The sequence below is a fragment of the Sphingopyxis sp. BE235 genome (assembly GCF_031457175.1).
Lineage (GTDB): Bacteria > Pseudomonadota > Alphaproteobacteria > Sphingomonadales > Sphingomonadaceae > Sphingopyxis.
Window position 1 is genome coordinate 696,226 of sequence record NZ_JAVDWC010000001.1, and the last position, 109,289, is coordinate 805,514.

120 protein-coding genes (2 of these 120 only partly in view) are annotated in these 109,289 nt (G+C 65.4%); 68 read left to right on the plus strand and 52 right to left on the minus strand.

The annotated features are described in order from the left end of the window. Nucleotides 1-790, plus strand: the 3' portion of a protein-coding gene (locus J2X38_RS03330) for a dipeptide epimerase (protein WP_310251326.1). It extends 203 nt beyond the left edge of the window; 790 of the gene's 993 nt are visible here — the last part of the coding sequence; its start codon lies off the left edge, out of view; the stop codon is at nt 788-790. Nucleotides 791-890: 100 nt separating this feature from the next. Here the strand turns inward: J2X38_RS03330 and J2X38_RS03335 are convergent, their stop codons facing one another. Then, the gene (locus J2X38_RS03335; RefSeq protein WP_310251328.1) at nt 891-1,355 is read right to left on the minus strand and encodes a pyridoxamine 5'-phosphate oxidase family protein; all 465 of its coding nucleotides are present in this window, start codon (nt 1,353-1,355) and stop codon (nt 891-893) included. 64 nt (nt 1,356-1,419) lie between these two features. Then, on the minus strand, nt 1,420-1,815 hold the full coding sequence (locus J2X38_RS03340; protein ID WP_310251330.1) for a VOC family protein: 396 nt from the start codon (nt 1,813-1,815) through the stop codon (nt 1,420-1,422). Between the two features lie 86 nt (nt 1,816-1,901). Between J2X38_RS03340 and soxR the strand changes: the two genes are divergently transcribed. Then, nucleotides 1,902-2,372 (plus strand): redox-sensitive transcriptional activator SoxR, encoded by a 471-nt coding sequence (gene soxR / locus J2X38_RS03345; RefSeq protein WP_310251332.1) that lies wholly within the window; start codon nt 1,902-1,904, stop codon nt 2,370-2,372. Nucleotides 2,373-2,562: 190 nt separating this feature from the next. Here the strand turns inward: soxR and J2X38_RS03350 are convergent, their stop codons facing one another. The 9 genes from J2X38_RS03350 to J2X38_RS03390 form a co-directional block, all read right to left on the minus strand. Continuing rightward, entirely contained in the window at nt 2,563-2,853 is a 291-nt protein-coding gene (locus tag J2X38_RS03350) for a putative quinol monooxygenase (RefSeq protein WP_310251335.1), read from the minus strand. 19 nt (nt 2,854-2,872) lie between these two features. Further along, entirely contained in the window at nt 2,873-3,457 is a 585-nt protein-coding gene (locus tag J2X38_RS03355; RefSeq protein ID WP_058536953.1) for a carboxymuconolactone decarboxylase family protein, read from the minus strand. Between the two features lies 1 nt (nt 3,458). After that, complete coding sequence (locus J2X38_RS03360) at nt 3,459-4,640, minus strand: acetyl-CoA C-acyltransferase (RefSeq protein WP_310251342.1); 1,182 nt, start codon at nt 4,638-4,640, stop codon at nt 3,459-3,461. 54 nt (nt 4,641-4,694) lie between these two features. Continuing rightward, nucleotides 4,695-5,153 carry a MaoC family dehydratase gene (locus J2X38_RS03365; RefSeq protein ID WP_058536951.1) on the minus strand — a complete coding sequence of 153 codons (459 nt, stop codon included), beginning with the start codon at nt 5,151-5,153 and terminating at the stop codon, nt 4,695-4,697. A gap of 95 nt (nt 5,154-5,248) precedes the next feature. After that, a complete protein-coding gene (locus J2X38_RS03370; RefSeq protein WP_405053442.1) occupies nt 5,249-6,349 on the minus strand; it encodes a mechanosensitive ion channel family protein in 1,101 nt (366 codons plus the stop codon). Between the two features lie 127 nt (nt 6,350-6,476). Further along, on the minus strand, nt 6,477-7,487 hold the full coding sequence (locus J2X38_RS03375) for a DNA topoisomerase IB (protein WP_310251346.1): 1,011 nt from the start codon (nt 7,485-7,487) through the stop codon (nt 6,477-6,479). A 56-nt stretch (nt 7,488-7,543) separates the two neighbouring features. Beyond that, nucleotides 7,544-8,674 (minus strand): acyltransferase, encoded by a 1,131-nt coding sequence (locus tag J2X38_RS03380; protein WP_310251348.1) that lies wholly within the window; start codon nt 8,672-8,674, stop codon nt 7,544-7,546. Further along, nucleotides 8,671-10,008, minus strand: coding sequence for a putative O-glycosylation ligase, exosortase A system-associated (locus tag J2X38_RS03385; RefSeq protein ID WP_310251350.1), 1,338 nt, complete (start codon nt 10,006-10,008; stop codon nt 8,671-8,673). Before J2X38_RS03385 ends, J2X38_RS03380 begins: the two co-directional genes overlap by 4 nt. Next, nucleotides 10,001-10,126, minus strand: a complete 126-nt coding sequence (locus tag J2X38_RS03390) for a hypothetical protein (protein WP_269433266.1) — start codon at nt 10,124-10,126, stop codon at nt 10,001-10,003. The genes J2X38_RS03385 and J2X38_RS03390 overlap by 8 nt, the downstream gene beginning before the upstream one ends. 372 nt (nt 10,127-10,498) lie before the next feature. On the opposite strand from J2X38_RS03390, the gene J2X38_RS03395 reads away from it, so the two are divergent. Next, nucleotides 10,499-11,704, plus strand: coding sequence for a TIGR04063 family PEP-CTERM/XrtA system glycosyltransferase (locus J2X38_RS03395; RefSeq protein ID WP_310251352.1), 1,206 nt, complete (start codon nt 10,499-10,501; stop codon nt 11,702-11,704). Nucleotides 11,705-11,761: 57 nt separating this feature from the next. Next, nucleotides 11,762-12,589: a hypothetical protein gene (locus J2X38_RS03400; RefSeq protein WP_310251354.1), complete on the plus strand. Its 828-nt coding sequence runs from the start codon at nt 11,762-11,764 to the stop codon at nt 12,587-12,589. Here the strand turns inward: J2X38_RS03400 and J2X38_RS03405 are convergent. Beyond that, complete coding sequence (locus J2X38_RS03405) at nt 12,586-12,912, minus strand: hypothetical protein (protein ID WP_310251356.1); 327 nt, start codon at nt 12,910-12,912, stop codon at nt 12,586-12,588. The two genes, J2X38_RS03400 and J2X38_RS03405, sit on opposite strands and share 4 nt — an antisense overlap. Then, entirely contained in the window at nt 12,909-13,172 is a 264-nt protein-coding gene (locus tag J2X38_RS03410; RefSeq protein WP_248456710.1) for a hypothetical protein, read from the minus strand. The genes J2X38_RS03405 and J2X38_RS03410 overlap by 4 nt, the downstream gene beginning before the upstream one ends. Before the next feature lie 136 nt (nt 13,173-13,308). On the opposite strand from J2X38_RS03410, the gene J2X38_RS03415 reads away from it, so the two are divergent. Beyond that, nucleotides 13,309-13,977, plus strand: a complete 669-nt coding sequence (locus J2X38_RS03415; protein ID WP_310251359.1) for a S24 family peptidase — start codon at nt 13,309-13,311, stop codon at nt 13,975-13,977. Between the two features lie 135 nt (nt 13,978-14,112). Here J2X38_RS03415 and J2X38_RS03420 read toward each other — a convergent pair whose 3' ends face one another. After that, nucleotides 14,113-14,418, minus strand: coding sequence for a hypothetical protein (locus J2X38_RS03420; protein ID WP_058537039.1), 306 nt, complete (start codon nt 14,416-14,418; stop codon nt 14,113-14,115). A gap of 181 nt (nt 14,419-14,599) precedes the next feature. On the opposite strand from J2X38_RS03420, the gene J2X38_RS03425 reads away from it, so the two are divergent. Beyond that, entirely contained in the window at nt 14,600-15,886 is a 1,287-nt protein-coding gene (locus tag J2X38_RS03425; RefSeq protein ID WP_231732790.1) for a methyl-accepting chemotaxis protein, read from the plus strand. Nucleotides 15,887-15,986: 100 nt separating this feature from the next. Then, nucleotides 15,987-16,712, plus strand: a complete 726-nt coding sequence (gene aqpZ / locus J2X38_RS03430; RefSeq protein ID WP_310251363.1) for an aquaporin Z — start codon at nt 15,987-15,989, stop codon at nt 16,710-16,712. A gap of 36 nt (nt 16,713-16,748) precedes the next feature. On the opposite strand, the gene galU is transcribed toward aqpZ, so the two are convergent. From galU to J2X38_RS03460, 6 genes are all read right to left on the minus strand, one after another. Beyond that, nucleotides 16,749-17,612, minus strand: a complete 864-nt coding sequence (gene galU, locus J2X38_RS03435; protein ID WP_310251365.1) for a UTP--glucose-1-phosphate uridylyltransferase GalU — start codon at nt 17,610-17,612, stop codon at nt 16,749-16,751. A gap of 63 nt (nt 17,613-17,675) precedes the next feature. After that, the gene (locus J2X38_RS03440; protein WP_058536944.1) at nt 17,676-18,176 is read right to left on the minus strand and encodes an OmpA family protein; all 501 of its coding nucleotides are present in this window, start codon (nt 18,174-18,176) and stop codon (nt 17,676-17,678) included. Between the two features lie 19 nt (nt 18,177-18,195). Continuing rightward, nucleotides 18,196-19,422 (minus strand): diguanylate cyclase, encoded by a 1,227-nt coding sequence (locus J2X38_RS03445; protein WP_310251368.1) that lies wholly within the window; start codon nt 19,420-19,422, stop codon nt 18,196-18,198. Next, nucleotides 19,419-19,958 (minus strand): YfiR family protein, encoded by a 540-nt coding sequence (locus J2X38_RS03450; RefSeq protein ID WP_310251370.1) that lies wholly within the window; start codon nt 19,956-19,958, stop codon nt 19,419-19,421. The genes J2X38_RS03445 and J2X38_RS03450 overlap by 4 nt, the downstream gene beginning before the upstream one ends. Before the next feature lie 139 nt (nt 19,959-20,097). Then, nucleotides 20,098-20,634: a peptide-methionine (S)-S-oxide reductase MsrA gene (gene msrA / locus J2X38_RS03455; RefSeq protein WP_310251372.1), complete on the minus strand. Its 537-nt coding sequence runs from the start codon at nt 20,632-20,634 to the stop codon at nt 20,098-20,100. A gap of 57 nt (nt 20,635-20,691) precedes the next feature. Continuing rightward, the gene (locus J2X38_RS03460; RefSeq protein WP_310251374.1) at nt 20,692-21,672 is read right to left on the minus strand and encodes a M48 family metallopeptidase; all 981 of its coding nucleotides are present in this window, start codon (nt 21,670-21,672) and stop codon (nt 20,692-20,694) included. Nucleotides 21,673-21,777: 105 nt separating this feature from the next. On the opposite strand from J2X38_RS03460, the gene J2X38_RS03465 reads away from it, so the two are divergent. The 4 genes from J2X38_RS03465 to rpsI all read left to right on the plus strand — a co-directional run bounded on the left by J2X38_RS03465 (nt 21,778) and on the right by rpsI (nt 24,789). Then, nucleotides 21,778-22,827 carry a COX15/CtaA family protein gene (locus tag J2X38_RS03465; protein WP_310251376.1) on the plus strand — a complete coding sequence of 350 codons (1,050 nt, stop codon included), beginning with the start codon at nt 21,778-21,780 and terminating at the stop codon, nt 22,825-22,827. Next, complete coding sequence (locus J2X38_RS03470; RefSeq protein WP_058536939.1) at nt 22,824-23,636, plus strand: hypothetical protein; 813 nt, start codon at nt 22,824-22,826, stop codon at nt 23,634-23,636. Before J2X38_RS03465 ends, J2X38_RS03470 begins: the two co-directional genes overlap by 4 nt. Nucleotides 23,637-23,812: 176 nt before the next feature. Further along, nucleotides 23,813-24,292: a 50S ribosomal protein L13 gene (rplM, locus tag J2X38_RS03475; RefSeq protein WP_310252677.1), complete on the plus strand. Its 480-nt coding sequence runs from the start codon at nt 23,813-23,815 to the stop codon at nt 24,290-24,292. Further along, on the plus strand, nt 24,292-24,789 hold the full coding sequence (gene rpsI / locus J2X38_RS03480; protein ID WP_058536938.1) for a 30S ribosomal protein S9: 498 nt from the start codon (nt 24,292-24,294) through the stop codon (nt 24,787-24,789). Before rplM ends, rpsI begins: the two co-directional genes overlap by 1 nt. A gap of 198 nt (nt 24,790-24,987) precedes the next feature. On the opposite strand, the gene J2X38_RS03485 is transcribed toward rpsI, so the two are convergent. From J2X38_RS03485 to J2X38_RS03500, 4 genes are read right to left on the minus strand one after another with little or no spacing between them, the layout of a single operon-like run. Next, the gene (locus tag J2X38_RS03485) at nt 24,988-26,028 is read right to left on the minus strand and encodes an aminoglycoside phosphotransferase family protein (protein WP_310251380.1); all 1,041 of its coding nucleotides are present in this window, start codon (nt 26,026-26,028) and stop codon (nt 24,988-24,990) included. Next, nucleotides 26,025-27,113, minus strand: coding sequence for a hypothetical protein (locus J2X38_RS03490; RefSeq protein WP_310251382.1), 1,089 nt, complete (start codon nt 27,111-27,113; stop codon nt 26,025-26,027). The genes J2X38_RS03485 and J2X38_RS03490 overlap by 4 nt, the downstream gene beginning before the upstream one ends. A gap of 56 nt (nt 27,114-27,169) precedes the next feature. Beyond that, nucleotides 27,170-28,018: a metallophosphoesterase gene (locus J2X38_RS03495; RefSeq protein WP_310251384.1), complete on the minus strand. Its 849-nt coding sequence runs from the start codon at nt 28,016-28,018 to the stop codon at nt 27,170-27,172. Further along, a complete protein-coding gene (locus tag J2X38_RS03500; protein WP_310251386.1) occupies nt 28,015-28,857 on the minus strand; it encodes a diacylglycerol kinase family protein in 843 nt (280 codons plus the stop codon). The genes J2X38_RS03495 and J2X38_RS03500 overlap by 4 nt, the downstream gene beginning before the upstream one ends. 227 nt (nt 28,858-29,084) lie before the next feature. Here J2X38_RS03500 and J2X38_RS03505 point away from each other — a divergent pair, with 227 nt between their 5' ends. The 3 genes from J2X38_RS03505 to J2X38_RS03515 are packed head-to-tail and all read left to right on the plus strand — an operon-like array spanning nt 29,085 to nt 31,563. Beyond that, the gene (locus J2X38_RS03505; protein ID WP_310251388.1) at nt 29,085-30,011 is read left to right on the plus strand and encodes an alpha/beta hydrolase; all 927 of its coding nucleotides are present in this window, start codon (nt 29,085-29,087) and stop codon (nt 30,009-30,011) included. After that, nucleotides 30,008-30,802 (plus strand): nucleotidyltransferase family protein, encoded by a 795-nt coding sequence (locus J2X38_RS03510; protein WP_310251390.1) that lies wholly within the window; start codon nt 30,008-30,010, stop codon nt 30,800-30,802. The genes J2X38_RS03505 and J2X38_RS03510 overlap by 4 nt, the downstream gene beginning before the upstream one ends. Beyond that, entirely contained in the window at nt 30,799-31,563 is a 765-nt protein-coding gene (locus J2X38_RS03515; RefSeq protein WP_037517822.1) for a sugar phosphate nucleotidyltransferase, read from the plus strand. The genes J2X38_RS03510 and J2X38_RS03515 overlap by 4 nt, the downstream gene beginning before the upstream one ends. Here the strand turns inward: J2X38_RS03515 and J2X38_RS03520 are convergent. From J2X38_RS03520 to J2X38_RS03540, 5 genes are read right to left on the minus strand one after another with little or no spacing between them, the layout of a single operon-like run. Next, entirely contained in the window at nt 31,551-31,979 is a 429-nt protein-coding gene (locus J2X38_RS03520) for an HIT family protein (RefSeq protein WP_058536930.1), read from the minus strand. The two genes, J2X38_RS03515 and J2X38_RS03520, sit on opposite strands and share 13 nt — an antisense overlap. Beyond that, nucleotides 31,976-33,040 carry a CDP-alcohol phosphatidyltransferase family protein gene (locus J2X38_RS03525; RefSeq protein WP_310251393.1) on the minus strand — a complete coding sequence of 355 codons (1,065 nt, stop codon included), beginning with the start codon at nt 33,038-33,040 and terminating at the stop codon, nt 31,976-31,978. Before J2X38_RS03525 ends, J2X38_RS03520 begins: the two co-directional genes overlap by 4 nt. Continuing rightward, nucleotides 33,037-34,113 (minus strand): glycosyl transferase, encoded by a 1,077-nt coding sequence (locus J2X38_RS03530; protein ID WP_310251395.1) that lies wholly within the window; start codon nt 34,111-34,113, stop codon nt 33,037-33,039. The genes J2X38_RS03525 and J2X38_RS03530 overlap by 4 nt, the downstream gene beginning before the upstream one ends. 45 nt (nt 34,114-34,158) lie before the next feature. Then, complete coding sequence (locus J2X38_RS03535; RefSeq protein WP_310310741.1) at nt 34,159-34,854, minus strand: HAD-IB family phosphatase; 696 nt, start codon at nt 34,852-34,854, stop codon at nt 34,159-34,161. A gap of 2 nt (nt 34,855-34,856) precedes the next feature. After that, nucleotides 34,857-36,395, minus strand: a complete 1,539-nt coding sequence (locus J2X38_RS03540; protein ID WP_310251398.1) for an oligosaccharide flippase family protein — start codon at nt 36,393-36,395, stop codon at nt 34,857-34,859. Between the two features lie 128 nt (nt 36,396-36,523). Here J2X38_RS03540 and J2X38_RS03545 point away from each other — a divergent pair, with 128 nt between their 5' ends. The 3 genes from J2X38_RS03545 to zapE are packed head-to-tail and all read left to right on the plus strand — an operon-like array spanning nt 36,524 to nt 38,918. Next, on the plus strand, nt 36,524-37,306 hold the full coding sequence (locus tag J2X38_RS03545) for a succinate dehydrogenase iron-sulfur subunit (protein WP_310251401.1): 783 nt from the start codon (nt 36,524-36,526) through the stop codon (nt 37,304-37,306). Continuing rightward, nucleotides 37,303-37,794, plus strand: coding sequence for a PaaI family thioesterase (locus J2X38_RS03550; RefSeq protein WP_310251402.1), 492 nt, complete (start codon nt 37,303-37,305; stop codon nt 37,792-37,794). The genes J2X38_RS03545 and J2X38_RS03550 overlap by 4 nt, the downstream gene beginning before the upstream one ends. Beyond that, a complete protein-coding gene (gene zapE, locus J2X38_RS03555) occupies nt 37,791-38,918 on the plus strand; it encodes a cell division protein ZapE (protein ID WP_310251404.1) in 1,128 nt (375 codons plus the stop codon). Before J2X38_RS03550 ends, zapE begins: the two co-directional genes overlap by 4 nt. Here the strand turns inward: zapE and J2X38_RS03560 are convergent. Further along, the gene (locus J2X38_RS03560; RefSeq protein ID WP_058536924.1) at nt 38,915-39,958 is read right to left on the minus strand and encodes a hypothetical protein; all 1,044 of its coding nucleotides are present in this window, start codon (nt 39,956-39,958) and stop codon (nt 38,915-38,917) included. The two genes, zapE and J2X38_RS03560, sit on opposite strands and share 4 nt — an antisense overlap. 321 nt (nt 39,959-40,279) lie before the next feature. Between J2X38_RS03560 and mdh the strand changes: the two genes are divergently transcribed. The 9 genes from mdh to J2X38_RS03605 all read left to right on the plus strand — a co-directional run bounded on the left by mdh (nt 40,280) and on the right by J2X38_RS03605 (nt 50,395). Further along, nucleotides 40,280-41,242 carry a malate dehydrogenase gene (mdh, locus tag J2X38_RS03565; protein ID WP_310251406.1) on the plus strand — a complete coding sequence of 321 codons (963 nt, stop codon included), beginning with the start codon at nt 40,280-40,282 and terminating at the stop codon, nt 41,240-41,242. Further along, on the plus strand, nt 41,239-41,844 hold the full coding sequence (locus J2X38_RS03570; RefSeq protein WP_310251408.1) for a hypothetical protein: 606 nt from the start codon (nt 41,239-41,241) through the stop codon (nt 41,842-41,844). Before mdh ends, J2X38_RS03570 begins: the two co-directional genes overlap by 4 nt. A gap of 2 nt (nt 41,845-41,846) precedes the next feature. Beyond that, the gene (gene sucD, locus J2X38_RS03575; protein WP_037517798.1) at nt 41,847-42,737 is read left to right on the plus strand and encodes a succinate--CoA ligase subunit alpha; all 891 of its coding nucleotides are present in this window, start codon (nt 41,847-41,849) and stop codon (nt 42,735-42,737) included. Between the two features lie 68 nt (nt 42,738-42,805). Next, on the plus strand, nt 42,806-43,096 hold the full coding sequence (locus J2X38_RS03580) for a GIY-YIG nuclease family protein (protein ID WP_405053425.1): 291 nt from the start codon (nt 42,806-42,808) through the stop codon (nt 43,094-43,096). 81 nt (nt 43,097-43,177) lie between these two features. Beyond that, nucleotides 43,178-46,000 (plus strand): 2-oxoglutarate dehydrogenase E1 component, encoded by a 2,823-nt coding sequence (locus J2X38_RS03585; RefSeq protein WP_310251413.1) that lies wholly within the window; start codon nt 43,178-43,180, stop codon nt 45,998-46,000. Nucleotides 46,001-46,021: 21 nt separating this feature from the next. After that, a complete protein-coding gene (gene odhB / locus J2X38_RS03590) occupies nt 46,022-47,263 on the plus strand; it encodes a 2-oxoglutarate dehydrogenase complex dihydrolipoyllysine-residue succinyltransferase (RefSeq protein ID WP_310251414.1) in 1,242 nt (413 codons plus the stop codon). A 4-nt stretch (nt 47,264-47,267) separates the two neighbouring features. Beyond that, nucleotides 47,268-47,585 (plus strand): hypothetical protein, encoded by a 318-nt coding sequence (locus J2X38_RS03595; RefSeq protein ID WP_310251416.1) that lies wholly within the window; start codon nt 47,268-47,270, stop codon nt 47,583-47,585. A gap of 50 nt (nt 47,586-47,635) precedes the next feature. Continuing rightward, nucleotides 47,636-49,033, plus strand: coding sequence for a dihydrolipoyl dehydrogenase (gene lpdA / locus J2X38_RS03600; protein ID WP_310251418.1), 1,398 nt, complete (start codon nt 47,636-47,638; stop codon nt 49,031-49,033). 24 nt (nt 49,034-49,057) lie between these two features. Then, nucleotides 49,058-50,395, plus strand: a complete 1,338-nt coding sequence (locus tag J2X38_RS03605; RefSeq protein ID WP_310251420.1) for an amidohydrolase — start codon at nt 49,058-49,060, stop codon at nt 50,393-50,395. 5 nt (nt 50,396-50,400) lie between these two features. Here the strand turns inward: J2X38_RS03605 and J2X38_RS03610 are convergent, their stop codons facing one another. After that, entirely contained in the window at nt 50,401-50,862 is a 462-nt protein-coding gene (locus J2X38_RS03610; protein ID WP_310251422.1) for a GFA family protein, read from the minus strand. 53 nt (nt 50,863-50,915) lie between these two features. On the opposite strand from J2X38_RS03610, the gene J2X38_RS03615 reads away from it, so the two are divergent. The 3 genes from J2X38_RS03615 to J2X38_RS03625 all read left to right on the plus strand — a co-directional run bounded on the left by J2X38_RS03615 (nt 50,916) and on the right by J2X38_RS03625 (nt 53,844). Next, nucleotides 50,916-51,536, plus strand: coding sequence for a trimeric intracellular cation channel family protein (locus J2X38_RS03615; protein ID WP_058536915.1), 621 nt, complete (start codon nt 50,916-50,918; stop codon nt 51,534-51,536). Nucleotides 51,537-51,641: 105 nt separating this feature from the next. Beyond that, the gene (locus J2X38_RS03620) at nt 51,642-52,916 is read left to right on the plus strand and encodes an oxygenase MpaB family protein (RefSeq protein WP_310251426.1); all 1,275 of its coding nucleotides are present in this window, start codon (nt 51,642-51,644) and stop codon (nt 52,914-52,916) included. A gap of 25 nt (nt 52,917-52,941) precedes the next feature. After that, nucleotides 52,942-53,844 carry an alpha/beta fold hydrolase gene (locus tag J2X38_RS03625; protein WP_310251428.1) on the plus strand — a complete coding sequence of 301 codons (903 nt, stop codon included), beginning with the start codon at nt 52,942-52,944 and terminating at the stop codon, nt 53,842-53,844. 30 nt (nt 53,845-53,874) lie between these two features. Here J2X38_RS03625 and sppA read toward each other — a convergent pair whose 3' ends face one another. The 4 genes from sppA to J2X38_RS03645 all read right to left on the minus strand — a co-directional run bounded on the left by sppA (nt 53,875) and on the right by J2X38_RS03645 (nt 58,430). Further along, on the minus strand, nt 53,875-55,857 hold the full coding sequence (sppA, locus tag J2X38_RS03630) for a signal peptide peptidase SppA (protein WP_310251430.1): 1,983 nt from the start codon (nt 55,855-55,857) through the stop codon (nt 53,875-53,877). A 78-nt stretch (nt 55,858-55,935) separates the two neighbouring features. Beyond that, on the minus strand, nt 55,936-56,832 hold the full coding sequence (locus tag J2X38_RS03635) for an NAD(P)H-binding protein (RefSeq protein WP_310252679.1): 897 nt from the start codon (nt 56,830-56,832) through the stop codon (nt 55,936-55,938). A 47-nt stretch (nt 56,833-56,879) separates the two neighbouring features. Then, the gene (gene proB, locus J2X38_RS03640; RefSeq protein ID WP_310251432.1) at nt 56,880-57,986 is read right to left on the minus strand and encodes a glutamate 5-kinase; all 1,107 of its coding nucleotides are present in this window, start codon (nt 57,984-57,986) and stop codon (nt 56,880-56,882) included. Between the two features lie 81 nt (nt 57,987-58,067). Continuing rightward, nucleotides 58,068-58,430 carry a VOC family protein gene (locus tag J2X38_RS03645; protein WP_310251434.1) on the minus strand — a complete coding sequence of 121 codons (363 nt, stop codon included), beginning with the start codon at nt 58,428-58,430 and terminating at the stop codon, nt 58,068-58,070. Nucleotides 58,431-58,540: 110 nt separating this feature from the next. On the opposite strand from J2X38_RS03645, the gene J2X38_RS03650 reads away from it, so the two are divergent. Continuing rightward, nucleotides 58,541-59,026 carry an Lrp/AsnC family transcriptional regulator gene (locus tag J2X38_RS03650; protein ID WP_310251436.1) on the plus strand — a complete coding sequence of 162 codons (486 nt, stop codon included), beginning with the start codon at nt 58,541-58,543 and terminating at the stop codon, nt 59,024-59,026. 106 nt (nt 59,027-59,132) lie between these two features. Continuing rightward, on the plus strand, nt 59,133-60,155 hold the full coding sequence (locus tag J2X38_RS03655; protein ID WP_310251438.1) for a pyridoxal-phosphate dependent enzyme: 1,023 nt from the start codon (nt 59,133-59,135) through the stop codon (nt 60,153-60,155). A 33-nt stretch (nt 60,156-60,188) separates the two neighbouring features. Here the strand turns inward: J2X38_RS03655 and J2X38_RS03660 are convergent, their stop codons facing one another. The 3 genes from J2X38_RS03660 to J2X38_RS03670 all read right to left on the minus strand — a co-directional run bounded on the left by J2X38_RS03660 (nt 60,189) and on the right by J2X38_RS03670 (nt 62,858). Further along, a complete protein-coding gene (locus tag J2X38_RS03660; RefSeq protein ID WP_310251440.1) occupies nt 60,189-60,983 on the minus strand; it encodes a MipA/OmpV family protein in 795 nt (264 codons plus the stop codon). Between the two features lie 50 nt (nt 60,984-61,033). Further along, nucleotides 61,034-62,074 carry a GTPase ObgE gene (obgE, locus tag J2X38_RS03665; RefSeq protein WP_310251442.1) on the minus strand — a complete coding sequence of 347 codons (1,041 nt, stop codon included), beginning with the start codon at nt 62,072-62,074 and terminating at the stop codon, nt 61,034-61,036. 175 nt (nt 62,075-62,249) lie between these two features. Beyond that, entirely contained in the window at nt 62,250-62,858 is a 609-nt protein-coding gene (locus tag J2X38_RS03670; RefSeq protein ID WP_058536906.1) for a TetR/AcrR family transcriptional regulator, read from the minus strand. 56 nt (nt 62,859-62,914) lie between these two features. On the opposite strand from J2X38_RS03670, the gene J2X38_RS03675 reads away from it, so the two are divergent. The 4 genes from J2X38_RS03675 to J2X38_RS03690 all read left to right on the plus strand — a co-directional run bounded on the left by J2X38_RS03675 (nt 62,915) and on the right by J2X38_RS03690 (nt 65,083). Then, the gene (locus J2X38_RS03675) at nt 62,915-63,805 is read left to right on the plus strand and encodes a metal-dependent hydrolase (RefSeq protein WP_310251445.1); all 891 of its coding nucleotides are present in this window, start codon (nt 62,915-62,917) and stop codon (nt 63,803-63,805) included. 151 nt (nt 63,806-63,956) lie between these two features. Beyond that, nucleotides 63,957-64,181 (plus strand): hypothetical protein, encoded by a 225-nt coding sequence (locus tag J2X38_RS03680; protein WP_310251447.1) that lies wholly within the window; start codon nt 63,957-63,959, stop codon nt 64,179-64,181. Between the two features lie 66 nt (nt 64,182-64,247). Next, nucleotides 64,248-64,505 carry a hypothetical protein gene (locus J2X38_RS03685; RefSeq protein WP_310251448.1) on the plus strand — a complete coding sequence of 86 codons (258 nt, stop codon included), beginning with the start codon at nt 64,248-64,250 and terminating at the stop codon, nt 64,503-64,505. 83 nt (nt 64,506-64,588) lie between these two features. Beyond that, nucleotides 64,589-65,083 carry a GNAT family N-acetyltransferase gene (locus J2X38_RS03690; protein WP_310251450.1) on the plus strand — a complete coding sequence of 165 codons (495 nt, stop codon included), beginning with the start codon at nt 64,589-64,591 and terminating at the stop codon, nt 65,081-65,083. Here the strand turns inward: J2X38_RS03690 and J2X38_RS03695 are convergent. Together J2X38_RS03695 and J2X38_RS03700 are read right to left on the minus strand one after the other, a co-directional pair. Beyond that, entirely contained in the window at nt 65,080-65,526 is a 447-nt protein-coding gene (locus J2X38_RS03695) for an NfeD family protein (protein ID WP_310251451.1), read from the minus strand. The genes J2X38_RS03690 and J2X38_RS03695 overlap by 4 nt on opposite strands. A gap of 1 nt (nt 65,527) precedes the next feature. Beyond that, nucleotides 65,528-66,439 (minus strand): SPFH domain-containing protein, encoded by a 912-nt coding sequence (locus tag J2X38_RS03700; RefSeq protein WP_058536902.1) that lies wholly within the window; start codon nt 66,437-66,439, stop codon nt 65,528-65,530. Nucleotides 66,440-66,518: 79 nt separating this feature from the next. On the opposite strand from J2X38_RS03700, the gene J2X38_RS03705 reads away from it, so the two are divergent. Both J2X38_RS03705 and J2X38_RS03710 read left to right on the plus strand, forming a co-directional pair. After that, nucleotides 66,519-67,334 (plus strand): CoA ester lyase, encoded by an 816-nt coding sequence (locus tag J2X38_RS03705; protein ID WP_310251454.1) that lies wholly within the window; start codon nt 66,519-66,521, stop codon nt 67,332-67,334. A 64-nt stretch (nt 67,335-67,398) separates the two neighbouring features. After that, nucleotides 67,399-68,901 carry a M28 family peptidase gene (locus tag J2X38_RS03710; RefSeq protein ID WP_310251456.1) on the plus strand — a complete coding sequence of 501 codons (1,503 nt, stop codon included), beginning with the start codon at nt 67,399-67,401 and terminating at the stop codon, nt 68,899-68,901. A gap of 99 nt (nt 68,902-69,000) precedes the next feature. Here the strand turns inward: J2X38_RS03710 and J2X38_RS03715 are convergent, their stop codons facing one another. Next, the gene (locus J2X38_RS03715; protein ID WP_310251458.1) at nt 69,001-70,374 is read right to left on the minus strand and encodes a class II 3-deoxy-7-phosphoheptulonate synthase; all 1,374 of its coding nucleotides are present in this window, start codon (nt 70,372-70,374) and stop codon (nt 69,001-69,003) included. 258 nt (nt 70,375-70,632) lie between these two features. Between J2X38_RS03715 and J2X38_RS03720 the strand changes: the two genes are divergently transcribed. From J2X38_RS03720 to J2X38_RS03735, 4 genes are all read left to right on the plus strand, one after another. Then, nucleotides 70,633-71,307 (plus strand): cyclic nucleotide-binding domain-containing protein, encoded by a 675-nt coding sequence (locus J2X38_RS03720; RefSeq protein ID WP_310251460.1) that lies wholly within the window; start codon nt 70,633-70,635, stop codon nt 71,305-71,307. A 72-nt stretch (nt 71,308-71,379) separates the two neighbouring features. Next, nucleotides 71,380-71,730, plus strand: a complete 351-nt coding sequence (locus J2X38_RS03725; protein WP_310251462.1) for an ArsC family reductase — start codon at nt 71,380-71,382, stop codon at nt 71,728-71,730. Next, nucleotides 71,727-72,803, plus strand: coding sequence for a glycerophosphodiester phosphodiesterase (locus J2X38_RS03730; protein WP_310251464.1), 1,077 nt, complete (start codon nt 71,727-71,729; stop codon nt 72,801-72,803). The genes J2X38_RS03725 and J2X38_RS03730 overlap by 4 nt, the downstream gene beginning before the upstream one ends. Continuing rightward, entirely contained in the window at nt 72,800-73,729 is a 930-nt protein-coding gene (locus J2X38_RS03735) for an aldo/keto reductase (RefSeq protein ID WP_310251466.1), read from the plus strand. Before J2X38_RS03730 ends, J2X38_RS03735 begins: the two co-directional genes overlap by 4 nt. A gap of 59 nt (nt 73,730-73,788) precedes the next feature. Here J2X38_RS03735 and J2X38_RS03740 read toward each other — a convergent pair whose 3' ends face one another. Both J2X38_RS03740 and J2X38_RS03745 read right to left on the minus strand, forming a co-directional pair. Beyond that, entirely contained in the window at nt 73,789-74,010 is a 222-nt protein-coding gene (locus J2X38_RS03740) for a helix-turn-helix transcriptional regulator (RefSeq protein WP_310251468.1), read from the minus strand. Between the two features lie 39 nt (nt 74,011-74,049). Then, nucleotides 74,050-74,469: a hypothetical protein gene (locus J2X38_RS03745; protein ID WP_310251470.1), complete on the minus strand. Its 420-nt coding sequence runs from the start codon at nt 74,467-74,469 to the stop codon at nt 74,050-74,052. Nucleotides 74,470-74,597: 128 nt separating this feature from the next. Here J2X38_RS03745 and panB point away from each other — a divergent pair, with 128 nt between their 5' ends. From panB to J2X38_RS03775, 6 genes are all read left to right on the plus strand, one after another. Then, nucleotides 74,598-75,461 (plus strand): 3-methyl-2-oxobutanoate hydroxymethyltransferase, encoded by an 864-nt coding sequence (gene panB, locus J2X38_RS03750; RefSeq protein ID WP_058536894.1) that lies wholly within the window; start codon nt 74,598-74,600, stop codon nt 75,459-75,461. Nucleotides 75,462-75,572: 111 nt separating this feature from the next. Beyond that, a complete protein-coding gene (locus J2X38_RS03755) occupies nt 75,573-76,382 on the plus strand; it encodes a tetratricopeptide repeat protein (protein WP_058536893.1) in 810 nt (269 codons plus the stop codon). Nucleotide 76,383: 1 nt separating this feature from the next. After that, on the plus strand, nt 76,384-77,718 hold the full coding sequence (locus J2X38_RS03760) for a PQQ-binding-like beta-propeller repeat protein (RefSeq protein WP_058536892.1): 1,335 nt from the start codon (nt 76,384-76,386) through the stop codon (nt 77,716-77,718). 46 nt (nt 77,719-77,764) lie between these two features. Further along, nucleotides 77,765-79,156 carry a ribosome biogenesis GTPase Der gene (der, locus tag J2X38_RS03765; protein WP_058536891.1) on the plus strand — a complete coding sequence of 464 codons (1,392 nt, stop codon included), beginning with the start codon at nt 77,765-77,767 and terminating at the stop codon, nt 79,154-79,156. Next, nucleotides 79,153-79,380: a sulfurtransferase TusA family protein gene (locus tag J2X38_RS03770; RefSeq protein WP_310251474.1), complete on the plus strand. Its 228-nt coding sequence runs from the start codon at nt 79,153-79,155 to the stop codon at nt 79,378-79,380. Before der ends, J2X38_RS03770 begins: the two co-directional genes overlap by 4 nt. Before the next feature lie 117 nt (nt 79,381-79,497). Next, nucleotides 79,498-79,902, plus strand: a complete 405-nt coding sequence (locus tag J2X38_RS03775) for an Hpt domain-containing protein (protein ID WP_197411390.1) — start codon at nt 79,498-79,500, stop codon at nt 79,900-79,902. Here the strand turns inward: J2X38_RS03775 and J2X38_RS03780 are convergent. Beyond that, the gene (locus J2X38_RS03780) at nt 79,896-81,134 is read right to left on the minus strand and encodes a DUF418 domain-containing protein (RefSeq protein WP_310251477.1); all 1,239 of its coding nucleotides are present in this window, start codon (nt 81,132-81,134) and stop codon (nt 79,896-79,898) included. The genes J2X38_RS03775 and J2X38_RS03780 overlap by 7 nt on opposite strands. Nucleotides 81,135-81,263: 129 nt before the next feature. Between J2X38_RS03780 and J2X38_RS03785 the strand changes: the two genes are divergently transcribed. Next, nucleotides 81,264-82,043 carry a Coq4 family protein gene (locus tag J2X38_RS03785; protein WP_058536889.1) on the plus strand — a complete coding sequence of 260 codons (780 nt, stop codon included), beginning with the start codon at nt 81,264-81,266 and terminating at the stop codon, nt 82,041-82,043. 33 nt (nt 82,044-82,076) lie between these two features. Here J2X38_RS03785 and J2X38_RS03790 read toward each other — a convergent pair whose 3' ends face one another. Continuing rightward, a complete protein-coding gene (locus tag J2X38_RS03790; protein WP_310251480.1) occupies nt 82,077-82,724 on the minus strand; it encodes a flavodoxin family protein in 648 nt (215 codons plus the stop codon). A 135-nt stretch (nt 82,725-82,859) separates the two neighbouring features. Here J2X38_RS03790 and J2X38_RS03795 point away from each other — a divergent pair, with 135 nt between their 5' ends. Then, complete coding sequence (locus J2X38_RS03795; protein WP_058536887.1) at nt 82,860-83,186, plus strand: helix-turn-helix domain-containing protein; 327 nt, start codon at nt 82,860-82,862, stop codon at nt 83,184-83,186. 6 nt (nt 83,187-83,192) lie between these two features. On the opposite strand, the gene J2X38_RS03800 is transcribed toward J2X38_RS03795, so the two are convergent. From J2X38_RS03800 to J2X38_RS03815, 4 genes are all read right to left on the minus strand, one after another. Then, nucleotides 83,193-83,930: a DUF72 domain-containing protein gene (locus tag J2X38_RS03800; RefSeq protein ID WP_310251484.1), complete on the minus strand. Its 738-nt coding sequence runs from the start codon at nt 83,928-83,930 to the stop codon at nt 83,193-83,195. Nucleotides 83,931-83,950: 20 nt separating this feature from the next. After that, nucleotides 83,951-86,194 (minus strand): phosphoribosylformylglycinamidine synthase subunit PurL, encoded by a 2,244-nt coding sequence (gene purL / locus J2X38_RS03805; protein WP_310251485.1) that lies wholly within the window; start codon nt 86,192-86,194, stop codon nt 83,951-83,953. Between the two features lie 84 nt (nt 86,195-86,278). Beyond that, nucleotides 86,279-86,575, minus strand: a complete 297-nt coding sequence (locus tag J2X38_RS03810) for a hypothetical protein (protein ID WP_310251487.1) — start codon at nt 86,573-86,575, stop codon at nt 86,279-86,281. A 130-nt stretch (nt 86,576-86,705) separates the two neighbouring features. Beyond that, nucleotides 86,706-87,368, minus strand: coding sequence for a hypothetical protein (locus J2X38_RS03815; protein WP_310251489.1), 663 nt, complete (start codon nt 87,366-87,368; stop codon nt 86,706-86,708). 72 nt (nt 87,369-87,440) lie between these two features. Between J2X38_RS03815 and J2X38_RS03820 the strand changes: the two genes are divergently transcribed. From J2X38_RS03820 to queA, 5 genes are all read left to right on the plus strand, one after another. Next, a complete protein-coding gene (locus J2X38_RS03820) occupies nt 87,441-87,716 on the plus strand; it encodes an exodeoxyribonuclease VII small subunit (RefSeq protein WP_058536882.1) in 276 nt (91 codons plus the stop codon). 45 nt (nt 87,717-87,761) lie between these two features. Further along, nucleotides 87,762-88,643, plus strand: a complete 882-nt coding sequence (locus J2X38_RS03825) for a farnesyl diphosphate synthase (protein WP_310252681.1) — start codon at nt 87,762-87,764, stop codon at nt 88,641-88,643. After that, nucleotides 88,643-89,149, plus strand: a complete 507-nt coding sequence (gene coaD / locus J2X38_RS03830; RefSeq protein ID WP_058536881.1) for a pantetheine-phosphate adenylyltransferase — start codon at nt 88,643-88,645, stop codon at nt 89,147-89,149. The genes J2X38_RS03825 and coaD overlap by 1 nt, the downstream gene beginning before the upstream one ends. Before the next feature lie 86 nt (nt 89,150-89,235). After that, the gene (locus J2X38_RS03835) at nt 89,236-90,045 is read left to right on the plus strand and encodes a peptidylprolyl isomerase (protein WP_310251492.1); all 810 of its coding nucleotides are present in this window, start codon (nt 89,236-89,238) and stop codon (nt 90,043-90,045) included. A 23-nt stretch (nt 90,046-90,068) separates the two neighbouring features. Further along, nucleotides 90,069-91,100, plus strand: coding sequence for a tRNA preQ1(34) S-adenosylmethionine ribosyltransferase-isomerase QueA (queA, locus tag J2X38_RS03840; protein ID WP_310251494.1), 1,032 nt, complete (start codon nt 90,069-90,071; stop codon nt 91,098-91,100). A gap of 14 nt (nt 91,101-91,114) precedes the next feature. On the opposite strand, the gene J2X38_RS03845 is transcribed toward queA, so the two are convergent. Further along, entirely contained in the window at nt 91,115-91,801 is a 687-nt protein-coding gene (locus J2X38_RS03845) for a helix-turn-helix domain-containing protein (RefSeq protein ID WP_058536876.1), read from the minus strand. A gap of 512 nt (nt 91,802-92,313) precedes the next feature. On the opposite strand from J2X38_RS03845, the gene J2X38_RS03850 reads away from it, so the two are divergent. From J2X38_RS03850 to J2X38_RS03875, 6 genes are all read left to right on the plus strand, one after another. Continuing rightward, on the plus strand, nt 92,314-92,838 hold the full coding sequence (locus J2X38_RS03850; RefSeq protein WP_137892064.1) for a spore coat protein U domain-containing protein: 525 nt from the start codon (nt 92,314-92,316) through the stop codon (nt 92,836-92,838). A gap of 143 nt (nt 92,839-92,981) precedes the next feature. Further along, complete coding sequence (locus J2X38_RS03855) at nt 92,982-93,779, plus strand: hypothetical protein (protein ID WP_058536874.1); 798 nt, start codon at nt 92,982-92,984, stop codon at nt 93,777-93,779. Between the two features lie 99 nt (nt 93,780-93,878). Next, entirely contained in the window at nt 93,879-94,682 is an 804-nt protein-coding gene (locus J2X38_RS03860; RefSeq protein WP_058536873.1) for a molecular chaperone, read from the plus strand. After that, nucleotides 94,679-97,306, plus strand: coding sequence for a hypothetical protein (locus J2X38_RS03865; RefSeq protein WP_310251501.1), 2,628 nt, complete (start codon nt 94,679-94,681; stop codon nt 97,304-97,306). The genes J2X38_RS03860 and J2X38_RS03865 overlap by 4 nt, the downstream gene beginning before the upstream one ends. 8 nt (nt 97,307-97,314) lie before the next feature. Next, entirely contained in the window at nt 97,315-98,232 is a 918-nt protein-coding gene (locus tag J2X38_RS03870; RefSeq protein WP_058536872.1) for a hypothetical protein, read from the plus strand. Between the two features lie 110 nt (nt 98,233-98,342). Then, nucleotides 98,343-98,756, plus strand: a complete 414-nt coding sequence (locus J2X38_RS03875; RefSeq protein ID WP_058536871.1) for a hypothetical protein — start codon at nt 98,343-98,345, stop codon at nt 98,754-98,756. A 72-nt stretch (nt 98,757-98,828) separates the two neighbouring features. Here J2X38_RS03875 and J2X38_RS03880 read toward each other — a convergent pair whose 3' ends face one another. After that, nucleotides 98,829-99,491, minus strand: coding sequence for a helix-turn-helix domain-containing protein (locus J2X38_RS03880; protein ID WP_310251504.1), 663 nt, complete (start codon nt 99,489-99,491; stop codon nt 98,829-98,831). 222 nt (nt 99,492-99,713) lie between these two features. Here J2X38_RS03880 and J2X38_RS03885 point away from each other — a divergent pair, with 222 nt between their 5' ends. The 3 genes from J2X38_RS03885 (at nt 99,714) to tgt (ending at nt 103,764) form a co-directional block, all read left to right on the plus strand. Then, nucleotides 99,714-101,900: an EAL domain-containing protein gene (locus J2X38_RS03885; protein WP_310251506.1), complete on the plus strand. Its 2,187-nt coding sequence runs from the start codon at nt 99,714-99,716 to the stop codon at nt 101,898-101,900. Between the two features lie 61 nt (nt 101,901-101,961). Next, on the plus strand, nt 101,962-102,450 hold the full coding sequence (locus J2X38_RS03890; RefSeq protein WP_310251507.1) for a hemerythrin domain-containing protein: 489 nt from the start codon (nt 101,962-101,964) through the stop codon (nt 102,448-102,450). A 189-nt stretch (nt 102,451-102,639) separates the two neighbouring features. Further along, complete coding sequence (gene tgt, locus J2X38_RS03895) at nt 102,640-103,764, plus strand: tRNA guanosine(34) transglycosylase Tgt (protein WP_310251509.1); 1,125 nt, start codon at nt 102,640-102,642, stop codon at nt 103,762-103,764. A gap of 3 nt (nt 103,765-103,767) precedes the next feature. On the opposite strand, the gene J2X38_RS03900 is transcribed toward tgt, so the two are convergent. Next, the gene (locus tag J2X38_RS03900; RefSeq protein ID WP_156377358.1) at nt 103,768-103,938 is read right to left on the minus strand and encodes a NepR family anti-sigma factor; all 171 of its coding nucleotides are present in this window, start codon (nt 103,936-103,938) and stop codon (nt 103,768-103,770) included. A 209-nt stretch (nt 103,939-104,147) separates the two neighbouring features. On the opposite strand from J2X38_RS03900, the gene J2X38_RS03905 reads away from it, so the two are divergent. The 5 genes from J2X38_RS03905 to J2X38_RS03925 form a co-directional block, all read left to right on the plus strand. Next, the gene (locus J2X38_RS03905) at nt 104,148-104,942 is read left to right on the plus strand and encodes a response regulator (RefSeq protein ID WP_058536866.1); all 795 of its coding nucleotides are present in this window, start codon (nt 104,148-104,150) and stop codon (nt 104,940-104,942) included. Between the two features lie 154 nt (nt 104,943-105,096). Continuing rightward, a complete protein-coding gene (locus tag J2X38_RS03910) occupies nt 105,097-107,802 on the plus strand; it encodes a bifunctional [glutamine synthetase] adenylyltransferase/[glutamine synthetase]-adenylyl-L-tyrosine phosphorylase (protein WP_310251513.1) in 2,706 nt (901 codons plus the stop codon). Then, the gene (locus J2X38_RS03915; RefSeq protein WP_310251516.1) at nt 107,799-108,266 is read left to right on the plus strand and encodes a peroxiredoxin; all 468 of its coding nucleotides are present in this window, start codon (nt 107,799-107,801) and stop codon (nt 108,264-108,266) included. Before J2X38_RS03910 ends, J2X38_RS03915 begins: the two co-directional genes overlap by 4 nt. Before the next feature lies 1 nt (nt 108,267). Then, nucleotides 108,268-109,059 carry a ferritin-like domain-containing protein gene (locus J2X38_RS03920; protein ID WP_310251518.1) on the plus strand — a complete coding sequence of 264 codons (792 nt, stop codon included), beginning with the start codon at nt 108,268-108,270 and terminating at the stop codon, nt 109,057-109,059. Nucleotides 109,060-109,245: 186 nt separating this feature from the next. After that, a protein-coding gene (locus J2X38_RS03925) for a M23 family metallopeptidase (RefSeq protein ID WP_310251521.1) crosses the window boundary here: on the plus strand, nt 109,246-109,289 show its 5' portion. 589 nt of this gene lie beyond the right edge of the window; 44 of the gene's 633 nt are visible here — the first part of the coding sequence; it begins with the start codon at nt 109,246-109,248; the stop codon falls past the right edge of the window.

The window sequence follows — 109,289 nt, forward strand, 5'->3', positions numbered from 1 at the left end:
GCCCTATATCGCCGAGCTGGGCGCCGTCGAGGCACGCGCCGCGGTGCAGGAGTTGATGGCGCCCGGCGCGGCACGCAACGCGCTCGATTGCGCGCTGTGGGATCTCGAGGCGCGGCAGCGCGGATTGCGTCTCTGGCAGCTTGCCGGGTGCGACGGCGCGCCGACGTCGCGTGTCACCGCCTTCACCATCTCGCTCAGCGCGCCCGGCGCGATGGCGGAGCAGGCGGCGACGGCCGAGGCCGACGGCTATCGTTTGCTGAAATTGAAGCTCACCGGCGAAGGCGACCGCCTGCGCGTCGCCGCGGTGCGCAAAGGTGCGCCCGAGGCGCGGCTGATCGTCGACGCCAACGAAAGCTGGCGCGATATCGACATTTTGAGCGAGGCCGAGGCGCTCGCCGACCTGGGGGTCGAAATGATCGAGCAGCCGGTGCCGGTGGGTGCCGACGCGCTGCTCGACCCGATCTATGCGCCCATTCCCTTCATCGCCGACGAGAGCTGTCAGACCGCGGCCGATGTCGCGCGGATCGGCGCGTTTTACGACGGGGTGAATATCAAGCTCGACAAGGCGGGCGGTCTGACCGAGGCATTGCGCATCGCCGATGCGGCCGATGCGGCGGGACTGTCGATCATGGCCGGGTGCATGTTGTCGACCAGCCTCGCGATTGCGCCGGCGTTCGTGCTGGCACAGCGGGCGCGCTGGGTCGATCTCGACGGTCCTGCCTTGTTGGAGCGCGACCGCGAGGGCGGGTTCGAGTTTCGCGACGGGCGGATCGGGCCGCCGGTGGGCTGAACAAAAACCGTTCGCATCGAGCGTAGTCGAGATGCCCATCGGCTGGGCGTTACCATGATAGGTGTCTCGACTTCGCTCGACATGAACGGGGGAAGGCAGGTTACAGCGCTACCGTGGCGTGCTGGCCAAGCTCGCCTTCCTTCATCGTCATGCCCGTTGCCAGCTTGAACAGGCCCTTGATGCTCGGGTCGGCTGTCCAGATTTCGGCGTTGTCGAGATCGAAGCGCAAGAGGACGAGCTTCGGATCATCCTTGCCGCCTTCGTACCAGGCCGCGATGCTGTTGTTCCACAATTTGTCGAGCACTGCGCGATTTTCCTCGCGGCGCAGCGTGCCCGAGATGCAGGCGAACAGCTCGTGGCCTTTCGCGGCGAACTGCGCCATCGCGGGGCCGCCGCCCGACAGGCGGTTGTCGGTCGCGGTGAAGAACCAGAAGGCGCCGTGCGCATCCCTGTCGAGCTGGGCGTTCATCGGGATATGATGTTCGCGCTCGCCGGTCGCGCCGACCATGACATAAGGGCTGTCGGCCAGCGCCTTCCAGAATTGTTTCTTGATGTCTTCGCTCATCGAAAGACTCCTTCATGCCCCCCGATGATCGATCAACGCGGCAGGGCGCCGGTCGTTGCCCCGTTCAGCGCAGCCGCGGCTCCGCATAGCTGACGACCTCATATTCGATGCCGTCGGGATCGAAGAAATAGAAGCGGCGGCCGGGTTCGTAATCGCCGTGGTTGAACGGGGTCAGCCCGACCGCCTTCACGCGCATTTCGATCGTGTCGAGATCGTCGACCTGCACCCCGACATGGTTGAGCGGCGCACCCTTTGGATATTGCGCGTCGGCGTGCTCGCCGTCGGGGCCGGTGTAGAGTGCGATATAAGCGGCGTCGCTGCCGAGGTGGATCGTGCGCCCGCCACCCTGCGCAGGGCCGCGCCAGCGCTCGTGCCAGCCAAAGATCGCCGAGAGGATTCCGGCGGTGCGGTCGGGATCGCTGACCGTCAGATTCACATGCTCGATGAAGGGATGCGTCACCTTATATTCTCCTGATTCGCGTTGACGCACGGCTTATGAAAGCTCAAGTCAGGTTGAGATCAAGGATAAAAGCAGGAGCGCGGAAGATGCATCGGACCGACCTGATCGCGATCGGCGAACTCGCGGCGCGCACCGGCGTCGCGGTGTCGGCGATCCGCTTTTACGAAGCGAAGGGGCTGGTCGAGGCGCTGCGCACCGGCGGCGGCCAGCGGCGCTTCCTGCGCGCCGATATTCGCCGTGTGTCGTTCATCCTGATCGCGCAGCAACTGGGGCTGAGCCTTGAAGAAATCGCCGCCGAGCTGGCGCGGCTCCCCGCGGGACGGACGCCGAACGGCGCCGACTGGACACGGATCAGCACCGGCCTCAGCGCGCGGATCGATGCGCAGATCGCGGCGCTTCAGCGCACGCGCGAACTGCTCGGCAACTGCATCGGCTGCGGGTGCCTCTCGCTCAAGAAATGCGGCCTCTACAATCGCGACGACAAGGCGGCGCAGCGCGGGGCGGGGCCGCGCTATGTGCTGGGCGACCGGTCGGGGCAGATTGCCGAGGTCGGCTGACGCCTTGCACCGCGATGCGGACGAATTATTTCAACCGGGTGCGCTGAGGAAGGATGTCGCGTCCTTTCCCTTCGTCATCCCGGACTTGATCCGGGATCCCGCTTTTGTGAGGCATCGGCTGGCTTCGATCTCGAGCGGGATCCCGGATCAAGTCCGGGGTGACGATGAATGAAAGATCATCTCCGGATAATCAAACCGCGGAAAGCCGCTCGATCTCGGGCGCACCGGCGAGGCAGGGGCCGAGCTTGGCGCTGAGGGTGCGGAAATGGTCCGACGCGCGGTGCGCTTCGACCGCGGCATCGCCGTCATAGCATTCGAGCACCTTGTACACGCCCGCCTCGCTGGTGCGGAACAGCTTGTAATAGCTGTTGCCGGGCTCGTCCGCGTGCACCGCGGCGGCGAGTTCGGCGAACACACCTTCGAACGCCTCTTCCTTGCCGGGCTGCACGCGCAGCGTGGCGATCACACCGATGGCACTCATGGTCTCTCTCCCTTGTGGTTCAAGCTTTGAGGTCGGGGTCGACGGTCCAGCCGTCCTCGACCTGGATGCCGAAGCTGTTCAAAATCATCGAAACCTGCGTGTACTGGCCGACGGTCATGACGAGGTCCATGCGGCCCTTGTCGCCGAGCGGCGCGAGCGCGGCCCAGGTGGCGTCGGTAACAAAGTGATGGCTCGTGAGTTCGTCGGTCGCGCGGAGCATCGCGCGGTCGAGGTCGTTCCAGCCGCTCGCGTCGGGGCCGGTCTTGATGTGCGCGATCTCGTCTTCGGTGAGCCCGCAATCGAGCCCGATGCGCTTGTGCTGCGTCCACTCATAGCCCGAGCGGCAGTTGTAGCCGGTGCGCAGGATGACGAGTTCGCGATTCCGGGGCGAAAGCGCGTTGCGCTTCGAGAGGATATAATTGCCCCAGCCGAGGAAGGCGGTGAGCGCCTTCGGCGCATGGGCGAGGGTGCGGAAGATGTTGAGAATCTTGCCGCCCCCGACCTTGCCGCCATTGGCAGCAAGGAAGGGTTCGAGCGCGGCGCGCTGGTCGGCATCGAGCCGGTCGAGGTCGACCGGCTCGATACGGGGTGCGCTCAGCCGCAAATCAGAAGACCTCGAACAGGCCCGCTGCGCCCTGGCCGCCGCCGATGCACATGGTGACGACGGCATATTTGACGCCGCGGCGCTTGCCTTCGATCAGCGCGTGGCCGACGCAGCGCGCGCCGGTCATGCCGAACGGGTGGCCGATCGAGATCGAGCCGCCGTTGACGTTGAGCAGTTCGTTCGGGATGCCGAGCGTGTCGCGGCAGTAAAGCACCTGCACCGCAAAGGCTTCGTTGAGTTCCCAGAGGCCGATGTCGTCCATCTTGAGCTCGAAGCGTTCGAGCAGCTTGGGGATCGCGAAGACGGGGCCGATGCCCATTTCGTCGGGCTCGGTGCCCGCGACCGCCATGCCGACATAGCGGCCGAGCGGCTGGAGGCCCTTCTTTTCGGCGACCTTGGCTTCCATCACGACACACGCCGATGCACCGTCGGCGAGCTGGCTGGCGTTACCCGCGGTGATCGAAAAGCCTTCGCCCATCACCGGCTTCAGGCTCGACAGCCCTTCGAGCGTCGTGTCGGGACGGTTGCACTCGTCCTTGTTCGCGACGACGTCCTGGAAGCTGACTTCCTTCGTTTCCTTGTTCACCACCGCCATGGTCGCGTTGCAGGCGACGATCTCGTCGTCATATTTGCCCGCGGCCTGCGCGGCGGCGGTGCGCTGCTGCGACTGGAACGAATATTCGTCCTGCGCTTCGCGGCTGATGTTGTAGCGCTTGGCGACGACCTCGGCGGTGCCGATCATCGGCATATAGGTGTCCTTGTGCATCGCGATCAGCTCGGCGTCGGTCTCGATGAAGACCTTGCCGCTGCCGCTGACCTTCGAGATCGACTCGATGCCGCCGGCGACCGCGATGTCCTGGCGGTCGACGATGATCTGCTTTGCGGCGGTCGCGATCGTCATCAGGCCCGACGAGCACTGACGGTCGATCGACATGCCGGGGACGGTGACGGGCAGGCCGGCGCGCAGCGCGATCAGGCGCGCGACGTTCATCGTCTGCGAGCCCTGCTGCATCGCGGCGCCGAAGACGACGTCGTCGATCTCGCCGCCTTCGATGCCGGCGCGCTCGACCGCGGCGCGGACGGCATGGGCACCGAGCGTCGGGGCAAGGGTGTTGTTGAACGATCCGCGCGCCGCCTTGGTCAGCGGGGTGCGGGCGGTGGAAACGATGACGGCGTCACGCATGATGTAATTCCTCTTCGAAGAGTTTGGCAGAATCTTTGCCGGGGAGGTCTATGCTCAAACGAAAAACTGGCTGATCCATTCGGCGATCAGGGCGGGCTTTTCCTCGCCCTCGATCTCGACGGTGACTTCGTTGGTCTGCTGCCACTGGCCGGGGCGCTTTTCCTCGAGCTCGAGCAGCTTCACATGGCTGCGCACGCGCTTGCCCGAGCGGACGGGCGAGAGGAAGCGGACTTTGTTGCAGCCATAATTGACCCCCATCTTGACGCCCCCGACCTTGGGGCCGTCGGTGCTCGCGCCGAGCAGCGGCATCAGCGACAGGGTGAGGAAGCCGTGCGCGATCGTGCCGCCGAACGGCGTCAGCTTGGCCTTTTCCTCGTCGATATGGATGAACTGATGGTCGCCCGTGGCGTCGGCGAACTTGTTGATCATCTCCTGATCGACGAGCACCCAGTCCGACGTGCCGAGATGCTCACCGACCTTGGTCTGCAGTTCCTGCGGCGTGATGGTGGCCATATGTCATCCCCTGAAATTGCTGGTTCGGGGCGCGTTCTAGGCATCTCTTGCCGCGTTGCACAAGAGCCAAGCCCCGCAGCCGCGGCGCCGTAGCGTCAGCCGGGCTTCGCTGCCTTTGCCGCCGCCGCCTTTGGCTTTGGAGACTCGGAATAGGGCATGATCATGGTCCCGTCGGGCGCCGCGGTAAAGGTCGTCTGCGTGGGATAGGCGAACTCGTAGTCGCTCTTGGCCATCGCGTCGAAGACGCGGATGGCGATATCGGTGCGCGCCGCGGCGACGACATCATAATCGTCGCTGAAGACATCAAAGATCAGTTCGAAATCGAGGCTCGACGGACCGAAGGTCAAAAAGCTCGAGCGGATGAATTCCTGGCCCCCGGCGACCACCTGCTCTTCGAGCAACGGCGGCAGGTCGCGGAGCATAGCGGGGGTCGTCTGATAGATGACACCGATCTTGAAGGTGATCCGGCGGCGGTGGAGATGCGCGAAGTTGGTGATCTCCTTGCTCAGCAAATTGGTGTTCGAGATCACGAGCAATTCGCCGTTCAATGAGCGGAGCCGGGTGCTCTTGAGCCCGATGCGTTCGACCGTTGCGGTGCTCATGTCGTATTTGATCGTCTCGCCGACGCGGAATGGGCGGTCGAAGATGATCGACAGCGAGGCGAAGAGGTCGGAGAAAATGCCTTGCGCGGCAAGACCGATCGCGATGCCGCCGATGCCGAGGCCCGCGATGAGGCCCGTGACATTGACCCCCATATTGTCGAGGATGACGATCGCCGCGATCGCGAACAAGGCGATACTGATCAGCAGGCGGATGATCCCCATCGCGTTGCTGAGCGTCTCGTTATTGCCCTCGGCGGCGCGGCGCTGGATCAGTCCGAGCACGATCTCGCGCGCCCAGATCGCGACTTGCAGCACGACCGCGACGGTAAAGACGAACTGGATTATATGCATGATCACCGCGGGCGGCTGGGCATAGCTCGCGACCATGCGGATCGCGATGATCGCGAGCACGGATGACTTGGTCTTGTGGATCACGCGCCCGGCGATGTGGGTCAGCGAGAGGTCGCCTTCGGCCGACTTCGCATATTTGAGCGCAAAGCGGCGGACCATCGACAGCAGGAAATAGATGGCGAGACCGACGCCGATCGCGATGCCGATCTGCAGCCAGTGGCTTTCCACCCACGCGAGGCTCATGTCCCAATAGCGCTGCAGGTCGGCGAGCGGATCGGTCGTGGCCGCCTTTGCGGGCGCAGCTTTCGGGGCGGCGGTGGTCGCGGCGGCGAGGATGGAGAAATTCACGTCGGGTCCTTTGTACGTCGGATCAGGCGGATTGGAGCAGCACCGCAGCCGCGGGCGCCTGCTCCAGATAGGTCAAAAATCCGCGTTCGTAACGCGAAAGATAACGCGTCGCGCGCGGCAGGTTCCCGATGGCGGATGCGAAGTCTTCGCGTGCCTGCGCCGCAGCGAGCATCGCGGGGTGGACATAGGCTTTGCGCGCGATCGCGGGGGTGTTGCCGAGGCGGCTCGCGACATGTTCGAGCATCGCCTTCAAGGTCGGCGGTTCGGGCGCGTCGTAGAGGAAGGCAAATGCCTCGACGCTCGCCGACCAGGTGCGGAAATGCTTGGCGCTGAATTCGTCACCCATCGCTTCGCGGATATAGGCGTTCACATCGTCGGAGCCGACGACGCAGAGGTCACCCCCATCCTCATATTGAAAGAGATTCTGGCCGGGCAGGTCCTGCAACCGGCGCACCAGCGTGGTGAGGCTGCGGTCGCTGATCGTCACCTCGCGCTTCGCCCCGCCTTTGGCGATATATTTCAGGCGAAGCGTCTTGCCCGACAGCTTGGCGTGGCGTTGGCGCAGCGTCGTCGCGCCGAAGCTCTTGTTCGCCGCGACATATTGCTCGTTCCCGACGCGCAGCGCGGCGAGGTCGAGCAGGCGCACGACCGCGGCGACGACGCGTTCCGAGCAGAGCGTCCGGCGGTTCAGATCGTCTTCGAGGCGCGCGCGGAGAAGCGGCAGCGCGTGGCCGAAGGCGGCGCACCGGTCATATTTGTCGGCCTCGCGCGCCATCCGAAAATCGGGATGATAGCGATATTGCTTGCGGCCGCGCGCGTCATAGCCGGTCGCGAGGATATGGCCGTTGGGAGCGGGGCAGAACCACGCATCCTCATAGGCGGGCGGCAGCGCGATCGCGTTGAGCCGGTCGATCTCGTCGCGGTCGCGGATGATCTTTCCCTTGGCGTCGCGGTAGCGCCAGCCGACCCCCGAGCGCGCGCGGCTGATGCCGGGTAGGCTGTCGTCGACATGGACAAGACGCGGTGCGGACATGGGTCCATAGCGCCTCGCCGCCGCCGATGGTTCCCCCGTGATACGGCGTCGGCGGGTCAGGTCTCGCTGCGGCCCGCGGCGAAGATGGTGCGCGGGGCGGCGAGCAGGCGGTCGCCGGCCCGCTGGGCGATCCGCCGCCCCGGCACCTCGAGCGCGATATGGAGAAGATGCGACGCGGCCAGCGTCAACAGGATGAAGGCGAGGATCTTGATCGGATGGACCAGCATGGGATCGTCGACGAAGAAGAGCTTGAAGAGGATCCACAGGAAGAAATGCGACAGATAGACGGCATAGCTGATATCCCCCAGCCATTGCGCGATCCGGCCTGAGAGGAGCGGCCGCGGCGCCGTCGAGGCCTGCAGCGCAAGGATCACGACGGCGGTCATGATCAGCGGCACCGCCGCCGGCTGCGATCCGGCCACTCCGAAAAGCAATGCCGCGGCGCCGACAAGGCCGAGCGCGGTGCCATAGATGATCGCCGTGCCGCGGGGCGCTTCGCACTGCGTCGTCCACCATTGGCAAAGCAGGATGCCGATGCCGAATTCGACGAGGCAGCGCAGCAGCCCGGTCGCGGGAATATCGTCGCCGATGCTCGCGCGGCCGGTTGCCGCGAACCACCAGCCCAGACCGGCCGCCATCGCGATGATCAACGAAGGAAAGCTCCACGCGCCGCGCGGCAGCCGCGTCAGCCAGCCGCCGGCGATCGCCAGCAGCAGATAGGCGGCCCATTCGGTCGAGATCGACCACGCCGGATCGTTCCACGTCAGCCCGTTGCCGAACCCCCAATTCTGGACCAGCAGATAATGCGCGGGCAGCGCGGTGAAGCTGTAATGCGCGCCGGGGTCGCGCCCGCTGACGAGCAGCGCCAGCGCGAACAGCAGCATCGCCGACAGGATCGCGAGATGGAGCGGGAAGATGCGGGCGAACCGGCGGACGATGAAGCGCGGCGCGGCGCGGATGCCCTGATCGCGGAACTCGGCGCCATAGGTCCACCACAGAACGAACCCCGACAGCACGAAGAACAGGTCGACCGCGAGATAACCCTCCGCCAGCACCGCAATGACCCGCTCGGGCAGGAAGCCCCCCATCGCGCCGCGGATATGGTAGAGCAGCACCATCAGCGCCGCGAACCCGCGCAGCCCGGTGAGCGTCGGCAGCATCTGCCGCGGGATGGCAGCGCCGCTCACGCAGCCACCATCGAGCGCGGCTTCAGCGGCCGCCAGCCCGCTTCTCTCTCGCGGCGGCGGCAATAGGTCGTCAGCCCGATCTCGAGCGCCAGCATCATGTAGATGAAGGGCTGGAACGCGATGGCGACGAACAGCGACCCGACCAGATAGACGATATGGCCGTGCTGCAGCGCGGTCGCCAGGGGCGCGATCCATTGCTCTTCGCCGCGCCGCGTTTTAAGGTAGCGCCGCCGGATCCGTTCCATCTGCATCAGCCCCGCGAAATGGAGGAGCAACCACATCGCGGTTCCCGGATAGCCCTGCTCGCCCAGCATCTCGAAATAACTCGAATGATAGGCGCGCGACTCTTCCTCATAAACGCTCGCCGTCTCTTCCGGGCTGCTCGCTTCCTTTTCGACGCGGACGCGATTTTGAAGAAAGGCGTTAAAGCCGCCGCCCATGGGATTGTCCTTCGCATAGTCCCAGGTCCACGCCCACACCGCGACGCGCGTCGAGGCCGACTGGTCGGACTTGTAGCCGCGGATCGTTTCCATGCGGTCGGTATAGCTTTGCGGCAGGAAGGGAATGGCGGCGGCCGCCAGCAGCCCGGCGCCCGCGATGTAGAGAAGGCGATGCTTGACCGCGCGCAGCGACAGCAGCGCGAGCACGAACAGGCAGATCAGCCCGGTGCGCGCCTGGGTGCCGACGGGCAGTAGCGCGCAGGCGAAGACCAGCGCGAAGCAGAAGGCCGACACCATCCAGTCGGGCGGAAAGATCGTCCCGTGGCGGCGATACCACAGGATCAGCGGGATGATCGATATGGCGACGCACGACATCGTGCTGCCCTCGTAAAGCCCGTAATTTTCGCTCAGCAGCAAGCGAAGCGTGCCATAGCCCCCGCCGCCCGCGGCAGTCTTGATGCCGCCCGCGATCGCGATCGCCGCCGCCGAGAGCAGCAGCATCAGCGCCAGCGCCTCGATCCGCAGCTTGGTGCGCAGCGTCAGCGGAAGGAAGATCGCCCAGATCAGCGCCTTCCACACCCAGCTCCACTTGTCCGCCGCCTCGACGGGGAAATCGGCATAGATGGTCGTCATCCAGCAATAGACGAGCAGCATCACGAGCAAGGTCTGCCGCCCCGACCAGCGTGTGTCCTTCTTGTCATCGGCCACGAGCCAGCCGGCAATCGCGAGCCCGAAAACGATCAGCGAAACCGGGATCGAGTTGATCAGGAAATAACTCAGGCGCTGCGGCGCGACGATGTCGATGTAGCAAAAGCACAGTATGAACAGGAACGGCTTCCTGAAGCCGATCCCGATGAAGGCAAAGAGGAAAGCGACGAACGCGAGGTCACGCATCGGGGCGGGCATCCGCTTCGGCACGTTCGGCATCGCGGCGTTGCTGCCACAGCAGGCGCGGGCTGACCTCGCGATCGAGATCGTCGCGATGGAGCAGGCGCCAGAGCGCAATCGCCATCAGGACGTGCGTCAAGCCAAGGGAAAAATTGTCGACCATATCAGGGGTCAGGACCCATGTACGACGCGGTCGAGGCGTCGAAATGGCGAAGATATCGGCTTCGCGTGGCCGCCGCTGATGGTGGTTCCATCTGCAAGGACGCGCGGAGACGAGATCGAAGCCATTTCGACGTCCCTTCGGGATTTGACCGATTTTGTCCATGGCTGCGTCAGCGAGCCTTGGAATATACCCATATGCCTACGTCTCGCTTCCTTGCCATGGACAAAATCGCTTCAAACCTCGATCGCGTCGTACATGGGCCCTGACCCCAAGCGTTGCCTAGGCTATTGGGGTTGACGCCGCGTTAAGCCTTGTCTGTCAAAGCCCTGCACGATGACCCGAATTTTACACGTCCTCGATCATAGCCTGCCCGCGCACAGCGGCTACACCTTTCGCACCCGCGCGCTGATGAAGGCGCAGGTGGCGAAGGGCTGGGAAGTTGCGGGCGTGACCGGCGTGCGGCATCCCGACCCGGGGCCGGATGGCGAGACCGTCGACGGGCTAACCTTCTATCGCACCCCGCCGATTGCGCCCGCGCGCGCGCCGATCCGCGAGTGGCGCGAGATCGGGGCGCTGGCGAAGCGCGTCGAGGCGCTGGCAAGCGAATGGAAACCCGATGTGCTGCACGCGCATTCGCCGGTGCTCGACGGGCTCGCGGCGCTGCGCGTCGGCAAGAAACTCGGCATCCCGGTGATCTATGAAATTCGCGCCTTCTGGGAGGATGCGTCGGTCGGCAACGGGACAGGGCGCGAGGGGAGTTTGCGTTATTGGCTCACCAGGCAGCTCGAAACTTATGCGGTGAAATCGGCCGATGCGGTCGCAGTAATCTGCGAAGGATTGCGCGGCGACCTGATTGCGCGCGGGATCGACGCGGACAAAATCACCGTGTCGCCCAATGGCGTCGACCTCGAACTGTTCGGCGATCCGACCCCGCGTGACGATGCGCTTGCCGACACGCTTGGGCTTGCCACCCACGATGCGGTGATCGGCTATATCGGCAGCTTTTACGATTATGAGGGGATCGACGATCTGATCGCGGCGATGCCCGCGCTCGTCGCCGCGCAGCCTAAGGCGCGGCTGCTCCTCGTCGGCGGCGGCCCGATGGAGGCGGCGTTGAAAGCCCAAGCGGCGACATCGCCGGCGGCGGCGCACATCCATTTCGTCGGCCGTGTGCCGCATCAGGAGGTCGAGCGCTATTATTCGCTGATCGATATCCTCGCCTATCCGCGCAAGAAGATGCGGCTGACCGATCTCGTCACGCCGCTGAAACCGCTCGAGGCGATGGCACAGGGTAAGCTCGTCGCGGCGTCCGATGTCGGCGGGCATCGCGAGCTGATCGAGGATGGCGCCACGGGCACCTTGTTCGCGCCCGACGACCCCGCCGCGATTGCGGATGCGCTCGCCAAGCTGCTGCAAAATCGGGAAATGTGGCCCGCGCGACGGCGGACAGCACGTATTTTTGTGGAAAGCCATCGTAACTGGTCATCAAACATTTTACGTTACGAGCCGGTTTACCAGCGATTGCTGCGCGGCGCCTGAGCGCCGCGATACCGAGTGAAGGCAAATGGCCCGACGGGCCGATGGATTTGAAACGATATGGAAGAGACCAGCGAGAATCGGGCCAAAGCGACAGCGACCGCGCTGCTGCGCGCGCTCCAGCCCGCGATTCCGGCGGTGATCGGCGCCGCGGCGCTGACCTTCCTGTTCGCCGCGGTCATGCCCTTTTCGTGGGTCGCGGGGATCAGCTGGAATCTCTATCTCGACCGGCTCTCCGACATTTTCGTGCAGCCGATCGGCAATGGCGGGCGGCTCGCGCTCGCGTTCGGCATGTCGGCGTTCGCCGCCTTGATCGCGGGCCTCGTCGCGCTGCTCATCGCCAAGCCCGAAGCGGCGGGGCTGTCCTCGCTGCGCGACCGTTTCCGCCGTACGTCGCATGAGGTGGAGAGTGACGATAGCGAAGAGATTCTGACGCGCCGCCGCCGCGTCGACCTGCACCCCGACGATCCGCCGCGCCCGCCGATCCGCGCGGGCCGCGATCTGCCCGCGGGCGGTCTGGACGGCAGCGCTATCGCTGAACCGGTTGCGCCCGGCCTGTGGTTGGGTGAAGCCGAGGCCGACGACGCGGGCGAACTTGTGCTTGCCGACCTCGCTCCCGAAGAAGAATTCGACGGCGACGCGCCCTGGCTGCAACCCGCCGAAATGACTTCGCCGCCGCCGATGCCCGATCCCGCCGACAAATCGCTCGGTGCGATGGTCGCGCGCTTCGAAGCGGGGCTGACGCGCCGTCAGCGGGCTGCCCCGGCTTCGACTGCTGCGATTCCGGTGCCCGACGATGCCGCGGAAACCGTCGAGCCCGAAGTCGACTTCGCGCTCGAAGCCGCGCTCAGTACGCTGCAGCGGATGACGCGCCAGTCGGTCGGCTAGTCCTCGACCGTCAATATTTCGATCCGCAGCGTCTGCGGCTCGGTCCCGCATTCCACCACGACATCGGCGACGATATGTCCGGGGAGCGTCCATTCGGTCGCGTTCAGCCGGTCGTGCAGCGCGCGGCGGACCGGCTCGCTGTCGCCCGCCGCGATCACACAGGGGAACAGGTGACGCGCGCCGACGAAACTCGCGCTCGCCCACGGGCGAAAAGTCGATGCACCCGGCGCCAGCCCATGCGGCAATTCGCGGACGAGCAGATGGCGGAGCCGCCGATGCGGACAGCCGGGGCGCGGCGGCAGGGCGGGGGACCAGCGCATCATGCCTGTGCTCCCTGCTCGATACGGCGGAAGGCGCGGGTTCGCCGGTCGCCCTGCGGCGCGACCTGGCCCGCGCGCCGCTCGGCACGCCATTTGTTCATGAAATGTTCCACACGACATATCATATCGAGCCCCGGCTCGCGGCCCCCGCGCAAATCGGCGACGAGGCGCGGGTCGTGCGCCGCGGCGCGGCCGAACACGCTCGGCGGCATCGCCGATTCCTTCAGAAAGGCCTCGATCCGTTGCAGCAGGCTGCGCTCCATATTTTCCTCCCTGATCGCACTGAAACCGGGCGACTCACCCGATAGGATATTTCCTATTTGATGCTCATTTTCCTACTTGTCTAGGAAAAATCCGTTTGCTAGAGACGAAATAGGAAGGACCAGCCCCCAGCGACCTATGGCCGATTTCGATCAGGATCCGCGCACCGCGCTCGACCGCCTCTTGGCTGAAAGGGGGCTCGATTATGCGCGCATCTCGCAAGTGATCGGGCGCAACCCCGCCTATATCCAGCAATATATCAAGCGCGGTTCGCCGCGGCGGCTGGCCGAGCAGGATCGTGCGCGCATCGCCGCCTATCTCGGCGTGTCCGAAGCGATGCTGGGCGGGCCGGTGCAGCGCGTCGCGACCCCGGTGCGGGCGCGCGGGCCCGGAATGATCTTGGTGCCGAAACTCGCGATCGGCGCCTCGGCGGGCGCGGGCGCCAGCGTCGATGGCGAAGCCGTCGAGGGCGAGGTCGCGTTCGACCCCAAATGGCTGCGCGACCTGGGTGCCGATCCGCGCGCGCTCAGCATCATTCGCGTCGAGGGCGATTCGATGGCGCCGACGCTCGACGATGGCGACGATATATTGGTCGATGGCGGCGACGCCGCGGCGCGGCTGCGCGACGGCATCTACGTGCTGCGCATGGACGATGTGCTGATGGTGAAGCGCGTCGCGCGCGCGCCGGGGCAGGGGCGGATTTCGGTAATCAGCGACAATCCGCATTATCGCAGCTGGGATGATCTGCCGATGGCGTCGGTGCAATTGGTCGGGCGCGTTGTGTGGACGGGCCGGCGGGTGCGGTAGCTTTCTGTCCTCCCTGTCGCGCAGCGATGGGGAGGGGGAACGCTCGCGTAGCGAGTGGTGGAGGGGCAAGCGTCATAGCCCCTCCGTCAGCGCTTCGCGCTGCCACCTCCCCATGCCTGCGGCACAAGGAGGATTTTAACGCGGCGCCGCCATCAATGCTTCGATTTCATGCTCCAGCACTTCGGCGCGCTGGCATTGGTCGGCCTTGCCGTCGCGGCACTTTTCGGCCGCCTTGTCGCGCTGGCGCGACAGCTTGCCCATCTGTTCCTCGCGCTTGCGCATTTCACGGCCGCGGTTGCGATCCGATTCGTCCTGGCTGGTCGTCGACCAGTCGGCGACCTGGCCGACGGCTTTGACCGGCGCGGTGACGACCGTCTTGACCGCGCTGAAACAGCCGGCGAGCAGGGGAGCGGCCATGACCGCCAGAATTAAAACGCGCATTTTCTTCTCCTCGCCGATGACGCCCCATCGCATAACCGCCGCGATCTGAACAGGATATTGCGACGGATCGGCCCGGCGCGCGGCCGGCGTGTCACATCACTGAAATAAATGGTTAAATTACTGTTTACCAACAGCCTCTAGGTTGAAACGCGAACAAGGGCCGCAGACTGAAGAGAGAGTGATGAACGCCATGGGATATGCCTTTACGCCATCGCCGGGCCACGCGTCCGCGATCGGCGCCGACGCGCATATGTCTGAGGTCATCGATCTGTTCCGCGGCAATCCGCAGCTCCGCGCGCTTGCTGTGGTCGATGGCGAAGAGCGGCCGGTGGGCATCATTCGCGAACAGCGGGTGCGCGAATTGCTCTTTTGCCCCTTCTGGTTTTCGCTGATGCAGAATCCGACGATCGGCGGCTCGATCGCCTCGATGATCGAAGCATGTCCGACCGCCGATGTGACGCGATCGACGACCGATTTGCTGCGCATCGTGGCGCAGTCGCCGGGGCAGCAGGAACTGATCCTCGTCCGCGCGGGACGCTTCGTCGAAACGCTCGACAGCGGCCAGCTCGCCAAGCTGGCGATGCTGCGCGAGGTCGAACTGGCAGAGGAACGGGCGGCGCGCACGACGCACATCGACGATGCCGGGCGGCGGTTCCAGCAGGACATCACCGCGCTGACCGCGACGCTGTCCGACATGGCGCGCAAGGTCGAAGCGGTCGCCGGCACGCTGTCCGAACGTGCTCAGCAAACAGGGCGCGACGCGGTCACCGTCGCGGGCGCGACCGCGCAGACGCTGGCCGGGCTGCAGGACCTCGGCGATCGCGGTCATGCGCTTGCGGCGACGATGGCGAAGATCGTCGACGACGGATCGCGCGCGCGCACGGTTCGCGGCGACGCGCATCGCAAGATCAAGCAGGCCAGCGATCGGTCGATCGCATTGAAGGCGGCGAGCCAGTCGATCGAACAGATGCTCGCATTGATCATCGACATGGCGAGCCGCACCAATATGCTCGCGCTCAATGCAGGGATCGAGGCGGCGCGCGCCGGTGATGCCGGCCGCGGCTTTGCCGTGGTCGCGTCGGAGGTGAAGACGCTGGCCAGCCAGACGCGCGTCGCAGCGGGCGACATCACCCAATATGTCGACCGGATCCGCGATATCGTCGAACAGGTCGCGGCGGGATTTGAAGAGGTCGAGAAGGCGATCGACGCCAACAACGGCTTTTCCGACGCGATCGACCGCGCGGTCGATGGACAGAGCGCGACGACGCTGACGATCGCGAGCTATGTCGAACAGGCGGTCTTTGCGGGCCGCGAAATCGACGCGCGCGTCCGCGAGATCGGACATGGCGCGACCGCCGTCGGCGATGGCGCGCAGGCGCTGGGCAAATTGTCCGCCGGGCTGACCGAGGCGGCGCTGTCGCTGCACCAGCGCGCGCGCCACTTCGTCGAAGCGGTCGCGGCCGCCTGATTCGTCTTGGCCGGACAAGGGCTTGCCCGTTCGCGCAGCGCTGATAGGATGATGCTCGCGCCGGGGGCGTCTGAGGCCATCGGCGGGGAGGAGGGTCATCATGACGAATATCCAAAAGGGTCTGGCCGAATTTATCGGCACGTTCTGGCTTGTCTTCGGCGGCTGCGGCAGCGCGGTTCTGGCCGCGGCATTCCCCGACGTCGGGATCGGACTGCTCGGCGTCTCGCTTGCTTTCGGTCTGACGGTTGTCACCATGGCCTATGCGATCGGCCATATTTCGGGCTGTCACCTCAACCCCGCGGTCACCGTAGGGTTGTGGGCGGGCGGGCGTTTCGACGCGCGCGATATTCCGCTCTATGTCGTGGCGCAGGTGCTCGGCGCGATCGTCGCGGCGTTCCTGCTGTTCTACGTTGCCAGCGGTAACCCGGCCTATGATCTCGCCACGAACGGCCTAGCGGCCAACGGCTTCGATGCGGGTTCGCCGGGGCATTATGACATCTGGTCGGGCTTCATTATCGAAATCGTGCTCACCGCCTTCTTCCTCTGGATCATCATGGGATCGACCGATGGCCGCGCGCCCGCGGGTTTCGCGCCGATCGCGATCGGCCTTGCGTTGACCTTGATCCACCTCATCTCGATCCCGGTGACCAATACCTCGGTCAACCCGGCGCGCAGCACCGGTCCCGCGCTGGTCGTGGGCGGCATCGCGCTGCAGCAATTGTGGCTGTTCTGGATCGCGCCGTTGATCGGCGGGGCGATTGGCGGCCTGCTCTACAAGACGCTCGGGGCCGACAGCTTCCCGAAACCGAATATCGAAGGCGAATAAGCGTCAGGCCGGCGGGGGCTGCTGCCTCCGCCGCTCCTATTTCAGCAGATCGATCGCAAAAGCGCGCACTTCGTCCGCGATGTCGGGCCGTTCGAGCGCGACCGCCAGATTGGCCTGGATATATCCGGCTTTCGATCCGCAGTCGTAGCGCGCACCGTCGAAGGTGACGGCGTGGAAGGGCTGGTTGCCGATCATCGTCGCCATCGCGTCGGTGAGCTGGATTTCGCCGCCGGCGCCCTTTTCCTGTCCTTCGAGCACGCGCATCACTTCGGGTTGCAGGATATAGCGGCCCGAAATGATCAGATTCGACGGCGCCTCGGCGGCCCGCGGCTTTTCGACGAGGCCGTGGACTTCGGTGAGCGCCCCGTCGCGCGCGCCGGGCGCGATGACGCCATAGGCGGACACCTGTTCGTGCGGCACCTCGAGCACCGAGATCAGATTGCCGCCGACCTTTTGATACGCATCGACCATCTGTTTCATGCAACCGGGCGATCCGTGCATGAATTCGTCGGGGAGGAAGATCGCGAAGGGCTCGTCGCCGACGATATCGCGCGCGCACCAGATCGCATGGCCCAAGCCCAGCGGTTCCTGTTGCCGGACATAGGCGCAGGCGCCGGGGCCGAGCCGCGTCGGTTCGAGCACCGACAAATCCTTGCCGCGCTCGGACATCGTCTTTTCGAGTTCGAACGCGACGTCGAAATGATCCTCGATCGCGCTTTTGCCGCGGCCGGTGACGAAGATCATCTGCTCGATCCCCGCCTCGCGCGCTTCGTCGACCGCATATTGGATCAGCGGCCGGTCGACGACGGGCAGCATCTCCTTGGGGATCGCCTTGGTCGCGGGGAGGAAGCGGGTGCCGAGGCCGGCGACGGGGAAGACGGCTTTGCGGATCGGTTTCATGTGCGAGGGCTTAGCCGCGAACTTTGGTCAAGAAAAGAGTCCGGGACAGCGCCGACGGCCGCGTCACTGCGGCGTGACGATCACGACCACGCGCCGGTTGTCCTGCCGCCCCTCCGCTGTCGTGTTGCTCGACAACGGCAGGGTCTCGCCGCGGCCGACGATCTGGTCCGCGGTAAATCGCATGCCGCCCGCCTGCATCGGCGCCGCGACGGCCTCTGCGCGCGCCTGCGACAACGTCAGATTATAGGCCGGGGCGCCGGTCGAATCGGTATGACCTTCGACCCGCGCGGTCGCGATGCCCACCGAAACGAGCTTGGCGGCAATATCGCTGATCCGCTGTTGCTGGTCGGGCGACACGCTGCTTTCGTTCGACGCGAAAAGCAGCCGTTCGGGCATGCTAAGCATCCACCCGGGACCGTCCTCCACAAAGCCTTGGGACTGGAGAACGGCGATTTGTCCGGGGGTGAAGCCGGTGGTCGGCGGCACGCTTTGGCACGCCGCGAGCAAGGCCGCGAAGCCCATGAGGAAAAGGGTTCGGATCGATCGGGGGAAATCAAGTGTCACGGCATCACTCCGCTGGTCATCATCGGGAACGGTTGGTCAGTTTGTCGGCATACATGGCGGCGTCGGCCGCGGTGAGCAACGCGGTGGCGTTGGTGCCATCGTCGGGGAAGACCGCGACGCCGACGCTGACCGCCGCGCGATAGGTTTCGCCGCCCGGCAGCGCGATGGGCTGCGACACGCAGGCGCGGATCCGGTTCGCCAGATCGCCGGGGGCGGCGTCGGTGTCGAGCGGGTCGACGATGACGATAAATTCGTCCCCGCCGATCCGCGCCGCGAAATCGCCCTTGCGAAGCGTTTCCTTGATGCAGGCCGATAGCGCGACGAGCACGGTGTCGCCCGCGGCATGGCCGAAATTGTCATTTGCCGCCTTGAAATTGTCGGCGTCGATGAAAAGCAGCGCAAAGCGGTCGCCACGCCCCTCTGCGGACCGGATATGCTCCGCCAGTTGCTCGTCGAACGCGGCGCGGTTCGGCATCGCGGTCAATGTGTCGTGCGACGCGCGGTGCGCGAGCAGCGCGCGCTCGGTTTCCATATGCCCCTGCCAGCCCTGCAGTTCGTCGAGCAGCGCATTGATATCGCCGCCCAGCCGGTCGAGCTCGGCAATGCCGAGCGGCTTCACTCGCTTGTCGAACCGCCGGTGCAGGCGCACGTCGTGCGCGACGGTCGCAATTTCGTTCAATGGCTTGACCAGCTCATATTCGAAACGCCGCGCGAGGAAGATGGTGCCGAACGCCGTGATCAGCAGACAGCCGAAGCCGGCAAGCAGGCCGAGGCGGACATAATCGACCAATGTCGAACTGTCGCCCCACACCTCGATCGTGCCGATCGCCGACCCGTTGCGCTGGACGGTGACGGCAAAGGGCCGGGGGAAGAAGATGCGGGTGAGGATCGGCGCCGGGTCGGCACTGGGCGAGGCCCATTCGGTGATGGGCCGGCCGACGTCGTTGAGCACGCGGAGCCGGGCGATGCCGGGAATGCGCGTCAAGGGCTCCAGCCCCTCGCGCACTGCCTGCGGATCGTTGAACACCAGCGCGGGTTCGACGCCATAGGCGCCCAGCTGCGCTGCGAGTTCCATATTGCGATCGGCATAGCCGCGCAGCGCGGTCACCCCGGCGAGCAGGATGGTCAGGCCCGAAAGCGCGACCGCGAACAGCGTGATCCCGAAATGAAAGCGCGACAGCAGCTTTTGCAGCGTCGTGCGCGCACCGATCCGTTCGACCGAGGGCGTGGGGGTCTGGCCGGTCATGCCGCGCCCCCTTTGCCGCCGCCAATGCGCAGGACACGCGGGTCGATGCGCAGCGGGCCGCGCCCGATCGCGTCGATATTGACCGAAAAGCTGATGCTCGCCGCCTTGTTGCTGAGGCAGAACATCGCGCCATAGATGCATGCTGCGTCATCGTCGGTGATGGTCAGGACCGGACGGCCGCGCACCCAGGCGATGAGCTGCCGGCGATCGGCGACGGGCATCCGGCCGAGGAACAAGATGTCGCACTCGGGGGTGACGGTGGCGGTGGTCGTCCGGCGGACCGTGACCGAGCCGGGGCCCGGGACATCGGGCGCCATGCGATCGGACAGCCGCGGCGCGCCGACGACGCACATCGTCCGGGCAGTTGCCGCCGACCCATCGGGCCAGCGCGCATAGCTGACGATGCCGCCCACCATCCGGTTGACGGCGCGCGTCATCCCGCCCGACCCGTCTTCGACAACGGTCTGGCTTGCGGCTTGAACCGACATCTGCGGCGTCGTCACCAACGCGCCGATCAGAAACAGTGATGCCAGCACCTGGCCGCGCCCCCAACTGCGTTTCAGGGGCATCCTGCCCCAGCGAAGGCGCGTCCGCTAGTCAAAACAATTGGAAAGTCAATGAAAAGTGACGTCATGCGACCATATAGAAACAGCGGCCACATCGATTCATCCTCGTCTATTCGGCGCGCAAACGGTCACTGAATCCCTTGCGCAATTTAGCCAGCTTCGGCGGGATCGCCGCCATGCAATAGGGATTGCGCTGGCCTTCGCCGTCCCAATAGGCCTGATGGTAATCTTCGGCCGGATACCATTTCGACGCGCTCTCGATCGTCGTGACGATCGGTGCGGGCCAATCGGCAGCGGCGCGCGCGATCCCGGCGCGCGCGGCATCGGCCTGCGCCGCATCGATCGGGAAGAGGGCGCTGCGATACTGGGTGCCGATGTCGTTACCCTGGCGGTTGAGCGTCGTCGGATCGTGCGTCGCAAAATGGACGTCGAGCAAATCGTCGTAAGAAATGACGGCGGGATCGAAAGTGATGCGGATCGCCTCGGCGTGGCCGGTGTCGCCGCCGCAGACCTGCTTATAGGTCGGATTCTCGACGCTGCCGCCGATATAGCCGCTCTCGACACCCTCGACGCCGCTCAGCGACTGGAACACGGCTTCGGTACACCAGAAGCAGCCTCCGGCGAAAATGGCGGTCTCTTGGGTCATGGGCGTCGATCCTTTTCGGGGGGAAGTGATTGTTCCCGAAATAGGATGTGCGCGCGCCTATTCCAAGGGCGGCGGGGCGCCGACCAGCGGCGGGTGCAGCGGCTGGCCCGCTTTGCGCAGCGAAGCGATCGCCGCCGCCTCGGCTCCGAGCGAAGCGACGCGGTCGCGCCAGTTCGGGTGGGTGCTGGCCTGGAACATCGGCCGTCCCTTTCGCTGGCCGAAGCGCGACCAGAAACGCCCTGCCGCGGCGGGATCATAGCCCGCGCCGGCGAGCAGCCACACCGACAGCCGGTCGGCCTCGACCTCGGTCTGCTTGAACAGGCGCGCATTGCGGCCGAATTGCTTGCCGAGCCCGCGATCGACCCCCGCCGCGTCGAGCCGCGCGCGGTGACGCAATATATTATGCGCCAGCTCGTGGGCGATCGCGGCCGCGAGTTCCGCGTCATCCGCGGCGAAATCGGCAAGGCCCTGGTTGACGAGGACCATCCGTCCGTCGGCGACGGCGGCGGGCCTTTCATTGGCTTCGACCCGAAAATCGCTGACGCAGCCGGCGACCGGGGTGAGGCTGACGATGCGCCCGGCACCGACATGCAATGCGATCGCGGTATCGACCGGCAGCGCCGCCATGCTGCCTTCGATCGCCGTGATGCGCGCGAAGGGATGGTCCCCGATTCCGTCGGGGACGGGCGCGTCCGCTATCGCTGTGACGGGTGTGCCGACCTTCATCCCCGCCGATGCGGCGGGCGAGTGCGGGGCCAGCGCCGCAATGTAAGGGTGAAGCTGGTCGACGGCACCATAAGCCGCGAGCGCTTCGGTGCGCCGGTCTGCCGCATAAAGGCGCGGGTCGCCCCATATCCACCCGAACTGCGGCTGGCGTACCGGGCACCAGGCGGCGTTGGCGGTCGTCAACCGAAAGCCGATGGTAGCGACGCGTGCCTCCGTTGCGGCCAACGCTGCGTAGGGGGATTGCTGGGCTAAAGCCGGTGCAGCCATCGACAACGACAGGATGGCGAAGATCGATCGGGCATTGCGAAGCATCGCCGTCCCCTATCAAGTCGCAGCTGTCGGGGCCATGAATTTCCCGCGGGACGCCGGGTTCCGGGCCTCTTGCCTATCGCCCGGCAAGCGCCGATAGGGCGGGCCATGACGCACGCCTCTGTCTTGCCGGCGCCTGCCGCCCGCCAACCCCGCCCCGCGGCGCTCGCGCGCTGGCTGTGGGCGGTCGCATTACTCGTGATCATCGTGGTCGGGGTCGGCGGTATCACCCGCCTCACCGAATCGGGGCTTTCGATCACCGAATGGCGCCCCGTTTCGGGCGTGCTGCCGCCGCTCAGCGAGGCCGGATGGATCGCGGAATTCGAGAAGTATAAGCAGATCCCCGAATATAAGGAGATCAACCTCGGCATGACGCTGGCGGGGTTCAAGGCGATCTTTTTCTGGGAGTGGCTGCACCGCATCCTCGGACGGCTCGTCGGCATGGCGCTGGTCGTGCCATTGATCTGGTACGCCTGGCGCCGCGCGATCCCCAGCGGTTACGGCTGGCGCTTGCTCGCACTTGCCGCGCTCGTGGGATTGCAGGGCGCGATCGGCTGGTGGATGGTCGCCTCGGGCCTCGAATATCGCGTCGACGTCAGCCATTTCCGCCTTGCCACCCATTTGCTGACTGCGCTGTTCCTGCTCGCAGGGCTAGTGTGGACGGCGCGCGATCTGGACAGCCTGGCGCGCGATCCCGCGGCGCGGCCGGCGCGCCTGACCGGACCCGCGATCGGCGTCATCGCGATCCTCTTCGTCCAGCTGCTGCTCGGCGCGTGGGTCGCGGGGCTCAATGCGGGCTATGTCGCGAGCAGCTGGCCGCTGATGAACGATCATTTCGTGCCCGAGGGTATCGACTGGGCGGGCGGCGTCTGGCTGGCGCTGACCAATGATCCCTTCCTGATCCATTTCCTCCATCGCTGGTGGTCGTGGGTGGCGGCGCTCGCGTTGCTCCTCCTCGCGCGCACGCTGTCGCGGCGCGGCGCGCGTATCGAGGCGCGGCTGATCCTCGCGGTCGTCGCGGCGCAGATGCTGCTCGGCATCTGGACCGTCGTCTCGGGCGTTTCGATGTGGGTCGCCGTGTGGCATCAGGTGACCGGTGCGATCCTCGTCGCCATCGCCGCGGCGGGGCTTCACCGACTGGGCCGCTGCTCGGCATGATCCCGGCCGGCAGCCTCGGCGCGCTCTTGCTGCTGGCGGCCCAGCCCCTTCCGTCCTCTGAGCCGGGCGACGTTCCGGCTGCGACGGCCGTGCATTTCCAGTTCGCTCCCCCGGTGGGCCGGCCGATGACCTACCGCGTGACGACGCGCCGGATCGGCCGCGAAGGATCGCTGATCAACTTCTCGCTCGTCTATGCGCTGCAATGGCAGCGCGTCGGGCGCGGTTACCGGCTCGAGGCGGTGCTGCAGCGGATCGATTCGGATGCCCGCCCCGAAGTGACCCGCGCGCTGTCGTTGATGCTCGATCCGCTCGTCGGCGAACCGATCGCCTATCTTGTCGCGCCCGACGGCAGCCGTATCGACATGGTCGATCCGGACGGATTGTGGGAGCGGGTGACCGCGCGGATCGAGGCAGTGGGCGCCAAGGCGGGGCGGCCTGAAGCCAGGCAATTGGCGCAGTTGATTGCGGCGCTCCCCGCTGCCGAACGCGACAAGCTGGCGACCGCCGATATCCGGGCGCTGGTTGCGCCTGCCAATGGCGCTATTCCGCTCTCGGCACAGGCGGACGGCGCGAGCATATCGATCACGCACGGCGGCGCGTTGCAGACGATCGCCAAGGTCGAGCGCGATTCTGCGCCCGTTGCCGGTGCCGCCAAGCCGCTGGAAATCGACAATCTGTGGACCGTCGACACCGCGACGGGGCTGGTGATGCGCGAGCAGCGGCAGAGCTGGATCGTCGATGCCGAGGGCGACGGACGGACCCTCGTCGAAGAGCGGGTTCGAGCGCTGGAGATCGTTCCGCAAAGCTAAAGGTATCATAATACCTGTCAGCAAAGCCGCGATCTGCTTGACTTTCCGCTCGGTTGGCGCCATTGGCCCGCTCCGAAGCGCCGCTGCGTCCCTTCAAGGATCAGGCGGCGCGGTTTGTTTTCGGGCGGCGGCATGGCTGCTCGTCCTAGTCCATATCTGTCAAGGAGGTCGCCATGATGAAGGCGCTGACCAAGACGACCGCATCGGCGAACGCCGCGACGGTCGAAAAGAAATGGGTGCTGATCGACGCCGAGGGTCTCGTTGTGGGCCGCGTTGCTTCGATTATCGCCAACATCCTGCGCGGCAAGCACAAGCCGTCGTTCACCCCCCACGTCGATTGCGGTGACAATGTCATCGTCATCAACGCGGAGAAGGTGGCGTTCACCGGCAAGAAGCTGCAGGACAAGCGTTACTACAAGCACACCGGCTACGCCGGCGGCATCAAGGAAACGAGCCCCGCGAAGATCCTCGAAGGCCGTTTTCCCGAGCGCGTGCTCGAAAAGGCCGTCGAACGCATGATCCCGCGTGGCCCGCTCGGCCGCCAGCAGATGCGCAACCTGCGCATCTTCGCCGGCGCTGAACATCCGCATGAAGGGCAGAGCCCCGAAGTGATCGACGTCGCGTCGATGAATCGCAAGAACAAGGTGGGTGCATAATGGCTGACGAACAGACCATGACCGATCTCAAGGATCTCGCCGGCGCCGTCGAAGGCACCGTTGCCGCTCCGGTCTCGACCACGCCGCTGCGCGAAAAGATCGTCGACAAGCAGGGCCGCGCCTATGCGACCGGCCGCCGCAAGGACGCCGTTGCCCGCGTGTGGGTCAAGCCCGGCACGGGCAAGATCACCGTCAACGGCCGCGACCAGGAAGTTTATTTCGCACGTCCGACGCTGCGTCTCGTCATCAACCAGCCCTTCGGCCTGACCGAGCGCGTTGGCCAGTATGACGTGATCGCAACCGTCAAGGGCGGTGGCCTCTCGGGCCAGGCGGGCGCCGTGCTGCACGGCATCGCGCAGGCGCTGACCCGCTTCGAACCCGCGCTGCGCGGCGTTGTGAAGTCGGCCGGCTTCCTGACCCGCGACAGCCGCGCCGTCGAGCGTAAGAAGTACGGCAAGGCCAAGGCCCGCCGCAGCTTCCAGTTCTCGAAGCGCTAATCAGTTTCTTTCGTCGACGGACGGAGAAAGGAAGGGCGGTCCGGCAACGGGCCGCCCTTTTCCTTTGGGCCAAAACCGGTCAGCTGTCGGCTTTGGGTGGTGAGCTGCCATTACAGCAGCGAGTTGGTCACCCCTCCCGCAAGCGGGAGGGGAGAAGAAGGTCCGCTAGCGGTCGGCTTCTGCCCCCCCTATAGAGAACTAAAGCAGATCGAGGCTCCCCAGCGCCAGCGCCTGCCGTGCGGGCCGTTCGGCCATCACCGCGAACATCTCGTCGCCGCGCGCGGTGCGTTCGACACTCATCGAGGCGAAGACCGCCATGAAATAGCCGCTCAAGGCCCCGACGCGGTAGTCGGTCCACAGCGCTGCGGCATCGGGCTTGACGCCCGCGGCGGTCAATGCCGCGATCCAATGGTCGAATGCCGGCCGGTCGGCCGCCGCGCGCTCGACCGGGTCGGCGATGCTGGTGCCGACCAGATAGGCGAGGTCGGCGGCGCCGCTGCCGCGCCCCAGTGTCTGCCAGTCGACGATCCAGCAGGCTTCGCCGTCGGGCGCGAAGAGGATATTGTCGACGCGCAGGTCGCCATGGACGATCGTCCGGACCGAAGGCTCGCGCGCCAGATAGGCGTCGAGTTTCGTAACGAGTCCGGCGCCGAGATCGAGCACCTCGGGCGCGAGCCTTTCCGCATAACGTTCGCGAAAGCCGGCATAGAGCTGGGGGAACAGCGTGCGGATCAGCCCCGCATTGTCGCGTGCAAGCGAGGGCATCTGCGCGAGCCGGGCGTCGTTCCACAAATAGGCGTGAAGTTTTGCCGCGGCTTCGATGCAGGGGATCAGCCCGGAGAGGCCGAGACCGGCAAGCTGGTCGCCCGCCTGCGCCGGCGCGAGGTCGGACAGGATCAGGACGAAGTCGACATCATCGTCGGCAATATCGCAATAATGGCATATCGGCGCGGGAACCCCGCTGGCGGCGGCAAGCTCGCGATACCAGCTGATTTCCTTGACATAGGTGCCGGTGAGCCTGGCAATATTGCGGCTCGCCTCGTCATGGCTGGGGCATTTGGCGATCACCGTTGCGGGGGCGTCGACGCCGGCGTCCCAGTCGAGCGTCAGGCGATAGCTGTCGCACATCTGCCCGGTGCCGACCTTGGCCGCGACGAAGCCCTTCAGCTTTTCCGGATGCCCGAGCACCGCGCTGAGCCACGTCGGCTGCATCGCCTCGGGCGAGGTCGGAAAACTCACGGCGCGGGGTCCATCAGACCGGTGAGGCCGGTCGGGGCGTGCGGGCCGACGAACAATTGTTCGAGCACCCCGATACCGCCCTCGCTGCGATCGCCGTCGGTGAGGTCGGCGCGGACGAGCGCCTGCACGTGCATCGCGAGCGGATTGCCCCACGCCCGTTCGGCTTCGGACAGGCTGTCGTGTGCGATCTCGAGGCCGCCATGGTCGAAGCCGTGCCCCCAGACGGGGTGCGTGTAGCCGAGCCCGCTCATCGCGAAGGTCTGCCCGCCCGGGCTGAGCGTCAGCCGCGTGCTGCCATCGAAATCGGCGGTCAGCTTGCTCAGGCGGCGCGTGCCCGGCTGCCATTCGGCTGCAAAGGTGGGATCGGCATAATGACGCTCGCCGCCGTTCGCGCCGACGAGCACCGCGCGGCGGTTCCATGGGCTCCCTTCGCCGTCGTCGTTACTGTGAAAGAAGAGCGAGCGATCCTCGAAATTGCACGGCGTCCACAGCCAGAAGAATTGGTGGAAATTGCCCTGCGGCGGCGGTTGCGGCTCGGCCGCGCCGACGGGGCGGATACCCCAGCTGCGGTCGCGCGTTCCGGCCCAGTCGGCCCCGACATCGACGCGCGCACCATCGACCGAGAGCCATCCCGACCAATGGCCGTTCTGCGTCATGCGCGTATAGTCCATGAACAGGCGCGTGCCGTTGCGGCGGGTAAAGCGCGGCTCCTCGATCGGAAAATGCCGCGCAGTGAAATGCAGTTCGGCGGCGAGTGGGCCATCGTTCGCGGCGATACGTAGCGTCAGCGTTTCGAGCGGTGCGTCGATGCTGATCGCGATCGGCCCCACCGACAGGTCGAGCCGCTCGCCCCCTGAGCGTCGGCTTGCGCGCAGATTATGCTGCACGCTACCCGCCAACACGCAAAAGGCCGCATCGACGATGCCCAACTGCGGATAGAAACCCATCGCCGCGGCGAAGAAGACCGACCCGTCGGGCGAATAGCCGTTGAAGAAATAGCGATCATAGAAATTGCGGTCGGTGCCCGCGAAGGCAATCGGCTCGGCACTTTGGTGCAGCGGGAAATCGTCGCCCTTTGTCAGCATCGTCTCTCATCCCATTTTGCGTTTTTTCTTGCAACGTAACGGGATACGGCGGCGCGTCAATGCACCGGCGGATCGACCGGGGGCACGGCGTCGATCGGTGCTACGGGTTCGCCGGGTGCGCGCGGCGGCAATGCGTCGGGCGGCACGTCGTCGATCTGCATGTCGAAGGTCGGAACCGCCTCGACGTTGCGAACGCGGACCGCGATCTCGCCGTCCTTGATCCGCAGCTCGTTGAAGCTCGGCGGGGTCGAGCGGATGCGCTGCGACAGCGTCCCCGCGCCGATCATGCGGATCGGCCCGGATGCGGTTTTGGCGACGAGATCGAAGGCGTCGTGGACATGGCCGGTGAGCACCGCCGCGACGCCGCGCTGCGCCAGTTCGCGCAGCGCCCGTTCGCCGCCACGGGTCAGCGCGCGCCCCTTCGTGCCGGCTTCGACCAACGGGTGGTGCGCGGTGACGAGCACCGTCGAGCCGCGCGGCAGCGCATCAATTGCAGCGAGCGTCTTCTCCAGCGCCCGCGTCGTCACCCAGCCCTTTGACCAGTCGAGCCGCCATTGCGCGCGCGCGGTCGTCTTGAGCGGCACCACTGCGACGCCCGCCAGATCGAGTTCGCGTTCGACAAGCCGCTCGATCCCGCGAATGCGGCGATAGGGGTCGAAGAAGCGTTCGAAGGGGTTGAAATAGGGCAGGTCATGGTTGCCGACCTCGACCGTCACGGGCACGTCGAGCGCGCCGATCCAGTCGCACGCCGCGGCAAATTCATGGCTGCGCGCGCGCATCGTGAGATCGCCGGTGATCAGCACCGCATCGGGCTGCTCGCGGCGCACGCAATCGGTAAACCAGGCGAGCGCGGTGCGGTCCTCCAGCCCGAAATGCAGGTCGCTGATGTGGAACAGCCGCGTCATGGCGTGGCGGGCGCCGTGGCGAGAAATGCGAGCGGGCTGGCCTCGAGGCGATAGGTTGCGCCCGACGGCAATTCGGCGGGCTCGCCGTCGAGGAGCAGGCCGATCGATCCTTCGCTTTCGATGACCACCGCGCGGCGTTCGGACAGGTCGACGCTCGGCCCTTCGCGAAAATCGCCGCCGAGCCAGGCGATCCCGTGGCTCAGGATCGACCCGGCGCTGTCGGTGATCAACCCTTCGGCGAGGATGCGGTCGGACTTTGGCGTCAGGTTGATCGCCTGGAAAGACTCGTCCGATCCAAGAATGCGGACGCCGTCGCCGTAAAGCGTCGCATCGATTGCATCGGGGATGGTTTCGGCGAGGCCGCTGAGGCTCAGCGAGCGGAATTGCTCGCGAACCTCGGCCCATGCCGTCGTCGGCCCCGCGATGACGCCGATATAAGCGCGCCCCGCGTCGCAGAGGATCGTCGGCGGATGGACGCTCTGCGCCTTGCCCGCGAGCGCGTCCTGCAAAATATCCTCGGGACCGCGATCGCCGTGCAGCGTCTTGTGGAACAGGTTGAGCGTCCCGCCGGGAAGCGGGAGCATCGCGCCGCCCCATGTTTCGAGCTTGCCCGCGGCGGCGTTGAGCGTGCCGTCGCCGCTGAGGACCAGCAGCAGGTCGATGCCGTCGCCCTCGAGCGTGGCGGCCGACGGGAGGTCGGCGTCGGGAAGAATGATCGTGCGGACGAGCGGCGCGCCCGCCGCGCGGCATATCTCGGTCAAACGGCCGACGAGTGTCTCGTCAGAGCTGCCGCTGCGCAGGTTACAGATAAGGGCGGGGCGGTTAAAGCTGTTGGTCATCGCCCTGTCCTACGCGCGAACGCGGAAAAGGTGGCGACCAATCATTTCTCGTCACCCCGGACTTGATCCGGGGTCCATCCCCGCCGGCGTTGGCCTTTGGATCCCGGATCAAGTCCGGGATGACGAAGATGATGGACATCCCGACGAGCAGGGGAGCCACCTTGTCCCGATCCTCGCCGCCCTGTAGGGCGCGAAAGATGGCGGGGCCGGTTTCCAAAGGACGACGGTTGATCAAAATCCTATTCGTGCTGCTGCTGCTCGTGCTGTTGTTCGGCGGCGGCGCCAAGATGATTGTCGCGGGCGGCGCGAAGTCGCTCAACATGGCCGACCGGTTGCTCGGGCAGGGTGATGGCGCGCGGTTGCTGCTCGCCGACCAGCCCTATGGCCGCGGTCCGCGCCAGTCGCTCGACATCTGGGTTCCCGAAAATGCCAAGGCGGACGACCGTCTGCCCGTCGTCGTCTTCTTTTATGGCGGCGGCTGGGAGAGCGGTGAGCGGGGCAGCTATGGTTTCGCCGGACGCGCGCTGGCGCGGCAGGGCTTCGTGGTCGTGATTCCCGACTATCGGCTCGTACCCAAAGCCTATTGGCCCGACTTTATCGAGGACAGTGCGGCGGCGGTCGCATGGACGCACGAGCATATCGCAAAGCTTGGCGGCGATCCCGACCGGATCGCGCTGATGGGCCATTCGGCGGGCGCCTATAATGCCGCGATGCTCGCGCTCGACCCGCAATGGCTGCGTGCGGTGAAGAGCGATCCGTCGATCATCCGCGGCGTCGCGGGGCTTGCCGGCCCCTATGACTTCTTGCCCATCGAAAAAGGGGGGCGCGGGGACAAGGCGATGGGCAAGGTCAAGCCGATCGAGAAAACCCAGCCGATCCACTTCGCGCGCGGCGATGCACCGCCGATGTGGCTCGCGACCGGTGACGAGGATGACACGGTGCGGCCGCGGAACAGCCAGAACCTCGCCGCCGCGATCGAGAAGGCGGGCGGCGCGGTGACGCTCCGCATCTATCCGGACATGGGGCATAGCGGCATCGTGATGGCGCTCGCCGCGCCGTTCCAGAACAAGGGGCCGGTGCTGGAGGAAGCGACCGATTTCCTGCGCGGCGTGACCGGCCGCCGCATTGCGCCCGCGTCGGAAGCGGCGCAGTGAACGCCCCGATCCCGGCGATTGTCCTCGCGGGCAGCCGGCCCGGTCCCGATCCGCTGTTGACCGGTAGCGGCGTGTCGACCAAGGCTTTACTGCCGATCGCGGGGCAGGCGATGCTCGTCCATGTGGTCAAGGCTCTGCGCGCTTCGCCCGAAGTCGGCCCAATCACAATCCTCGCACAGAAGAGTGCCGAGCTGGCGGCCGAGCCGGGGCTCGCTGGGCTTGCCGACCTGCATTTTGCCGATTCGGGGCAGGGCATCAGCAGTTCGCTCGCCGCGGCGCTGCCGCCGGGCGACGATCCGCTGCTCGTCACCACTGCCGACAATGTACTGCTGACCCCGACGATGATCGCCGAATTCCTGCGCGGCGCCGAAGATAGCGACGTCGCGGTCGCGATGGTCGAGCGCGACACATTGCTCGCGCGCTATCCGCAGTCGAAGCGTACCTGGCTGAAGTTCCGCGGCGGCTGGTGGTCGGGTGCGAACATGTTCCGGCTGCGCGGGCGCCGCGTGCTGCCCTTGCTCGATTTCTGGGGCCGCATCGAACGCGACCGCAAGAAGGGGCTGAAGATCATCGCGGCCTTCGGCCCGTGGCTGCTGATCGGCGCGCTGCTTCGCCTCTTCACGATCCAGCAGGGCGTTGCGCGCGCGGGCCTCCGTTTCGGCCTCAACGCGAAGGTCGTGCCGATGTCCGAGCCCGAGGCGTGCATCGATGCCGACAAGCCCGCCGACATCGAGTTGATCGAAGCGATATTTGCCGCACGCCGCCAAGGCGCTATAGGGCAGCCCCTATGACCATCGACAAAGCCATCATCCTGTCGGCCGGACAGGGTTCGCGCCTGCTGCCGCTGACCCGCGACATTCCCAAATGCCTGATCGAGTTCAACGGCCGCAGCCTCATCAGCTGGCAGGTCGCGGCGCTCGTCGCGAACGGCATCAAGGACATCGTCGTCGTCACGGGCTTTCGCACCGAACGCGTGGAGGATCATGCGCTGCAGCTCTATCGCGATACCGGCGCGCGTATCCGCACCCTGTTCAATCCCTTCTTTCAGGTCGCCGACAATCTTGGCACCTGCTGGATCGCGCGCGAGGAGATGGACCGCGATTTCATCATCCTCAACGGCGACACCATCATCTCGGACGAGATTGTCGCAAAGCTGATCGCGGGCGCAAACGAGCCGATCAATGTCACCGTCGACGTCAAGGCCGACTATGACGACGACGATATGAAGGTGAACCGCGACGCCGAAGGGCGCTTGCACCATATCGGCAAGCGGCTGCTGCCCCCCGATACCAATGCGGAGTCGATCGGCATGCTGGCGTTCGTCGGCGACGGCCCGTCGATCTTCCGCAACCAGGTCGACCAGATGATGCGCACCCCCGACGGGGTCGAGCGCTGGTATCTGCGCGCGATCGACATCATCGCCAAGGGCAACCGCGTCGGCACCGTGTCGATCGAGGGGCTCGAATGGCAGGAAGTCGACTTCCCGCAGGACGTCGAAGCCGCCGACGCGCTGACCGCGAAATGGGCCGAAGAAGGCCGCTACGCGAAATAGGGTTTGAGCCAGCCGGCGAGCGCGGCGACCTCTGCGTCGCCCAGCTTCACCGCTTGCCCAAGGTCGGGCTGCGCCGGCCAGCCCGCGTCGGCAATTGTCAGCCCCGCGCCCGAGCGTTCGCCCTCATAACGCGGCAGCACGTGGAAATGGACGTGCGGGTCGACCATCATCAGCATCAGATAGTTGATCTTCGCATAGCCGACCGCTTGCCCCAGCGCGGCCTCGATCGCGGCGGTCGCGGTCTTGAGTTCGGCATGCGCTTCGGCCGGCAAATCGCCGAACGCTGTCGCATCCGACTTTGCCGCGAGTATCAGCGCGCCGAGCGTCGGCTGCGCGGGGCGCAGCAACACGACCCAATGATCATATTCGGCAATCAGCGTCGCGGGATGGCCGAATTTGGCGATCGTGTCGTTCATGGCTGTGCTTCTTCCATCCAGCTGACGATCGGCCGACCCGAACGCTTTGCGGCATAAGCTTGCACCAGCCGCACCGCATGGACGACCAGCGATATGACGGTCCACCAGGCGAGCACGATCAGCCCGATGTCGGGGCGCCCCGCGAGCGTCGCGAAAAAGAGGATCGCGAAGTTCGGGTTACGGCGCGCGGTGATCAGGCGGAAATCGCTGTCGAACTTTTGCCAGACATGGATGTCCATGCCGAAGTCCTTGATGAACATCCCTTCGATCACGCGCTGGAGCACATAGCCCGCGACGACCGCGACCATGACCAGCAGGAAAGTCTGGTTCGACAGTGCAAGGCCCCATGTCCCAAGCCCGACGCCCCAGAAATACCACCAGAAGGGCGGGTGGATCAGGTCGACGCCATGGTCGGCGACATTGCCCCATTTTGACGATGTGATCGTGCAGCGTGCAAGCTTGCCGTCGACGGTGTCGAGCACCATGAAGATGAAACCCGCGAGCATACCGGTCCAATAATGGCCGTAGGCGAAGAGATAGGTCGCATAGATGCAGAGTGCCGCGCCGATCGCGGTGACCATGTTCGGGGTCATGCCGATGCTCGCGGCGCCGCGCGTCAGCCACAGCGCGAGTTCGGGCCACAGATATTTGGTGAGCGCATCGGTGACGCCCTTGTACGCGCCAAAATAGCTTTTCCGTTCGATCTCGCGGCGCGTTGCGGGGGTCAGCTCCCTGACGAATGGCTGTTCGAGCTTGCGAAGCTGGCGGTTGTAAAGCTTGCGCCCGTCCGACAGGTCGATGACCGTCGCGGCCATCGGGTCGCTGCCGGCCGGGACCTGTCCGATCACGGGAGCGCCACCCCAGGCGAAAACCGTACCCGGTTGTTCGATCACCCAACGCAGCAGCATCGGGTCGAAGACATAGGCGAGGTTGAAGACCAGTTCGTGACCCGGCGCGACCTGCTTGCCGTCCTTTTCCGCCATCCGGCGGCAGCGCTCGGCGTTGGTCATGCCCCAGATCGGGGTGCTGTTTTCGCCGAGCAGGCGGATCGGCGCGCTCATCGCGGCGTCCTTGCGAAATCGAGGATGATGTCGGCCTGCCGTATCGAGGCGGGGGTCGGGAACTGGTCGATGGAATCGTGCATGGCGGCTTCCTGAGCATCAACAAAGGTTGGTTGCAAGTCCGCAGCCCGGTCCAGCGCGGCGGGGAGTTCGGCGATATCTTCGATGACCTGACCCAAATGCCAGTGCGCGAACGCCGGATCGTCGCGCCACGCCAACCGGTCGAGGTTCAGGAAAATGCAGGGACGCGGGCGCAGCAGGAACTCGTAAACCTGGCTCGACACGTCGCCCAGATAGACATCGGAGCTCATCGTATAGCTCATGTCGATCGAATGGTGGCTGCCCATATCGACCCGGATATGCGGCGCGGTGGTCGTGATCGGGGACACGCGCTGCGCCAGTTTCGTATGCGGCGCGATGATGACGTTCCACCCCTCGAGCGCCTCGATCGCGGCGAGCACTTCGGGTCCGTGCGTCGGCCACGACGAGAGCTTCGCGTCGAAATGCGGATTGTAGAACAGGGTCGGCCGGTCATTATCGAAATAGCGCTGCCGCTCCGCGCATATTTCGAACTTGGCATAGCCGCCCACCAAGACATTGCCGGGTTCGGACAGCTTGTGTTCGATCATGCGCCGCCGGTCCTTTTCGCCGGCGACGAGGGTCAGGTCGATCAGCGCATGCCGCCCCCGATAACCGCCCGCGCGGTCGCCCGCGCCATGTTTGATCACGACGATGCGCGATGAAAAGCCCGGGACACGTTTCAGCCAGGCGCTCGAAATTTCGGTCGTGACCAGCACGGGAAAGCGCCGGATGACGGAATAATTGAGCAGCAAGGTCGCGAGCCGCGAGGGTTGGCGGAATAGCGAATCGGGACCAAAGGGCGGGCGGCGCAGTAGCACTGGTTCGAACAGGCCATCGGGATCGTAGCTGAGTATGAGATCGAGAATCTGGCGTGACGGCGACAAGATCGAAACCCTTACATCGTCGCGCTTCGCGAGTTCGAGCGCCGCCGGCAGCCAATGATAAAGCTGTTGTGCTTCGGCAAGGGCAAGGAAGGCGATAGGGGTCGGCAAGCTGTGCTCCGGTTGCGAGGAACTGGCGAAGGGGGCCGGGCGCATTCAACCGGGCCCGATTTCGAAATCCAGCGTCCGCCAGCCCTGCTGTGCGGCAAGACGGACCAGCTTGCGGCTGCGTCCGATCAGCCAGGATTCATGCGCCAGCACAAAGGTCGGGGCGTCGCTCGGGTGATCCGAATAGGCGCGGATATGCACCGCGCCACCGGCCGCGTTCGCATCGAGCCACTCGGTCACCCGGCGCGCTTTTTCGGCGCCATAGCAATTTCCGCCGTCGAGCAGCGGGAGCCAGCTGCCATCGGCGGCGCGCCGGTGTCGGGTCGCGACGATCGCGTCGAAACCCAGGGCTTCGGCGATCGCGCCGGCGTAGAATTCGGGCGCCGCGGTGGCCATCAGCAGCCGGTATCCCTCGGCGCGGTCGCGCGCGATACATGCCTTCGCGCCGGGCGGAACGTCGCCCGGCACGCGCCACGCCGCGAAATCGGCGGCGAGCTTATCGGCGCGGGCGGGGGCGATGCTGGCGCCGAGCATCACGCGAATCGCGGCGGGCTTGAACCGGTCGCGGCCATAGAGGCGCAGCGCATAGCCGATCATCAGCGCTGCGAGCGCCGGAAGCAACAGCACACGCCACCGCGCCTCGCGCCACGCCGCCCACAGCAGGAACAGCGTGAAGGTCGGCTTGCGCAGCACCGTGCGGTCGAGGTCGTAAATGGCGACACGGGTTGGAACCACGACGGTCATCTCTATGTGGTTTCGATCAGGCGCAGTTTGCGCGCCGTCTTGCCGAGCGAGGCGCGGTCCGCGAGCGGCAGGGCGAAGCGCAGCGCAAGCCAGATCGCAGCAACGGCGATGAGCGCGAGCAGCGGCAGCGAGATCGGGTCGGGCAAAAGGTCGGCGAGCACTGCCGCCACGCCGGCCACTCCGGTGATCGCGATCCCCCGCAAGGCTACTGGCAGGAATTGGGCGTCGAAGGGATGAAGCTTTTCGACGATCGCGAGCTGGAGCGTCGGGATGGCGGCCATCGAGACAAGGCCGATCGCGGTCGCGAGCGTTACGCCGGTCAGCGGATCGAGGTGCCCCACGATCAGCCATCCGGCACCCACCGCGAGGGCAACCCCGAAGATGCTGGCGGTAAGCTGTTGGCGGAAAGCGGCGACGACTTGAAGCACCGGCGCCGAAATACCGAGCACCGCTTCCGCGGCGCGCGCGAACAGCAGGATGACAAGTGCGGCTTGTGCCGCCTGCGCCTGATGGCCGAACAGCCCGAGCAGTGACGCGCTGCCCGCGGCGAGCACCGCGGCGAGCGGCAGCGCGATCGCCGAGATCAGCCGCGTCGCATAGGCATAGATGTCGGCGACCTGCCGCCGGTCCTCGCGTTCGGCGCTCGCGGCGAGCGGCGCCATCACATAGGTGAAGGCGATGCGTACCAGCTGGACGACGCTCGACAATTTTCGCGCGATCGTGAACAGGCCCGCCGCCGCCGCGCCCGCTGCGCCGGGGAGCAGCATGTTGAGGATGAGTGCGGGCGCATCGCCGAACAGCCGGGCGATGATGTTCGACGGCAGGATCGAAAGTCCGGCCCAGAAAGTGTTGCGCGCCGTCTCGCTGGCCCACGGTCCGCGCCACAGATCGGCGAAACTATAGTGTCGCGCGAGCAGCCGCACGCTGAGCGCCGCGGTGATCGCGAGCGAGCAAAGGTGCGCAATGAACAGCCCCTTGAGGCCGAAGCCACCGGCGAAAAACAGCGCCGCGAACACCAGTCGCAACATCTGTTCCCACACGATCCGCAGCCGGATTTCGGCGCCGAACACCATGCGCGCGCGCAGCGCCGACGTCGCGATTTCGACAAAGGCCCACAGCGGTAGCGCCCAGACGAAGATGCGGATCGCGGGGGTGACGAGTTCGCGGTCCTTCGCAGCGACGTTGAGCAGCGAACCGAGATCGGCGGCAAAAAGGGCGACCAGCGCGGCGACGATGATGCAAGGCCCGACGCCGAAAATCATGGCGGTGCGCAGCGCCGCCGCCGCCTCGGCATTGCCCGCCGATTGCGGCACGGTGCGCTGCATCGCGCTTGTCATGCCGAGGTCGAAGATATTTTCGAGCAGGTTCACCGCGGCCCAGAGCACGGCATAGAGACCATAGCCGGCGAGGCCGAACATCAGGACGTAAAGCGGCTGCGCGACGATCTCGACCACTGCGCCGAGGCGCGCCAGCACGGTCGTGCCAAGCCCGCGCGCGACGCTGCGGCTGGTTACGGCGGGTTTGGCGACGTCTTCGCTCATCCTTGCCGCACCTAGCGGCTCGTCCGCCGTGCCGCCAGCGGCTTTCGTGCGCGCATCCCGCTTCACCCCCTTGTCGACTCTTTCAATCGGGTCTAGGCAGCGCGCAATTGCATAGGGAACCCCGCGATATGGCCCAATTTGTCCTGCCCAAGAACAGCCGCCCGCAAAAGATGGGCAAGGTCCACAAGGCCGAAGGCGCCGCGGCGGTGAAGAAATTCAAAGTCTATCGCTACGACCCCGATAGCGGCCAGAACCCGCGTTTCGACACGTTCGAGATCGACACCGAAAAATGCGGTCCGATGGTGCTCGACGCGCTCATCAAGATGAAGAGCGAGCAGGATTCGTCGCTGACCTTCCGCCGTTCGTGCCGTGAGGGCATTTGCGGCAGCTGTTCGATGAACATGAACGGCAAGAACGGCCTCGCCTGCACGACCGCGATCGAGGATCTGAAGGGCGACATCACGATCACCCCGCTGCCGGCGATGGACGTGATCAAGGATCTCGTCCCTGATTTCACCCATTTTTATGCGCAATATGCGTCGATCGAGCCGTGGCTCAAGACCAAGACGACGACGCCGAGCGGCAAGGAACGGCTGCAGTCGCCCGCCGAACGCGAAAAGCTCGACGGACTTTACGAGTGCATCCTGTGCGCCTGCTGCTCGACGAGCTGCCCGAGCTATTGGTGGAACAGCGACAAGTTCCTTGGCCCCGCGATCTTGCTTCAGGCGTATCGCTGGCTCGCCGACAGCCGTGACGAGATGACCGGCGAACGGCTCGACGAGCTCGAAGATCCGTTCCGCCTTTATCGCTGCCACACGATCATGAACTGCGCCAATGCCTGCCCCAAGGGGCTGAGCCCCGCGCGTGCGATCGCCGAGATCAAGAAGCTCGAGGCCGAGCGGCAGGTGTGAACGACGGGATCGGGGAACCGAAGCGCCGCGACCATTTCAGCGCCGAGGAACTGGACGGCGGCTGGCTGAGCTGGGATCTCAAGGACCCGAGGCGCTTCAACAGCTTCATCGAACCGCTGACGGTGCGCGTCGAACCGCCGACGTCCGATGGCCGTCCGTGCGCACGGGTGCGCATGATCCCCGAACGCAAGCACAGCAACCTTGGCGATAACGTCCATGGCGCGGTGACGCTCGCGCTCGTCGACATTGCGCTCTTCGCGGCGTCGCACCAGTTCGGTTCGCTCAACGCGGGCCATTCGGTGACGCTCGACCTGTCGACGCAGTTCGTCGGTGCGGGCCGCGTCGGCGAACCGCTCGACGCCGTGGTCGAGCTGGTCCGCGAAACCGGCCGGCTGATCTTCCTGCGCGGCCTTGTCGTGCAGGGCGAGGGCGACAGCCATATCGTACTGACCTTCGCCGGGACGATCCGCAAGGCGAGCGCGAAGTGACCACCGTCCTTGCGGCCTATGACGCGCTTGGCGCGGCGGGCGAGCTTCGCCCCGACCCCGAACAGCGCGCCGCCGCCGAAAGGTTGAACCAGCTGCAGGCCGAGCTCGAAGCCGTGCCGAAGCGTGGCAGCCTGCTCTGGCGCCTCGCGGGCCGCAAGCCCGAGGCGCTGCGCGGCGTCTATCTGTGGGGCGCGGTCGGGCGCGGCAAGTCGATGTTGATGGATCTTTTCTACGACCATCTCGCCATCCAGCGGAAGCGGCGCGTCCATTTTCATGCGTTCATGCTCGACGTCCATGCGCGGATGCGCGAGGTGCGCAAGAGCGAGAGCGGCGATCCGATCCCGCTCGTCGCCGATGCGCTCGCCGAAAATACGCGCTGCCTCGCGTTCGACGAGATGGTGGTGAACAACAGTGCCGATGCGATGATCCTCTCGCGCCTGTTCACCGCGCTGATCGACCGCGGGGTGACGATGGTCGCGACGTCGAACCGGCCCCCGAAGGACCTCTACAAGGACGGGCTCAACCGCGAGCATTTCCTGCCCTTCATCGCGCTCGTCGAGGAACGGCTCGACGTGATGAGCCTCAACGGCCCGACCGATTATCGCCGCGACCGGCTGGGCGACGGCGCCCGCTGGTTCGTTCCCGCCGACGATGCCGCGAGCGCGGCGCTTTCGGCGGCTTTCTTCCGCCTCACCGACTATCCGCCCGAGGACCGCGCGCATGTCCCGACGCTCGAACTCGATGTCGGCGGCGGGCGGATGCTGCACGTGCCGAAGGCGCTGAAGGGCGTCGCGGTCTTTTCGTTCAAGCGCTTGTGCGGCGAGGCGCGCGGGGCCGCCGATTACCTCGCGGTCGCGCGGCATTTCCATACCGTCATCATCGTCGGCATCCCGCGCATGGGGCCGGAGAACCGCAACGAGGCGGCGCGCTTCGTGACGCTGATCGACGCGCTCTACGAATATAAGGTCAAGCTGCTGGCGAGCGCGGCGGCGATGCCCGACCAGCTTTACATCGCAGGCGACGGGGCGTTTGAATTCGAGCGCACGGCGAGCCGCCTCGCCGAAATGCAGTCGGATGACTATCTCGCGCTAGGCCACGGGTCTGCCGAAGGCGCGATCGCCTAGGCGATCGCGAGGACCAGGCCGCTGGCAATCTTTCCCCAACGTGACGAATTGACCGTCACGGAAATGAGATCGCGGACGTAGCGCACCTCATGCGCCAGATGGCCGTACGCCTGCTCGATCGTGCGGCGCAGCGTCCGCAGCGGCTTGGGCGCGGCGACTGCGATCCGCGCCGGGCGCTCGGGCGGTCCGGGTAAAGTCGCGAATCCCCCGCTGGTCACGCGGGTGTCGTCCGCGACGGCGCGGCATAGCGCCTCCATCCGCGAAATCGCCAAGCCGTTCGGGACTTCGCGGTCGCGGCTCAGCAGTTCGAAGCTGTGGCTGAAGGCCGAAAACTGGATCGCGCCGCTCGCCGCGCTGTGATCGAGCGCGTCGCGCATTTCCTCGTCGGACATCGCGCAAAGCTGCGCGGGGCGGAAGCGGCTGGCGCGGTCCATCAGCCCGCTGACCGGCACTTCGCACACGCCATGATGGATGCGCATGCCGAGATTGCCGGGGTCGAGCGAGATGTCGCAGCCATGACCCTGGTACGCGCCGTTGAAACTGCTGTCGAAGCGGAAACCGAGCGCGGCGAGCGCGCGCAGCGTGTCGTCGTTGGCGCCGAAATTTCCGGCACGGAACGCGGTCGGTTTCGGCGCGCCTGCCCCGACGAGGATGTCGCGCGCGAGCGCGATCAGTTTCTTCTGCGCCGAGAGCGGAAAATCGCCGATGTTGCGTCCGGTCAGGCGGCCGACCGGGTTGAAGCGCGCGAAGGCCAGCCATTCGGTGTGGATATGGACCTGCACCTCGTGCCCGCGTGCGACCACCGGCTGGACGATCGCGTCGACCACTTCGGGGCCGTAAACGAGCGCGGGCATCGGATCGATGAAGAACACGCCGGTAAGCCCGTGGCGCTCGAGCATGTCCATCTGGAAATGGATGCCGAAATCGCCATCGCGGCAGCGGCCGAGGATCGAGCTTTCGAAATTGGCGCGCGCATCGGCGCCGCGCTGGTAAAGGCCGGCCGACAATTCGGTGTCGAAGCTGATGATTGCCCGGGTCATTGTTCCCGCGCGTAGCATGGCAGCGATAAGGGAGGGTTAACCGATTCCTACGCGATCGCCGCGACGACGGGGCGTGCGGCCGCTTCGCGCTTGTCACATCCCGCGCCTATTCCCATCTGGAGAGCGTTGCGCAAGGCGACTTATAGTTATTGCGAACTATTAGCAAAGAAAGCCTGTTTTTCGTCCTTTTCGCGGTTGTTTCGTTAAGGGAATCGGCGTAGGGGCGTCGCCAGTCTTGGGACCGGAGCGGAGCTTTAGCCCGTGCTCCCGCCGGTCTGTGAACCAATTGCCGGGCTTGCCAGGAAGGGAGTGCCGCGCGCCATGGGACGCAAGAAGATCGCTTTGATCGGAGCCGGAAATATCGGCGGAACGTTGGCGCTGCTCGCCGCGCAAAAGGAACTCGGCGACGTCGTCCTGTTCGACGTCGTCGAAGGCGTGCCGCAGGGCAAGGCGCTCGACCTGTCGCAGGTCGCCCCGATTGCGGGCTTTGACGCGAAGATCACCGGCACGAACGACTATGCCGACATCGCCGGCGCCGACGTCATCATCGTCACCGCCGGTGTCGCCCGCAAGCCGGGCATGAGCCGCGACGATCTGCTCGGCATCAATCTGAAAGTGATGAAGGCCGTCGGCGAAGGCATCAAGGCCAACGCCCCCGACGCCTTTGTTATCTGCATCACCAACCCGCTCGACGCGATGGTCTGGGCGCTGCGCGAATTCTCGGGCCTCCCGCACAATAAGGTCGTCGGCATGGCCGGCGTGCTCGACTCCGCGCGCTTCAGCCACTTCATCGCCGACGAATTCGACGTGTCGGTGAAGGATGTGAACACCTTCGTCCTCGGCGGCCACGGCGACACGATGGTCCCCGTCGTGCGTTATTCGACGATCAACGGCATCCCCGTTCCCGATCTCGTCAAGATGGGCCTGTCGAGCCAGGACAAGATCGACGCGATCGTCAAGCGCACGCGCGGCGGCGGCGGCGAAATCGTCGCGCTGCTCGGCACCGGTTCGGCTTTCTATGCCCCCGCAGCCTCGGGCATCGCGATGGCCGAAGCCTATCTGGGCGACCAGAAGCGCATCCTGCCCTGTGCCGCTTATGTCGACGGCCAATATGGCCTCGACGGCCTTTATGTCGGCGTGCCGGTTCTGATCGGCGCGGGCGGCGTCGAGAAGATCGTCGAGATCGAACTCGACGATGAAGACAAGTCGGGCCTGCAGGTTTCGGTCGACGCGGTCAAGGAGCTGCTCGACGCGTGCAAGGCGCTGGATTCGTCGCTGGCATGAAGCGCCAAGCCATCGCTTTTTTCCTACCTCTCGCAATTGCATCCGCTGCGAGTGCAGCGGATGCAAATTATCCCGTCGTCGAAATTCTTGATGCATTCCGGGACGGCTGCGGTTCGTTGGAAAATCAGCAGATGGCTTCCGCATCACTGATTGCTGCCGGCTGGACGCCGATCTCAAGAAGCGAGGAAACGGGCCAGCTTGCCGTGTTTCTGAACTTCTCCCGCAAGGCAGCCTCGGAAGTTGCTGAATCGGGCGGCGTGGATGCGGGCGAAATCACCCCCTTCGCCAAAACGATAGCAGGTGAAGAAGTCTTCATGGTGCTCGACGAAGTAAAGGCTGACGGAAATCGAATTAGCGGTTGTCAGCTGTATGATTTCGGCGAGGAGCGCCCGATACCTGTCGAACAAGCAGGCTCTTGGTTAAAGCGCGCACCTTCTGAGATTAAGGAATTGCCTGAGGTTCGAACGGCGGAATGGTCGCCTGGAGTTCGTTCGGGCCATGATAGCTTCAAAATATTCTTCGTACCGGGCGATAGCCCGGCGAGGCAGATGTTCAATTTTTATGGCGTTGCCCTCAAAGCCGACACCTTAGGAGCCGAGTAAATATGTCCATCCTCATCGACAAAAACACCAAGGTCATCACGCAAGGGATGACCGGTGCCACCGGCACCTTCCACACCGAACAGGCGCTCGCCTATGGCACGCAGATGGTCGGCGGCGTGACGCCGGGCAAGGGCGGCACGACGCACATCGGCCTGCCGAACTTCAACACCGTTGAAGAAGCCAAGGCCGCGACCGGCGCGACCGCGAGCTGCATCTACGTGCCGCCGCCGTTCGCCGCCGACTCGATCCTTGAGGCGATCGACGCCGAGATGGAGCTGATCGTCTGCATCACCGAGGGCATTCCGGTGCTCGACATGGTCAAGGTGAAGCGTGCGCTGTCGGGTTCGAAATCGCGCCTGATCGGCCCGAACTGCCCCGGCGTGCTGACGCCGGGCGAGTGCAAGATCGGCATCATGCCCGGCAGCATCTTTTCGAAGGGCAGCGTCGGCGTCGTCTCGCGCTCGGGCACGCTCACCTATGAAGCGGTGTTCCAGACCACGAACGTCGGCCTTGGCCAGACGACGGCGGTCGGCATCGGCGGCGACCCGGTCAACGGCACCAACTTCATCGACGTGCTCGAACTCTTCCTCGCCGACGAAGCAACCAAGTCGATCATCATGATCGGCGAAATCGGCGGCGACGCCGAGGAGCAGGCTGCCCAGTTCCTGATCGACGAAGCCAAGCGCGGCCGCAAAAAGCCGATGGCCGGCTTCATCGCGGGCCGCACCGCGCCTCCGGGCCGCCGCATGGGCCATGCCGGTGCAATCGTGTCGGGCGGCAAGGGCGACGCCGAAAGCAAAATCGCGGCGATGGAAGCCGCGGGCATCAAGGTGTCGGCGAGCCCGTCGGAACTCGGCTCGACCCTCGCCGAAGTGCTGAAAGAACGCGTGTAATTCAGATCGCGCCGCTCTTTCATCGTGCCCCTGCGAAGGCAGGGGCCCATCTCCTGCCCGGGCGATGAATGAAGAGCGGCGCAGTCTATATCATGGCGAACCGCAAGAACGGCGCCATCTATACCGGATCGACATCGAAACTGGTGCAGCGGGTTTATCAGCACCGCACGATGTTGATCGAGGGTTTTACGAAGACCCATGGCTGTGTGCTTCTGGTGTGGTTTGAAGCGCATGAGGATTTGCAGGAAGCGCGAAGACGCGAACTGCAGATCAAGCGATGGAAACGAAGTTGGAAGGTGCGGATGATCGAGGAAACAAATCCCGATTGGCGGGATTTGTGGTTCGAGATTCAGGGCTGATGAAAATCTGCTCCGTCAGCACCATGTTTAGGCCCCAGGAGATGGGCCCCTGCCTTCGCAGGGGCACTGCGAGTTAAGACTATGAACCTCGAACGACAAAGCTTCGACATCGACGAGCCGCAAGCCGGCCCGAGCTGGGCGCCGAAGAACTGGCCCCAGATCGACAGCGACGACCTGACCGCCGCGCTCGACCCGCAGCAGATGCAGGTCGCGGTAAAGGCCGCCGCCGCCAAGGCGGGCGCCGCACTGTCGAAAGCCGAAGTCGAACGCGCGGCGGACGATTCGATCCGTGCGATGATGCTGATCCGCACCTATCGCGTGCGCGGGCATCTTGCCGCCAATCTCGATCCGCTCGGCCTCAGCCAGCGCGAGTTGCCCGCCGATTTGACCCCCGAATATCACGGCTTCGTCGGCGCCGACCTCGATCGTCCAGTTTACATCGGCGGGACGCTCGGCCTCGAAAAGGCGACGATTCGAGAGATCGTGGCGATCCTGCGCGCCAATTATTGCGGCAATGTCGGCCTCGAATATATGCACATCGCCGACATCGAGGAGCGCCAGTTCCTGCAGGAACGCATGGAAGGCGCCGACAAGATCATCGAATTTTCGGTCGAGGGCAAACGCGCCATCCTGAGCAAGGTGATCCAGGCCGAGGAGTGGGAGAAATTCCTCGCGCGCAAATATGTCGGCACCAAGCGCTTCGGCCTCGACGGCGGCGAGAGCATGATCCCCGCGATGGAAGCCATCATCAAATATGGCGCCCAATATGGCGTGCGCGAGATCGTCTATGGCATGGCGCACCGCGGGCGGCTCAACATGCTCGCGAACGTCATGGCGAAGCCGTATCAGGTGATCTTCCACGAATTCGCCGGCGGATCGGCGAACCCCGATGACATCGGCGGTTCGGGCGACGTCAAATATCACCTCGGCACCTCGACCGACCGCGAGTTCGGCGGCGCGTCGGTACATATGTCGCTCGTTCCCAACCCGTCGCACCTCGAAGCCGCCGACCCCGTCGTGCTCGGCAAGGTGCGCGCGCAACAGGTCGTGCGCGACGACCTCGCCAAGCATGAGCAGGTGCTGCCCGTGCTGATCCACGGCGACGCGGCGTTCGCGGGGCAGGGGATCGTCTGGGAATGCCTCGGCTTCTCGGGCATCCGCGGCTACAACACCGGCGGCTGTATCCACTTCATCGTCAACAACCAGATCGGCTTCACGACCAGCCCGCAATTCGCGCGCTCGTCACCCTATCCGTCGGACGTCGCGAAGGGCGTGATGGCGCCGATCCTGCACGTCAACGGCGACGATCCCGAGGCGGTGACCTTTGCGTGCAAGCTCGCGATCGATTTCCGCCAGCAGTTCAAGCGCGACGTCGTGATCGACATGTGGTGCTATCGCCGCTTCGGCCACAACGAGGGCGACGAGCCGTCGTTCACGCAGCCGCTGATGTACGCCGTCATTCGTCAGCATCCGCCGGTGTCGCAGCTTTGCGCCGCGAAGCTGGAGGCCGAAGGCGTGGTCGATGCGGGCTGGGCCGATGCCCGGCGCGCCGAATTCGTCGCGCGGCTCGAAGAGGATTTCGAAGCGGCGAAGAGCTACAAGCCCAACAAGGCCGACTGGTTCGCGGGCCGCTGGTCGGGGCTGCACGCCCCCGCCGATCCCGAAAACGCGCGCCGCAACATCGCGACGGGCGTGTCGGACAAATTGTTCGATTCGATCGGCCGCACGCTGACGACGATCCCCGACGACGTCGAGGTCCACAAGACGCTGCGCCGCGTGATCGATGCGCGCGGCGCGATGTTCGCGGACAAGAGCGACGGCGAAGTGTTCGACTGGGCGACCGCCGAGAGCCTCGCTTTCGGGACGCTGCTCAGTGAAGGCTATCAGGTCCGCCTGTCGGGTCAGGATTCGGGGCGCGGCACGTTCAGCCAGCGCCACGCCGTCTGGATCGATCAGAAGACCGAAGCCCGATATGTGCCGCTGACGACCGTGCCGCACGGCCGGTTCGAGGTGCTCGACAGCCCGCTGTCCGAATATGGCGTGCTCGGCTTCGAATATGGCTATGCGATGGCCGATCCGAAGAGCCTCGTGCTCTGGGAAGCGCAGTTCGGCGATTTCGCCAACGGCGCGCAGATCATGATCGACCAGTTTATCGCGTCGGGCGAAGCCAAGTGGCTGCGCGCCAACGGGCTCGTGATGCTGCTGCCGCACGGTTACGAAGGGCAGGGGCCCGAGCATAGCTCGGCGCGTCTCGAGCGCTTCCTGCAACTGTGCGCGGGCGACAATATCCAGGTGTGCAATATTTCGACCCCGTCGAACTATTTCCACGTCCTGCGCCGCCAGATGCTGCGCCCGTTCCGCAAGCCGATGATCATCATGACGCCGAAGTCGCTGCTTCGCCACAAGCTCGCGGTGTCGCAGCGTTCGGACTTCATCGGCGACGCGCATTTCCGCCGCCTGATGTCGGACCGTACGCCGCCGGCGGACAAGGACGTCAAGCGCGTCGTCCTCTGCTCGGGCAAGGTCGGTTACGACCTGATGGAAGCGCGCGATGCCGCGGGCCTCACCGACACGACGGTCGTCCGCGTCGAGCAGATCTATCCCTTCCCGGGTGAGCCGCTCGCCGTTCGCCTGAAGCGGATGCCGAACCTCGAAGAGGTGGTCTGGGCGCAGGAAGAGCCGCGCAACAACGGCGCATGGTTCTTCGTCAACGAACTGATCGAAGAGGCGCTGACCGATGCCGACAAGAAGGGCATGCGGCCGCGTTACGCGGGCCGCGCCGCCGCGGCGTCGCCCGCGACAGGCCTGATGAGCCGCCACCAGACCGAACAGTCGGCGCTTGTCGCCGACGCGCTCGGCCTGTCGGTTCGCGCCGAAATCCGCCGTACGAAGAATAAAGCTTAAGCCCCCCAAGGAACTGCACCTATGAGCACCGAAGTCAAAGTCCCCACGCTGGGCGAAAGCGTTACCGAAGCGACGATCGGCGAATGGCTGAAGAAGCCCGGCGAAGCCGTTGCGCTCGACGAGCCCATCGCGAGCCTTGAAACCGACAAGGTCGCGGTCGAAGTGCCGTCACCCGTCGCGGGCGTGATGGGCCAGCAACTCGCCGCGGTCGGCGACACGGTCAATGTCGGCGCAGCGATCGCGACGATCGAGGCTGGTGGTGCTGCTGCCGCTCCGGCACCCGCCGCTGCCCCGGCACCCGCGCCTGCCAAAGCTGAAGCCGCCGCGCCGGCTCCCGCGGCATCGGCAGCCCCGGCTGCCGATGGCGTCGACACCGTCACCACCATGTCGCCCGCGGTGCGCCGCCTCGTGCTCGAACATGGCGTCGACCCGACGAAGATCCAGGGCAGCGGCAAGGATGGCCGTCTGACCAAGGAAGATGTGCTCGCCGCCGCGAACAACGCGCCGGCTGCTGCCCCGGCCCCGGCTGCTGCCGCCGCGCCCGTCGCCACCGGCACCCCGGGCCGCCACGAAGAGCGTGTCAAGATGACGCGCATGCGCCAGACGATCGCCAAGCGCCTCAAGGCGGCGCAGGACACCGCCGCGATGCTGACGACGTTCAACGACGTCGACATGTCGGCGGTGATGGCGACGCGCGACAAATATCGAGAAAGCTTCGAAAAGAAGCATGGCGTGCGCTTGGGCTTTATGAGCTTCTTCACCAAGGCGGTCGCGCTCGCCGCGCATGACATTCCGGCGGTCAACGCGCGCATCGACGGCGACGAGATCGTCTATCACGACTATCTCGACGTCTCGGTCGCGGTCAGCGCGCCGAACGGCCTTGTCGTTCCCGTCGTGCGCAACGCCGACAGCCTGTCGTTCGCCGACATCGAGAAAGCGATCGCGGACCTCGGCAAGCGCGCCAAGGAAGGCACGCTGACGATGGACGACATGACCGGCGGCACCTTCACCATCTCGAACGGCGGCGTGTTCGGCGGCCTGATGTCGACCCCGATCATCAACCCGCCGCAGTCGGCAGTGCTCGGCCTCCACCGCATCGAGGATCGCCCGGTCGTGCGCAACGGCGAAATCGTGATCCGCCCGATGATGTACCTCGCGATGAGCTATGACCACCGCCTGATCGATGGCCGCGAGGCAGTGACCTTCCTGAAGACGATCAAGGAAGCGATCGAGGATCCGACGCGCCTGCTGATCGATCTTTGATCCGATGATGGCGCTCCCCCTCCGCGCGATTCTGTTCGTCGCTGCCGCTGCTGCCCTGGCGGGCTGCAGCGAGGGCGAAAGCCGCATGGCGAAGGGACTCGAGGAGGGACTGAGGACCAGTTTCGTCGAGAGCTTCGGCGAAACGTGCCGCGCCACGGCCGAGGGCGGCGGCGCGGCGGCGGGCCTCGCTGCCGAGGTCTGCAAATGTGCGGCCGGCGAATTGATCAAGAAATATCGCGCATCGGAACTGATCGGCCTGTCGCCCGAAATGGCGGCACCGGTTATGAAGTCATGCGCTGCGAAATCCGGGCTGCCCGTTTGAGCGGATTCGCTCGTTGACGGTGCCAGGCAGAAAATTGAGGTAGATTGAACATGGCTGATTACGACTACGACGTCCTTGTCATCGGTTCGGGCCCCGGCGGTTATGTCGCGGCGATCCGCGCGGCGCAGCTGGGCCTGAAGACCGCGTGCGCCGAAGGGCGCGAGACGCTGGGCGGCACCTGCCTCAACGTCGGCTGCATCCCGTCGAAGGCGATGCTCCACGCGTCGGAATATTTCGAAGCGGCGGCCGGCGGCGCGATGGCGGCGATGGGCATCAAAGTGAAGCCCGAGCTCGACCTCCCCGTGATGCACGGTCAACGCAAGGATGCGGTCAAGGGCCTGACCGGCGGCATCGAATTCCTGTTCAAGAAGAACAAGATCGACTGGCTGAAGGGCTATGCCCAGTTCACGTCGAAGGACAGCGTCGAAGTTGCGGGCAAGACGTACCGCGCGAAGAACATCATCATCGCCACCGGCTCGTCGGTGACCCCGCTTCCGGGCGTCGACGTCGATAACGACAAGCAGATCATCGTCGATTCGACCGGCGCGCTCGAACTCGCGAAGGTTCCGGGTCACATGGTCGTGATCGGCGGCGGCGTGATCGGGCTTGAACTCGGCAGCGTGTGGCGCCGCCTCGGCGCCAAGGTCACCGTCGTCGAATTCCTCGACCAGATCCTGCCTGGAATGGACGGCGACGTCCGCAAGGACGCGAACAAGATTCTCAAGAAGCAGGGCATGGAATTCAAGCTCAAGACCAAGGTCACCAAGGCCGAGGTGAAGGGCAAGAAGGCGGTGCTGACGCTCGAGCCCGCGGCCGGCGGCGACGCCGAAACGCTCGAAGCCGACGTCGTGCTCGTGTCGATCGGGCGCCGTCCGAACACCGACGGCCTCGGACTCGACAAGGCGGGTCTTGCGGTCAACCAGCGCGGCCAGATCGAAACCGACCATGATTTTTCGACGCTGGTCCCCGGCATCTGGGCGATCGGCGACGTCATTCCCGGCCCGATGCTTGCGCACAAGGCCGAGGACGAAGGCATCGCCTGCGCCGAGAATATCGCCGGACTGACCGGCATCGTGAACCACGACGTCATCCCGTCGGTCGTCTACACCTGGCCCGAAATCGCCGGCGTCGGCCTGACCGAAGAGCAGGCGAAGGAAAAGGGTGAGGTCAAGGTCGGCAAGTTCCCGATGATGGCGAACAGCCGTGCCAAGACCAACCACGAGCCCGACGGCTTCGTGAAGGTGATCGCTGACGCGAAGAGCGACCGCGTGCTCGGCGTGTGGTGCATCGCGAGCGTCGCGGGCACGATGATCGCACAGGCCGCGCAGGCGATGGAATTCGGCGCGACGTCCGAAGATATCGCCTACACGTGCCACGCGCATCCGACGCATAGCGAGGCGATCAAGGAAGCCGCGATGGCGGTGACGGGCAAGCCGATCCACATCTGACAAAATATAATGGGGGAGAGAATTATGGCGAAGCATTGGCTCTGGGCAGGGGCTTCGCTGGCTCTCTCCCTCACCGCGACCGGGGCCGAGGCGGCGCCCGACCTCAATGCCGCCAATGCGCGGCTGACCGCGCTGCTCGACAAAAATTACCCGGCGCTCGATGCGCTCTACAAGGATCTGCATCAGAATCCCGAACTCGGGCTGCAAGAGGTCCGCACCGCGGGCATCCTCGCGCAGCATCTGCGCAAGGCGGGTTTCACCGTGACCGAGAAGGTCGGCGGCACCGGCGTCGTCGGCGTGCTGAAGAATGGCGAAGGCCCCACCATCCTCATCCGCGCCGACATGGACGCGCTGCCGATGGAGGAAAAGACGGGGCTCGCCTGGTCGAGCAAGGCGCGCGCGACCTATGAGGGCAAGGATGTGCCCGTGATGCACGCGTGCGGGCACGACACGCATGTCGCCTATCTGGTCGGCGTCGCGCAGGCGCTCGCCGCAATGCGCGATAGCTGGTCGGGCACGGTGGTGCTGATCGGCCAGCCCGCCGAAGAGATTTTGAAGGGCGCGAAGGCGATGCTCGACGACGGGCTGCTGACGCGCTTTCCCAAGCCCGATTATGGCTTCGCCGCACATGTTCTGAACGGCCCCACCGGCACGGTCGCGATCAAGGCGGGCACCGCCTTCTCCGCCTCCGACAGCTATTCGATCACCTTCCACGGCCGTGGCGGGCATGGTTCGATGCCATCGATGGCGCTCGACCCGATCCCGATCGCGGCGCGCTTCGTTACCGATGTGCAGACGGTGATCAGCCGCGAGAAGGATCCGGGTGCCTTCGGGGTGCTGACGATCGGTGCGATCAACGCGGGCAGCGCGCCCAACATCATCCCCGACAGCGCCGAGGTGAAGGTCAACATCCGCTCGCTGACCCCCGAGGTGCGCCAGCTCCTCCGTTCGGGCGCCGAGCGCTCGGCGAAGGCGGCGGCGATGATGGGCAACGCGCCCGAACCGACGATCACCTATCTGACCGGCACCGCGAGCCTGGTGAACAATGAGTCGATGGCGGCGAACGGATTTGCAACGCTGAAGCCGGTGTTCGGCGAACGCCTGTTCTTCGCGCCGGCGAGCGCCGCGCCGGTGTCGGCGAGCGAGGATTATTCGGAGTTCGTCGACGCGGGCATCCCGTCGCTCTATTTCGCGATCGGCGGCTATGACCCTGCGGTGCTTGCCGACCTGAAGGCGAAGGGGCAGCCGGTGCCGACGAACCATTCGCCCTTCTTCGCGCCGAAAGCCGAACCGGTGATCCGGAACGCGGTGGCGGCGATCGTGCTGTCGGTCATCGGCGGTGTGCGCCCCGACGCGAAATAGGGCTTTCAGCGAGCCATCATCGCCTGCCACCGGCGCTGTGCGTCGGCGCTCCACACGTGCTCGGGTGACGGATAGAAATCCGGAAAGACCTTTGCGTCGTCGGGAAGAACGACCCACGGCTGTTTGCTTCGCGTGAAAATATGCACATCGGGCGGACATCGGTCGGGGTCGTCGAGCGTACCGACGCGGACGAAGGAGGAGCGGCGGCCCGAGTTGGGATAATGGCTCCAGAGTGCGATCCGGCAGGTCGGACAGCGGATGATTTCTTGCCCCCGGCCGCTTTCCGACGGGGTCATTACATAATCGAGTATCCCTTCGGCCTCGACGCGCTCGCTCTCGATCACGGCGTTGATCACAAAGGCGCTGCCGGTCTCGCGCTGGCACCAGCGGCAATGACAGCAATGGACGATCATCGGTGCCGCGGTCAGCCGGTAACGAACCGCGCCGCACGTGCATCTGCCTTCCATGACTGCCTCCTCTCCATTGTGCCATATCGCGCGCGATGATAGCCCGGCGCGCGATGGATACACAAACGCTCGTCCGCCTGCTCGACCTCGTCGGCATCGGCGTCTTCGCGCTGTCGGGCGCGCTCATGGCGGTGCGGCTGCGCCAGACGCTGGTGACTGCCGCCTTCTTCGCACTGGTGACCGGCGTCGGCGGCGGCAGCGTGCGCGACCTGCTGATCGGTGCGCCGGTGTTCTGGGTGCAGGATGGCGCGATCGCGGCGGTGTGCATTGCGATTGCGATGGTCGTCTGGCTCACCCCCGAACGCTGGTGGCAAGGGCAATTGCTCGAATGGGCCGACGCGGTGGGGCTGGCCGCCTATGCGGTGTTCGGCACCGCGAAGGCGCTGGCGTGGGGCGTCCCGCCCGTTCCGGCGCTGATGATGGGGGTGATCACCGGCTGCGTCGGCGGCACGATCCGCGATATCCTGGCCGGCGTGCCATCGATTATCATGCGGCCCGAAGTCTATGTGACCGCGGCGGCGCTGGCGTCGGGCCTGTTCCTCCTGCTGCAATGGCTGGGGACGGGGACGGCGGTCGCGGCAGTCGCGGGCGCGGTCGCGGGCTTCATCCTGCGCGGCGCGGCGATCCGCTGGTCGCTCGCGCTTCCGGCCTATCGCGATCCCAAAGGCGGATAGGCCAAAATCGGTTAGGCTTGCCAAATCGCGAAACTCTGTCAGTTTCGGCTTATGAACAGTGATGTCAGCACCATCGCCCGCCGGGTGCGGGGCCAGGCGGACGCCTTGCCCGAGCTGTTCGGCCGTTTCGATTTCGACAAGGCGCCCGAACGCTGGGCGCCCGAGGCCGACGCCGTCAGCGAGCTCAGCCGCGTCCGCAGCATCGACCGCGCGGCCTATCTGGACGATCCCGAGCTGCTCGGCCGCATTCGCGAATATACGATGCTCGGCGACCGGACGGGCGACGCTTATGCCGCGCTGATGCCGCGCTACGGCTTCCAGCGCACCGTCGCGATGCTGGTCGAGGCGTGCGACAAGGGCATCGACGCGGTTCCCGATGCGCCGCCCGAACTCGCCGCGCTGATCCGCGAGATGGAGCAGAAGCCCGATTGGCTCGACATGACATTGGTCGAAGAAGGCGCCGCCTATGAACGCAATGCGACCGCGAACCTCTCGCCCTTTCTGATCCGCGGCGCATTCATCGCGACCTTCCTCAACAAATATTCGGCGCTGCCGATGGCGCTGACCGGCACGCTCGGTCAGGCGACCGCGGCGCGGCGGGTGAAGGAAACCGCGACCTTCTTTGCCACGACCGCATTGCCCGGTGCGCTCGATCGCTTCGGGCCGGGGTTCAAGGCGGCGGCGATGGTACGGCTGATGCACTCGATGGTGCGCGTCAACGTGCTGTCGCGGCCGGGCATGTGGGACACCGAAACCTATGGCATGCCGATCCCGCAGCTTGACCAGATGCCTGCGGGGCTGATCCCGGTCTATTTTCTGTCGCAGGAGGTGCTCGCGAAGGGCCGCACGACCTTCACCCGGCTCGAACGCGGCCGCGTCGAGCTCGCGCGTTATCGCTGCTATCTGCTCGGGCTGCCCGAGGATCTGCTCGCCGACACGCCGCAGGAGATCGTCCGCATCTGGCGCACGCGCAGCGCGACCTTGCGCTACGAATATGACGATCAGGTCTGCGGCGGGCTGCTGCGCGCGACGATGGATGCCGAGCTGTCGAAGGACAGGTCGCCGAAGGGGCTGGTGAAGCGCCGCCTCGAATATTCGGTCAGCCGCGTCTTTTTCGTGAAAGCCTTCCTCGCCGGTGACGAGGCGCGCGCGGCGAATGTCGGCGTGCCGGTGAAGCGCCGCGATCACCTGATCTATGGCGCGACGATGCTCGGCATTGCGGGGCGCATGGCCGCCTATCGTGCCGCCTCGCGCCTGCCGGTGCTCCGCCACCTCGCCGACCGCCGCCTCGTGCGCCGGATCGAGCGTCAACTCGACGGCTATGGCCGCGCCGAATTCACGTCCGACGCCGCAAATTACAAACCCGCCACGGCGGGTTGATCCGACTTCCAGCCAAGGGATTTTCATGCAGACCGAACAGGCGACCGTTAACGGCATCAGCATCACCTATGAAGACAAGGGGCCGCGCGATGCGCCCGTCATATTGCTGGTGATGGGGCTGGGCGGACAACTGACCTTGTGGCCCGACGAGTTCGTCGACGCGCTGAACACCCGCGGTTTCCGCACGATCCGCTACGATAATCGCGACGTCGGACTGTCGACGCGTTTCGAGGCGGCGGGGGTGCCGAACGTCAAATGGATGATCGTCAAATCGGTGATCGGGCTGCCGATCCGGCCCGCCTACACGCTGGCCGACATGGCCGCGGACGGCATTGGGCTGCTCGACCATTTGGGGATTAAGCGCGCCCATGTCGTCGGCGTGTCGATGGGCGGCATGATTTCGCAGCATATCGCGGCGCGCTATCCGGATCGCGTGCTGTCGCTGACGTCGGTGATGTCGACCACGGGCAACCGCCGCCTGCCGCGCGCGCAGAAGGAAGCGATGCAGGTGCTCGCCAACCGCCCGATGAACGGCGACAAGGAGGCGCTGATCGCCTACTCGGTCAACGCCGCGCGCGTGATCGGCAGCCCCGGCTATCCCGCGACCGAGGAGCGGCTGCAGCGCCGCGTGCGCGCCGACTTCGAGCGCGGCTGGTATCCGCAGGGCGTCGCGCGGCAAATGGCGGCGATTGTCGCCGATGGCGACCGGCGGGGATTGCTCAAGAATATCAAGGCGCCGACGCTCGTCATCCATGGCGAGGACGATCCGCTCGTGCCGCTCCCCGGCGGGCGCGACACCGCGGAGAATATCGCGGGGGCGCGGCTGCTGACGATCCCCGGCATGGGCCACGACCTGCCGCTCGGGCTGGTCGAAACGATGGCCGATGCGATTTCGGAACACGCAAAACAAGTCGCCGTCGCGGCGTAGTTCTCCCCTCCCGCTTGCGGGAGGGGGTTATTATTTCAGCAACAGCGCCAGCGCCCCTAAGAACCCCTTCGCCTCGGCCTGACCCGGCCGCGGGACGACGGGAAGGTACGCGCGGCAGTCGAGGCACGACGCCTGCACCGACCCCGCCTGCGTCAGCATCGTCAGATCCTGCACCAGCCGCCGTTCGGTGAGCTGGCGATTCATCGCGGCGATGCCGAACCAGCCGCGCGGCAATGCCGCGGTTTCTTCTTCGGCACCGGACCAACTGGCGAGCATCTTCGAGAATTCGCTCGGCTCGTCCTCGAAATATTTGGCGTGGAATTCGCCGTCGACCTTCGCAAGCTTCGCCGCGGCTTTCAGCGCGTCGGGCAGGCCGCCGAACTGGTCGATCAGGCCGATCTGGCGCGCGGTGCCGCCCGCCCACACGCGCCCTTCGGCGATCGTGCGGATTTTCTCGATCGGCTGCTTGCGGCTCTTGGCGACGAGACCGGTGAAGCGGCCATAGATGTCCTCGACACTCGCCTGCGCCAGCGCGTTGAACTCGTCGTTCACCCCGCCGAACACGTCGGGCTGGCCCGACAGCGGGGTCGTTGCGATGCCGTCGGCGTTGACCCCGATCTTGGCGAGCGCCTGGTCGAAACTCGGCAATATGCCGAACACGCCGATCGATCCGGTGATCGTCTCGGGCTCGGCAAAGATGCGGTCGGCGGGGGTTGCAACCCAATAGCCGCCCGACGCCGCGACATTCGCCATCGAGACGACGATCGGCAGCTTCTTCGCCTTCGCGGCGAGCAGCGCCTGCCGGATTTCTTCCGACGCCAGCACCGACCCGCCGGGCGAATCGACACGCAGGACGATCGCCTTGACGCTGCTGTCGGTCGCGGCGTCGAGGATATGCTTTGCAACGGTTTCGCCGCCCGCCACGCCGCTCGGCGCCTCGCCATCGACGATTTCGCCGACGACGGGGACGACCGCGATCGTGCTGCCGCTGGTCGAGGGCGGATTGGCCGCGACCCAGTTTTCGAGCGGGATGGCGTTATATTCCCACGGCTTGCTGTCGTCGGCGGCGCCGCTGATCTCGGCGACGCGGCGGTTGAACGCCATGCGGCTGCCGACCTTGTCGACAAGGCCCGCATCGACCGAAGCCTTCGACAAATCATTGCCCGCCGCGCGCACCGCACCCGCGGTGTCGGCGATGAAGGCGTCGAGCTTCGCCGCCGGGCGCGCCTTTTTGACGTCGGTCAGCCAGTTGTCCCACAGCACGCTGGCATAGGCGAGGTCGGCTTCCTTCGCTTCGGGCGACTGGTCGGTGCGCAGGAAGGGCTCGACCGCGCTTTTGAAGGTGCCGACGCGGTAGATATGCGCGGTGACACCGAGGCGATCCATCAACCCCTTGTAATAGAGGCGCGACCCGCCCGGGCCGGCGATCGCGACGCCCCCGACGCCGTCGGCCCAGATTTCGCTGGCGTGCGCCGCGACCTGATAGCTGTCGGTGGTGTAGGCGGTGGCAAAGGCGAGCACCGGCTTTTTCTTCGCGCGCACCTTGTCGACCGCGGCGCCGATTTCGGCGAGCGAGACCTGTCCGCCGCCGAGGAAGCGGTCGAGGTCGAGCACGACCGAAGTCACGCGCTTGTCGTCGGCGGCAACCTCCAGCGCGTGGACGACGTCGCGGACGCGGATTTCCTTGAGCTGCGCGCCGCCCGACAAGGCCGCGAGCGGATCGACTTCCGAGGGCTGTTCGCTGACGATGCCGTCGAGTTCGATCAGCAGCGCGCCCTGGCTGACGGGCAGGCCGGCGTTGGGACGTCCCGAAAGCAGGCCGAACAAAGCAACAAAGAACAGCAGCAGGAAAATCAGCGCGAGCGCGTCCTTGATCCCGACGAGCAGGTGCCAGACCTTGCGCGGAAAGCTGGTCGTCGACTTCGGCTTGTCGTCGCCGGGCAGCGGGCGGCGGACGGGGATGGCCCAGGGGCCGGCGGGATCGTTGGGCGTGTTCGCAGTGGTGTCGGTCATGTCCGCAAACCTAGGGATGCGGCTCGCCCTTGGCAATGCACGCTTCGACGGGCGAACACCGACGCCGCACCGGTGACGTCAGAGCCAGCCTTCGCGGCGATACCAGCGCACAGTCTCGGCCAGAGCATCGTCGGTGTCGCGCTCGGGGCGCCACAGCGCAGCGGGCGGACACGCGCCTTCGGTCGCGACCCAGTCGGGATGCGCGATATAGCGCGCGCGGTCGGGGGTCAGCTTGGCGCGGCTGCGGCGCACCAGCTTGTCGAGCCGTCCGCCGGCCCTGAGCAACAAGGCGGGGGTCGCGACCGTCGACAGCCGCTGCCGCCCGACGGCACGCGCGACCGCGCGGGCAAAGCCGCGATGCGACCAGCCGGTGGGCTTGCCGTCGTCGGGCTCGTAAATCTGCCCGATGCTGGCGCCCCGGTTGGCGGCGAGCGTGACGAGCAGCCGCGCAAGCTCATCGACATAAATTGCCGACATGCGTCCGCTCGGCACCAGCGCGATGCCGCGCCGCGCCATGCGGAACAGGTCGAGCATTTCGGTGTCACCGGGGCCGAACACCGCGGGCGGACGCACGATCGTCCAGTCGAGACCGCTTGCCATCACCACCGCCTCGGCGCGCTCTTTCGACCAGCCATAGTTGGAGATGCCGGGTTCGCGCGCCGCGAGCGAGGACACATGGATGAAGCGCGTCACCCCGGCACCGCGTGCGGCATCGACGACATTCGCCGTCGCGGTCGCGTTACCCGCCTCGAACGCCGCGCGGGTAGGCACGTTGACTACCCCCGCGATATGCATGACGACGTCGCTGCCCTTCGCCATCTCGGCAAGGCTGTCCTTGTCATCGAGCGCGCCCATGATCCACGTCACGCCGTCGCGCGCGGGCTGCGGGCGGCGGGTGAGGGCGCGGACGTGCCAGCCCGCCGCGACCGCATCGCGCATCGTCGCGCCGCCCACGAAGCCGGTCGCGCCGGTCATCGCGAGCACGCGCCTGTCCTGATTCTCCCCGGAACGGGGAGGGGCGCTCACAGCAGCACCATATGGTCGCGGTGGACCATCGCGCTGCGCGGTGCATAACCGAGCGTCGCCTCTTGCGCGTCGCGGCCGAGGCCGACGATGTTCGCGGCGTCGGCACCCGGATATTCGGACAGGCCGCGCGCGATGACGCGCCCGTCGGGGCCGGCGATGTCGAGGATGTCGCCGCGCGCGAAACTGCCGCTGACCGCGGTCACGCCGGCGGCAAGCAGGCTAGCGCCGCCGTGCAACGCCTTCGCGGCACCCGCGTCGATCTCGATCCGGCCCTTCGCGGTCAAGCCGCCCGCCAGCCAGGCCTTGCGCGCGCTCGCGCCCTTGTCGGCGACGAACAGGCTGTGGCGTGCTTCGGTCGACAGCGGCCGGTCGATGCGCCCCGACGCGATCGCAAGGTGCGCCCCCGCAGCGTTGGCGATGCGCGCCGCGGCGATCTTAGACACCATGCCGCCCGATCCCATGCCCGACGCCGAACCCGTGTCGGCCATCGCCTCGATGCTCGCGTCGATGCGTTCGATGCGCGCGATATGGACGGCACCGTCCTGCGCGGGGTTGCGGTCGTACAGCCCGTCGATGTCGGACAACAGGATCACCCCGCCCGCCGCTGCAGCTTGGGCCACGCGCGCGGCGAGGCGGTCGTTGTCGCCGAAGCGGATTTCCTCGGTGGCGACGCTGTCATTCTCGTTGATGATCGGCACGACGCCAAGGCTGAGCAGCCGGTCGAGCGTCGCCGCGGCGTTGAGGTAGCGGCGGCGATGTTCGAGATCGTCGAGCGTGACGAGCATCTGCGCCGCGGTCAGCCCTTCGGCGCCCAGCACTTCGGCCCACACCTGCGAGAGTGCGATCTGCCCCGTCGCAGCGGCGGCCTGCGCATCCTCGAGCGTCCCGCGCCCGCCCTTGGCGAGCCCGAGCCGCCGCGCGCCAAGCGCGATCGCGCCCGATGAGACGACGGCAACCTGCTGGCCCGCCCGCGTCCGTTCGGCAATGTCGGCCGCGATGCCGACAAGCCAGTCACGCCTTACCGCGCCCGACGGATCGACGAGCAAGGCCGATCCGATCTTGACGATGAGGCGGGGGCAGGATGCGGGCGGAAACAGGCTCATGGCGCCGCCGATAGCGCGCGGCGGGCGTAACGCCAATGCCTAGCTTGGTATCAGCCAGCGATAGGGAGGTTGCTGCGCCGCTCAGCCTTCGGCGGAGTGACAGACGAATTCGACCAGTCGTCCATCGGGATCGCGCGCGTAGCCCGCATAATAATTGGGGTGGATATGCGGCGCGAGCGCCGGGGCGCGATCCTGTTGGCCGGCGCTCCCGCTGGCCCGCAAGTAGGCATCCTGCACCAGCGCGCGCGTTGGCGCGCCAAATGCATAATGAACATCGATCGAGGGATCGCCATCGGCGATCCAGAAATCGAGCCGGCCTTCGTGACCAAATCCCTTGGCCGGGCCGTCGATGGCGAGTTCATAGCCAAGCGGGCCGAGGACGGTGCGATAGAAGGCGACACAATCGTCCATGCGGCGTGTACGGATTTCGAGATGGTCGAGCATGGATTCTTTCCGGATGAGGGTTGGGAAAGCGCAGTTTAGTGCGAGTGTTCGACGATTTTCCGCGTTGATGGACGTCAATTGGCGGGCAATCGGCGAAAATTGCGCCTATCATGCTGAATATGGCCACGACCGACCTCGATCGTTTTGACCGCCAATTGCTGGCTGCGATGCAATCGGACGCGAGCGCGACGTCCGAAAAGCTCGCGGAGACGATTGCCCTGTCGCCGTCGGCGATCCAGCGCCGGTTGCGGCGGCTTCGCGATCTTGGCGCCATTGTCCGCGAAACCGCCATCCTCGACCCCCGCTTTGTCGGCAACCCGACCCTTTTTGTGGTCGCGCTTCAAGTCGAGCGCGAACGCCCCGAGCTGCTCGCGCAGCTCCGCCGCTGGCTCACGGCGGAAGACCATGTTCAACAGGCCTTTTATGTGACGGGCGAGGCCGATTTCATCCTGATCGTCACCGCGCCGAGCACGGAGGAATATGATGCCCTGATGACGCGACTGGTAAGCGAAAATGCCAATGTCCGACGCTTCACCACCAACGTCGCGCTCGGCGTGGTCAAAAGAGGGTTGATGATACCGATCGCCGAAGATTGAATCGATTGCGGAAAATCCGCTTGGCGCGCGGCAGCATTGCCCAAATTCCGCGCGGGACAGTCGCGAAACACGGCCGGCCGTTCCAGAGCGATGATAAAATCGCGGCATGGAACAGATATCCCGCCATCCCGACGATCTGATGTCCGATCGGCCCACGTCGCTTGTCGATCTGCCGTTGCTCGCGGAGCGATGCGGCGTCGCAAAAATATGGGCGAAGCTGGAAAGCGAACGGCCACTCGGCAATTTCAAATCACTGGGCGGCGCGCATGCCGCGCTATGGGCGCTCGCAACCGTGACGGGGCACGATGATGTCCCGACCTTTCTGGCCCGCCTGCCCATGCCGCTTCCCACGCTGGTGTGTGCGAGCGACGGCAATCACGGTCTGGCGGTCGCCGCCGTCGCGCGCCGCGTCGGCGCGCCGGCTCGCATCTATCTTCCCGCCGCGGTGGGCGGAGCCCGTGCGGCACGGATCGAGGCGATGGGGGCCACCATCATTCGTGTCGAAGGAACCTATGACCAGGCGGTCGCGGCTGCTGCCGCAGCAAGCGACGGTGTGCGAACCCTGCTCATCGCCGACACGACCGACGATATGGACGACCCGGTCGCTACCAAGGTCATGGAGGGATATGGACGGATCGCACTGGAAATTCGCACCCAACTTCGCGCCGATGGATCCGCTTATCCCACCCACGCCTTTATCCAGGCGGGCGTCGGCGGGCTGGCAGCCGCGATGGCGGAAGGACTCTGCCCGTATGAAGGGGGGCTTTGCCAATTGGTCACGGTCGAGCCGCAATCGGCGCCGTGTGTCGAACGGGCCCTGCGAAATGGTTCACCGATCCTCGTGCCCGGATCGCTCGAAACTTCGGCCGAAATGCTGTCCTGCGGACTCGCATCGGCCCCCGCGGTGGCCTCGCTGCTTCGATACGGCGCCGAACCGCTGCTGGTCGACGAAGGCGTGATCGAGGAAGCGGTAGAATTGCTCGATCTTGCGGGCGGTCCCCGGACCACCCCGTCGGGCGCCACGGGTCTGGCCGGCCTTCTCCATGTTTCGCGCGATACGGGGGCACGGGTGCGGCTAAAGTTCGATCGCGAGTCCCGCATCTTGCTTGTCGTAACCGAGGGTGTCTGACGCAGCCCAATCAGGATGGGCGCCTGTGTTGCGTCACTGGTCCCCGCCGAAAGTGTAGCTGAGCGCGACACCCGCCGACGGCTGGCTCCGCGATCCAAGCTCGCGCGTCACCGGCGAATCGGCCGCATCGCCGACGAGACGGTCGTAACGGCCATAAACCGCGATGCCCCAGCGCTTGCCGAGCATGCGGTGATAGCCCGCGGCGACGCCGACCGACTGGACGCCGCCGCCCGGATCATAGGCGGGAAGGCCCGATGTCGCCGCGGCGGCTGGCGTCACGCCGAAATAGGCGCGCGTATATTTGGCATCGCCCAGCGTCACGCGCGGGCCGATTGAGAAGAGCCAGTCGTCGCCCTGCCGCGCGACATAATCGGCGCTGACTTCGCCGGTCCAGCCCTTGTGGCCGCTCAGCCCCTTGCGCCCCTCAAGGCGAAGGCGGAGTTCGGGGGTCAGATGAACCTGCCCGAACGCGCCGGCCTCGACCGACAAACCGACCTTGGGCAGGTCGGCGCCGATATCGGACGCCTTGCGTTTGCCGATGAAGCCGAAAGCCGGACCAAAGGCGAAATTGCCCGAACGGATCAGCGGCGAGCCGAAGCTCTCGTCAGGCGCCTCGAATGTGAACTCGCTATCGCGGGTGCGCGAGACATCGACGTAGGGACCGACGCTGAACTTGTCCGCGCCCGGCCATGACGGCGACAACTGCGGCCCGAGGATGATGCGCGTGCGCTTTTCTCCGCCTTCATTGCCTTCCTGCGCATTTGCCGGGACGGACGCCAGCGTGAGCGCGGTAAGGAACAGGGCGGGAAACTTGTTGCGATCGGTCATGCGAAATCCTTGTTGTTCCGCATGAAATTCCCAGCGGTAGTGTTTCGTTCCTAGACCGGCGACCAGCCCGGGGCTTCGTCGCTTTCGTCCTCGCCGGGTTCGGGGTGGCCGATCGCCTCCAGCAGCTTGTCGAGCACCTCGGGCACGCCGGCGCCGCTCGCACCCGAGAGCGCCATCACCGGATGCCCGCTTTCTTCGGCGAGTTCGGCTGACAGCGCGGCGATCAGTTCGTCGTCGAGCGTGTCGATCTTGTTCAGTGCGACGATCACCGGCTTGTCATTGAGGTCGGCGCCATAGGCTTCGAGTTCGTCGCGCACGATGCGGTAGCTGGTGGCGACATCCTCGTCGTTCGCGTCGACGAGGTGGAGGAGCACGCGGCAGCGTTCGATATGGCCGAGGAAGCGGTCGCCGACTCCGGCGCCTTCGGCGGCGCCCTCGATCAGCCCGGGGATGTCGGCCACGACGAATTCATTGCCCTTGTGGCTCACCACACCGAGCTGCGGGCGCAGCGTCGTGAAGGCATAGGCGCCGACCTTCGCCTGCGCATTGGACACGCCGTTGATGAAGGTCGACTTGCCCGCATTGGGCAGGCCGACAAGGCCGGCGTCGGCGAGCAGTTTCAGCCGCAGCCACACCCACATTTCCTCGCCCGGCCACCCCGGCCCATGCTGGCGCGGGGCGCGATTGGTCGATGTCTTGTACGACGCGTTACCGCGCCCGCCATCGCCGCCGCGCAGGAAGACGAGCTGTTCGCCTTCCTTGGTGAGGTCGGCGAGCAGGCTGCGATCCTCATCATCGTCGAGAATCTGCGTGCCGATCGGAACCTGGATGACGAGGTCGGGGCCGCCCGCCCCGGTACGGTCGCGTCCCGAACCGGGGGTGCCGCGCTTCGCCTTGAAATGCTGGGTATAGCGAAAATCGATCAGCGTGTTGAGGCCCGCGACCGCTTCGAAAATCACGTCGCCGCCCTTGCCGCCATTGCCGCCGTCGGGGCCGCCATATTCGACATATTTTTCGCGCCGGAAACTGACGGCGCCGGGGCCGCCGTCGCCGGACTTGATGAAAATCTTGGCTTGGTCGAGGAAATGCATGGCGGGGCCTTCAGGGCGGAAACGAGAGACTAAACATTCAATCCCGTTCGTGTCGAGCGAAGTCGAGACACCCGGCAGCATGGCGCCAAGCCGAGGGGCATCTCGACTTCGCTCGATGCGAACGGGGATCGGGGATGCGGCCCCTTAGCGCGCGCGCAACAAAATTGCCAGCGGCTTAGCCCTGCGGCTTCCCGCCATGCTCGACCCAGAATTTGGCGATCCGTCCGGTGATGAGTTCGGTCGCTAGTACGCGCGAGGTGTCGCGCGGCAGGTCGAGCGCCTCGGCCATCGGTCCGCCGAGCTGCGCGTCGCCGAGCGCCATCAGTACCAGCGCGAGCGTGTCTTCGTGCATCAGCCGCTTTTCATGCGCGTCGGGCGACATGCCGTCGATCAGCTTGTGGATCGCATCGACGATCGGATCGAGCGCATCGTCATTGCCCGTCGCCGCCATCCATGTCGCGAGCGCGCCCGCGCCGCCCTCGTTAAAGGCATCGAAGGCGAGATCGACGATTTCGCGCACATTGCGTTCGCCCGGCGGCGATTCGGCCATCTTCCGGCCGATCGTCGCGCACACCGTTTCGGCCTGATAGGCGGCGAGCGCCTTTTGCAGCCCTGCGGCGCTGCCGAAATGGTGGAGCAGGTTCGCGTGCGTGCGGTCGATGCGCGCCGCCACGGCCTTCAGCGTCACCGCCGCCGGTCCCGTTTCGACCAGAATCTGACGCGCAGCCTCGAGCGCCGCCGAACGGCTTTCCTCGGGACTCAAACGCTTCTTCACTATTGACATATGTGTAAGTAAACCCTATTGCTGGCCCGTCTCCCCTTTTCGACGGTATGAGCCATATGTCCAGCCTTTCCCAGTCGCCGACGCCCGCCGATCTTTCGATCACCCCGCGCGATATGCGCTTTGGCCGCGACGACAAACAGGGCCGCTGGTGGCTGAACGGCGACCCGATCGCGTCGGCGTTCCACACCGCATTGTCGGTGACCTTTCCGCGCGGCGAGGCGATGTTCATCGAGGCGGTGAAGGCGCACCGCGACGGTGTGCCCGACAAGCTGGCGCGCGAAATCCGCGCCTTCACGCAGCAGGAAGTGATCCACAGCCGCGAACATGTCGTCTTTAACAAAAAGGCGGCGGAAGCGGGATACGATCTTTCGGAGCTTGAGGATGACGTGAACCAGGTTCTCGATCTCATCAAGACGCGCCCGCAGATCGTCAACCTGATGGCGACGATCGCGCTCGAACATTATACCGCGATGATGGCGGCGGTGATGCTGCGCGAGGACAAGATGTACGCCGGCGCCGAGCCCGAATGGGCCGCGCTGTGGAAATGGCACGCGATCGAGGAAATCGAGCATAAGGGCGTCGCCTACGACACATGGCTCCACGCGACGAAGGACTGGAGCCGCTTCCGGCGCTGGCGCGCCAAGTCGCTGATGATGATCCTCGTCACCACGCGTTTCTGGCCGAAGCGCGTGAAGGGGATGAAGGCTCTGCTGCGTCAGGACGGCCTGACCGGCTGGCGCGTCACCGCGCGCATCTGGTGGTATCTGCTCGGGACGCCCGGGGTGCTGCGCAAGAGCTTCTTCCCCTGGCTTTCCTATTTCATGCCCGGCTTCCACCCGTGGAACCACGACGATCGCGCGCTGATCGGGAAATATGAAAGCGACTATGCCGATGCGATCATGCCGGCGCATTCGTCGAAACCCGAATTGGCCGCCGCCGCCGCCTGATCGCCCTTCTCCGCGGTTGCGGCGGTCCAGAGCGGTTCTCTCTCCCTGCTTCTGGGCCGCCTCATCCGCGGAGAGGTGACGTCAAAGCCGCTGGACGCCGCCGATGCGGTCTCATATCCCTTCATGCGTGGAGGGACCAATGCAGCCACATATGACCGCGGCCGAAGTCACGCAGTTCGAGCTGCAGCTTGCGGGGCGTTCATCCTTGCTCGAATTCGGTTGCGGCGGCAGCACGGTGGTGGCGGCGCGGCAAGTGCGGCGGATCGTCAGCGTCGACAGCGATCCCGCCTGGCTGGCCAAGGTCCAGGCCGACGTCAGGCGCGAAGTCGTCGAATTCACACCCTTTCACGTCGACATCGGCCCCGTCGGCGAATGAGGCTATCCGGCGGATGAAAGCCGGATCCGCGACTGGCCGCATTATCACACCGATATATGGCGCAACGTGCAGGGCAGCCCCGATGCGGTGTTGATCGACGGGCGCTTTCGGGTCGCGTGCCTGTTGCAGGCGATCATCCACTGCAAACCCGACTGCGTCTTTCTGTTCCACGATTTTCAGGACCGGCCGCAATATCATGGCGTGCTTCGCCATGTCGATGTGCTGGCGCGCGTCGACACGCTCGCGGTGATGCGCGCGAAGCTGCAGGTCGACGGCACGGCGGTGCTGCACGACCTGTTCGACCATTATCTGATCCCCGATTGACCGCCCGCGCCGGCTTGGGCACACCCGCGCCCATGTCGACCGAACCCAGATTTATCGCACCTCCCGTCATTAAAACCGAACGCTTGCGCCTGCGCCCGGGGCGCCTGTCCGACAAGGACGTCCATATCGAGATGTGGGCCGACGAACGCGTCACGCGCTTCATCGGCGGCGAACCGCGCGCGCCCGACGTGAGCTGGGGGAAGTTCCTGAGCTCCGCCGGACTGTGGCCGGTGATGGGCTTCGGTTATTGGGTCTTCGCCGACCGCTCGAGCGATGCGCTCGTCGGCATGGGCGGCTTAAGCTATTTCTGCCGCGGCATGCCCGAACTCGAAGGAATGCCCGAGGCGGGCTGGGCGTTCGATGCCGATCATTGGGGCGCCGGCTATGCGACCGAAGCGATGACCGCGGCGCTCGGCTGGGCCGACGCGAACCTCGACGCCAAGGAAGTGCGCTGCATCATCGACCTCGGTAACGACGCGTCGGAACGCGTGTCGGCGAAGCTCGGCTTTCGCCGCATCGGCGAAAGCGACGCATTGGGGCATGTCGTCGCGATCTATTCGCGTCCGAAGGGCGGCTAAACCGCCTCGACCACCAGCACGTTTCCATCGGCGCTGACGACGCGAACCTTCGCACCTTCGGCCACATCGGGACCGCGCACCGGCCATTCGCCGTCGCCGACCTTCGCGCGGCCGCGCCCGTCCTCGATCGCCTGGGTCACCGTCAGCACTTCACCGATCAGGCGGCCGCCGCGCTGGTTGAGATGCGGGTCGGCCGACGTGATCGGGTTCGCTTTCAGCCAGCGGCGCGCGCCATAGAGTGCGATGAACGACAGCACGGCAAAAACGCCGAGCTGTACGGGAATGGTCAGCGGGACGATCCACGCGATCGCGCCCGTGACGATCGCGGCGGCACCCAACCAGATCAGGAAGAACCCCGGCGCGACGATCTCGGCCGCGGCGAGCAGCACGCCGAGCGACAGCCACGCCCAATGCGGTTCCATGTTGGTCAGCCAGTCGGGCATGTCAGGCTTCCTTGCGTTCGAGCGCGTCGCGCGCGAGCTCGCCGATCCCGCCCAATGTGCCGATCAGCTGCGTCGCCTCGACCGGGAACAGGATCGTCTTCGCGTTCGGGCTCGTTGCGAACTGGCTCACCGCCTCGACATATTTCTGCGCGATGAAATAATTGATCGCCTGCGCGTTGCCGCCCGCGATCGCGTCGGACACCATCTGCGTCGCCTTGGCTTCGGCCTCGGCCTCGCGTTCGCGCGCCTCCGCGTCGCGGAACGCGGCTTCGCGGCGGCCCTCGGCCTGCAGGATCTGACCCTGCTTCTCGCCCTCGGCGCGCAGGATTTCCGACGCCCGCATGCCTTCGGCTTCGAGGATGTTGGCGCGCTTTTCGCGCTCCGCCTTCATCTGCCGCGCCATCGCGTTCGAAATGTCGGCGGGCGGGCGGATGTCCTTGATCTCGACGCGGGTGATCTTGACCCCCCACGGCGACGTCGCCTCGTCGACCACGACCAGCAGTCGCGCATTGATATGGTCACGCTTCGACAGCGTTTCGTCGAGGTCCATCGACCCCATCACGGTACGCAGGTTCGTGGTCGTCAGGTTCATGATCGCCAGATACAGGTCGCTGACCTCATAAGCGGCCCGCGCCGCATCGAGCACCTGGAAAAAGACGACGCCGTCGACCGCGACCATCGCATTGTCCTTGGTGATGATTTCCTGGCCGGGAATGTCGAGCACCTGCTCCATCATGTTCACCTTGCGACCGACGCGGTCGAAGATCGGCATGATGAAGTTCAGTCCCGGCTGCGCGGTGTGCGTGTAGCGGCCGAAGCGTTCGATCGTATAGGCAAAGCCCTGCCGGACCGGGGTCAGCGCCCAGATCAGGAACACCAGTGCCAGAACTACCAGTGCAAGTGCGAAATACATCGAATACCCCCTCAGCAATTTCCGTCTTCAACCGCCTTCCTTATTGCGGCAATGGTCCGGCTGCGCCACAGAAAAGCATATGACGCCAAGTGACTATCCGCCGCGCTCCCTGCTCTATGTCCCCGGATCGAACGCGCGCGCGCTCGAAAAGGCGGGCGGGCTCGCCGCCGACATGCTGATCATCGACCTCGAGGATGCGGTGCCCGCCGACCGCAAGCACGAAGCGCGCGCCGCGATGCGCGCGGCGGTCGCGGCAGGCTTTCCGGGCAAGCGCGTGGCGGTGCGCGTGAATGCGACGGGAGCGGCCGAACAGGCGGCCGACATCGCCGCGATTGCCGGGCTGAAGCTCGACGCGCTGGTGCTGCCGAAAGTCGATGCTCCGTCTGATCTCGACCCGCTGCGCGGCCTCGGTCTGCCGGTCTTCGCGATGATCGAGACGCCGGCGGCGATCTATGCCGCGCGCGACATCGCCGCCGATCCGGCAGTCAGCGGCTTGATCGCCGGGCTCAACGACCTCGCGCACGAGCTCAAACTGCCCGACGGGATGGATCGCGGGGCGATGAGCCATGCGATCCAGGCGATCGTCCTCGCTGCGCGCGCGGGCGGCGTCTGGGGTTTCGACGGCGTCTATAATGCGATCGACGATGCCGAGGGCTTCGCGGCCGAGGCGGCCGAAGGACAACGGCTCGGTTTCGATGGCAAGACGTTGATCCACCCGGCGCAGGTCGATCCGTGCAACACCGCCTTTGCCCCGTCCGAACGTGAGGTCGCGGCCGCCGAGGCGCTCGTCGCGGCGGCGACGGGCGGGGCCCAGCGTCACGACGGGCGGATGATCGAGGATATGCATGTCGCGGCGGCGCGGGCGCTGCTCGAACGCGCGGGGAGAGCCACCTGACGCCGTTCGTCTTTCGACGAACGCGCCTTGCCGGAGCGCGGCGGAAATGCCATGCGGCGGCGCCATGAAAACCACCCGTTTCCACGCCGCCGTCGCGGCCATCGCCCTTCTTGCCATCGCTCCCGCCGCTTCGGCGGCGCCCGCCAAGGGCGACGCGCCGATCACCGAGGCCCAGCTCGCCGATCATATCAAGGTGCTGGCGAGCGATGCGTTCGAAGGCCGCGCCCCGGGAACCGAGGGCGAGGATCGCACGATCGCCTATATCGTCGGCGAATGGGCGAAGGCGGGGCTCGAAGCCGTTCCGGGCAGCGCAACGCCCTGGCTCCAGCCGGTGCCTTTCGTCGAAACGCAGGCGCTCGGCGGCAGCGCAAAGTTCAAGGTCAATGGCCGCGACTTCGCGCTGGAGGATGACGGCATCATCCTGAGCAGCCGCGACGCGTCGGCCTCGTTCGCCGATCTTCCCGCCGTCTTCGTCGGCTATGGCGTCGACGGCGCGGGCAAGGTCAATGCCGACGTCAAGGGCAAGCTCGCGATCATGCTGTTCGACAATGTCCCCTTCGGTGACAAGCTGCCGCGCTATCGCGAACGGCGCCAGATGCTCGCCGATGCCGGCGCGAGCGCCGTGCTGGTGATCGCCACCGACGCGGTGCCGTGGGCGCAGCTCCGCGAAAGCGCCGGCGCCAAGTCGATGCGCCTTGCGGGCGCCAAGCCGGGCGCGCCGGTCAGCGGCTTCCTGTCGCTCGAGGCGGCCGATGCGCTGCTCAAAAAGGCGGGGCAGGATGGCGGCGCGCTCCGCGAAGCCGCGAAATCGCCCGATTACAAGGGCGCGGTCCTGCCCGTGACCGCCGACATCACGGCGAAATCGACCGCGCGTTCCTTCGCCAGCAACAATATCATCGCCAAGCTTCCCGGCGCCAGGCCCGACGGCAAGGCGATCCTGTTCCTCGGCCACTGGGACCATCTCGGCATTTGCGAGCCCGAAGGCGCTGCCGATCGCATCTGCAACGGCGCGGTCGACAATGCGAGCGGCATTGCGGTGCTGATCGAGGTCGCCAAGCGGCTGGGCTCGGGCACGCGTTCCGACCGCGATATCTATTTCATGGCGACGACGGCCGAAGAAAAGGGCCTGCTCGGCGCGCATTATTTCGCCGATCATCCGGTCGTGCCGCTGTCGGATATCACCGTCGCGCTCAACATCGACACGATCGCGATTTCGCCGCGCGGCACGCCGGTCGCGACGATCGGACGCGGCAAGCCCGCCTATGACGCCGTGGTGCGCGAGGCGGCGAAGAAGCTCGGCCGCAGGCTTGACGAGGATGGTGAGGCCGACGCCTTCATCCAGCGGCAGGACGGCTGGGCGCTCGGCGCCAAGGGCGTGACGTCGCTGATGGTCGGGGGCAGCTTCTCGGACATGAAGCTGCTCGAAGCCTTCCTCGGCAGCGATTATCACAGCGCCGCCGACAATTTCTCCGACAAGATCCCGCTCGGCGGCGCCGCTGAGGACGCCGATCTGCATGTCGCGATCGGCCGGGCGTTCGCCGATACCAAGCGCTGGCCGGGCAAATAATAGAAAGAATAGACGTCGCCCCCCGCGAAAGCGGGGGCCGCTATCGGCGTAGCGCAAGGCTGCCAGCGCCCCCCGCTTTCGCGGGGGCGACGCTAATGATCAGGCCGCCTGCTTGGCGCGGTCGGCCATTTCCTGATTGAGCATTTCGGCGAGCAGGAACGCGAGTTCGAGGCTCTGCCCCGCGTTGAGCCGCGGATCACAATGCGTGTGGTAGCGGTCGGCGAGATCCATCTGGGTCACGTCCATCGCGCCGCCGGTGCATTCGGTGACATTCTGGCCGGTCATCTCGATATGGATGCCGCCGCCATGCGTGCCCTCGGCGCGGTGCACGGCGAAGAAGCCGCGCACTTCGGCGAGGATGCGCTCGAACGGGCGCGTCTTGTAGCCGTTGGGCGTCTTGATGACATTGCCGTGCATCGGGTCGCACGACCAGACGACCGGATGGCCCGATTCCTTCACCGCGCGCACCAGCTTGGGCAGATGCGCTTCGATCTTGTCGTGGCCGTAACGCGTGATCAGCGTCATGCGGCCCGCGACATGGTTCGGGTTGAGCGTGTCGAGCAGGCGCAGCAGCACGTCGGGCTCGAGGCTCGGGCCGCATTTCATGCCGACCGGATTGCCGATCCCGCGCAGATATTCGATGTGCGCCGAGCCCTCGAAGCGGGTGCGGTCGCCGACCCACAGGAAGTGGCCCGAGGTGTCGTACCAGCCGCCGGTCAGGCTGTCCTGCCGCGTCAGCGCCTGCTCATAGGGCAGCAGCAGCGCCTCGTGGCTGGTGTAGAAGCTGGTGCCCTTGATCTGCGGCACCGTTTCGGGGGTCACGCCGCATGCTTCCATGAAGGCGAGCGCTTCGGAAATCCGCGCCGCGGTCTCCTGATATTTCTTCGCCCACGGGCTGCGGTCCATGAAGTCGTGCGTCCAGGCGTTGACCTGATGCAGGTTCGCATAACCGCCGTTCGCGAAGGCGCGCAGCAGGTTCAGCGTCGCCGCCGACTGGTTATACGCCTTGACCATGCGCTGCGGGTCGGGCTCGCGGCCCGCTTCCTCGAACGCGATGTCGTTGATGATATCGCCGCGATAGCTCGGCAGCGACACGCCATCGATATCTTCCAGGTCGGCCGAGCGCGGCTTGGCGAACTGGCCCGCCATCCGGCCGAGCTTTACGACGGGCATCTTCGACGCGAAGGTCAGCACGACCGCCATCTGGAGCAGCACGCGGAAAGTGTCGCGGATGTTGTTCGGATGGAATTCGGCAAAGCTTTCGGCGCAATCGCCACCCTGCAACAGGAACGCCTTGCCCTCGGCCACGCGGGCCAGGTCGGCGGTCAGGTCGCGCGCCTCGCCGGCAAACACCAGCGGCGGATAATTGCTGAGCTCGCGCTCGGCGGCGGCCAGCGCATCGGCGTCGCGATAGGTGGGAAGCTGGCGGGCTTCGTGCGAGCGCCAGCTATGCGGTTGCCAGTTTTTTGTCATCTGCCTAATCTTTTCGCGTTCGAATCGAGCGCCACATGGCGCCTATGCCGCGCGGAAGCAATGTTTCCGGCACGATCAAACCCGAAAATTAGCATTATCGTGACATCTGCGCACCTATGCTTTTCTTGAGAGACCAAAACTGGTAGTTTATTACACGCTGCGGAAATGCGATTAGCCTCGCGCGACCAAGGCTTTTGGCTATCGACAACGTTATACACCCGTGACCCGGGCCTGGGTCTCGATGCGAAGCGATTGGCTATGAGTTTCGATTCCGCATGGTTCCTCTATGGGGCGCTGCTGCTCCTGTTGGCGACAAGTTTTGTCGTGCGGATCGACTATGTCCGCATCGGCCTTGCCGCGGCGGCGTTGGTGGCTTTGCCCTTGACCTTGTTTCGCGGGCCCGACGTCGGTTCCAGCCTGCTCGTGCTCGCAATCCTCGTCGTCAACATCGGCATTTTGGCGCGGCTGTGGCTGCGCGGCACGAAGGTGTTGTTTTCGCCTGAAGAAGAGGAATTGCGGCGCCAGCATTTTTCCGGCCTGGGCACCGCGGCCGCGCGCGATCTGATCGATCAGGGGCACTGGATTTCGGCAAAGCGCGGCGAGGTGCTGATCCGCGAGAATCAGGCGGCACCCAGCCTCTTCTATCTGGCCGAGGGACAAGTTGCGATCCTGCGCGACGGCGCCGAGATCGGGAGGCTCTCGGACGGCGCGCTGATCGGCGAAGCGACGGTGCTCGATGGCGCGCATGCGACCGGGACGGTGACGCTTGGCAGTAACGCCCGGTTGTGGTTCGTTCCCGCCGCGGCGCTGCGCGCCTATCTGGCGGCCAATCCCGGGATCGCGGGCGCGCTCCACGAGGGTTTTGCGCGCGCGCTTCGCGGCAAGTTGGCGAGCGCGAACACGCGCATCGCCGAGCGGTCGGTAATTTCTTGAGCCCAACCTTTTCTGGAGTCCGACCTTTCCCGGCCTCGAAACTGCAACCGGCGCCTGCTAAGTCCTCGGTCCATGACGATGATTCTCTATGGCATTTCGAACTGCGACACGGTGAAGAAGGCGCGGCGCTGGCTCGACGAGCAGGGCGTTGCCTATCGCTTTCACGACGTGCGCAAGGATGGGCTCGACGCCGCGCGGCTGCAGGACTGGATCGACGCGCTCGGTTGGGAAAAATTGCTCAACAAGGCCGGGACGACCTTTCGCAAGCTGCCCGATGCCGAGAAGGAAGGTCTCGACGCTGCGGCCGCCAAGGCATTGATGCTCGACCAGCCGGCGATGATCCGCCGCCCGGTCGTCGAGGCCGCGGGCAATATCAGCGTCGGCTTTTCGGCCGATGACTGGCAGGCGCGTTTTGCGGCATGATCCGGTCGCTCGCGGCGCTACTGGCCTTCATGCTGCTCGCCGGTTGCGGGGCTGATGCCGTGACCGCGCAGCCGACGCTCGATGGCCAGCCGCCGATCGTGATCGCGCATCGCGGCGCGTCGGGCGAACGCCCCGAACATACGCTGGCGGGTTACAAGCTCGCGATCGACCTTGGTGCCGATTATATCGAGCCCGACCTGGTGCTGACCAAGGACGGCGTGCTTGTCGCGCGGCATGAGAATGAGATTTCGGAAACGACCGACGTCGCCGCACATCCCGAATTTGCTGCCCGCAAGGCGACGAAAACGATCGACGGGCAGGAGGTCAGCGGCTGGTTCACCGAAGATTTCACACTGGCCGAACTCAAGACGCTGCGCGCGCGCGAAAGGCTGCCGAAGCTGCGCAGCACCGAATATGACGGGCAGTTCGAAATCCCGACCTTCGAGGAAATTCTGACCCTGCTCGCCGAGGTCAACAAGGACCGGAAGAAGCCTGTCGGCGTCTATCCCGAAACCAAGCACCCGAGCTATTTCGTGTTGATCGGCCTGCCGCACGAGGCACCGTTGCTCGCGGTGCTCGATCGCTTCGGTTATCGCGGCCGCACCGCGCCGGTGTTCATCCAGAGCTTCGAGGTCGGCAATCTGATGGACCTGCGCGCCAGGAGCGACCTGCCGCTGATCCAGCTGATGGATGGCGAGGGCGGACCCGCCGACCGGCCGGGCACCAGCTATGCTGCCATGACGTCGCCCGCGGGGCTGAAAATGATCGCCGCTTATGCCGACGGCATCGGCCCCAACAAGGCGATGGTGATCCCGCGCGGCGCGCTCGGCCGGCTCGGCAAACCCACCGACCTCGTGCGCGATGCGCATGCCGCGGGGCTCAAGGTCCATCCGTGGACGTTCCGCCGCGAAAATTATTTCCTGCCGCTGGACGACAAGGGCGGGGTCAATCCGGCCGGACATGGTGATCTCGCGGGTGAAATCGCCGCTTATCTGAAGACCGGTATCGATGGCCTGTTCAGCGACAATCCGCGCGAAGCGGTGGCGACGGTAAGGAAGGAAAGCGGACAATGACCGAAAGAGCCTTGGGCCAGAGCGGCCTGTCGATCCGGCCCTTCGTCCTCGGCGGCAATGTCTTTGGCATGACCGCGGGGCGCGATGCGAGTTTTGCCGTTCTCGACCGCTTCGCCCTGCTTGGTGGCGGGATGATCGACACCGCCGACGTCTATTCGGCGTGGGTTCCCGGCCACAAGGGCGGCGAATCCGAAAGCATGATGGGCGCGTGGCTGAAAGAAAGGGGCGCGCGGGACAGCGTGCTGATCGCGACCAAGGTCGGGATGATGCCCGGCGGGCTGAAGCCTGACCGCATTCGCGAGGCCGTGCAAGGTTCGCTCGACCGGCTCGGCACCGACGTCATCGACCTCTATTTCGCGCACAAGGACGATCCCGACGTGCCGCTCGACGAAGTGCTCGGCGCCTTTGCCGAGCTGGTCGACGCCGGGATCGTGCGCGCGATCGGGGCGTCGAACTATTCGGCCGACCGTTTGGCCGAGGCGCTGCGGGTGGCGGACGAAAGGGGTCTGCCGCGCTTCACCGCGATGCAGCCCGAACTCAACCTGCTCGACCGCGACCAATATGAAGGCGCGCTGCAACAGCTTTGCATCGACGAGGGGCTGGGGGTCGTCACCTATTTCAGCCTCGCCTCGGGCTATTTGTCGGGCAAATATCGCAGTGCCGACGACCTTGGCAAAAGTCCGCGGGGCGCGCGCGTCAAACCCTATCTGGGCGGCAAGGGGCCGGCGGTGCTGGCCGCGATGGACCGCATCGCGGCGGAAACGGGCGCCACCCTGTCGCAGATCGCCCTCGCATGGGTTGCCGCGCAACCGGGCGTGACCGCGCCGATCGCCAGCGCGACGTCGGTGGAGCAGCTGGACGAGCTGATGGGCAGCCTCGACCTTCGCCTCAGCGACGAGCAGCTCGCGGCGCTCAGCGCGGCCTAAGGCCCGGCCCGACACGACCGGGGAGGGGCATCGGTCCGGGCCCGCGCGGCCGCGCTGTCTCAATCGCGGGCGTCATCCCACTGGAATACGACCTCGAGCGGCTTGTCGAAAACGTGCGCGATCCGGAACGCGACCTCGAGCGACGGCGAATATTTGCCCTGCTCAATCGCCGCGATCGTCTGCCGGGTCACGCCGACACGGTCGCCAAGCTCGCCCTGCGTCATTTCGTCGGCGAGGAAGCGGAGCGTGCGAATGTCGTTGGTGAAAGGCGGCCTAGCCATGCGGGCCTCGACGATGGGCTGTCCGAGCGTTGCCAATCCTCATGCGCCGGTCCGATAGAAACGGATCTGCAGTCCCAGCCGGACGAGTTCGGCGACCACGGCGGCCGCCAGAACGGCGTTGAGCACCAGCACCAGGTCGCGCGTGATGTGCGCGAGCGCGAAACAGCCGGCAAGCCCGGCGATCAGGACATAATAAGCGAAGCCGCTGGCGTGCCGCGTGATATTGCGGTCGCGCTCGTCGGCGGGGGCATTTGCATCCCGGGGTCGCATCACCGCAAACAGCGTCGCCGCAGTCGTCATGACGATCGTGAAGATGATCGCCAGCGCGATCAGCAATCCCGCCTGTGCCGCCATGCCCTCGCGGTCGCCGACACCATAAGGGAAAATCCAGAAATAGGCTGAAAAGCCGAGCAGGATCACCGCAAAGCTCAGCCAGTCGATTTTTTCGCGAAACGCCATCCTGCGAATCTCCAATGTTCGTTCTGTCTGACTTTATGTTAAAAATATATAACATGGAGTCAAGCAGGATTACCATTGCTGCTCTTCGACCTTTCGCTCGGGCCCACGAGGGGCTAGACCCCCGCCCCATGTCCACGCTCCCGAAAACGCTCACCTTCGACACATCGACCAGCCGCGCCAATCCGACGCCGCAGCCGATGAAACGCCTCACCGTACCGCGCATTCGCCAGCGCAAGGGCGGCGAACCGCTCGTGATGCTCACGGCCTATACCGTCCGCATGGCGCAGCTGCTCGACCCGCATTGCGACATGCTGCTCGTCGGCGATTCGCTCGCGCAGGTGATCTACGGCCTGCCGCACACCGTCGGGGTGACGATGGACATGATGGCGCTGCACGGCGCCGCCGTCGTGCGCGGCAGCTATCACGCCGCGGTAATCGTCGACATGCCGTTCGGCAGCTATGAAGGCAGCCCGCAGCAGGCGTTCGACAATGCCGCGCGGCTGCTCAAGGAAACCGGCGCGGCGGCGGTGAAGGTCGAGGGCGGCAAGGTGCTGGCCCCGACGATCGAATTCCTAACCCAGCGCGGCATTCCGGTGATGGGTCATGTCGGACTGACCCCGCAGGCGGTGAACATCCTTGGCGGCTATGGCGTACGAGGCAAGAGCGAGGAAGAAGCGCGCTCGATCGTCGAAGACGCGATTGCCGTCGCACAGGCCGGCGCCTTTTCGATCGTGATCGAAGGCGTGCTCGAATCGATCGCGATCGAGATCACGAACAAGGTCGATTGCCCGACGATCGGTATCGGCGCTTCGGCAGAGTGCGATGGCCAGGTGCTCGTCACCGACGACATGCTCGGCATGTTCGAACGCGTTCCCAAGTTCGTGAAGCGCTATGGAAATATGGCGAGCGTCGTCGAAGGCGCGGTCAAGGACTATGCCGACGAAGTCAGGTCCCGTTCATTCCCGACCGAGGATCAGACCTACGCAGGTTGAAGGCTCGGCGATCCGCGCAAAGTGAAACGCTTGGCCTTTTTCCGTGCTGTCGCTAAGGAAGCGACCGGCGGGACGCGTGCCCAGAGCCATGACGAGTATATGGAGGTTTGATTGGCGCTGAGCCCGACGAATGATGCCGCGCTGTTGCAGGAAGTCGACGAAGCCGTCCGCAAGGACCGGCTCGATACGATCATGCAGCGCTATGGCCGCTGGATCATCGGCGGCGTCATCGCCGCCCTGCTGGCGTTCGGCGGCTATCTCTTCTGGAGCCACCAGCAGGATGCCGCGCGCGGCGAGCAGGCCGAAGAATTGATCGCGGCGTTCGAAAAGCTCGGCACCAACCAGCCGCGCGCCGCGGCGACCGATCTGCAGAAGCTCGCCGCCGAAGGCGATCCCGCCTATCGCGCGGTCGCGCAGATGCAGCAAGCGAACATCAAGGCGCAGACCGGCGATCTGAAGGCCGCCGCCGCCCTGATGGCGAAAGTCGCCGCCGATACGAAGCTCGACCAGGCGCTGCGCGATCTCGCGCTGATCCGCCAGACGGCGTTCGAATATGACACGCTGAAGCCCGAAGTGGTGATCGCGCGGATGAAGCCGATGGTCGATGCGAAGGATCCGGCGTCGAGCTGGTTCGCGAGTGCCGCCGAACTGTCGGCGACCGCGCATTACCAGCTGGGCCAGTTCGACCAGGCCGGCGCGCTGTATGGCCGCATCGCCAAACTGCCCAATGTGGCCAAATCGCTGCAATCGCGCTCGGTGCAGATGGCGGGGATGCTCGGCGTCGATGCGGTCGCGGACCGGGCGGACGAAAGCGCCGCAGCCGAAAACAAGGGCGCGGCGCAAGCCGCCGCCGCCGGGGACCAGAAAGGCAATGCCGCGCCAAAGGCCGCTGCAGCCGCAAAGACTGAGGAAGCCAATTAATATGCGGAAAGCGCGTTTCGGAATTTATGCGGCGCTGCTCGCGCTGCCGCTGACGGCATGTGGGGTGCTGAAGGGCGACGGTCCGCCAAAGACCCCGACGGTCGGTGACCGCGTCTCGATCCTGTCGAACGACAACAGCGTCAAGGTCGATCCGGCCACCGCGTCGATCGCGGTCGTGCTGCCCGAACCGGCGGTCAACGCCGCCTGGGCGCAGTCGGGCGGCAACGCATCGAAATCGATGGGCCATCCGGCGCTCGCCGCGACGCGGACGAAGCTGTGGGAAGCCAATATCGCGGGCAGCACCAACAAGCAGCGGATCGCCGCCTCGCCGGTGATCGCCGACAACCGCCTGTTCGTCGTCGATACCGACGCCGTGGTCACCGCCTTCGCCGCCGACACCGGCGCGAAATTGTGGAGCGTGCCGATCGGCAGTACCGGCAAGGATTTCAAGGCGTCGCTGTTCGGCGGCGGCGCCGGGGTCGACGGCAATGTCGTTTATGCGACCAGCGGCGTCGGTGACGTCGCGGCGCTGAACGTCGCCGACGGATCGGTGATCTGGAAGGTGAAGCCCGCGGGCCCGCTGCGCGGCGCGCCGACGATTGCCTTTGGCGGTGTCTATGTCATCAGCCAGGACAACCAGATTTTCGCGCTCAACGCCGCCGATGGTGCGGTGCAGTGGCAGGCCACCGCATCGGCAGAGGCGGGCAGCGTGTTCGGTGCCGCCTCGCCCGCGGCGGGGCAGGGGACGATCGTCGCCGGCTTCTCGTCGGGCGAGGTCCAGGCCTATCGTTACGAAAACGGCCGCGACCTGTGGGAAGACGCGCTCGCGCGCACCTCGATGGCGCTGTCGGTGTCGACGCTCACCGACGTCGACGCCGATCCGGTCGTCGATCGCGGCCGCGTCTTCGCGCTCGGGCAGGGTGGCCGTATGGCGAGCTATGAACTCGTCACCGGCCAGCGCAGCTGGGAAATCTCGATCGCCGGCATCTCGACGCCTTATGTCGTCGGCGAATGGGTCTATGCGATGACCGACGACGCCAAACTGCTGGCCGTCGCGCGCGCGAACGGCAAGGTGCGCTGGCTGCAACAGCTCGCACGCTTCCGCGTCGAAACCGAAAAGAAGAAGAAGGACCCGATCCGCTGGACCGGACCGATTCTCGCCGGCGGCCGTCTGATCGCGGTCAACAGCGAGGGCGTCTTGTCGGAATTCTCGCCGACCGACGGCTCGCTCCTCGGTACGACCGAATTCAAATCGCCGCTGTCGCAGGCCCCCGTGGTTGCGAACAATATTTTGTACGTCCTCGCGGACGACGGGCAGATCACGGCCTGGCGCTGATACAGCGTCCGGGCCGGGGCGGCCCGGTGTAATAGGGATAAGTCTCATGTCGCGATTCGCGACGATTGCCATTGTCGGCCGGCCCAATGTCGGCAAATCGACGCTGTTCAACCGGCTGGTCGGCAAGCGCCTTGCGCTCGTCGACGACCAGCCCGGGGTGACGCGCGACCGCCGCGAGGGTGACGGGCATCTGCTCGGCCTCGATTTTCGCATCGTCGATACCGCGGGTTTCGAGGATTATGACGCCGCGACCTTGCCCGGCCGCATGCGCGTGCAGACCGAAAAGGCGGTGCGCGAGGCCGATGCGGCGCTGTTCATGATCGACGGCCGCGCCGGCGTGACCCCGCTCGACGAGGAAATCGCGCGCTGGCTGCGTAGCGAGGACACGCCGATCATCCTCGTCGTCAACAAGGCCGAGGGGAAACAGGGCGAAAACGGCTTGATGGAGAGCTATTCGCTCGGCTTCGACAATCCGATCGCGCTCAGCGCCGAGCATGGCGAAGGCGTCGTCGATCTGTTCGACGCGCTGCGCCCGATCGTCGATGCATTTGACGCCGCCGCGTTCGAAGCGGTGCCCCCGCGGGTCGAAGGCGACGAAGAGGATGAAGACGCGCCGCTCGGTCCGCTGAAGCTCGCGATCGTCGGCCGCCCCAATGCGGGCAAGTCGACGCTGATCAACCGCATGATTGGCGAGGACCGCCTGATCACCGGGCCCGAAGCCGGGATCACGCGCGATTCGATCCGCGTCGACTGGCAGTGGGAGAAAGACGGCGAGGTCCACGAGATCCAGCTGTTCGACACCGCGGGCATGCGAAAGCGCGCCAAGGTGGTCGAAAAGCTCGAGAAGCTCTCGGTCGCCGACGCGCTCCACGCGGTCGATTTCGCCGAGGTCGTCGTCCTGCTGCTCGACGCCACCAAAGGCCTTGAGTCGCAGGATCTGCACATCGCCGACCGGGTGTTGCAGGAAGGCCGCGCGCTGATCGTCGCGCTCAATAAATGGGATGTCGCCGAAGACCCGTCGTCGTTGTTCAACGGCGTGCGAACCGCGCTCGAAGACGGGCTCAGCCAGGTCAAGGGCGTTCCGGTTCTCAGCATTTCGGGCGCGACGGGCAAGGGCATCGACACGCTGGTTCGCGTTGCGTTCGAACAGCGCGCGATCTGGACCAACCGCGTCTCGACCGCGAAACTCAACCGCTGGTTCGAAAATGCGGTCGAAAACAACCCGCCGCCGGCACCCGGCGGCAAGCGGATCAAGCTCCGCTATATCACGCAGGCGCGCACCCGGCCGCCGACGTTCGTCGTTTTCGGCACCCGGACCGATAGCTTGCCCGGAAGCTACACGCGCTATCTGGTCAATGGCATGCGCAAGGAACTGGGGTTCCAGGGCGTTCCAGTGCGCCTCAACTTCCGCAATTCGCGCAATCCCTATGATGAATGACGACGCCTAAGACATTGGGCGCGCTGGTCGTCGATGCCCGCGGAATGCGCTGCCCCTGGCCCGCGCTCAGGCTCGCGCGCGCGATGCGCGATGCGTCCGACGTGCTGCTGATCGCCGACGATCCGCAGGCGGGGCGCGAGGTTGCGGCGCTTGCGGGCGAGCATGGCTGGTCGGTCGAGACCGATGCGTCCGCTGACGAAGGACGTTGGCGCGTCCGCCGCTGACCCAAAACGGGGCGACTTTCTTCGCAGCACCCCTGACACCGTAACGTCTTTTTTACCCAACCTCGGCATGGACCGGTTGGGACCACGGCCGAATTTGAACACCAAGGGACTAAAGCATTGGACGAAATCCTGGTCGATTGGGATGAGTTTCGCGCGACGCGCACCCAGTTGGGCGCCGCGTTCGTACGGATTCTCGGCTATTTTCGCGAAGACGGCACCAAATCGGTTGCCGCGATCGAAGAGGCAATGCGCGCGCGCGATGCCCGCGGCCTCGTCATGCCCGCGCACACGCTGAAAAGCGAAGCGCGGCAGTTCGGCGGCGAGAAACTCGGCGCGCTCGCCGAGGATATCGAAGTCTTCGCGCGCCATTGCGTCGAAAGCCAGACCAGCCCCGAAGAATATCTGCCGCGCGTCGTCGAACTGCGCCGGCTGTTCGAGGAGACGCTCGGCGCGCTCGAACGCGAAGCGAACCCACTCGTCCAGCGCCGTCCGACGGGTTTTGGCCGCGCGGTCGGCTACTGACGCATCGGTTGCAGCGACCCGCGCGCGAGGCTGCGCCACAGCCATTCGAGCGGGCCATAGCGATAGCGGTCGAGCCACGGCTTCGACCAGAGTAGCATGACCGCCCACATGCCGGCGCAGAAGAGATAGAGCGTCCAGCGGCCGACGTCGCCGAACAGGCCGATCCCATAGCCATAGAAGATCGTCGTCATCACGATGCTGGTGCCGAGATAGTTGGAAAAGGCCGCGCGGCCCGCTGCCGCGACGCGGGTTATCCAGGCGCTGGCAGCAGCGCGCCGGATCAGCAGCACGAGCAGCGCGGCATAGGCGATGGTCATCATCAGTCGTCCCGGCCCCGCCCACGCCATGAAGGCATTGACCGCGACGAGATAGTCGAAGCCCGCGCGCCACTGGAGCCAGCCGACGAGCAATGTCAGCAGCACGCCGGGAGGCAGCCAGCGCAGCGCGATCCGCCGGTAGTCGGCCGCCGCCCATGCCCCCGTCAGGAAGCCGTTGCGGAACAGCGCCATGCCGAGCATCATCAGCGGCAGCGTCTCCCATATCGTCATCAGCACGCCGACGAACGGATTGATCGCGGTATCGAGCCGTGAGTTGAGGATCGGAAGATAGGGGCCACGATAGAGCGTGAGTTCCTCGGTCACCTCGCCGTCGATCTTGGCATATTCGGCGCGAACCTCGCGCCCCGCCTCGGCCATCGACGACGCGGGGTTGTCGGCGGCATTTCCGACCGCAAGCTGCGCGCCGAAGAAGAGCGACGTCAGGACGACACCGAGGGTGAAGATGCCCAGCGCCCATTTGATCAGCCGGCGCGGTTCCCACGCGCGGAAGCGGAAGGCGACGCAGCCGACGGCGGCATAAAGGAACAGGATGTCGCCCCACCAGAGGAAGAAATAATGGCAGAGACCGAAGACCGCGAGCCACGCCATCCGGCGGTAATGGACCGAGCCCGGATCCTGTCCCGACGCCGCCGCGCGGTCGACGATCAGGAGCATGCTCGCGCCGAACAGGATCGAGAACAGCCCGCGCATCTTGCCGTCGAAGAGGAGGAAGCCGAGCGCCCAGGCGGCGATGTCGGCCCCGGTTTCGCCGCCATAGGCCTTGGGCGAAACATAGGCCATTTCGGGCATCGCAAAGGCGGCGATGTTCATCGCCAAAATGCCCATCACGGCGAAGCCGCGCAGCGCGTCGAGGGTGACGAGGCGTTCGCTTGCAACTTGTCTGTCTTCGCGCATATCGCCCTCCACTGTATTATTCGCCTATAACGGTTGGGGCGACGATCCGTCCAGCGCTTTAACCTACTATTGACATCTATGTCAGTAATGCTATCTGAGCATCATCACCTGATTCGGACGAGGCCAGCCATGACCCCCACCATCTTCTCCCACCCCGACCGCCAGCCGCAGAAGTTCCGCCCGTTCAAGGCGTTCCAGCACTTCCGCAAGCTGATCGCGGACAAGGAAGACACCGAGCAGGTGTTCCACATCTTTGAAAATTTGCCGCGCAAGGGCTTCATGGACGACGCGCGCGCTTTCGTCGAAAGCGATTTCGGCCAGAAGCTGATGGAACGCGAACCCTATCTGCCCGACCTGCTCGACGACCATGCATGGATCGACGAACTGCCCGAGGGCAGCGTCGGCCACGCCTATGTCACCTTCATGCGCCGCGAAGGCCTCTCGGCCGCGGGGCTCGTCGCCGAAAGCGACAAGATGGGCCGTCCCAAGTTCGACGATCAGGTGCAATGGTACAGCAATCGCCTGCGCGACACGCACGATCTGTTCCACATCCTGACCGGCTATGGCCGCGACGCACTCGGCGAACAGTGCGTGCTCGGCTTCACCTATGGCCAGACCGGCAACTACGGCAATTTCTTCATCGCCTATGCCGGCGGTTATGAGGTGAAGCGCGGCGTCAAAAGCGACGCGCCGGTGTTCGGCGCGATCCGCCAGGGCCAGCGCCACGGCAAGGCGGCGAAGGCGATCATCGAGCAGGACATCCGCTCGCTGCTCGCCGAACCGCTCGAAGCCGCGCGTGCGCGGCTGGGGATCGGCGAGCCGACGCTCTATCAGGAAGCGCACCGCGCTTACCGCAACCGTGGGATCGATCCGTACAACTTCCTCGCGGCAAAGGCTGCGATGGCCTGAACTGTCCCCGGCGAAAGCCGGGGAACCCGGTGCTCAGCCTACGCTTTCCGGCCAGACGCGCGGGCTGCGCGGCGTCTCCAGCCTGTAGTCGGAATAGGAGCGCGAAAATATCTCGCGGCCCAGGCGTTCGGCGTCGCCGACCGGGTTCGCCGGATCGTTTCGCACTTCGCCGCGGCTGTTGCCGGCCCCGCGCACTACGTTGACGAAGTCCGAATTGGTGTAGCGGGAAAATTCCTGAATCTGGTGGATAATGCCGAGCGCGACGCCGGGATATGTTTCCTCGGACGCGAGCACCAAGCCGAGCCGTTTGCCGGCCATCGCCGCAAGCGCGTCCTGCGAGCCCGGATAGGAGGCCGCATAATAGCAGAAGCTGCGATCGAAGAACGCCTTGATCTGGGCGGACACGCCGTACCAATAGATGGGCGAACAAAAGATCACCCCGCGCGCGGGCAAAAACTCGTCGAAGAACAGCGCGCGATACGGGTCGTTTATCGCGCATTCGCCATCGGGGCGGCGGCATTGGCGGCAATCGCGCAGAAACCCCGAAATATGGTCATCCAGAAATCGCAGTGCGACATCGCTGCCCGCCGCCTCGGCGCCGCGCCGAACGGCGTCGGCAAGCGTCGCGGTGTTTCCGTTCCGGCGTGGGCTTCCGACAAGAATGAGCAGTTTTTCCGGCATATCGATCGATCCTTTCGCGTGGGACACGGCACGGCTGCCATGTCTTGTTGACGAAAAGGGGTGGCGTGGTACTTTCGATTGATCAACTACCTACTATTTTGTCAGGTACGCACTTTCAGGTAAGAATTGGTGATCATGTCGACGCGCAATCAACCCTATAATGACGGTCTCGGGCCGGTGTTCGCGATTATCGGTGGGAAGTGGAAGGCGCTGATTCTTTGGGAGCTTCACGGCACCCCGGTGCGCTTCGGCGCGCTCAAGCGGCGTATCGACGGAATCAGCGAAAAGATGCTGATCCAGCAATTGCGGGAAATGGAAGCCGATGGCCTGGTCCACCGCGAGATGTTCCATCAGGTTCCGCCGCGTGTCGATTATTCGGTGACCCCCTTGGGCGCATCGCTCAACGAAGCGCTGACGCCGCTATGCGAGTGGGGGAAACATAATCTGCCCGGCGGCCGGTGATGTTGGTCAGTCGAGCTTCGCGATCAGCGCTTGCGCAGCGGCGGGGTTGCGAACCTTCGCGCCGGATATGAAGAAGATATAGACGTCGCGGTCGCCGACCGCCCAATCCTTGGCGCGCTTCGCCCAATGGTCGAGCGCCTTCGCATCATAGCCGGTTTCGACATCGTCCTGACTGCGCTGGAGCCGCGCATAGGTGAAGTCGGCGGTCTGTTCGTCGATGCAGGGAAACTCGTCGCTGTCGGCGAAGACGACCGCCATGTTCCGTTCGCGCACCATGTCGATAAAGGCTTGATCGCGGAAGCTTTCGTCGCGCACCTCGATCGCGTGGCGCAGCTTCAGGCCGTCCTGCGTATCGGGAAGCAGATCGAGGAAGCCCGCGAAATCGTCGCGGTCGAATTTTTTCGTCGCCATGAACTGCCAGTGGATCGGGCCGAGCCGGTCGCCGAGCCGCGTCAGCCCCTGCGTCAGAAATTTCTCGATCGATGCCGCGCCTTCCGCCAGCACCTTGCGGTTGGTCGTGAAGCGTGACGCCTTGACGCTGAACTGGAACCCGTCGGGCACCGACTCCGCCCAATTGGCGAAGGTTTCGGGCTTCTGGCTGCCATAATAGGTGCCGTTGATCTCGATGCCGGTCAGATGCTGGCCGGCATATTCGAGCTCGCGCTTTTGCGCGAGGCCGGCGGGGTAGAAGGGGCCGCGCCACGGTTCGAAGGTCCAGCCCCCGATGCCGACATAGATGCTCATTGGCCCCTCACTTTCAGCTATTATGCGAGCGCCGCGTCGGCCCCCATCAGGTTGGGGAAGAAGCCTTCATGCGCTTCGCGCAGTTCGGCGAGCGTGACCTGATGGTCGCTGCCTTCGAGTTCGAAGACGATGCGATCCTTGATCGTGCGGCCGACCGGATCGACCGGCACGTCGGCGCGGCCCGCGGCGTCGAGGAAGTCGGCGAGGCAGGTGTCGCACACCGTCACGAGGTAAAGCCCCTGATCCTCGCCGAAGAAGCTTTCGGCGACGCCGAACGGCTGTTCTTCGCTCACGAGCACCCCGATGTTCGACTTCAGCGCCATTTCGGCGAGCGTCACCGCCATGCCGCCGTCCGATACGTCGTGACAGGCGGTGATCCAGCCGGCGTTGATCGCGCCGCGGATGAAGTCGCCGGTGCGCTTTTCGGCGCGAAGGTCGACGGGCGGCGGCGGGCCTTCCTCGCGGCCGAGGATTTCGCGGAGCCACACCGACTGGCCGAGGTGGCCGGCGCGTTCGCCGACCGCGAGCACGATGTCGCCGGTGCGCTTGAAGCCGATGCCGACCGCTTTCCCGAGATCCTCGATCACGCCGACGCCGCCGATCGCGGGTGTCGGCAGGATCGCGCTGCCGCCGCCGGTCGCCTTGCTCTCATTATAGAGGCTGACGTTGCCCGACACGATCGGATAGTCGAGCGCGATACACGCCTGTGCCATGCCGTCGAGACAGCCGACGATCTGGCCCATGATTTCGGGGCGCTGCGGGTTGGCGAAGTTCAGGCAGTTGGTGATCGCGAGCGGGGTCGCGCCGACCGCGCTGATGTTGCGCCAGGTTTCGGCGACCGCCTGCTTGCCGCCCTCGACGGGGTCGGCATAGCAATAGCGCGGGGTACAGTCGGTCGACATCGCGAGCGCGCGGTTGGTGCCGTGGATGCGGACGAGCGCGGCGTCGCCGCCGATCTGCACCGTGTCGCCGCCGACCTGGCTGTCATATTGTTCCCAGATCCAGCGGCGGCTGGCGATGTCGGGGGTGCCCATCAACGCCTTGAGGTCCGCGGCGACATCCTTCGTCTCGGGGACGTTGGTGAGGTCAGCCTGCTTCGGGGTCGGGACATGCGGGCGATCATAGAGCGGGGCGTCGTCGGCGAGCGGCGCGAGCGGGATGTCGCAGACGATCTCGCCTTTATGCTCGAGCACCATGCGGCCGGTGTCGGTGACGGTGCCGATGACCGCGAAGTCGAGTTCCCATTTGTGGAAGATCGCGGCCGCGAAATCTTCGCGACCGGGCTTCAGCACCATCAGCATGCGTTCCTGCGATTCGGACAGCATCATTTCATAAGCCGTCATGCCGGTTTCGCGCTGCGGCACGTCGTCCATCTTGAGGTGGAGGCCGACGCCGCCCTTCGACGCCATTTCGACCGACGAGCTGGTGAGGCCCGCGGCGCCCATGTCCTGGATCGCGACGATCGCGTCCGACGCCATCAGTTCGAGGCAGGCCTCGATCAGCAGCTTTTCGGTGAAGGGGTCGCCGACCTGTACCGTCGGGCGCTTTTCCTCGGCATCCTCGCCGAAGTCGGCCGACGCCATCGTCGCGCCGTGGATGCCGTCGCGGCCGGTCTTCGACCCGACATAGACGATCGGATTGCCGACGCCTGATGCGGCCGAATAGAAGATCTTGTCCTGTTCGGCGACGCCGACGGTCATCGCATTGACCAGGATGTTGCCGTCATAGGCCTTGTGGAAATTGACTTCGCCGCCGACGGTGGGGACGCCGACGCAATTGCCGTAACCGCCGATGCCGTGGACGACACCCGAGATGAGATGCTTCATCTTCGGATGGTCGGGGCGGCCGAAACGCAGCGCGTTGAGGTTCGCGACCGGACGCGCGCCCATCGTGAACACGTCGCGCAGGATGCCGCCGACCCCGGTCGCCGCGCCCTGATAGGGTTCGATATACGACGGGTGGTTGTGGCTCTCCATCTTGAAGATCGCGGCGAGCTTCTTGCCGCCTTCGCCGGTGCCGATGTCGATGACGCCGGCATTCTCGCCGGGGCCGCAGATCACCCACGGCGCCTCGGTCGGCAGTTTCTTGAGGTGGAGGCGCGAGCTTTTATAGCTGCAATGCTCGGACCACATGACCGAGAAGATGCCGAGTTCGACAAGGTTCGGCTCGCGCCCGAGCGCGTGCAGGACGCGATCATATTCCTCGGGCGAAAGCCCGTGCTCGGCGACGATTTCGGGGGTGATGGCGGGCGCTTGCTGAGTCATGGCGCGCCTTTAGCCGCACAGGCGCAAAACGAACAGACCCCATGATGCATTTTGCACCATGGAGTCTGCGGTCGGAGAGACGGATCAACGCGAGGCGAGGGTAGCCGACGGCTTCACCAGCGGCGCGACGTCGCGCAGCGCGAAGCTGACCTGCTGCGAACCGACGGTGCCGCGCACGCGGTGCTGGCCGACGCGGAGCGTGAACGGCTTGCCGGTGCGTTCCTCGACGCCGCTGATCACGCGCGTGTCGCCGACCTGCGTGACGCTATAGCTGTAGGTGCTGCCTTCATGCTCGAAGCGGTTGGTCGGCGCATCCTTCGCGAAGGCGACGGACGGCGCCAGCGCGAGCAGGCCGAGGGCGGGGAGAATGAATTTTTTCATGATGCAAGTCCTTGTCTGATGAACAAAACTTGCCTTTGAGCCCCTCTCTTCTTGTGCAGTGCAGCATGACCGGCTCGCGCGGCGCGGGCAATTGCAAAAAACAGAAGCGTGATTGCGCGGCGCGAAGGGGTCAGGTGCGGACGGGCACCGCGAACCGCCGGTTGGCGCCCGCCCACGCCGCGGTCCCGGCGAGCAGCGCATAAGCGAAGAGCATCGTCGCGGGGATGGAGAGCGAATAGGCGGGCTCTTTCGGGCCGAACCAGTCGATCGCCTGCGCAAAGGCGAGCAGCCCGGCGAGTATCCAGAGCCGGCGGTTGCCGCCCGGCGCTTCGGTGCGGCGCTGATAATAAAGAAAGGCACCGCCGATCAGCAATATCTCGAGCGGCATCGCGATCAGCGGATGATTCCAGAGCCCGAGCCCCAATTTGGGCGGCATGCCATAGAGCGTCAGATCGGGAATATGGACGAGAAGGTCGATGAACCAGTGCGACACCACGACCAGCGCGGCGCCGATCGCCGCCTCTTTGCGTTTGGTCGCGAACCAGACGAGCACGCCGAAGATCTTCGCCCAGATCAGCGTCCCGAGCAGGCTGTGCGTATAGGGCATGTGGTACAGGTCCATCGGGTTCATCGCGGCGATGCCGGGGACGATCCGCATCGCCTCGATCCCCGGGACCAGCAATGCGGCAAAACCGATATCGATCAGCTGCGCCGCGACGAACAATGTCCCGAGCCCCGCCGCCTTTGGACGGGCCGCGACGATCAGCGCCGGGGCGAAATGGCCGATGAACATGGCGCGACGCTATAGGGCAAAATCACCACGTCAAGCTTGACCGGACGGGGGCGAAGGGGCCAAAGCAGGGCGATGACGGATACCCCCGAACCCGCTCGAGAAGGCTTTGGCGCCGCCGATATCGCCTCGCTGTCGTTCGAAGCCGCGATGGGCGAGCTCGAAACGATCGTGCGAAGGCTCGAGAGTGGCGATGTCAGCCTCGAGGAATCGGTGACGCTCTATGAGCGCGGCCATGCGCTGCGCGGCCATTGCGAGGCGCGGCTCGCCGCGGCGCAGGCGCGCATCGAACAGGTCAGCCTGGGTGCCGACGGCCGACCGGCGGGAACGACCCCCTTCGGCGAAAGCTGATCCACGGTGACGCTCGTCGACAGCGAAGTTTCGCGCGAGAGGCAATTGCTGCTTGCCACCCAGAATGAGGTTGCGGCCGGGATCGACACGCTGTTCGATCAATTGCTCGCCGTTCCGTCCGACCCGCGCGGGCCGCTCTACGAAGCGATGCGCCATGCGGCGGTGGCCGGCGGCAAGCGGCTGCGTCCGCTGCTCGTTCGCGCCGCGGGCGACCTGTTCCACGTCGACCGCATGCTGACCCTGCGCGTCGGGGCGGCGGTCGAGGCGATGCACGTCTATTCGCTGATCCACGACGACCTGCCGTGCATGGACGATGACGACATGCGCCGCGGCAAACCGACGGTACACAAGGCGTTCGACGAGGCGACCGCGGTGCTCGCGGGCGATTCGCTCCACGCGCTCGCGTTCGAATGGCTGTGCGACCCGGTGACGAGCGCCGATCCCTTCGTGCGCGGCGAGCTCTGCTGCGAACTCGCGCGCGCCGCGGGCCCGGCGGGGATGGCGGGCGGCCAGATGATGGATCTCGCCGCCGAGACGTCGAATTTCGACCTGCCGACGGTGACGCGGCTCCAACAGCTCAAGACCGGGGCGCTGATCGCCTTTTCGGTCGAGGCCGGCGCGATCCTCGCGCGCATCCCGCCCGAGGGGCGCGCGCCGCTGCGCGCCTATTCGCGCGACATCGGGCTCGCGTTCCAGATCGCCGACGACATCATGGACGTCGAGGGCGACGAGGCGCTTGCGGGCAAGGCGCTGCACAAGGACGACGCCGCGGGCAAGGCGACCTTCGTCACCTTGATGGGGCTCGAACGCGCGCGCGAACAGGCGACCGCGCTCGTCGACCAGGCGATCGGACATCTCGCGAGTTTTGGCGAAGAGGCGGCGCTGCTGCGCGCGATCGCCCGTTATGTGGTGGAAAGGGACCGTTGATGCGCATTGGGGTTTATCCCGGAACCTTCGACCCGATCACGCTCGGGCATATGGACATCATCCGCCGCGGCGCGAAGCTGGTCGACCGGCTGGTCATCGGGGTCACGACCAATATCACCAAGTCGCCGATGTTCGATGACGACGAGCGCATCGACATGGTGAAGGCCGAGGTCGCGTCGATCGAGGGCGATATCCGCGTCGTCGGTTTCAATGCGCTGCTGATGGATTTCGCCGAGCGCGAGGGGGCGACCATGATCGTCCGCGGGCTGCGCGCGGTCGCCGACTTTGAATATGAATATCAGATGGCGGGGATGAACCAGCAGCTCAACGACCGGATCGAGACGGTGTTCCTGATGGCCGACGTCGGGCTGCAACCGATCGCGTCGCGGCTGGTCAAGGAAATCGCGATCTTCGGCGGCGATATCCGGAAATTCGTGACGCCGTCGGTGCGCGACGCCGTCGTCGCGCGCATCGCCGAGCGGGGGCTCCTCCAGGGCGAGCGCTGATACCGATCATTGAGCGTTCAGCTTTTTCCGGCTAGGGCGCGCCATCGGGGCGCAAATCCAGTTTATTATCCAAAGGCCGATCCAGCATGAAATCATCCTTCCGCCCCTTGGTTCTTACGGCGATGGCGTTCGGTCTCGCGGCTTCGGCCGTCGCGCAGGATGCGCCGCCCGCACCGGGGCCGAACCCCGAGCAAAGCCAGCCGGCGCCGCCCGTCGAAACGCCGCCGCCCGCGCCGGTCGAAACCCCGACTGCGCCCGCGCCCGCGGCGGCCGAGGGAACCCCTGCGGTGGAAGCGCCCGCGGTGCCCGCGATGACGCCCGACCAATATATCAACGTCCCCGAATATATGCTCAACATCGACCTTTCGACGGGCGGCCGGATCGTGGTCCAGCTCTATCCGAATGTCGCGCCGAACCATGTCGAGCGGCTGAAGCAGCTCGCGCGCGCGGGCTTTTACGACGGGATCAAGTTCCACCGCGTGATCGACGGCTTTATGGCGCAGACGGGCGATCCGACCGCGTCCGGGCAGGGCGGCTCGCAGCTTCCCGACCTCAAGGCCGAATTCAACCCGACCCCGCATCTGCGCGGCACGCTTTCGATGGCGCGCGCCGAGAGCGAGGACAGCGCGAACAGCCAGTTCTTCATCATGCTCCAGCCGCGCTTCAGCCTTGACCGCCGCTACACCGCGTTCGGCCGCGTCATCTCGGGCATGCAATATGTCGACGCGATCCATAAGGGCGAGCCGCCCGAAGTGATGTCGCGCATGGTGCAGGTGTCGGTCGCCGCCGACAACAAGCCGATCCCGCCCGCCTCGATGCTGACCGAAGCCGTGCCCGCGCCGGTCGCCGCGCCCGCCGTGACGGTCGACGAGCTTAACGCTCCGATCAAGCAGTAAGCGCGGGCACGCGCGTCAAGATCATGCGCGTCGACGCCTTCGATTTCGATTTACCCAATGAACGCATCGCGCTCCGCCCGGCGCGGCCGCGCGATGCAGCGCGGATGCTCGTCGTCGATGGCGGTGAGATCGTCGACGCGGGGGTCGCGGACCTGCCCGCATGGCTGCGTCCGGGCGACTGCCTCGTCTTCAACGACACCCGCGTCATTCCCGCACAGCTCGAAGGACGTCGCGGCGACGCGAAGATCGGCGCGACGCTCCACAAACGCATCGACCTGCGCCGCTGGCAGGCGTTCATCCGCAACGCCAAGCGACTGCGTGTCGGCGAGAGCGTCGATTTCGGCGCGGGGGTCGCGGCGCTCGCCGAGGAGCGGCTCGCCGACGGCAGCTTCATCCTCGCCTTCGCCGGCGACGAGCCGGTCGAAGTCCTGCTCGAGCGCGCGGGCACGATGCCGCTCCCGCCCTATATCGCGGGCAAGCGCCCCACCGACGACGCCGACCGCGCTGATTACCAGACAATGTTCGCGCGCGAGGATGGCGCGGTCGCGGCCCCGACCGCGGCGCTGCACTTCACAACGAAGCTGCTCGATGCGCTCGCGGCGGCGGGGATTGCGAGCGAAACGCTGACGCTGCACGTCGGTGCGGGCACTTTCCTGCCAGTGAAGGCCGACGATACCGAAGACCATGTCATGCACGCCGAATGGGGGCGGATCGACGCCGATACCGCGGCGCGGCTCAACGCGGTGCGCGCGGCGGGCGGCCGCGTCATCGCGGTCGGCACCACCAGCCTGCGCCTGCTCGAAAGCGCGGCAGAGGATGACGGCATGATCGCGCCCTTCGCGGGCGACACCGCGATCTTCATCACCCCCGGCTATCGCTTCAAGGCGATCGACGGGCTGATGACGAATTTCCACCTGCCGCGCTCGACCCTGTTCATGCTGGTGAGCGCATTGATGGGACTGGAGACGATGCAGGCGGCCTATGCGCATGCGATTGGGCATGCGTACCGCTTCTATAGCTATGGCGACGCGAGTCTGTTGTTGCCCGCACGATAGGGCGGGCGGCCCCGTCAATATTCGATCGTGATCTTGACCTTGGCGGGCTCGACGCCGGCGAGCGCGGCGATCTCTTCGCGGCTCGCACGGACCAGCGCATGCATTTGCTGCGCGCTTGCCGCGGGATCGCCATGCGCGGCCGAAGGCGCGCCGGCGAGCAGTTCTTGCTCCGAAATGCCGAAAGCCTCGGCCAGCGCGGGCAGGTTGCTGCGCCGCGGCACGGTCTTGCCGCTTTCCCACGCCCAAATGCTCGGCCGGCTGAACCCCGTGAGATCCGAAAGCGCCGCGCGGCTGAGGCCGCGTTCCTTCCGGAGCCGGAGCAGGCGCTGGGCCAGCATTTCGTCGCCATCGGGGATGCGCGCCGGATCGACGTCGCCCGGAAGCGGATTGCGCAGCTGCGCCGCGCTGAGCGCCGCGCGCGACAGCGGCCGATCGAAACGGCAACCCGCGAGCGCCTCGCTGCGCCACACGATGGTGGCGGCGCAATCGGGCGCCTCGGGCAAGGCGACCGTCAGCCGCTGACCGATGGCCAGATCGGATGCGGTTTCGATCAGCATGCCGGTCGCCGACAGATTGTGGATCGCGACCGTCGTGCCCTCGCTGCCTTCGAGCGAGCCCGCCGCTTCAAATCGCATATGCATGCGCGGCGCCCCGCGCGTGCTTCCGTCGGCCTGCTTTTCGATCATCGCATGAATGGGCATGGGTCAGCTATGCGCGCGATCGGTTGTCGAGTGGTTAATGGGGAGCGCCGCATCGCGGGCACATGCTCCGCCGGATGCCCGGCAACAAGGTCCGTTCGCCATCCTTGGGGCGAACTGTGCGCTGCTTGCGGCGGGTGAATCGGCAATCCGCCGCGGATTTTTGCCGATTTCGACAGCTCCAATTAAACTTATAGCCTATTTTTCTGTTAAGATATTAACATCGGTTGTCCCGATTCTGAACGCCGATAGCCAGGCTGGCCGCTTGACGCGCGCCGAATTAACCCTCGGCAAGCGCAGGAAAGCGCCAATTTCCGTTAAACTTGAACGACATCACCGACACCCAATTTTGGCCCGAGCCAATTTGGGGGTGCGAAGCTGTCTTAATTTATGTACTAAGTTTTTATTAACAGACGGGTTGATGAGTCGGGTCGCGGCTTGTCGGGCACCGGGGGGTGCCGAGGGCTATCTGCAAAGCGGAGCCCGAACCGTTGGGATTTTTGGGGGTTCGAGTCATGAGGTTCATGCTTTTTGCGCTTGCCGCGGCGGCTTTTGCTGTGCCCGCGAACGCAGAAGAAATCCGGAACGTCAAATCGCTCGACATCGCGGTCAGTGGGGCGATCCGCCAGCATTGCGCGATGGGCAGCATCGCCAATATGGATTTCGGCAATCTGGAACGCCGCGGCCTGGGCATCGAAACGCGCGTCGCGCTCGATTGCAACGTCCCTTTCACGATGACGATCAAGGGCGCCCGCGGCGGCCTGACCCACACGACGATGCCGAACGGCCAAGGCCCGTACAGCGGCGTCCTGCCTTATAATCTCGCCGTCGAAATGCCCGTGCGATACCCGTCGCGGCAGACGGTGAGCCAATCCTTCAACAGCCGCCAGCTTTTGGCCGGCGGCGTCATCTCCAGCAACGGCGGCATCGCGACGGACGGAATGGTCCTGGCGGTCGAGCTTGGCCAGCCTTCGGGCGAGGCCGGGCTGCTGGCTGGCGACTATTCGGAAACGATCACGATCACCGTTTCTCCGATCTAGAAATTCGCCTGCGGCCAGGTCGCGGGCGGAATTAAGCCGGAAGGGTAGGCACCGATGCCCTCCCGGTTCTCCGACCAGACGGTGCAAAAATCACGCCGTCGCCCGGCTTTTGGGCAGGGCGTTATAATAGAGGGAAGAAGATTATGAAGAAGATCCTTAGCGGCACCGTCGCCGCCATCGCGCTCATCGCCGTCGCCACGCCGGCTGCCGCTCAGACCAACCCGACCAATCAACGCCACTATGCCGGTACGGGCACCGTCAACGTTCCCTTCATCGGTCCGGTTACGATCAGCGGAACTGACACCAACCCGAGCAATTTTGTTGCCGGTCTCTATGACGACTACGTCCTGCCCGCCGGCGTCGGCACCCGCTACCGCGCCCAGGCTGACGCTCCGAGCGACAGCGAAACCGCAACGCCGACCGTCAATGTTGCTTTCAACCTGAGCGGAACGGTGAACAAGGACTGTTCGTTCTATTCGGGCAACGGCGCCAGCGCGACCAACATCAGCTTCGGCGTGATCGGCGTTCGCACGGGCAACAACGAGAACGTCAATTCGGCGTTCGAAATGGTCGGTCCGGCAGAAGCCAACATCGACACGCTGACCGCAGGTTGCAACTTCAACAACGAAGTCGTGATCACCAAGAACAACGGCACCAACGGTCTGGTTAACTCGGCTGCTGGCGGTTATGACACGAACCAGTTCCAGGCGAACATTCCGTACAGCGTGAATGCAACCTGGACCGGCGTCGCGCTCAACGCCGTGACCACCGGTTCGGGCCAGTCGCTGAACGTTTCGACCACGCAGAACAACAACCTGATCTCGCAGGGCGCATGGCGTTCGCGCATGGACATCGACATCGTTGCTCCGGCTGTGACGAGCAAGGGTCTGGTCGCAGGCACCTACAGCGGCACCACGACGCTGACGCTGCGCGCTCTCTAAGTTCGCGCGGTAACGAATGGGGAGAGGGGAAAGAGCGATCTTTCCCCTTTCTTTATCAATAAGTGCAATTATGTCCGGCGAGGACAGGGGGATGGGAATATGACAGCTTTGGCGACGGTGAAGCGCCATGCGCGCGCGCTTTTGGCTGCGCTCGCCGCTCTCGTGCTAGTGGTCACCCCCGCGCTGGCGATGCGCGTCTCGCCGATGGTCGTCGAAATGGAATCGCGCGGCACGGGTGCGGTGGCGCGGATCGAGGTCCAGAATATCAATCCCGGCAATCTGGCGTTCCAGACCCGCGTTTTCCGGATGGAAATCGACAAGGACGGCAATATTTCCGAAACCCCCGCCGACCAGGATTTCCTGATTTTTCCGCCGCAGGGCATTCTGCCCGCCAGCGGACGGCAGGTCGTCCGCCTGCAATGGGTGGGCGGCGCCGAACTGGCGACTTCGCAGGCATATTATGTCTCGGTCGAACAGTTACCCGTCGCCTTCGAACCCGGCGCTGCCGATTCGGTTGGGGCGCAGGTTCAGGTTCTTTACAATATGCGCGCGCTGGTCGTGGTGGCACCTCCCGGCGCCAAGCCCGACGTGAAGGCAACGACCGTCAAGCAGGCTAATTATCAGCCGCCCGCGCTGCCGGGATCGAGCGAATTGCCGCCGATGCAGGATGGGGTGGAGATCACCTTGCGCAACGCCGGCCGCCGCCACGCGCTGATGGCGAATTTCGGCTGGCAGCTCGAAGGCACGGGCACCGACGGCAAATGGTTACGCGTCGATGTCTCGCCTGAAGAGCTCAATCGGGCGGTCGGCACCGGCTATGTGCCCGCGCAGGGCGAACGCGTTTTCCGCGTGCCCGTTCCCGGTTTTGGCCCCGGACCGATCAAGCTGTCGTTCAAACAGTGAGGATCGGCTTCGCTCTGAGTAGTGTGGCGCTGTCGGCGCTGTGCGCGAGCACGGCGGCGGCGCAGGTATCGATTCCGCTGCCGCAAAACCCGCGGCCGTCGCCGTCGGCGCAAAACCCGGGCGCGCCGACAGTCATTCCGTTACCGGGGACGCAGATCCCGCCGATCCCGACGCCGACGCCCGTCATGCCGCAGCTTCCGATCGGCGCGCATGGCCGCCCGGACATCAACCCGTACGACCGCGACATCGAAATGACGGTGCCGCTGACCTTCCAGAGCAGCAGCCTCGGCGATATTCCGATGCGGCTCACCGCGGACGACCGTTTCCTGCTCGATTCGGCGACCTTCGTGCGGCTGATGCAGCCGGTGCTGAACGAGGAAGCACATGCCGGGCTGGCGTCGCGTCTGGCGTCGCTGCCCAATTTCGGTCCCGACGATCTGGAAAAGACGGGCGTTCAGCTGACCTACGATCCCAGTACCCTGGCGGTCGTCGTCGTCGAGGTGTCCGCCGAACAGCGGGCGATCAAAGATATTTTTGCGCCGCCGCGCCAAGACACCAACGACGTGACGCTGCAGCCCGCCGATTTCTCCGCCTTTCTGAACCTCAGCGCCGTCCAGAGCTATATCTGGGAGGGCAATCAGGCCGACCCGCCGACGATAAACTTCGACGGTGCGGTGCGGCTCGGCAAATTCGTGTTCGAGGGCGACGCGCAGTTGGGGCAGCAATTCGGGCTGGCCGGCGATTCATATAAATTCACGCGCAACTACGCGCGTCTCGTCTATGACGAGCCGGAGGATTTTCGGCGCTGGTTCCTCGGCGACCTCGACCCCGAAATCCGTGGCCAGCAAGCCTTTGTCGAAATGGGCGGCGTCGGCGTGCTGCGCCAGCGGCGGCGTTTCAACAGCTTTCGCTCGGCGATCCTTCAGGCCAATCGTCAGCTCGTGCTGCAACGCGAATCGACCGTCCGATTTTTGCGCAACGGGTCGCTCTATCGCGAAGTTCGGCTTCAGCCGGGGCGCTACGACTTCAGCTCGCTGCCGCTGATTGCGGGCAGCAACGATGTCGATATTCAGGTCACCGACAACAGCGGCGCGGTCCAGAACCTCTCCTATCAGCAATATCTCGACCCGATCGACCTCGATCCGGGCGATTTCGAATATGGCGCCTTTTTCGGCCCGACCAGCCGCACCTTCGGCGGGGCGCCCGATTATCGCGGCCCGATCGCCTTCACCGGTTTCTTTCGCAAGGCATTTTTCAATCATCCCGCGATCGGTGTCGGTTTCCAGGCCAGCAAGGATGTCCAGACGCTGACCGGACAGACCCAGTTCGTCCTGCGCAACGGTAGCCGTCTGCTGCTCGATGCCGGCGGCAGCAATTCGAAAACTGCAGGACAGGGGTTCGCCGGCGGCGTCAGCTACGAACATTTCATCGATCGCGAGGGGCTGTCCGACAGTTTAACGTTTCGCGCGGATTATCTGTCGCCGCGCTTCGCGACCTTGGGAAACCTCGACGGGGTCAACACCACGTCGGCCACGATTTCGGCGCAGTATACGCGGCAGCTCAACTTCAAGTTAACCAGCACGTCGACCGCGTCCTATCTTCGGGGGCGCAACGGTGTGGGTGACAGTTATCGCGCGGGAACGACAGCTTACTACCGTCTCGATCGCAAATGGACGATTCGGGCGGGGGTAGATTATACCAAATTCCCGTCAAGTTTTTCGCGCGGCAACGGATTCAGTTTCAACATCGGCATTGTCTTCCAACCCGATTATCGCCGCCGCGCCGAGGCGCGCTATGAGAGCCGCGACAATCTGGGCGAGCTCTCCTACAACCAGAGCGGCCTGAATCAATTGAGCAGCGTCGGTTTCGGGGGTGTCGTGACCCGCGACGACAACAGCGCGCAGGCGCTCGGCTATGCCACTTATGCCGCCAACCGCTTCGATGCGTCGGTCAGCCATGCGACCTTCGGACCCAACCTGTCCAATGTCGCCCAAATCAACGCGACGACCGTCCGTGTCGGGACGTCGCTGGCCTTTGCCGACGGCAGCTTTGGTATCGGGCGGCGCATCAACGACAGTTTCATGTTATTGTCGCCGCACAAGAATCTGGGCAAGCGCAGCGTCGTTGCCGGACAGTCGCTCGCCGAGAATGACTATATCAGCAAGAGCGGCGCGCTGGGCGCGGCGGTCAACAATTTCCTCGGCTCCTATGCCACCCAGTCGGTGCAATATGATGTCGAGGATCCGCCGACGGGCTACGACACCGGTCCCGGCGTGTTCCGCGTCCATCCGCCCTACAAGAGCGGTTATGCGGCGCGCATCGGCACCGATGCCTTTGCCAGCGTGATGGGCACGTTGATCCTCGCGCCCGAAATGCCCGTGTCGCTGATCGGCGGCCGCGTGACGTTGCTCGACGTCAAGGACGCCGAAAGCCCCAAGCCGATTCCGTTCTTCACCAATTCGGTCGGACGCTTCGCGATCACCAACCTGCTGCCGGGCCGCCGCTATCTGGTGGAAACCTATGGCCCGAATGGCACGGTCGACCGGAGTTTCGAATTCACAGTACCCGCGGACACCGATGGTCTATTGAACCTTGGCACCGTTCGCCCCGGTACGAAAAATTAGGAGGCATTATGCTGCGCCATACCCTGTTCCTCGCCGCGGCTTTCCTCGCTGTGCCGCTTCACGCGCAGGCGCCGGCGCCGGGTGCCAACATCCGCGGCGCCGATTGCCTGATCCGCGCCAACGCGACGCCGTCGAGCTGGCTGATCCAGGGCTATGACCCGTTCGACAGCGCGATTCCCGAAGGCACATTCGGGGTCACCTTCGTCAACGAAGGTACGGCGGAATGCCGCTTCACCCCGACGTTCGAACTGAGCCAGCCGCCCTTTGGCCTGTCGAAGGGCACGGGGAAGCCGATTGGCTATGCCCTGCTCAACCTGACCGACACGCAGGATGTGACGCCGCGCGTCGGGCGGACGCAGCGTAGCCCCTCGCAGCGGATGCTGACGCTCGGCGCCAATGCCTCGCGCACCTTGCTCTTCAAGCTCGTCGCCGATCCCGACGACGTGAAAGAATCGGGCACCTTTACGCAGGACGTGACGCTCGAAGCGCAGGACGGCAATTTCCGTTCGCTCGGCGGCACGCGCATCGTGCTTGGCATCGATGTCCTGCCTTCGGCGCGGATCGGCCTGGCCGGCGCCTACACGATGAGCGACGGGCATGCGGTCGTCGACCTGGGCGAATTGCGGCCAGGCGTCGCCCCGGTGCCGCTCCAGCTTCGCGTCGCCAGCACGGGTTCCTACGACCTCAGCGTCACGTCGGCCAATTCGGGCCGCCTGCGTCTCGGTTCGAGCGAATGGTATGTGCCCTATAGCCTCGCGATCGGCGGAAATTCGGTCAATCTGACGGGCATGCGCACGATATCCGGTTCGACGAACGGCAACCTCCGCCGCGACGCGCTGCCGATCCAGTTCCTGATCGGCAATACATCGGATCGCCGCGCGGGCGTGTACAGCGACGTAATCTCGATTGCGGTGACCGCACGCTGACGCACCCGCTCCGGCCGCGTCGTCCGGCGGCGCGCCTTAACTGAATGTTAGATTTGCGAGCCTAAACAATCATCCAACAGCTTCGGCCTACAGGCGGAAAGGTTTGGCGGATGATTCAGAAATTCTCGCTCGGCGTTGCGAGCTTCGTACTCGCTGCGGCGCCGACGACCGCCACGGCGGCCACGTTCGGCTTCAACCTCAGCCTGACGGTGCCCGTGCATTGCACGGTGCAGCATCAGGCGACGGGATTCGGCGCGATCAGCGGCAATGCCGTGTCGCTGGGCAGCTTCCGTGAATATTGCAACGCGCCGACGGGTTATGATCTTGTGATCAACTATGCGCCGGGTTCGCTGGAAGGCGCCCGGATCATCGCCGGAAATGACGAGATTATCCTCAACGGCTCGGGCCGTGCGGTGCTCAGCCGCGCGACCGGCCCCCGGGTCCGGGAACGCCCCATCGCGGCGGTGCCCGGTGAGCAGGGCTTCGATACCGATCGTTTCGAACTGACGATCATTCCCACCTGACGCCAGCCAGTTACGGCCAAACACAAAACCCTCCGGCGACGTCGGAGGGTTTTGCGTTGCGCGACCGGCGGGTCACATCTCGATCGTGAACTTGATGCTGCCCGGGCTGACGCCGGCCGCCTTGGCGATTTGCGCCTTGGCTTTCGCGACCAGCTCGTTCAGATTTTCGGCCTCGTCAATGCCGAGGAGTTCGGCGATTTCGACGCCGAGCGCGAGCGACAAGGCTTCCATCCGGCCGGCTTTGGGCCGCGCCTTGTCGAGCTCCCAGGCGGAAATCGACGGTTCGCTGACCCCCAAATGGGCGGCGAGCTGCCCTTGAGTCAGCTCCTTTGCCGTTCGCAGCCGCTGCAGGCGGACGCCGAAGCTTTCCGCAGGGGCGGGCTGGTGGTCGGGCGCGGGCGCGTCGACGCCTACCACGCTTCGCAGCTGCGCGGCGCTGAGCGTCGCGGGCGAGATCGGTATTTCGAACTGGCATCCCGCGATGCCGCCGCTGGTCCAGATCACGCGGGTGGCGGTTTTGCCGCTGTGCGGCAGATTGACCTCGACGATCTCGCCGATCGCGAGCGGCACTTTGCTTTCGACGAGCATGCCTGTGGCCGAAATATTGTGGACCAGCGCCTCGATTTCGGCGCCCGCCGCCTTCGACCCGTGGAGCGGAAGCCGCAATTGCCGGCGCGACGCACGGCCATTTCCGGCCGATCGCGGCGTGTTGTCGAGATACACAGTCATCGCCATGCGCGCATCCATCGCGAGCCCGATATTAACATTTGGCTTCGCCGAACGGTTAATAGGGCAGGGCGCCCGAAAGTCACGAGGGCCGCCCCGCGCCGCGGGCGCGCGATGCCGGCAACGTCCTCAAACGGCACGGTTTCCGGAAAACCCTTAGATATTTACACTATCGCAATTCCTTGTCGGCATAGCAGCGGGCGTGTGGGGACCAGCTGAAGAGTTTGTTTGATGGACAGTCCATCGCGGATCGATTCGGGCGATCGGAGGGATGACGAAGCCGATGAAGGCCAGCGCGGCTTTTTCGGCTTGATCGGCTCGCGTATCGGCAAGCAGCGCGGCGATACCGCGGCGAACCTGCACACCCACGAAGCGCTGCTGCTGCTCCAGAATTACGAGGAAAGCGGCCAGGGCTGGTTCTGGTCGACCGACGCCAAGGGCCGGCTGACCTATATCACCGATTCGGTGGCGCGATTGATGGGGCGAACGGCCGGCGCGCTGCTCGGCACCGTTTTCACCGACCTGTTCCTGCCCGTCGACAGCCATGGCGAGCGCCAGCGCACCCTGCCTTTCCTCCTCACCAAACAATCGAAATTCGACAAGCTGCCGCTGCGCAGTGCGTTCGAAGGCGACGACCGCTGGTGGGCGATCTCGGGCCGGCCGCAGTTCGACGGCGGCGGCAAGTTCACCGGCTATCGCGGCAGCGGGGCCGATGTGACCGCGCAGCGCCGCTCGGCCGAGGACGCCTCGCGGCTTGCGCTCTATGACTCGCTGACCGGGCTCGCCAACCGCTTCGCCATTTCGAAAAAGCTCGACACAACGCTCGCGGCCTTTGCGCAGCAGCAACGTTCGTGCGCGATCATGCTGCTCGACCTCGACCGCTTCAAGCAGGTCAACGACACGCTCGGCCATCCGGCGGGCGATGCGCTGCTCAAACAGGTCGCCGAACGTCTGCTCAAGATCGTCGGCGACAAGGAGATGGTCAGCCGTCTTGGCGGCGACGAATTCCAGATCATCCTTCCCGACATCGAAGATCGCGGCAAGCTGGGCGACATGGCCGCCGACATCATCGCCAGCCTGTCGCAGCCCTATTCGGTCGAGGGCAGCCGCTGCATCATCGGCGTGTCGGTGGGCGTCGCGATCGCGCCCTTCGACGGCTTGAGCAGCGACGACCTCGTCCGCAACGCCGATCTTGCGCTCTATGCGGCAAAAGGGAACGGCCGCGGGCGGTTCGCCTTTTATTCGAGCGACCTCCACACCGCGGCGGAGGATCGCCGCGCGCTCGAGGACGATCTGCGCGACGCGCTGGTGCGCGGCGAGATGGCGCTGGTTTATCAGCCGGTCGTCCATTCCAAATCGAACATGGTGAGCGGGGTCGAGGCGCTGATCCGCTGGGCCCATCCCGAACGCGGCGTGATCTCTCCTTCCGTATTCATTCCGATCGCCGAGGAAGCCGGCCTGATCTGGGCGCTCGGCGAGTGGGTGCTGCGCACGGCGTGCGAAGATGCGGCGAACTGGCCGGGCGACATGCGGGTGGCCGTCAACGTCTCGCCGATCCAGTTCGCGAATGCCGACTTGCCGAAAGTCGTCGCCAAGGCGCTTGGCGCGACCGGGCTTGCGCCGGGTCGGCTCGAACTGGAAATCACCGAAAGCGTGTTCCTGGGCGATACCGCCGAGACCGCGCGGATGTTCAAGGCGCTGAAGGCGCTGGGGGTTCGCCTGGCGCTCGACGATTTCGGCACCGGCTATTCGTCGCTCGCCTATCTGCAATCCGCGCCGTTCGACAAGATCAAGATCGATCAGAGCTTTGTCCGCGACGCGACGATCCCGGGGTCGCGCAACGGCGCGATCATCGCCGCGATCGTCGCACTCGCCGAGGCGCTCGAGATGGAAACGACCGCCGAAGGCATCGAATCGCTCGACCAGCTCGAACTCATCCGCAAGCTCAACGTCAGCCATGTCCAGGGCTATGTCTATAGCAGGGCGGTGCCGCAGGCCGAGCTGCTCGATCATGCCGAGGGGACGTGGACGATCAAGCCGGCGGGCCCGGCGCGCCAGCGCAACGACCGCTTCTCGCTGTTCCGCAAAGTGGGCGCGATCCATGACAACCACCGCTATGCCGTCGTGATCCGCAACCTGTCGGCGACCGGCGCCTTCATCGAGGGGTTGCTCGATGTCCCCGTTGGCACACGCTTCGTGATCGATTTCGGCGAAGGGCAGCTCGTCACCGCGATCGTCCGCCGTTCGATGAGGCACCAGCAGGGGGTCGAATTCGAACAGACGATGGTCAGCGACGGCAATGGCGGGCTCTGCACGCGTCACCGCGTTTCGCCCTATCTGATCGCCGCCGCGACGCAATCGACTGCGGCGCTGGCGCTGCCGTCTTTCACGACGACGAGCGACTGGAAGGCGGCCTGAGGCCGGAACCCTCGCTGGGTTGACCCGTTCTCTCTCCGACCGCCCACCGACGGAGACCGACATGACCGAGACCAAAATCTTTGCGCGACTGAAGGCCGACCACGACCGCCATCGCGAGCTTCTCGCCCGCATCGATGAAACGCAGGGCGACAGCGACGAGCGACGCTATCTGTTCGAAGCCTTCCGCGTCGAGGTGACCGCGCATGCGGCGTCGGAGGAAATGTCGCTTTATGCGACGATGCTCGCGAACCCCGATCTCCGCGACGAAGCGCAGCACAGCGTCGCCGAGCATAAGGAGATCGAGGATTTTCTGACCGAACTTTACGAGATGGACTTTTCCTCGACCGGCTGGCTCACGCGATTTCGCACGATGAAGGAACGTTACCTCCACCATATCGACGAGGAGGAGGAAGAGATGTTCCCGCAGGCCGAAAAGGGGCTGTCGGACGCGAAGAAGCGCGAGCTCATCAAGATATTCGAGAAGGAAAAGCCGAAGGAAAAGGCAAAGGCGGCCGAGGACGAACCGTCGAGCGAGCACGCGAAAGCCTGACGGCTTGATCCTCCCTGCGGCGAAGCCGTGGGGAGGGGGACCGCTCGCGCAGCGAGTGGTGGAGGGGCGGCACCCTCACTCACCGGCCCCTCCGTCAGCGCTTCGCGCGGCCACCTCCCCGTGGCTTCGCCGCAGGGAGGATTCTCGCGGCCTCGACTTTTCGCGCTCCCCCCGCCATAGGCGCGCGCCATGACCGACAGATTCGCCTTTTCGATCGCCGCGACCGACGGCGCCGCGCGCACGGGCGTGATCCGGATGCAGCGCGGCGAGATTCGCACCCCCGCCTTCATGCCCGTGGGCACCGCGGCGACGGTGAAGGCGATGCGCCCCGCCGAGGTTCGCGCGACCGGCGCCGACATCATCCTTGGCAATACCTATCACCTGATGCTGCGCCCGACCGCCGAGCGCATGGCGCGGCTCGGCGGGCTTCACAATTTCATGGGCTGGGACCGTCCGATCCTGACCGACAGCGGCGGCTATCAGGTGATGAGCCTGTCGGCGCTGACCAAGCAAAGCGAGGAGGGCGTTGCGTTCAAGAGCCACCTCGACGGCTCGCGCCACATGCTCACCCCCGAGCGATCGATGGAAATCCAGCGCCTGCTCGGCAGCGACATCGTGATGGCGTTCGACGAATGCCCGCCGAACGGCGTCGATGGCAAGCGCGCCGAGGCGAGCATGGAGCGATCGATGCGCTGGGCGGCGCGCAGCCGCGCCGGCTTCGACGCGGGCGAGGAGCATGCCGCGCGTTCGGCGCTGTTCGGCATCCAGCAGGGCTCGCTCGACGCGACGCTGCGCGCGCGTTCGGCGGCGGCGCTGACCGACATCGGTTTCGACGGCTATGCGATCGGCGGGCTGGCCGTCGGCGAAGGTCAGGAGGCGATGTTCGGGGTGCTCGACTATGCGCCGGGACAGCTACCCGCCGACAAGCCGCGTTACCTGATGGGGGTCGGCAAGCCCGACGACCTCGTCGGCGCGGTCGCGCGCGGGGTCGATATGTTCGATTGCGTGCTGCCGACGCGGTCGGGGCGCAACGGACAGGCGTTCACCCGCGACGGCCCGATCAACATCCGTAATGCGAAATTCGCGGAGGATCCGGCGCCGCTCGATGGCGATTGCCGCTGCCCGGTGTGCACGACCTGGTCGCGCGCCTATCTGCACCACCTCGTGCGCTCGGGCGAGATGCTCGGCGCGATGCTGATGACGCAGCATAATCTGCATTATTATCAGGATCTGATGCAGGATATGCGCGACGCGATCGCCGCGGGCCGTTTCGCGTCGTTTCAAAGCGATTTCGACGCGCGTTACCGGCGCTGAAAATCAGTCGAGTTTGCCGAGCAGGTCGAGCAACGACTGCGGAATATCTTCGTCGACGGTGGACTCATAGGCGCGGCGCAGGGCGCCGTTAACGTCCTGCCCCTTGGCGGAAGGTTTTTTATCCGCGTCCTTTCCGGAGGTCTCGCTGCGTGGCGAACCGGTTTTAGACGACATTATCGAGGTATCCGCTGGACATGGGACCTTTTGCTAACCGCGCGTACACCAAAGCGCAATGGCGCGTTTGTTCCTTCCCGATGAAACTATTTTGCGGCTAAATCGTTCCCAAAGGTTGAAATATATCGGATGGTGCGGGGGAAGCACGGGCGTTTGTCCCTTTTCCGGACGCGTCCGCCAAAATATGTGCGGCTATCAGGAGGTAAAATATGTCATTGGGTCAGTCGGTTGCGCCGCATCTTCCCTATCTGCGGCGCTATGGCCGGTCCATTTCCGGGAGCCAGCAAAGCGGCGATGCACTGGTTGCGCGGTTGCTCGAAACGCTCGTCGCGAACCCCGGCGCGGTCGATACCGGCGCCGATTTGCGGATTCAGCTTTACCGGTTGGTGCATGACAATTTCGGGCTGATGACCGAACAGGCGACCGCGGCCGACGACGGCGCGCTGTCCGATATCGCGATTGCCGATGCCCGTCTGCGCCGGATTCCGTCGCTCGCGCGGCAGGCGCTGCTCCTCACCGCGGTCGAGGGTTTCAGCTTCGAGGACACCGGACGGATCATCGGCCGCGACGCCGAGGCGGTGCGCACGTTGATTTCGGACGCGACCGACGAGATCGACCGCCAGACGCGCGCGCGCATCCTGATCATCGAGGACGAGCCGATCATCGCGATGGACATCGAAATGATCGTCCGCGAACTCGGCCACGACGTCGTCGGCGTCGCGACGACGCACCGCGAGGCGGTCGACGAAGCGCAGAAGCATCAGCCGGGCCTCGTGCTCGCCGACATCCAGCTCGCCGACAACAGCTCGGGGATCGAGGCGGTGCAGGAAATCCTGACCGAAGTGAAGGTGCCCGTCATCTTCATCACCGCCTTCCCCGAACGGCTGCTCACCGGCGACCGGCCCGAGCCCGCCTTCCTGCTCACCAAGCCGTATCAGCCCGCGACGCTGCGCGCGGCGATCTCGCAGGTGCTGTTCTTCGACGAATCGACGATTCCGGCCTGAGAAAAAAAAACGTCGCCCCCGCGAAGGCGGGGGCCGCTGTCGGCTTGTACGGAGACGCTGAGTAAGGATGCCGGCGGCCCCCGCCTTCGCGGGGGCGACGGATTCCCCTGAACCGCCTTGCCTCATACTGCATCGCAAGCGATAGCCACCACCGATGACTGTCACCGACGCTTCCCGCCGCCAGTCGGCGCTCGACCGGCTTGGTACGCACGCGCCCTTCCTCGCGCGGCTCGCCGAACTCTACCCCGACGACGTTGCGCGATATTTGAATGATGGCACCGATGCCGCGCTCGCGGCCGTCGCCGCCCCGCCCGTCGATGACGATATCATGCGCACGCTGCGCCAGTGGCGCGGGCGGATGGCGCTGCTGCTCGCGCTCGGCGATTTGTCGGGCGAGCATGATGTGGCGACGACGACGCGGCTGCTGTCGGACTTCGCTGATGCAGCGTGCGATGCGGCGCTCGCGGCGGCTTTCGCCGAACGTGTGCCCGGCGAGGAGCCGCGCGGCCTCGCAGTGATCGCGCTCGGCAAGCTTGGCAGTTACGAGCTCAATTACTCGTCGGACATCGACCCGATCCTGATTTTCGATCCCGAAACGCTGCCGCGCCGCCAGCGCGACGATCCGGGCGAGGCCGCGGTGCGGATCGCGCGGCGGATGACTGAAATCTTGTCGGCGCGCACCGGCGATGGCCATGTGCTGCGCGTCGACCTCCGCCTCCGTCCGCATCCCGAGGTGACGCCGATCGTGCTGCCGGTGGACGCGGCGATCTCCTATTATGAATCCGAGGCGCTCGCGTGGGAGCAGGCGGCGTTCATCCGCAGCCGCGCATCGGCGGGCGACCGCGCGCTCGGCGAGCAATTCCTGTCGGCGATCCAGCCGTTCATCTGGCGCCGCAGCCTCGATTTCCGGCAACTCAAGGAAATCGGCGCGATGAGCGACCGGATCCGCGACCATTTTGCGCAGGGACAGGCGTTCGGGCCGGGGTTCGACCTGAAGCGCGGACGCGGGGGGATCCGTGAGATCGAATTTTTCGCGCAGGTCCATCAGCTCATCTATGGCGGGCGCGATCCCTCGCTGCGCGTTAAGGCGACCGTCGACGCGCTCGCAGCACTTGCGACGGCGGGGCGGATCGAGCTGGACGACGCTAATCGCCTGTCGGGCCACTATGCGACGCTGCGCAGGATCGAACACCGACTCCAGATGATCGAGGACCAGCAGACCCATTGCCTGCCCACCCAAGAAGCGGCGCTCGACTGCGTCGCGCGGCTCGACGGCGAGCCCGATGGTGCGGCGCTGCTGGCAATGCTCGAACCCGTCGTGACTGACGTGGGCAGCTGCTACGACCGGCTCGTCGCCGAACGCGCAGTGACCACCGGACTGCCGCGCGACGAGGACAGTCTCGCGGTGCAATTGGTCGCGGCGGGGTTCGACCCGCCCGACGCCGCGCTGCGCACGATCGCCGAATGGCGCGGCGGGAAGCTGCGCGCGCTGCGCAGCCCGGCGGCACTCGATGCGCTCGAGACGATGTTGCCCGAACTGGTCAAGGCGCTGGGCGCGGCGCCCGATCCGCAGGCGACACTGACACGTTTCGACAAGCTCGTCGCGGGGCTGCCGAGCGCGATCAATTTCTTCCACCTGCTCGCTGCGCAGCCGGCGCTGGCGCGCATCGCAACGCGGATATTGTCACTCGCACCGACGCTCGCCGACGCGCTCGGCACACGCGCCCAGCTGATCGAGGGGCTAATCGACCAGCGCGCCTTCGATGCGCCGGCGAACAAGGAGCAGCTGGCGGCAGAATGGCGGCCGGGGCTAGCTGCGCTCGATTATGAGCGGCTGCTCGACCGGGTACGCGACCATGTCGGCGAACGGCGTTTCGCCTATGGCGCGCAGCTCGTCGCGGGGGCGACCGACCCGCTGGTGATCGCGTGCGGTTATTCGGAGCTTGCCGAGGCGGCGCTGCAGGTGCTCGCCGACGCGACGGTCACCGAATTCGTCGCGGCGCACGGTCGCGTCCCCGACAGCGAGCTTGTCGTGCTCGCGCTCGGGCGGCTCGGGGGCAGGGCGCTGACGCATGCGTCGGACCTCGATCTCATCTATCTCTTTACCGGTGATCATCTCGCCGAATCCGACGGGCCGCGCCCGCTCGGCGCGACGACCTATTACAACCGCCTCGCGCAGCGCGTGACCGGCGCGATGTCGGTGCCGACCGCGGCGGGCAAGCTCTACGACGTCGACACGCGGCTACGCCCGCAGGGCGCACAGGGGCCGCTCGTCGTGACGGTCGACAGCTTCGAACGCTACCAGCGCGAGGAAGCGTGGACGTGGGAGCATATGGCGCTGCTCCGCGCGCGGCCGGTGTACGGTTCGGATGCGGCGAAAGCGGAGGTGCAGCGCATCATCGACGATCTGCTTGCGATCCCGCGCGACCCGGCAAAACTCGCTGCCGACGCGGCGGAGATGCGCCGCAAGATCGCGGCGCACAAACCCGCCAACGGCGCGCTCGACATCAAGGGTGGGCCGGGCGGGCTCGTCGACCTCGAATTCGCGATGCAGGTGACGCAGCTCGTCAGCGGCCAGTGCCACGATCCGAACATCTCGGCGGCGCTTGGCTGCATGAAGGCGGCGGGGCTCGTCCCGCCCGAGGTGGTCGACGCGCACGGGCTGCTCGCGCGGATGCTCGTGATGCTGCGCCTCACCGCGCCCGAGGGCGAGCCGCCGACGGCCGCGGCGCGGCAATTGGTGGCGAGCCAGTGCGGCGAGCCCGGCTGGCCGCAACTGCTTGCCGCGCACGATGCGGCGCGGCAGGAGATCGCGAACTGGTGGGCGTCGATTCGTCCCGGACAGGAGAATGAAAAATGAGCGGTCCCCAAATTGGCGATGCGATTCCCGCGGTCAAACTCCTCGACGCCGATGGCGCGGCGATCGACCTTGCCGGACTGAAAGGCGCGCCGCTGATCGTCTATTTCTATCCGAAGGCCGACACACCCGGCTGCACGGTCGAAGCGCAGGATTTCACCCGCCTCGCGCCCGAATTTGCGAAGCTGGACGCGCAAATCCTCGCCGTATCGCGCGATGCGCCGGCGAAACTCTGCAAATTCCGCGACAAATATGGCCTCACCGTCCGCCTCGCCTCCGACGAAGATGGCGCAGTGTGCGAAGCGTTCGGCACCTGGGTCGAAAAGCAGAATTACGGCCGCACCTATATGGGCATCGAGCGCTCGACCTTCCTGTTCGGCGCCGACGGCAAGCTCGTCAAAGAATGGCGCAAGGTGCGCGTGAAGGGCCATGCCGACGCGGTGCTGGAGGCGGCAAAAGCCCTCTGACATGCGGAGTTTGGGTGAAGCCGCGCGCGCGGTCCTGCTGACGCCGGACCCGCATGACAAGCGCCGCGCGGCGCGCAGCCTGGCGCGGGCGTGGCGGCAGGGAAAGCTTGCGCATCGCTGTGACACAGCGATGCCCGACGAGCCGGCGTGGCCCGCCGTGCCCGAGCTGCTCGCGCCCAACCGGATGCCGCGGCGCGGCAAGGGCGGGTCGGAACGCGGGCGTGTCGCGCTGCTCCACGCGCTCGCGCATATCGAATTCGTCGCGATCGACCTCGCGGTCGACCTGGTGGGCCGCTTCGGCGGCGAATTCCCGCGCCAATTCGTCGACGACTGGATCGGCGTCGCCGCCGATGAGGCGATGCATTTCGCCTTGCTCGACCGCCGTTTGCGTGCACTGGGCAGCCATTATGGTGCGCTGCCGGCGCACGCCGGATTGTGGGAATCGGCGCAGGATACGGCGGATGACGTGCTGGCGCGGCTCGCGATCGTGCCGATGGTGCTCGAAGCGCGCGGACTTGACGTCACGCCGTCAACCGTCGAGCGCTTCCGTGCCGTCGGCGACGAGGCATCGGCAAGGATTTTATCGCGTATTTACAACGATGAAATCCGCCATGTGAGCGCGGGCACAGTCTGGTTCCGGCAAAAGTGCGACGAAAGGGGATTCAACGTCGTTGAAACGTGGCACGCCCTAGTGAAATCGCGGTTTCGGGGCAGTTTGAAGCCGCCGTTCAACGACTCGGCGCGCCACGACGCCGGTTTAACGCAAGAATTCTACGCTGTTATTGCTTCGTAAGGATTGGGGCAGCACACAGGCTTCCGCGGGGGATGAGCAATCATCCAAACCAAGAAACACCGGCGCCAAGGCCCATTTTACGGACTTTGGCGACATGGCAGATGCGGGGTCGTAGTTTTGATCAACACTCTTCTGGCGCAGAAGTTGCACCAAGTCGCAATATTCTGCGCGGCAGCATGTTTCGGATTGGCCACACCGGCCGCCCACGCTGCCGAAACCAGCGCCGACGC

What these genes read in the sequence shown, in the direction of transcription:
- odhB (WP_310251414.1), top strand. Translation starts at nt 46,022, where the DNA reads ATGAGCACCGAAGTCAAAGTCCCCACGCTGGGCGAAAGCGTTACCGAA.
- msrA (WP_310251372.1), bottom strand. Translation starts at nt 20,634, where the DNA reads ATGACCCAAGAGACCGCCATTTTCGCCGGAGGCTGCTTCTGGTGTACC.
- J2X38_RS03860 (WP_058536873.1), top strand. Translation starts at nt 93,879, where the DNA reads ATGACAGCTTTGGCGACGGTGAAGCGCCATGCGCGCGCGCTTTTGGCT.
- J2X38_RS03460 (WP_310251374.1), bottom strand. Translation starts at nt 21,672, where the DNA reads ATGCTTCGCAATGCCCGATCGATCTTCGCCATCCTGTCGTTGTCGATG.
- J2X38_RS03850 (WP_137892064.1), top strand. Translation starts at nt 92,314, where the DNA reads ATGAGGTTCATGCTTTTTGCGCTTGCCGCGGCGGCTTTTGCTGTGCCC.
- J2X38_RS03650 (WP_310251436.1), top strand. Translation starts at nt 58,541, where the DNA reads ATGCTGAATATGGCCACGACCGACCTCGATCGTTTTGACCGCCAATTG.
- J2X38_RS03595 (WP_310251416.1), top strand. Translation starts at nt 47,268, where the DNA reads ATGATGGCGCTCCCCCTCCGCGCGATTCTGTTCGTCGCTGCCGCTGCT.
- J2X38_RS03490 (WP_310251382.1), bottom strand. Translation starts at nt 27,113, where the DNA reads ATGCTGACAAAGGGCGACGATTTCCCGCTGCACCAAAGTGCCGAGCCG.
- J2X38_RS03795 (WP_058536887.1), top strand. Translation starts at nt 82,860, where the DNA reads ATGTCGACGCGCAATCAACCCTATAATGACGGTCTCGGGCCGGTGTTC.
- galU (WP_310251365.1), bottom strand. Translation starts at nt 17,612, where the DNA reads ATGAAACCGATCCGCAAAGCCGTCTTCCCCGTCGCCGGCCTCGGCACC.
- J2X38_RS03745 (WP_310251470.1), bottom strand. Translation starts at nt 74,469, where the DNA reads ATGGCGTTTCGCGAAAAAATCGACTGGCTGAGCTTTGCGGTGATCCTG.
- J2X38_RS03570 (WP_310251408.1), top strand. Translation starts at nt 41,239, where the DNA reads ATGAAGCGCCAAGCCATCGCTTTTTTCCTACCTCTCGCAATTGCATCC.
- J2X38_RS03615 (WP_058536915.1), top strand. Translation starts at nt 50,916, where the DNA reads ATGGATACACAAACGCTCGTCCGCCTGCTCGACCTCGTCGGCATCGGC.
- J2X38_RS03770 (WP_310251474.1), top strand. Translation starts at nt 79,153, where the DNA reads ATGACGACGCCTAAGACATTGGGCGCGCTGGTCGTCGATGCCCGCGGA.
- J2X38_RS03660 (WP_310251440.1), bottom strand. Translation starts at nt 60,983, where the DNA reads ATGACCGATCGCAACAAGTTTCCCGCCCTGTTCCTTACCGCGCTCACG.
- J2X38_RS03470 (WP_058536939.1), top strand. Translation starts at nt 22,824, where the DNA reads ATGATCCCGGCCGGCAGCCTCGGCGCGCTCTTGCTGCTGGCGGCCCAG.
- J2X38_RS03360 (WP_310251342.1), bottom strand. Translation starts at nt 4,640, where the DNA reads ATGCGTGACGCCGTCATCGTTTCCACCGCCCGCACCCCGCTGACCAAG.
- coaD (WP_058536881.1), top strand. Translation starts at nt 88,643, where the DNA reads ATGCGCATTGGGGTTTATCCCGGAACCTTCGACCCGATCACGCTCGGG.
- J2X38_RS03820 (WP_058536882.1), top strand. Translation starts at nt 87,441, where the DNA reads ATGACGGATACCCCCGAACCCGCTCGAGAAGGCTTTGGCGCCGCCGAT.
- J2X38_RS03385 (WP_310251350.1), bottom strand. Translation starts at nt 10,008, where the DNA reads ATGCGTGACCTCGCGTTCGTCGCTTTCCTCTTTGCCTTCATCGGGATC.
- J2X38_RS03910 (WP_310251513.1), top strand. Translation starts at nt 105,097, where the DNA reads ATGACTGTCACCGACGCTTCCCGCCGCCAGTCGGCGCTCGACCGGCTT.
- soxR (WP_310251332.1), top strand. Translation starts at nt 1,902, where the DNA reads ATGCATCGGACCGACCTGATCGCGATCGGCGAACTCGCGGCGCGCACC.
- J2X38_RS03395 (WP_310251352.1), top strand. Translation starts at nt 10,499, where the DNA reads ATGACCCGAATTTTACACGTCCTCGATCATAGCCTGCCCGCGCACAGC.
- J2X38_RS03880 (WP_310251504.1), bottom strand. Translation starts at nt 99,491, where the DNA reads ATGGCGATGACTGTGTATCTCGACAACACGCCGCGATCGGCCGGAAAT.
- sppA (WP_310251430.1), bottom strand. Translation starts at nt 55,857, where the DNA reads ATGACCGACACCACTGCGAACACGCCCAACGATCCCGCCGGCCCCTGG.
- rpsI (WP_058536938.1), top strand. Translation starts at nt 24,292, where the DNA reads ATGGCTGACGAACAGACCATGACCGATCTCAAGGATCTCGCCGGCGCC.
- J2X38_RS03905 (WP_058536866.1), top strand. Translation starts at nt 104,148, where the DNA reads ATGTCATTGGGTCAGTCGGTTGCGCCGCATCTTCCCTATCTGCGGCGC.
- der (WP_058536891.1), top strand. Translation starts at nt 77,765, where the DNA reads ATGTCGCGATTCGCGACGATTGCCATTGTCGGCCGGCCCAATGTCGGC.
- J2X38_RS03815 (WP_310251489.1), bottom strand. Translation starts at nt 87,368, where the DNA reads ATGTTCATCGGCCATTTCGCCCCGGCGCTGATCGTCGCGGCCCGTCCA.
- J2X38_RS03425 (WP_231732790.1), top strand. Translation starts at nt 14,600, where the DNA reads ATGAACGCCATGGGATATGCCTTTACGCCATCGCCGGGCCACGCGTCC.
- J2X38_RS03780 (WP_310251477.1), bottom strand. Translation starts at nt 81,134, where the DNA reads ATGCGCGAAGACAGACAAGTTGCAAGCGAACGCCTCGTCACCCTCGAC.
- J2X38_RS03375 (WP_310251346.1), bottom strand. Translation starts at nt 7,487, where the DNA reads ATGTCCGCACCGCGTCTTGTCCATGTCGACGACAGCCTACCCGGCATC.
- J2X38_RS03845 (WP_058536876.1), bottom strand. Translation starts at nt 91,801, where the DNA reads ATGCCCATTCATGCGATGATCGAAAAGCAGGCCGACGGAAGCACGCGC.
- J2X38_RS03610 (WP_310251422.1), bottom strand. Translation starts at nt 50,862, where the DNA reads ATGGAAGGCAGATGCACGTGCGGCGCGGTTCGTTACCGGCTGACCGCG.
- J2X38_RS03520 (WP_058536930.1), bottom strand. Translation starts at nt 31,979, where the DNA reads ATGAACGACACGATCGCCAAATTCGGCCATCCCGCGACGCTGATTGCC.
- J2X38_RS03700 (WP_058536902.1), bottom strand. Translation starts at nt 66,439, where the DNA reads ATGTATTTCGCACTTGCACTGGTAGTTCTGGCACTGGTGTTCCTGATC.
- J2X38_RS03875 (WP_058536871.1), top strand. Translation starts at nt 98,343, where the DNA reads ATGATTCAGAAATTCTCGCTCGGCGTTGCGAGCTTCGTACTCGCTGCG.
- J2X38_RS03730 (WP_310251464.1), top strand. Translation starts at nt 71,727, where the DNA reads ATGATCCGGTCGCTCGCGGCGCTACTGGCCTTCATGCTGCTCGCCGGT.
- J2X38_RS03890 (WP_310251507.1), top strand. Translation starts at nt 101,962, where the DNA reads ATGACCGAGACCAAAATCTTTGCGCGACTGAAGGCCGACCACGACCGC.
- purL (WP_310251485.1), bottom strand. Translation starts at nt 86,194, where the DNA reads ATGACTCAGCAAGCGCCCGCCATCACCCCCGAAATCGTCGCCGAGCAC.
- J2X38_RS03900 (WP_156377358.1), bottom strand. Translation starts at nt 103,938, where the DNA reads ATGTCGTCTAAAACCGGTTCGCCACGCAGCGAGACCTCCGGAAAGGAC.
- J2X38_RS03915 (WP_310251516.1), top strand. Translation starts at nt 107,799, where the DNA reads ATGAGCGGTCCCCAAATTGGCGATGCGATTCCCGCGGTCAAACTCCTC.
- J2X38_RS03605 (WP_310251420.1), top strand. Translation starts at nt 49,058, where the DNA reads ATGGCGAAGCATTGGCTCTGGGCAGGGGCTTCGCTGGCTCTCTCCCTC.
- J2X38_RS03800 (WP_310251484.1), bottom strand. Translation starts at nt 83,930, where the DNA reads ATGAGCATCTATGTCGGCATCGGGGGCTGGACCTTCGAACCGTGGCGC.
- J2X38_RS03390 (WP_269433266.1), bottom strand. Translation starts at nt 10,126, where the DNA reads ATGGCGATTGCGCTCTGGCGCCTGCTCCATCGCGACGATCTCGATCGC.
- J2X38_RS03920 (WP_310251518.1), top strand. Translation starts at nt 108,268, where the DNA reads ATGCGGAGTTTGGGTGAAGCCGCGCGCGCGGTCCTGCTGACGCCGGAC.
- J2X38_RS03350 (WP_310251335.1), bottom strand. Translation starts at nt 2,853, where the DNA reads ATGAGTGCCATCGGTGTGATCGCCACGCTGCGCGTGCAGCCCGGCAAG.
- J2X38_RS03710 (WP_310251456.1), top strand. Translation starts at nt 67,399, where the DNA reads ATGAAAACCACCCGTTTCCACGCCGCCGTCGCGGCCATCGCCCTTCTT.
- J2X38_RS03410 (WP_248456710.1), bottom strand. Translation starts at nt 13,172, where the DNA reads ATGGAGCGCAGCCTGCTGCAACGGATCGAGGCCTTTCTGAAGGAATCG.
- obgE (WP_310251442.1), bottom strand. Translation starts at nt 62,074, where the DNA reads ATGCATTTCCTCGACCAAGCCAAGATTTTCATCAAGTCCGGCGACGGC.
- J2X38_RS03370 (WP_405053442.1), bottom strand. Translation starts at nt 6,349, where the DNA reads ATGAGCCTCGCGTGGGTGGAAAGCCACTGGCTGCAGATCGGCATCGCG.
- J2X38_RS03760 (WP_058536892.1), top strand. Translation starts at nt 76,384, where the DNA reads ATGCGGAAAGCGCGTTTCGGAATTTATGCGGCGCTGCTCGCGCTGCCG.
- J2X38_RS03680 (WP_310251447.1), top strand. Translation starts at nt 63,957, where the DNA reads ATGACCGCGGCCGAAGTCACGCAGTTCGAGCTGCAGCTTGCGGGGCGT.
- J2X38_RS03560 (WP_058536924.1), bottom strand. Translation starts at nt 39,958, where the DNA reads ATGACCCGGGCAATCATCAGCTTCGACACCGAATTGTCGGCCGGCCTT.
- J2X38_RS03545 (WP_310251401.1), top strand. Translation starts at nt 36,524, where the DNA reads ATGGCCCAATTTGTCCTGCCCAAGAACAGCCGCCCGCAAAAGATGGGC.
- J2X38_RS03675 (WP_310251445.1), top strand. Translation starts at nt 62,915, where the DNA reads ATGTCCAGCCTTTCCCAGTCGCCGACGCCCGCCGATCTTTCGATCACC.
- J2X38_RS03405 (WP_310251356.1), bottom strand. Translation starts at nt 12,912, where the DNA reads ATGATGCGCTGGTCCCCCGCCCTGCCGCCGCGCCCCGGCTGTCCGCAT.
- J2X38_RS03580 (WP_405053425.1), top strand. Translation starts at nt 42,806, where the DNA reads ATGAAGAGCGGCGCAGTCTATATCATGGCGAACCGCAAGAACGGCGCC.
- J2X38_RS03415 (WP_310251359.1), top strand. Translation starts at nt 13,309, where the DNA reads ATGGCCGATTTCGATCAGGATCCGCGCACCGCGCTCGACCGCCTCTTG.
- J2X38_RS03810 (WP_310251487.1), bottom strand. Translation starts at nt 86,575, where the DNA reads ATGAAAAAATTCATTCTCCCCGCCCTCGGCCTGCTCGCGCTGGCGCCG.
- J2X38_RS03585 (WP_310251413.1), top strand. Translation starts at nt 43,178, where the DNA reads ATGAACCTCGAACGACAAAGCTTCGACATCGACGAGCCGCAAGCCGGC.
- J2X38_RS03790 (WP_310251480.1), bottom strand. Translation starts at nt 82,724, where the DNA reads ATGCCGGAAAAACTGCTCATTCTTGTCGGAAGCCCACGCCGGAACGGA.
- lpdA (WP_310251418.1), top strand. Translation starts at nt 47,636, where the DNA reads ATGGCTGATTACGACTACGACGTCCTTGTCATCGGTTCGGGCCCCGGC.
- tgt (WP_310251509.1), top strand. Translation starts at nt 102,640, where the DNA reads ATGACCGACAGATTCGCCTTTTCGATCGCCGCGACCGACGGCGCCGCG.
- J2X38_RS03735 (WP_310251466.1), top strand. Translation starts at nt 72,800, where the DNA reads ATGACCGAAAGAGCCTTGGGCCAGAGCGGCCTGTCGATCCGGCCCTTC.
- J2X38_RS03635 (WP_310252679.1), bottom strand. Translation starts at nt 56,832, where the DNA reads ATGACCGGCGCGACCGGCTTCGTGGGCGGCGCGACGATGCGCGATGCG.
- rplM (WP_310252677.1), top strand. Translation starts at nt 23,813, where the DNA reads ATGAAGGCGCTGACCAAGACGACCGCATCGGCGAACGCCGCGACGGTC.
- aqpZ (WP_310251363.1), top strand. Translation starts at nt 15,987, where the DNA reads ATGACGAATATCCAAAAGGGTCTGGCCGAATTTATCGGCACGTTCTGG.
- J2X38_RS03885 (WP_310251506.1), top strand. Translation starts at nt 99,714, where the DNA reads ATGGACAGTCCATCGCGGATCGATTCGGGCGATCGGAGGGATGACGAA.
- J2X38_RS03515 (WP_037517822.1), top strand. Translation starts at nt 30,799, where the DNA reads ATGACCATCGACAAAGCCATCATCCTGTCGGCCGGACAGGGTTCGCGC.
- queA (WP_310251494.1), top strand. Translation starts at nt 90,069, where the DNA reads ATGCGCGTCGACGCCTTCGATTTCGATTTACCCAATGAACGCATCGCG.
- sucD (WP_037517798.1), top strand. Translation starts at nt 41,847, where the DNA reads ATGTCCATCCTCATCGACAAAAACACCAAGGTCATCACGCAAGGGATG.
- J2X38_RS03465 (WP_310251376.1), top strand. Translation starts at nt 21,778, where the DNA reads ATGACGCACGCCTCTGTCTTGCCGGCGCCTGCCGCCCGCCAACCCCGC.
- J2X38_RS03420 (WP_058537039.1), bottom strand. Translation starts at nt 14,418, where the DNA reads ATGCGCGTTTTAATTCTGGCGGTCATGGCCGCTCCCCTGCTCGCCGGC.
- J2X38_RS03540 (WP_310251398.1), bottom strand. Translation starts at nt 36,395, where the DNA reads ATGAGCGAAGACGTCGCCAAACCCGCCGTAACCAGCCGCAGCGTCGCG.
- J2X38_RS03365 (WP_058536951.1), bottom strand. Translation starts at nt 5,153, where the DNA reads ATGGCCACCATCACGCCGCAGGAACTGCAGACCAAGGTCGGTGAGCAT.
- J2X38_RS03500 (WP_310251386.1), bottom strand. Translation starts at nt 28,857, where the DNA reads ATGACCAACAGCTTTAACCGCCCCGCCCTTATCTGTAACCTGCGCAGC.
- J2X38_RS03645 (WP_310251434.1), bottom strand. Translation starts at nt 58,430, where the DNA reads ATGCTCGACCATCTCGAAATCCGTACACGCCGCATGGACGATTGTGTC.
- J2X38_RS03720 (WP_310251460.1), top strand. Translation starts at nt 70,633, where the DNA reads ATGAGTTTCGATTCCGCATGGTTCCTCTATGGGGCGCTGCTGCTCCTG.
- panB (WP_058536894.1), top strand. Translation starts at nt 74,598, where the DNA reads ATGTCCACGCTCCCGAAAACGCTCACCTTCGACACATCGACCAGCCGC.
- mdh (WP_310251406.1), top strand. Translation starts at nt 40,280, where the DNA reads ATGGGACGCAAGAAGATCGCTTTGATCGGAGCCGGAAATATCGGCGGA.
- J2X38_RS03655 (WP_310251438.1), top strand. Translation starts at nt 59,133, where the DNA reads ATGGAACAGATATCCCGCCATCCCGACGATCTGATGTCCGATCGGCCC.
- J2X38_RS03835 (WP_310251492.1), top strand. Translation starts at nt 89,236, where the DNA reads ATGAAATCATCCTTCCGCCCCTTGGTTCTTACGGCGATGGCGTTCGGT.
- J2X38_RS03870 (WP_058536872.1), top strand. Translation starts at nt 97,315, where the DNA reads ATGCTGCGCCATACCCTGTTCCTCGCCGCGGCTTTCCTCGCTGTGCCG.
- J2X38_RS03625 (WP_310251428.1), top strand. Translation starts at nt 52,942, where the DNA reads ATGCAGACCGAACAGGCGACCGTTAACGGCATCAGCATCACCTATGAA.
- J2X38_RS03400 (WP_310251354.1), top strand. Translation starts at nt 11,762, where the DNA reads ATGGAAGAGACCAGCGAGAATCGGGCCAAAGCGACAGCGACCGCGCTG.
- J2X38_RS03495 (WP_310251384.1), bottom strand. Translation starts at nt 28,018, where the DNA reads ATGACGCGGCTGTTCCACATCAGCGACCTGCATTTCGGGCTGGAGGAC.
- J2X38_RS03335 (WP_310251328.1), bottom strand. Translation starts at nt 1,355, where the DNA reads ATGAGCGAAGACATCAAGAAACAATTCTGGAAGGCGCTGGCCGACAGC.
- J2X38_RS03670 (WP_058536906.1), bottom strand. Translation starts at nt 62,858, where the DNA reads ATGTCAATAGTGAAGAAGCGTTTGAGTCCCGAGGAAAGCCGTTCGGCG.
- J2X38_RS03445 (WP_310251368.1), bottom strand. Translation starts at nt 19,422, where the DNA reads ATGACCGGCCAGACCCCCACGCCCTCGGTCGAACGGATCGGTGCGCGC.
- J2X38_RS03740 (WP_310251468.1), bottom strand. Translation starts at nt 74,010, where the DNA reads ATGGCTAGGCCGCCTTTCACCAACGACATTCGCACGCTCCGCTTCCTC.
- J2X38_RS03725 (WP_310251462.1), top strand. Translation starts at nt 71,380, where the DNA reads ATGACGATGATTCTCTATGGCATTTCGAACTGCGACACGGTGAAGAAG.
- J2X38_RS03525 (WP_310251393.1), bottom strand. Translation starts at nt 33,040, where the DNA reads ATGAGCGCGCCGATCCGCCTGCTCGGCGAAAACAGCACCCCGATCTGG.
- J2X38_RS03715 (WP_310251458.1), bottom strand. Translation starts at nt 70,374, where the DNA reads ATGACAAAAAACTGGCAACCGCATAGCTGGCGCTCGCACGAAGCCCGC.
- proB (WP_310251432.1), bottom strand. Translation starts at nt 57,986, where the DNA reads ATGAGCCTGTTTCCGCCCGCATCCTGCCCCCGCCTCATCGTCAAGATC.
- J2X38_RS03785 (WP_058536889.1), top strand. Translation starts at nt 81,264, where the DNA reads ATGACCCCCACCATCTTCTCCCACCCCGACCGCCAGCCGCAGAAGTTC.
- J2X38_RS03695 (WP_310251451.1), bottom strand. Translation starts at nt 65,526, where the DNA reads ATGCCCGACTGGCTGACCAACATGGAACCGCATTGGGCGTGGCTGTCG.
- J2X38_RS03535 (WP_310310741.1), bottom strand. Translation starts at nt 34,854, where the DNA reads ATGACCGTCGTGGTTCCAACCCGTGTCGCCATTTACGACCTCGACCGC.
- J2X38_RS03855 (WP_058536874.1), top strand. Translation starts at nt 92,982, where the DNA reads ATGAAGAAGATCCTTAGCGGCACCGTCGCCGCCATCGCGCTCATCGCC.
- J2X38_RS03705 (WP_310251454.1), top strand. Translation starts at nt 66,519, where the DNA reads ATGACGCCAAGTGACTATCCGCCGCGCTCCCTGCTCTATGTCCCCGGA.